At 34.6% G+C, this 98,688-nt stretch carries 80 protein-coding genes, 5 tRNA genes, 1 pseudogene and 2 riboswitches; of the genes and pseudogenes, 70 read left to right on the forward strand and 16 right to left on the reverse strand.

The genetic code is table 11. The features are described 5' to 3' along the window. Window positions 1-337: 337 nt before the first annotated feature. Together ETI37_RS04475 and ETI37_RS04480 are read right to left on the reverse strand one after the other, a co-directional pair. The gene (locus ETI37_RS04475; protein WP_167494285.1) at window positions 338-2,938 is read right to left on the reverse strand and encodes a YfhO family protein; all 2,601 of its coding nucleotides are present in this window, start codon (window positions 2,936-2,938) and stop codon (window positions 338-340) included. Between the two features lie 109 nt (window positions 2,939-3,047). Continuing rightward, window positions 3,048-5,624, reverse strand: a complete 2,577-nt coding sequence (locus ETI37_RS04480) for a YfhO family protein (RefSeq protein ID WP_006585938.1) — start codon at window positions 5,622-5,624, stop codon at window positions 3,048-3,050. 374 nt (window positions 5,625-5,998) lie between these two features. Here ETI37_RS04480 and tyrS point away from each other — a divergent pair, with 374 nt between their 5' ends. From tyrS to ETI37_RS04495, 3 genes are all read left to right on the forward strand, one after another. Further along, window positions 5,999-7,261, forward strand: coding sequence for a tyrosine--tRNA ligase (gene tyrS, locus ETI37_RS04485; RefSeq protein WP_006587622.1), 1,263 nt, complete (start codon window positions 5,999-6,001; stop codon window positions 7,259-7,261). Between the two features lie 32 nt (window positions 7,262-7,293). Further along, a tRNA-Thr gene (locus tag ETI37_RS04490) sits at window positions 7,294-7,366 on the forward strand. A gap of 123 nt (window positions 7,367-7,489) precedes the next feature. Then, window positions 7,490-9,181 carry an oleate hydratase gene (locus ETI37_RS04495; protein ID WP_048588169.1) on the forward strand — a complete coding sequence of 564 codons (1,692 nt, stop codon included), beginning with the start codon at window positions 7,490-7,492 and terminating at the stop codon, window positions 9,179-9,181. A gap of 378 nt (window positions 9,182-9,559) precedes the next feature. Here ETI37_RS04495 and ETI37_RS04500 read toward each other — a convergent pair whose 3' ends face one another. Continuing rightward, the gene (locus tag ETI37_RS04500) at window positions 9,560-10,876 is read right to left on the reverse strand and encodes a C1 family peptidase (protein WP_143458472.1); all 1,317 of its coding nucleotides are present in this window, start codon (window positions 10,874-10,876) and stop codon (window positions 9,560-9,562) included. 140 nt (window positions 10,877-11,016) lie between these two features. On the opposite strand from ETI37_RS04500, the gene ETI37_RS04505 reads away from it, so the two are divergent. The 5 genes from ETI37_RS04505 to ETI37_RS04525 all read left to right on the forward strand — a co-directional run bounded on the left by ETI37_RS04505 (window position 11,017) and on the right by ETI37_RS04525 (window position 14,549). After that, window positions 11,017-11,589 carry a hypothetical protein gene (locus ETI37_RS04505; RefSeq protein WP_006585934.1) on the forward strand — a complete coding sequence of 191 codons (573 nt, stop codon included), beginning with the start codon at window positions 11,017-11,019 and terminating at the stop codon, window positions 11,587-11,589. After that, window positions 11,589-12,050 (forward strand): transcription elongation factor GreA, encoded by a 462-nt coding sequence (greA, locus tag ETI37_RS04510; RefSeq protein ID WP_143458471.1) that lies wholly within the window; start codon window positions 11,589-11,591, stop codon window positions 12,048-12,050. The genes ETI37_RS04505 and greA overlap by 1 nt, the downstream gene beginning before the upstream one ends. A 102-nt stretch (window positions 12,051-12,152) precedes the next feature. After that, on the forward strand, window positions 12,153-13,463 hold the full coding sequence (locus ETI37_RS04515) for a Y-family DNA polymerase (protein WP_006585932.1): 1,311 nt from the start codon (window positions 12,153-12,155) through the stop codon (window positions 13,461-13,463). Then, window positions 13,456-13,812: a hypothetical protein gene (locus ETI37_RS04520; protein WP_022091084.1), complete on the forward strand. Its 357-nt coding sequence runs from the start codon at window positions 13,456-13,458 to the stop codon at window positions 13,810-13,812. Before ETI37_RS04515 ends, ETI37_RS04520 begins: the two co-directional genes overlap by 8 nt. A 74-nt stretch (window positions 13,813-13,886) precedes the next feature. After that, window positions 13,887-14,549 (forward strand): CPBP family glutamic-type intramembrane protease, encoded by a 663-nt coding sequence (locus tag ETI37_RS04525; protein WP_006587625.1) that lies wholly within the window; start codon window positions 13,887-13,889, stop codon window positions 14,547-14,549. 34 nt (window positions 14,550-14,583) lie between these two features. Here the strand turns inward: ETI37_RS04525 and ETI37_RS04530 are convergent. Then, window positions 14,584-14,654 (reverse strand) — tRNA-Gly (locus tag ETI37_RS04530). Between the two features lie 113 nt (window positions 14,655-14,767). Between ETI37_RS04530 and trpS the strand changes: the two genes are divergently transcribed. The 13 genes from trpS (at window position 14,768) to ETI37_RS04595 (ending at window position 29,142) form a co-directional block, all read left to right on the forward strand. Further along, complete coding sequence (gene trpS / locus ETI37_RS04535) at window positions 14,768-15,790, forward strand: tryptophan--tRNA ligase (RefSeq protein WP_006585929.1); 1,023 nt, start codon at window positions 14,768-14,770, stop codon at window positions 15,788-15,790. A gap of 13 nt (window positions 15,791-15,803) precedes the next feature. Next, complete coding sequence (locus ETI37_RS04540; RefSeq protein WP_006585928.1) at window positions 15,804-16,286, forward strand: ComE operon protein 2; 483 nt, start codon at window positions 15,804-15,806, stop codon at window positions 16,284-16,286. Further along, window positions 16,276-16,812, forward strand: coding sequence for a hypothetical protein (locus tag ETI37_RS04545; protein ID WP_006585927.1), 537 nt, complete (start codon window positions 16,276-16,278; stop codon window positions 16,810-16,812). Before ETI37_RS04540 ends, ETI37_RS04545 begins: the two co-directional genes overlap by 11 nt. A 54-nt stretch (window positions 16,813-16,866) precedes the next feature. Further along, a riboswitch (M-box (ykoK) riboswitch) is annotated at window positions 16,867-17,030 on the forward strand. Between the two features lie 71 nt (window positions 17,031-17,101). Beyond that, complete coding sequence (gene mgtA, locus ETI37_RS04550; protein ID WP_022091082.1) at window positions 17,102-19,786, forward strand: magnesium-translocating P-type ATPase; 2,685 nt, start codon at window positions 17,102-17,104, stop codon at window positions 19,784-19,786. A 90-nt stretch (window positions 19,787-19,876) separates the two neighbouring features. Beyond that, entirely contained in the window at window positions 19,877-21,865 is a 1,989-nt protein-coding gene (gene metG, locus ETI37_RS04555; protein WP_006585925.1) for a methionine--tRNA ligase, read from the forward strand. After that, window positions 21,865-22,635, forward strand: coding sequence for a TatD family hydrolase (locus ETI37_RS04560; RefSeq protein ID WP_006585924.1), 771 nt, complete (start codon window positions 21,865-21,867; stop codon window positions 22,633-22,635). Before metG ends, ETI37_RS04560 begins: the two co-directional genes overlap by 1 nt. After that, entirely contained in the window at window positions 22,622-23,185 is a 564-nt protein-coding gene (rnmV, locus tag ETI37_RS04565) for a ribonuclease M5 (protein ID WP_006585923.1), read from the forward strand. The genes ETI37_RS04560 and rnmV overlap by 14 nt, the downstream gene beginning before the upstream one ends. Then, window positions 23,175-24,056 carry a 16S rRNA (adenine(1518)-N(6)/adenine(1519)-N(6))-dimethyltransferase RsmA gene (rsmA, locus tag ETI37_RS04570; RefSeq protein WP_143458470.1) on the forward strand — a complete coding sequence of 294 codons (882 nt, stop codon included), beginning with the start codon at window positions 23,175-23,177 and terminating at the stop codon, window positions 24,054-24,056. Before rnmV ends, rsmA begins: the two co-directional genes overlap by 11 nt. Window positions 24,057-24,125: 69 nt before the next feature. Continuing rightward, window positions 24,126-24,359, forward strand: a complete 234-nt coding sequence (locus ETI37_RS04575; protein WP_006585921.1) for a Veg family protein — start codon at window positions 24,126-24,128, stop codon at window positions 24,357-24,359. A gap of 124 nt (window positions 24,360-24,483) precedes the next feature. Continuing rightward, on the forward strand, window positions 24,484-25,311 hold the full coding sequence (gene purR, locus ETI37_RS04580; RefSeq protein WP_006585920.1) for a pur operon repressor: 828 nt from the start codon (window positions 24,484-24,486) through the stop codon (window positions 25,309-25,311). 44 nt (window positions 25,312-25,355) lie between these two features. Further along, window positions 25,356-26,741, forward strand: a complete 1,386-nt coding sequence (gene glmU, locus ETI37_RS04585; RefSeq protein WP_006585919.1) for a bifunctional UDP-N-acetylglucosamine diphosphorylase/glucosamine-1-phosphate N-acetyltransferase GlmU — start codon at window positions 25,356-25,358, stop codon at window positions 26,739-26,741. A 15-nt stretch (window positions 26,742-26,756) separates the two neighbouring features. Then, entirely contained in the window at window positions 26,757-28,094 is a 1,338-nt protein-coding gene (locus ETI37_RS04590) for a CitMHS family transporter (protein ID WP_006585918.1), read from the forward strand. 82 nt (window positions 28,095-28,176) lie between these two features. After that, the gene (locus tag ETI37_RS04595) at window positions 28,177-29,142 is read left to right on the forward strand and encodes a ribose-phosphate diphosphokinase (protein ID WP_006587629.1); all 966 of its coding nucleotides are present in this window, start codon (window positions 28,177-28,179) and stop codon (window positions 29,140-29,142) included. 27 nt (window positions 29,143-29,169) lie between these two features. Here the strand turns inward: ETI37_RS04595 and ETI37_RS04600 are convergent, their stop codons facing one another. After that, the gene (locus tag ETI37_RS04600; protein ID WP_006587630.1) at window positions 29,170-30,546 is read right to left on the reverse strand and encodes an HD domain-containing protein; all 1,377 of its coding nucleotides are present in this window, start codon (window positions 30,544-30,546) and stop codon (window positions 29,170-29,172) included. A gap of 115 nt (window positions 30,547-30,661) precedes the next feature. Between ETI37_RS04600 and ETI37_RS04605 the strand changes: the two genes are divergently transcribed. The 4 genes from ETI37_RS04605 (at window position 30,662) to ETI37_RS04620 (ending at window position 34,813) form a co-directional block, all read left to right on the forward strand. Beyond that, complete coding sequence (locus ETI37_RS04605) at window positions 30,662-31,069, forward strand: DUF1934 family protein (RefSeq protein WP_022091081.1); 408 nt, start codon at window positions 30,662-30,664, stop codon at window positions 31,067-31,069. A gap of 47 nt (window positions 31,070-31,116) precedes the next feature. Then, entirely contained in the window at window positions 31,117-31,665 is a 549-nt protein-coding gene (gene rpoE, locus ETI37_RS04610; RefSeq protein WP_006585914.1) for a DNA-directed RNA polymerase subunit delta, read from the forward strand. 142 nt (window positions 31,666-31,807) lie between these two features. Continuing rightward, on the forward strand, window positions 31,808-33,427 hold the full coding sequence (locus ETI37_RS04615; RefSeq protein ID WP_006585913.1) for a CTP synthase: 1,620 nt from the start codon (window positions 31,808-31,810) through the stop codon (window positions 33,425-33,427). A 120-nt stretch (window positions 33,428-33,547) separates the two neighbouring features. Continuing rightward, complete coding sequence (locus ETI37_RS04620) at window positions 33,548-34,813, forward strand: UDP-N-acetylglucosamine 1-carboxyvinyltransferase (protein WP_006585912.1); 1,266 nt, start codon at window positions 33,548-33,550, stop codon at window positions 34,811-34,813. A gap of 66 nt (window positions 34,814-34,879) precedes the next feature. Here ETI37_RS04620 and ETI37_RS04625 read toward each other — a convergent pair whose 3' ends face one another. The 3 genes from ETI37_RS04625 to ETI37_RS04635 form a co-directional block, all read right to left on the reverse strand. Then, window positions 34,880-36,304, reverse strand: a complete 1,425-nt coding sequence (locus ETI37_RS04625; protein WP_006587634.1) for a C69 family dipeptidase — start codon at window positions 36,302-36,304, stop codon at window positions 34,880-34,882. Between the two features lie 106 nt (window positions 36,305-36,410). Further along, window positions 36,411-37,694: a nucleobase:cation symporter-2 family protein gene (locus tag ETI37_RS04630; RefSeq protein ID WP_006585910.1), complete on the reverse strand. Its 1,284-nt coding sequence runs from the start codon at window positions 37,692-37,694 to the stop codon at window positions 36,411-36,413. A 2-nt stretch (window positions 37,695-37,696) separates the two neighbouring features. Beyond that, window positions 37,697-38,275, reverse strand: coding sequence for a xanthine phosphoribosyltransferase (locus ETI37_RS04635; protein ID WP_034535724.1), 579 nt, complete (start codon window positions 38,273-38,275; stop codon window positions 37,697-37,699). Between the two features lie 60 nt (window positions 38,276-38,335). Next, window positions 38,336-38,433, reverse strand: a riboswitch (purine riboswitch). Window positions 38,434-38,611: 178 nt separating this feature from the next. Between ETI37_RS04635 and guaA the strand changes: the two genes are divergently transcribed. The 5 genes from guaA to ETI37_RS04660 all read left to right on the forward strand — a co-directional run bounded on the left by guaA (window position 38,612) and on the right by ETI37_RS04660 (window position 42,482). Next, complete coding sequence (gene guaA / locus ETI37_RS04640) at window positions 38,612-40,162, forward strand: glutamine-hydrolyzing GMP synthase (RefSeq protein WP_006585908.1); 1,551 nt, start codon at window positions 38,612-38,614, stop codon at window positions 40,160-40,162. Window positions 40,163-40,272: 110 nt separating this feature from the next. Beyond that, window positions 40,273-41,022: a DUF4931 domain-containing protein gene (locus ETI37_RS04645; RefSeq protein WP_006585907.1), complete on the forward strand. Its 750-nt coding sequence runs from the start codon at window positions 40,273-40,275 to the stop codon at window positions 41,020-41,022. Window positions 41,023-41,067: 45 nt separating this feature from the next. Further along, window positions 41,068-41,697 (forward strand): L,D-transpeptidase, encoded by a 630-nt coding sequence (locus ETI37_RS04650; RefSeq protein WP_006587636.1) that lies wholly within the window; start codon window positions 41,068-41,070, stop codon window positions 41,695-41,697. Between the two features lie 19 nt (window positions 41,698-41,716). Next, the gene (locus ETI37_RS04655; RefSeq protein ID WP_006585905.1) at window positions 41,717-41,959 is read left to right on the forward strand and encodes a hypothetical protein; all 243 of its coding nucleotides are present in this window, start codon (window positions 41,717-41,719) and stop codon (window positions 41,957-41,959) included. Window positions 41,960-42,020: 61 nt separating this feature from the next. Continuing rightward, window positions 42,021-42,482 (forward strand): YbaK/EbsC family protein, encoded by a 462-nt coding sequence (locus ETI37_RS04660; protein WP_006585904.1) that lies wholly within the window; start codon window positions 42,021-42,023, stop codon window positions 42,480-42,482. 46 nt (window positions 42,483-42,528) lie between these two features. On the opposite strand, the gene ETI37_RS04665 is transcribed toward ETI37_RS04660, so the two are convergent. Next, complete coding sequence (locus ETI37_RS04665; protein ID WP_006585903.1) at window positions 42,529-43,074, reverse strand: DUF4811 domain-containing protein; 546 nt, start codon at window positions 43,072-43,074, stop codon at window positions 42,529-42,531. After that, on the reverse strand, window positions 43,074-44,549 hold the full coding sequence (locus tag ETI37_RS04670; protein ID WP_006585902.1) for an MDR family MFS transporter: 1,476 nt from the start codon (window positions 44,547-44,549) through the stop codon (window positions 43,074-43,076). Before ETI37_RS04670 ends, ETI37_RS04665 begins: the two co-directional genes overlap by 1 nt. 169 nt (window positions 44,550-44,718) lie before the next feature. Here ETI37_RS04670 and ETI37_RS04675 point away from each other — a divergent pair, with 169 nt between their 5' ends. After that, window positions 44,719-45,150, forward strand: a complete 432-nt coding sequence (locus tag ETI37_RS04675; protein WP_006585901.1) for a MerR family transcriptional regulator — start codon at window positions 44,719-44,721, stop codon at window positions 45,148-45,150. Between the two features lie 148 nt (window positions 45,151-45,298). Then, complete coding sequence (locus ETI37_RS04680; RefSeq protein ID WP_224783230.1) at window positions 45,299-47,818, forward strand: SEC10/PgrA surface exclusion domain-containing protein; 2,520 nt, start codon at window positions 45,299-45,301, stop codon at window positions 47,816-47,818. A 106-nt stretch (window positions 47,819-47,924) separates the two neighbouring features. Here the strand turns inward: ETI37_RS04680 and ETI37_RS04685 are convergent, their stop codons facing one another. Together ETI37_RS04685 and ETI37_RS04690 are read right to left on the reverse strand one after the other, a co-directional pair. Continuing rightward, on the reverse strand, window positions 47,925-48,881 hold the full coding sequence (locus tag ETI37_RS04685; RefSeq protein ID WP_034535722.1) for a nucleoside hydrolase: 957 nt from the start codon (window positions 48,879-48,881) through the stop codon (window positions 47,925-47,927). A gap of 38 nt (window positions 48,882-48,919) precedes the next feature. After that, on the reverse strand, window positions 48,920-50,890 hold the full coding sequence (locus ETI37_RS04690) for a hypothetical protein (protein WP_006585898.1): 1,971 nt from the start codon (window positions 50,888-50,890) through the stop codon (window positions 48,920-48,922). 216 nt (window positions 50,891-51,106) lie between these two features. On the opposite strand from ETI37_RS04690, the gene ETI37_RS07845 reads away from it, so the two are divergent. After that, complete coding sequence (locus ETI37_RS07845) at window positions 51,107-51,253, forward strand: hypothetical protein (RefSeq protein ID WP_006585897.1); 147 nt, start codon at window positions 51,107-51,109, stop codon at window positions 51,251-51,253. Window positions 51,254-51,447: 194 nt separating this feature from the next. Next, window positions 51,448-53,760 (forward strand): glycoside hydrolase family 68 protein, encoded by a 2,313-nt coding sequence (locus ETI37_RS04695; RefSeq protein ID WP_006585896.1) that lies wholly within the window; start codon window positions 51,448-51,450, stop codon window positions 53,758-53,760. Between the two features lie 135 nt (window positions 53,761-53,895). Here ETI37_RS04695 and ETI37_RS04700 read toward each other — a convergent pair whose 3' ends face one another. Further along, on the reverse strand, window positions 53,896-55,005 hold the full coding sequence (locus ETI37_RS04700) for an endonuclease/exonuclease/phosphatase family protein (RefSeq protein WP_006585895.1): 1,110 nt from the start codon (window positions 55,003-55,005) through the stop codon (window positions 53,896-53,898). Window positions 55,006-55,140: 135 nt separating this feature from the next. Between ETI37_RS04700 and ETI37_RS07960 the strand changes: the two genes are divergently transcribed. The 11 genes and pseudogenes from ETI37_RS07960 (at window position 55,141) to alr (ending at window position 65,801) form a co-directional block, all read left to right on the forward strand. Then, on the forward strand, window positions 55,141-55,269 hold the full coding sequence (locus ETI37_RS07960; RefSeq protein ID WP_006585894.1) for a hypothetical protein: 129 nt from the start codon (window positions 55,141-55,143) through the stop codon (window positions 55,267-55,269). Between the two features lie 195 nt (window positions 55,270-55,464). Beyond that, complete coding sequence (locus tag ETI37_RS04705; RefSeq protein WP_006585893.1) at window positions 55,465-56,370, forward strand: ABC transporter ATP-binding protein; 906 nt, start codon at window positions 55,465-55,467, stop codon at window positions 56,368-56,370. Further along, a complete protein-coding gene (locus ETI37_RS04710; RefSeq protein WP_006585892.1) occupies window positions 56,367-57,602 on the forward strand; it encodes an ABC transporter permease in 1,236 nt (411 codons plus the stop codon). Before ETI37_RS04705 ends, ETI37_RS04710 begins: the two co-directional genes overlap by 4 nt. A 73-nt stretch (window positions 57,603-57,675) precedes the next feature. Beyond that, window positions 57,676-58,125: an 8-oxo-dGTP diphosphatase gene (locus ETI37_RS04715; protein WP_006585891.1), complete on the forward strand. Its 450-nt coding sequence runs from the start codon at window positions 57,676-57,678 to the stop codon at window positions 58,123-58,125. Continuing rightward, on the forward strand, window positions 58,118-58,612 hold the full coding sequence (locus ETI37_RS04720) for a DUF4145 domain-containing protein (RefSeq protein ID WP_022091078.1): 495 nt from the start codon (window positions 58,118-58,120) through the stop codon (window positions 58,610-58,612). The genes ETI37_RS04715 and ETI37_RS04720 overlap by 8 nt, the downstream gene beginning before the upstream one ends. 1,301 nt (window positions 58,613-59,913) lie before the next feature. Beyond that, the gene (locus ETI37_RS04735) at window positions 59,914-60,939 is read left to right on the forward strand and encodes a C40 family peptidase (RefSeq protein ID WP_006587642.1); all 1,026 of its coding nucleotides are present in this window, start codon (window positions 59,914-59,916) and stop codon (window positions 60,937-60,939) included. Between the two features lie 126 nt (window positions 60,940-61,065). After that, on the forward strand, window positions 61,066-61,323 hold the full coding sequence (locus tag ETI37_RS04740; RefSeq protein WP_143458469.1) for a type B 50S ribosomal protein L31: 258 nt from the start codon (window positions 61,066-61,068) through the stop codon (window positions 61,321-61,323). 97 nt (window positions 61,324-61,420) lie between these two features. After that, a complete protein-coding gene (locus tag ETI37_RS04745; RefSeq protein ID WP_006585888.1) occupies window positions 61,421-62,788 on the forward strand; it encodes a UDP-N-acetylmuramoyl-tripeptide--D-alanyl-D-alanine ligase in 1,368 nt (455 codons plus the stop codon). A gap of 10 nt (window positions 62,789-62,798) precedes the next feature. Next, on the forward strand, window positions 62,799-64,253 hold the full coding sequence (gene cshA / locus ETI37_RS04750; protein WP_143458468.1) for a degradosome RNA helicase CshA: 1,455 nt from the start codon (window positions 62,799-62,801) through the stop codon (window positions 64,251-64,253). A 70-nt stretch (window positions 64,254-64,323) separates the two neighbouring features. After that, a pseudogene (acpS, locus tag ETI37_RS04755) lies at window positions 64,324-64,668 on the forward strand (holo-ACP synthase); the annotation flags it as partial. Between the two features lie 5 nt (window positions 64,669-64,673). Beyond that, a complete protein-coding gene (gene alr, locus ETI37_RS04760) occupies window positions 64,674-65,801 on the forward strand; it encodes an alanine racemase (RefSeq protein ID WP_006587643.1) in 1,128 nt (375 codons plus the stop codon). Window positions 65,802-65,843: 42 nt separating this feature from the next. Here alr and cbpA read toward each other — a convergent pair whose 3' ends face one another. Further along, window positions 65,844-66,530, reverse strand: coding sequence for a cyclic di-AMP binding protein CbpA (gene cbpA, locus ETI37_RS04765; RefSeq protein WP_022091076.1), 687 nt, complete (start codon window positions 66,528-66,530; stop codon window positions 65,844-65,846). Window positions 66,531-66,699: 169 nt separating this feature from the next. On the opposite strand from cbpA, the gene pth reads away from it, so the two are divergent. The 10 genes from pth (at window position 66,700) to lysS (ending at window position 78,844) form a co-directional block, all read left to right on the forward strand. Beyond that, on the forward strand, window positions 66,700-67,257 hold the full coding sequence (pth, locus tag ETI37_RS04770; RefSeq protein ID WP_006585883.1) for an aminoacyl-tRNA hydrolase: 558 nt from the start codon (window positions 66,700-66,702) through the stop codon (window positions 67,255-67,257). Between the two features lie 2 nt (window positions 67,258-67,259). Continuing rightward, the gene (gene mfd / locus ETI37_RS04775) at window positions 67,260-70,745 is read left to right on the forward strand and encodes a transcription-repair coupling factor (RefSeq protein WP_034530168.1); all 3,486 of its coding nucleotides are present in this window, start codon (window positions 67,260-67,262) and stop codon (window positions 70,743-70,745) included. Between the two features lie 11 nt (window positions 70,746-70,756). Then, entirely contained in the window at window positions 70,757-70,999 is a 243-nt protein-coding gene (locus tag ETI37_RS04780) for an RNA-binding S4 domain-containing protein (RefSeq protein ID WP_006585881.1), read from the forward strand. Window positions 71,000-71,065: 66 nt separating this feature from the next. Further along, window positions 71,066-71,416, forward strand: coding sequence for an FtsB family cell division protein (locus ETI37_RS04785; RefSeq protein ID WP_143458467.1), 351 nt, complete (start codon window positions 71,066-71,068; stop codon window positions 71,414-71,416). A 17-nt stretch (window positions 71,417-71,433) separates the two neighbouring features. Continuing rightward, entirely contained in the window at window positions 71,434-71,784 is a 351-nt protein-coding gene (locus ETI37_RS04790) for a S1 RNA-binding domain-containing protein (protein WP_006585879.1), read from the forward strand. A 19-nt stretch (window positions 71,785-71,803) separates the two neighbouring features. Beyond that, on the forward strand, window positions 71,804-73,042 hold the full coding sequence (gene tilS / locus ETI37_RS04795) for a tRNA lysidine(34) synthetase TilS (protein ID WP_006585878.1): 1,239 nt from the start codon (window positions 71,804-71,806) through the stop codon (window positions 73,040-73,042). 83 nt (window positions 73,043-73,125) lie between these two features. Beyond that, window positions 73,126-75,261, forward strand: coding sequence for an ATP-dependent zinc metalloprotease FtsH (ftsH, locus tag ETI37_RS04800; protein ID WP_006585877.1), 2,136 nt, complete (start codon window positions 73,126-73,128; stop codon window positions 75,259-75,261). A 40-nt stretch (window positions 75,262-75,301) separates the two neighbouring features. Further along, the gene (hslO, locus tag ETI37_RS04805) at window positions 75,302-76,183 is read left to right on the forward strand and encodes an Hsp33 family molecular chaperone HslO (protein ID WP_006585876.1); all 882 of its coding nucleotides are present in this window, start codon (window positions 75,302-75,304) and stop codon (window positions 76,181-76,183) included. Window positions 76,184-76,270: 87 nt separating this feature from the next. Beyond that, the gene (gene dusB / locus ETI37_RS04810; RefSeq protein ID WP_006585875.1) at window positions 76,271-77,299 is read left to right on the forward strand and encodes a tRNA dihydrouridine synthase DusB; all 1,029 of its coding nucleotides are present in this window, start codon (window positions 76,271-76,273) and stop codon (window positions 77,297-77,299) included. A 21-nt stretch (window positions 77,300-77,320) separates the two neighbouring features. Then, window positions 77,321-78,844 (forward strand): lysine--tRNA ligase, encoded by a 1,524-nt coding sequence (gene lysS, locus ETI37_RS04815; RefSeq protein ID WP_022091075.1) that lies wholly within the window; start codon window positions 77,321-77,323, stop codon window positions 78,842-78,844. 61 nt (window positions 78,845-78,905) lie between these two features. Here lysS and ETI37_RS04820 read toward each other — a convergent pair whose 3' ends face one another. Further along, window positions 78,906-79,784 (reverse strand): Rgg/GadR/MutR family transcriptional regulator, encoded by an 879-nt coding sequence (locus ETI37_RS04820; protein ID WP_006585873.1) that lies wholly within the window; start codon window positions 79,782-79,784, stop codon window positions 78,906-78,908. Between the two features lie 265 nt (window positions 79,785-80,049). Between ETI37_RS04820 and ETI37_RS04825 the strand changes: the two genes are divergently transcribed. From ETI37_RS04825 to rpoC, 12 genes are all read left to right on the forward strand, one after another. Further along, the gene (locus ETI37_RS04825) at window positions 80,050-80,466 is read left to right on the forward strand and encodes a hypothetical protein (protein WP_006587647.1); all 417 of its coding nucleotides are present in this window, start codon (window positions 80,050-80,052) and stop codon (window positions 80,464-80,466) included. 58 nt (window positions 80,467-80,524) lie between these two features. Further along, the gene (locus ETI37_RS04830; protein WP_006585871.1) at window positions 80,525-81,340 is read left to right on the forward strand and encodes a hypothetical protein; all 816 of its coding nucleotides are present in this window, start codon (window positions 80,525-80,527) and stop codon (window positions 81,338-81,340) included. Next, window positions 81,340-81,939 carry a hypothetical protein gene (locus ETI37_RS04835; RefSeq protein WP_006585870.1) on the forward strand — a complete coding sequence of 200 codons (600 nt, stop codon included), beginning with the start codon at window positions 81,340-81,342 and terminating at the stop codon, window positions 81,937-81,939. The genes ETI37_RS04830 and ETI37_RS04835 overlap by 1 nt, the downstream gene beginning before the upstream one ends. A 12-nt stretch (window positions 81,940-81,951) precedes the next feature. After that, complete coding sequence (locus ETI37_RS04840; RefSeq protein WP_006585869.1) at window positions 81,952-82,551, forward strand: ABC transporter ATP-binding protein; 600 nt, start codon at window positions 81,952-81,954, stop codon at window positions 82,549-82,551. Continuing rightward, on the forward strand, window positions 82,544-83,035 hold the full coding sequence (locus tag ETI37_RS04845) for a hypothetical protein (RefSeq protein ID WP_006585868.1): 492 nt from the start codon (window positions 82,544-82,546) through the stop codon (window positions 83,033-83,035). The genes ETI37_RS04840 and ETI37_RS04845 overlap by 8 nt, the downstream gene beginning before the upstream one ends. A gap of 72 nt (window positions 83,036-83,107) precedes the next feature. Further along, window positions 83,108-83,182: transfer RNA gene (locus ETI37_RS04850), tRNA-Gly, on the forward strand. Between the two features lie 42 nt (window positions 83,183-83,224). Continuing rightward, window positions 83,225-83,298 (forward strand) — tRNA-Pro (locus ETI37_RS04855). A gap of 59 nt (window positions 83,299-83,357) precedes the next feature. Further along, window positions 83,358-83,429: transfer RNA gene (locus tag ETI37_RS04860), tRNA-Gly, on the forward strand. A 112-nt stretch (window positions 83,430-83,541) separates the two neighbouring features. After that, window positions 83,542-84,432, forward strand: a complete 891-nt coding sequence (locus ETI37_RS04865; protein ID WP_006587648.1) for a YczE/YyaS/YitT family protein — start codon at window positions 83,542-83,544, stop codon at window positions 84,430-84,432. A gap of 97 nt (window positions 84,433-84,529) precedes the next feature. Then, a complete protein-coding gene (locus ETI37_RS04870; RefSeq protein ID WP_143458466.1) occupies window positions 84,530-87,013 on the forward strand; it encodes an ATP-dependent Clp protease ATP-binding subunit in 2,484 nt (827 codons plus the stop codon). A gap of 218 nt (window positions 87,014-87,231) precedes the next feature. Beyond that, window positions 87,232-90,870 carry a DNA-directed RNA polymerase subunit beta gene (rpoB, locus tag ETI37_RS04875; protein ID WP_006587649.1) on the forward strand — a complete coding sequence of 1,213 codons (3,639 nt, stop codon included), beginning with the start codon at window positions 87,232-87,234 and terminating at the stop codon, window positions 90,868-90,870. A gap of 11 nt (window positions 90,871-90,881) precedes the next feature. After that, the gene (rpoC, locus tag ETI37_RS04880; protein ID WP_143458465.1) at window positions 90,882-94,550 is read left to right on the forward strand and encodes a DNA-directed RNA polymerase subunit beta'; all 3,669 of its coding nucleotides are present in this window, start codon (window positions 90,882-90,884) and stop codon (window positions 94,548-94,550) included. Between the two features lie 69 nt (window positions 94,551-94,619). On the opposite strand, the gene ETI37_RS04885 is transcribed toward rpoC, so the two are convergent. Continuing rightward, on the reverse strand, window positions 94,620-95,303 hold the full coding sequence (locus tag ETI37_RS04885; protein ID WP_006585862.1) for a prepilin peptidase: 684 nt from the start codon (window positions 95,301-95,303) through the stop codon (window positions 94,620-94,622). Between the two features lie 182 nt (window positions 95,304-95,485). Here ETI37_RS04885 and rpsL point away from each other — a divergent pair, with 182 nt between their 5' ends. From rpsL to fusA, 3 genes are read left to right on the forward strand one after another with little or no spacing between them, the layout of a single operon-like run. Next, window positions 95,486-95,893, forward strand: coding sequence for a 30S ribosomal protein S12 (gene rpsL, locus ETI37_RS04890; RefSeq protein ID WP_006585209.1), 408 nt, complete (start codon window positions 95,486-95,488; stop codon window positions 95,891-95,893). A 14-nt stretch (window positions 95,894-95,907) separates the two neighbouring features. Beyond that, window positions 95,908-96,378, forward strand: coding sequence for a 30S ribosomal protein S7 (gene rpsG, locus ETI37_RS04895; RefSeq protein WP_006585861.1), 471 nt, complete (start codon window positions 95,908-95,910; stop codon window positions 96,376-96,378). A 36-nt stretch (window positions 96,379-96,414) separates the two neighbouring features. Next, window positions 96,415-98,505 carry an elongation factor G gene (fusA, locus tag ETI37_RS04900; RefSeq protein WP_006585860.1) on the forward strand — a complete coding sequence of 697 codons (2,091 nt, stop codon included), beginning with the start codon at window positions 96,415-96,417 and terminating at the stop codon, window positions 98,503-98,505. Window positions 98,506-98,688 lie beyond the last annotated feature (183 nt).

Here is a 98,688-nt window from a genome sequence, read left to right on the forward strand (position 1 = left end):
GTTGGAAATAAGCAAAAAAGGAGATATATTGGTCAATCAAATCACCAGAGTGAATAGTTCCACCCATTAGGAAATTAGTACCGCCAATCCAACTAGCGATAAAAAATATAAGACCAGCAAGAAAGCCGGCAAAAATCCAAGTTCTTTTTTTCATAAAATAAAAACCTCTAAAGTAATGAAAATATACTAGTCCATTCTAACATGGAAAAGCTAGTTTTTATAAGGAGTATATTGTATGTAAAAAGGGGAAAGCTTTGAATGTAATAAAAATATTTTTGCAAAATAAAAAAGCTGATATATCAACGTTTTGTAAAAAACGAAGAATATCAGCTTTTAACTATTTGCCTTTTTTTATTCTATGATTTTTATATTTAAAATGATGAATTTCAGCTCCAAATAGAACGATACCAATTATTGATATTATTGTTCCTAATTTTAAGCCAGGCATTGTATGTTTAAAAATGATTTTATAATTGCCAGCAGGTAATTTTAGAGAAATGAAACGATTTAGTGCTTTAGTGATTTTTACAGGTTTTCCGTTTGCTGTTGCTTGCCAACCACTAGTATATGGAAATGTAGTTATTAAAGCTTGGCCTCGTTTCAAGTGGATGTGACCACTTATATAGTTCCCTTTCCAAGTTGTTAATGACATCGCACGAGATTTAACAAGCTTGATAGTTTTATTTAAATTGTTTTGGTTTAGTAAATATAATTTAGGATCTATAATAATTTTATTTTTTATATTTTTACGAAGATAGATTTTTAGGACTACTTTCCCATTTTTAGGAATATGAACACATATTGGTTGCAAGTTAACAGGAAGAGATCTGAAAGATTTACCATTAATTGTTAGTTTACTTGCAGCAGAATTGATATCAGTATAATCAGCCCACATCATAAGACTACGATCTAATAAAATATATCCCCGTGAATTAGGTTGAGCATGATAAGTAAATGTAACCGTAGAAGGCGATTTAGTAGATATTTGGTTCATGGTTAGTAAATTGGCATTATGTGACAAGGTCATATTATTGCTAGTTTCGTGTGCAGAAATCGCTTTACTAAAGTATTGGGTATTGGTATTGGTTAAACTATTTAAAACTGTTACTTGATTAGACAATGGATTATTTTCTTTAAGCTTAATGTTATTGGCTTGGTAACCAGCAAAAGCTAACGGAAAAGTATTAATTCTATATGCAACATTAGTTTTATTTTGATACCAAATTTTATTACCAATTAAGTCATCTCTCAAACCATAATTATAAAACCCACGCATATCGCTTAATCTATTTGATACAACATATGTATTTAAGCCAAATAGGGCATCAGTCAATTGAGTGCCAGTTGAATAAAATGTGTAATAACCAATGCTAGGAAGTCCTAATAAACCACCGAATGTAGTTAATTTTGAATCATTGTTGGAACTAAAAGAATTAATTCCGTGATAATTCATCATGTAACTTTCACCACGGTCATTATTAATTAAAAATGATTTATCTAGTCGTTGTTTTTTTGCTTGTTTAGGAATTTTATTTAAAAATGCAATAGTGTCTTCAGTATAAGGATTGTATGAAGTAACATTTTTACTGATTTTTGACCAGGCTAAACAAGTGTTAGCAAAAATATCTAAAATGATGACTAATGCTAATACATAGGGCTTAATTTGTTTTCGGATATATAAATTAATTAAAATTACAGAAATTATAAATACAGAAATAGTGATTATGGAAACTTGTTTGTCTATTCCTAAAAGCTTACGACTAAAGAAATAGTAAATAATTATGAAAAATAAAAACACACTATTCCAGGTTAATATATTTTTTTTATTAAAAGGCAAACCTTTTGATACTGAAAGAGTAGCAAAATAAGCTAATGAAAAGGCAATGAGGAATGCAAAACGAAATGGGTAATATTGCGGAGGCTGTCCACCATGCCATAATAAATATAGTTTTGTTGAAAATAAACCTGAAAAAATGAAGAATAGGAATACTAAACTAGCGATTCGCTCTTTTAGTGAAAACTTTGAATTGAAAAAATAAGTAATCACTAAGAGAGTAGAAATTGTACCAATGTACATAAGGGGAACAGCCAGCTTGTTACCTGCAAAAAGAAGATTTCCAGGAAGTGCTAGTAAAAGTGATTTAGGGTGGATAGGAGAAGTAGATAAACTGTAATTAAGTTTATTTTCTAATAAATTATAAAAAGTAGGTATACTTGCAAAACTAGAAATTAAAGCAGCAGTGAGAGATGAGATTGCAAAAATAACGAATTTTTTGATAAAAACTTTCCAGTTAGTAAAAGTAATGAAAGCTTGATAAAAGAAAAATCCCACTAAAAATAAGCAAGTCATAAAAGCTGTATAATAATTAGCTACAATAGTAATTGCTAAAAATATTACATAAGTAATAGAAAACTTTCCATCAATAATTGAAAGAAGTCCGTAAACGATTATTGGCAAAAAAGCAATAGCATCAAGCCACATTAGGTTCCCAAAGTAACTAATTACATATGCAGATAATGAGTAAGCAACTCCAAATGAAATGGACCAAGTATCAGTGGCTCCCATTTTTTTCTTTGCTAAATAATAAAAGGAGCCTGATGCAACCATAACTTTTAGTAAAATTATAGTATAAATAGCTAGATTTACTTTAGTGGCTGGAAATAGTAAAACTATAAAATTTAAGGGACTTAAAAGATAGTATCCCCAATTTCCTGCCATGCTGCCACCTAAGCCATTGGAAAAGCTATAGGAAAAATCACTTAAATTTCCTAATAGAATATGGCGCAAATAACCAAAAAATGATAGATATTGATCTAAAATATCGCCAGAATTTAATGTTCCGCCGAAATATGGGTTGGTTCCAGTAAAAAGTCCGGCCAATAAAAATAACAGCGCTGAAATTAATACTGGAATGACAAATTTAGGTATTTTTTTCATAGAAACTCCTCTTAATATCATAAGAAACAATTAGCCTCTTTATTATAGCCTATATAGTTACTTTTTTAACATAAGATATGCGAAAAGCCCGAGCATTTTTGCTCGAGCTTTAGCACTGTAAATACTTAGAGGACAGTTTTTTTAGTAAAATTAATACAAATATACCGAAAATCGAAATGATGATACCTAATTTAAACCCCGGCATTTTATGATTAAGTTGTATTGTATATTTCCCAGCTGGTAAATTTAAAGCAATAAAGCAACCTAAATATTTTTGGATTTTAACTTTTTTACCATTAGCTGTAGCATACCACCCATTAGAATATGGAATAGTAGTAAGTAACGACTGACCCTTATGTAAAGTAATAGTTCCACTTATTGAGTTCCCTTTCCAAGTAGTTATAGCCATTTTTCTGCTTTGAACTAGTTGTATTGATTTAAATAACGCATTTTCGTTTAATAGATATAAATTTGGTTGAATAATTTTTTTGTTTAGTATACTTGGCTTCCAATATATTTTTAAGATTAATTTTCCGTTTTCAGGTATATGTATTCCAATAGGTTGTAAATTAACCGATAAGCTTCTGAAAGAATGTCCATTAATTGTCATTTTACTTGCATCGGAAATATATTTTCCCCATGACATAATGGTAGGGTCTAACATGATATAACCATTGGAATTTGGTTTAGCTTGGTAAGTGAAAATAACTGAAGACTTTTTCTTTTTAATTTGTTGCATACTAATTAGATTATTGCTGGTTTTGATAAGCATATTATTGCTAGTTATTTGCGGAGTAATTGCGTTACTGAAATAAACTGTCTTAGTATTAGTTAAAGATTGTAGTATTTTTTCTTGATTAAGTAGAGCAGAATTACTCTTTAAATTTAAATTATTTTTGCTATAGCCTGCAAAAACTAAAGGAAAAACAGCCATTTTATAAGCGATATTATTTTTATCTTTGTACCAATTCTTATTGGATACTAAATCATCACGTAAGCCATAATTAGAAAATCCTTTTACCGTAGTAGCTTTATTTGACATTATATAAGTTTTAATCCCAAGCAAGGCATCTGTTAACTGAGTTCCAGTTGAATAATAAGTATAATAGCCTATGCTTGGCAACCCAAGTAAACCAAGGAGTTTACTAAGGTGAGGATCATTATTAGAACTGAAAACATTAACGCCGCGATAATTAAATGTGTAACTTTCTCCTCGGTCATTATTAAGTAAGAATGATTTCTCTAATCTTTGAGATTTTGCGCTTGTAGGCAATTTATTAATTAAAGAGGCAGTTTGTTCTGTATAAGGATTATATGATGTCACATTTTTACTAGTTGTTGACCAAGTAACCCAAGTATTTAAGAAAATATCTACTATTAATAACAATGCTATAAACTTGCTATTTATTTTTTCTAATATATATAAATTTAAAATGATTATAGAGATAACTAGAACGATTAAAGTTGCAAAAAGTGAAGATTTGGGAATCCCTAACACCTTTTTAACTATCAAAACATAATAGATTATAAAACAGATTAAAAAAGCATTAGTTATCCAAAATGTTCGTTGGGGAAGATGTTGTATATGATTAATTGAAATTGAAGCTAAATAGATTAAAGTAAATGTAATAATGAAAGCAAAGCGATAAGGATAGAAAATAGGTGGTTGCCCCCCATGCCACAATAGGTAAATTTTCGTGGAAATTAATCCAGAAAAAGTAAAAAGAAGTAATAATAAGCCAGCTATTCGTTGCTTAAGGGCTACTTTACCATTAAAGAAGTATGCAAAAACTAATATAATCGAAATTGTACCTATATAAATTAATGGCAAAGAAGAAATGTTGCCACGGAATAATAGGTTAGCACCAATACTTAGTAAATTTCTTTTGGCATCGATGACGGGTGCAGGTAGATGATAATTTAACTTATTTTCTAGTAAATTATAAAAAGTTGGAACACTCGCAAAAGCAGATAGAAGCGCAGCGCTAAGCGATGAAATCCCAAAATAAATAATCTGTTTTAAAAGATTTTTCCAAGAAGAAAATGATAAAAAGGACAGATATATAAAAAAACCTATTAAAAAAAAGCATATCATGTAACCAGTATAGTAATTAGCCACAATAATGATTGCTAAAGTCAAAATATAAAGAAGAGAAAATTTAAGTTGTAAAACTTCCTTAGTTAATCCCAATATAACTAATGGAAGAAGAGCTACTGCATCAAGCCACATTAAATTCCCCCAGTAACCAATTACATAAGAGGATAGAGAGTAAGCTACACCTAATGATATAGCTATTGGATAAGAATTATTATTTAATCGTTTTGCCAAATAATAAAAAGAGCTAGACGCAATCATAATTTTTATTAATATGATAGTATAAATAGCTATATTAAGTTGATTTGCAGGGAATAATAAAATGATAAAATTTAATGGACTTAAAAGATAATATCCCCAATTTCCAGCCATGCTACCGCCTAACCCATTGGAAAAGCTATAAGAAAAATCACTAAAATTTCCTATTAAGACATGGCGTAAATAGCCAAAAAATGAGTAATATTGCGTTGCAAGATCTCCGGAATTTGGAACTCCTCCGAAGTATGGATTAGTGCCAGTAATTAAACCTGCTAATAAAAAAATGAATGCAGATATTAATGCAGGAATAATACATTTAGGTATTTTTTTCATTTTTCTTTTTTCCTCTTAAGTAAAGTTTGATTTGATATTACGAACTCTTTTATTATAGCTTATATTTGTATTTGACAAAAAATTTAATTGTAACTGAGTATTGTTCATTGACTATTTTGTTACTACCTTATATTATATTGATAACACGAAAAAGAGAGTAGCCCCTTAATTCAGCGTTCAGAGAACTAGCGTTGTGGTGAGAGCTAGGCAGGTTAAGGTATGGCGAAGTACAAGTGTACGGGGCGCAAATCCTCGTTAGCAACTATAAAGGCGCTTTAGGCGCAAACGTGGGTGGTACCACGGCTATTTAATGATTATTAGTCGTCCCTTGATTTAATCAAGGGACGTTTTTTATTTATTCGATGGAGGAAATTATGGCAAAGTTTGACATTTTGGAAGACCTTAAATGGCGTGGAGCCATTAATCAACAAACCGATGAAGAAGGTTTAAAAAAGTACCTTGCCGAACATGATGATTTGGCACTTTACTGTGGTACTGATCCAACCGGTGATTCACTTCATATTGGACATTTAATTCCATTTATGATTTTGAAGAGATTCCAATTGGCAGGTTACCACCCAGTAATTATTATTGGTGGTGGTACTGGCTCAATTGGTGATCCATCAGGTAGAAAGACTGAACGTGTACTTCAAAGTGATGAACAAGTACACCATAATGAGGTTGCTTTAACTAACCAAATGAAGAAATTATTTGGTACTGAAAATTTCCAAATCGTTAACAATCGTGACTGGCTTGGTAAGATGAGCTTGCTCGAATTTTTACGTGATTACGGTAAACTATTCCAAATTAACAATATGCTTGCTAAGGACGTAGTTGCTAGTCGTCTTGAAAACGGAATTTCCTTTACAGAATTTACTTACCAAATTTTGCAAGGGATTGACTTTTACATTTTGAACCGTGATTATGGTGTACAAATGCAAATTGGTGGTAGTGACCAATGGGGCAACATTACATCAGGGATTGACTTAATTCACCGCTTGGAAGGTAATGAACGCCCAGCCTTTGGTTTGACCATTCCACTAATGCTTAAAGCAGATGGAACCAAGTTCGGTAAGTCAGCAGGTGGTGCTGTATGGCTTGATCCTGAAAAAACAAGTCCTTACGAATTTTACCAATTCTGGATTAACCAAGATGACCGCGATGTTGTAAAATATTTGAAGTATTTCACTTTCTTGAGTCATGAAGAAATTGATGCTTTGGCAGAAAAAGTTAAGAATGAACCTTGGAAGCGTGAAGCACAAAAGACATTAGCTGCGGAAGTTACTAAGTTTGTTCATGGTGAAGCAGGCCTTGAAGAAGCTCAAATGATTACTGATGCTTTATTCTCAGGTAATGTTAAAGAATTATCAGTTAAGCAAATTGAGCAAGCTCTTAAAAATGCACCAAGTGCAGAAAGTTCAAATGAAAAGAAGAACTTGGTAGACTTTTTGGTAGATACTAAGATTGAATCTTCCAAGCGTCAAGCACGTGAAGATATCCAAAATGGAGCAATTTATGTCAATGGGAATAAGGTCCAAGAATTAGAATTTGAGGTTGATCCAAGTGCTTCATTTGATGGTAAGTATGTAATTATCCGTAAAGGTAAGAGAAAATATACTTTGGTTACTATTAAATAATAAAAAATACCTAGCCATAGGCTAGGTATTATGCCGTTTTAGCTCAGGAGGTAGAGCACCGCCGTGGTAAGGAGGAGGTCGCCAGTTCAAATCTGGCAAACGGCTTATTGTTGTATTGTTATGCATTATATTAAAAAACAAAAGCTATTAATATGTTACCTATCAGTTTTTTTTGGTTTTCTTAATATTATAATACAAAATGTAAACGCTTTAAGGAGGCCGATAAATATGAAAAATAAAGCAATAATGATAGGAGCAGGGTTAGCCAATATGGCAGGTGCCGTATATTTAATTCAAGAGGGTAAATGGTCTGGAAAAAATATTACTTTTTACGCTCTTGATAATCATGGCTCAAATGATGGTAGTACTGCTAATGAAGCTAGTGAAGAATATTGGAATCAAAATCATCCAATGGAAAATACCCATGGATTTATTGCGCGTGGGGGCAGGATGCTTAATTATCGTACTTATGTCGATTTGATGGACTTACTTTCAAGAATTCCCTCGGTTACTGAAGCGGGGATGACGGCAGAAGAAGATACCCGAGACTTTGATAGTAAACATAGAACTTTTGATAAAGCTCGTTTGCTTGAAGGCGGTATTGGTATTGTAGATGGTCATAAACTTGGATTAAACAATATGGATAGACTTTTGCTTAGCCGATTAGTTATGATGCCGGATTCAGAAGAAGAAAAACTAGATAATGTAACAATAGCAGAATATTTTAAGGATGATCCCCACATTTTTCAGACTAATTTTTGGTATATGTGGGAAACTACATTTGCTTTCAGAGTACAATCATCTGCTCAAGAATTACGACGCTATATGCATCAAATGATTTATGAATTTACACAAATTGAACATTTAGTTGGGGTTAATCGGACACGATATAATCAATATGAAAGTATCATGTTACCGTTAATTAAGTATTTACAAAAGCAAGGTTGTAAATTTATCATGAATCGAAGAATAACGGCTTTCGAGTTTAAAGATACTCCAATGCAAGACGAAATTACGGTAACGGCTCTTAAAATGGAAAATACAGAAACAGACAAGGAAGAGAAGGTGGAAGTAGATAATCAAACGGCTGTCTTCTTTACCAATGGTTCAATTACTGATTCAGCAACTTTAGGAGATTATAACACGCCAGCACCTGAAAATATGGATTATGGTGCAGCATCATCGTTATGGAAACAAGCTTGTGAGCATTTCTATAATTTAGGAAACCCAGATAAGTTCTTTAATGATCGCAATGCTTCAGAATGGGTAAGCTTCACTTTGACAACTAAAGATCATACTTTGTTAAATGAAATTACCAGAATCACTACACAAGTTCCAGGCAATGCCTTGAATTCATTCATTTCAACCACTCCAATTACGCCATTGGGTCAAAAAGATGTAAATATGTCGATTGTGGTTCACCATCAACCTCACTTTACAACCCAAAAGCCTAATGAAACTGTCATCTGGGGATACTTCCTATATCCACGGCGCAAGGGTGAATTCGTCGACAAAGAGTACATCAAGATGACTGGTAAAGAAATGCTACAAGAATTAATTGGTCAATTGTCTAAGGTTGATCCAGGTCCACATAACATTAAAGATTTGGAAGATAAAATTTTGGCTAGTGTAATCAACTGTATTCCATGTTACATGCCATATGCTTCAGCTTTGTTTAACAATCGTGCAAAGAATGACCGTCCTGAAATTATTCCAAAACATTCAACTAATTTAGCTTTTACTGGAGAATTTGTTGAGCAACCTTATCAAATGATTTTTACTGAGGAAAGTGCTGTTCGCTCTGGTGAAGTGGCAGCTTTCCACTTTGCAGGTGTTCCAATGAGTAAATTGGTTCTAACCCCTAGATATGACAAAGATCCTAAGACTTTGATGAAAGCAACAAAGAGAATGTTCAGTTAAAAATATTATTTTCGATAATGTTTTAAAAATTTAACTTTATAATATAAAAAATGTTGATAATCTTGGTTATATTGAATGAACCTTGATATATCAACATTTTTTAACAAGTTAATTTCTAATTTTATATAAATAATGGCTTATCCCCATCAGTATTTGGCTTATTTAATCCAATATCTTGTCGAGCAATTTTACCATTGCTCCTAAGATAAGAATATTCATAATATTGCTTCTTTCTTACTAAAAAGCAATTAATTTATCAATAGTAAGTATATCTCCAAACATAAATATTTATAATTGGAAAGAAAAAAATAATATTGAATTGTAACGTAATAAATTGTAAATAAAAAAGCAAAATCATTAGATTTTGCTCTTTTATTATTATGATAATGAATCCCAAGCAGGGAGTTTTTCAGCAGGACCTTCAGCTAATTTTTGTTGTTCTGGAGTTAAATATTTTTTGTGGACAACAACTTCATAAACATATTCTTCAAACCAATCTTGGCTCATAATGTAGTAGCCTTTTTTAGCAACTTTTTCACCCCAAGAGTTTTCAACTTTCCATTGGCGCACATCACCATTATCTTCATCAACACCAACTAAAGTCATAGCATGAGAAACTTCTCCAACTCCAGTTTCAAGTCGTTCTTTTTTGGACATTGTTAAGTCGACACCAAACAATTCATCTAATTTGTATAGGTTAGTTGCTAAAAAGCCAGTTTTATTTTCTTTTTGCTTACCAACATCATTACCAAACCAAACAGCTTCTCCATCTTTTAATTGAGCTACTGCAGCACTAGTTAAAAATTCCATTGGTACATTTAGTAGTTTAATAGGATATTTACCTTGGACATTATCTTCAGAAGGTAGAGCGAATAGCTTATTGTATTCATGGTCAGGTGCATTTGTTAAAACAACATAATCATCTAAGTTAACACCCTTAAAATACTTATTATAAAATTCAATTGGGGTTAAGTTCTTGTCTAAATGGTACTTCTTATCGTCATCACGATATTCCAAGTCAAACTTCTTAGGTGGTTCACCAACAGCAATTGCCGTCATACGGTAAACTTCACTCAAGAATTTTTTTCGAGCTTTTTCAGCTGCTTCTAAGTCACCAGCCTGGACTAATTTCCTAAGTACTAATGCATCTTTCTTTTCTTTTTGGGCAAGTGCTTCTGCTAAAGCAGATGTATTATTAGTATTGGCAGTTTCAGGCATTGCATATGTAGGAACTACTCCATACTTTTCAACTAATGAAATTGCCATATGCCATTGACCACCATCATGACCAGCAAAGTCAAAATACGCTTTAACTTCACGATCATCTAAAGGCTTATTAGCAGTTTCTAGAACGTAGTTATAAAAGTTATTAGCACGTTCTACCTTATCCCAGAAAAAGTTGTAAGCTTGTGAAAAAGTGAAGTTCTTAGCCTTGTATTCTTTTCCAAAATGGTGGCGCAATACATTTAAAGTTGCAAAAAGCCAGCAACGACCTGATTGAAGTTGGTTAGTAACATTTTCAGTATCTAATTCTGTTGAAAAAACATTGGTTAAACGTCGTGAGACAGCGTCATTATATGAAGCCTCTAATACACCACTTCTTTTAGCTGCTCGAGCAATAACTTGGCTAGTATGATCAGCATTGAATTCACGACTAAAGTCTTCTAATTCTTGTAAAGTTAATTCATGAGCCATAATTAAATCCCCTTTTAATTTTATTGTAATAATTATTAATATAACTCAAAACCTTTCTTAATTGCTAGTTTTATGCCTAAAAAAGTTAATCTTATGTGTCTAATTGCTTTATAATAAGACTTAGAAAAAGAGGTAGTATTATGTATAAAAAAATAATTACTTCAATAGCATTATTGTTAGTTTTTGCAGGAGCTATAACAGGATGTACACAAAAGAAATCCACCCAGTCTTCTGCTAAACAAAGTCAAGTTGTAAAGAAACATCATAAAAAGGCGAAAAAATCTAAGAAGTCTAAAAAAACAAATTCAACGAATATAGATGAAACTGAAAGCCAAAGTAGTTCAAATAGTACCATTTCTTCTAATGCAAATGTGACTAATAATCAAACTACTAGTAATACTAATAGTCAAAGTAAAACTAATTCTCAAGGTTCAGTAAACAATAATCAAACGAATTCTGGTAAAGTAGTAACTAATTCAAATAGTACTGAATCACTTGCTAGCGCAGCTGTGAATGATTGGCTTAAACGTGGGGGATATCCGGCTAGTTTTACTGATAATGACTTAGTAGCTTATATTTCTTCTGCATCAAATGAAACTCAGATTTCTGTAGCTGAAAAAGCTAGTGGTCATATTGTGGCTAATTATGTAGAAAAAGCAAATGGCTTATATTACTATGATGTTGTTAATAATAGGCTAGTTAAGGTGAATTAATGGTTTATTTTCAAAAAATGACTCCTCAAGGCTATAAATTGATTGAGGAGGAAATTGCAAATTTAAAGAAGAAGCGTCCAATAAAAATTAAGGCACTTCAAGAAGCAAGAAGCTTAGGCGATTTATCTGAAAACAGTGAATATACAGAGGCTAAGAAAGAGTTGCGTCATCTTGAGAGTAGACTTCGCTATTTAGATAAACAATTAAAATATGCCGAAATCATAACTCCTAATGATGATAAAAAAGTTGCTTTGGGCAAAAAAGTTAAGTTACGCTTTGAAGATGATGAAACAAGTGATACGTATGAAATTGTAGGAAGATTGGAAGCAAATTTAGAAGCTGGTAAAATTTCTTTTGATTCTCCATTGGGTGCAGCTATCATGAAAAAAGAAGCTGGCACCTGCGTTACTGTCGAGGCACCTGCAGGTTCATATGAAGTTACAATTGAAGATGTTTTATAAGATCAAGTTTTAACTTGATCTTTTTTGTTATAAAAAGATTGCTTTTTTAATAAAACTGTGTAGATTATATTTACAAACTTATGTTTGCAAAGGAGAAAGCGAATGTATGATTATAGATATGAACCACACAGATTAATATTTATGATTGATAATAAGTCTTTTTATGCTAGTTGTGAATGCTTACGTTTGGGATTAAATCCAATGACAACAGCTTTAGCTGTTCTTTCTCGTCAACCAGATAGTGATGAGAAATCTAGTTTAATCATGGCTGCTTCTCCTTTAGCTAAGAAAAAATATGGCTTGACAAATGTTATGAGGGCGAGAGATTTGCCACCTAAATCTCAAAGAAAAGATTTAATTTTAGTAGAACCACATATGAATTTGTATATTCAAAAAAGCATGGAAGTGTTAAATATTTTTCGAAAATATGCAGCTGAAGAAGATATTCATATCTACTCTATTGATGAAAGTATGATTGATATGACTAGATCATGGCACTTGTTTGGGACTGATCCATATTTAGTTGGGCGAGGAATTCAAAAAGAAATTAGAGAAAAACTAGGTTTGTATACCACATGTGGTATAGGAGAGAATCCGCTTCTTGCCAAATTAGCTATGGATATTGAGGCCAAAAAAAGATGGTCAATGATTGCGTTTTGGCATTATATTGATGTCCCTGATACAATTTGGCAAATAAAGAATTTAGAAGATGTTTGGGGAATTAATAAGTCAACAGCTATACGGCTTAAAAAATTGGGAATTAATGATATGAATGAGTTGGCTCATTGTAATCCTGAAAAATTAAAATCTGAATTTGGAATAATTGGTGAGCAACTTTTTGCGATGAGTTGGGGTGTTGATCGGAGTATCATTAGTCAAAAATATCATCCTGAACACAAGAGTGTAGGTAATTCACAGGTTTTGATGCGGGACTATTTAGAACAACGTGAAATTGAGATTGTAATTAGAGAAATAGCGGAACAAGTAGCTGCTAGAATTAGAAAAAGAAAGTTGCTTACTAGCCATATTTCATTGCATATGGGCTTTTCAAAATTTAAAAATAAAAAAAGAACTGGAATTAATGCAAGTAAAAAGATTATCGCAACGAATGATAATTTAGTTTTAACTGCAGAGTTGAGGGGATTGTTTCGAAAATTCTGGAAAGGTGAAGCAGTTAGGACGATTAGTATTGCTTATTCAGATTTATTACCAGATACAGAGCAGCAACTTGATTTGTTTGTGGATTCTACTACACAAATGAAACACAAAAATTGTGATTATATTATTGATTCCCTTAGAGAGAAATATGGTCTTGCTAGTTTAGTTAAAGCTTCCAGTCTTTTACCAGGAGCAACTTCGATTAAGAGAGCTAATTTAGTTGGTGGTCATAATGGTGGATCTAGTTATGAGTAACGATAAGCTGATATATGATTTTTTTAAAAATTATCAAGATAGAGGGATGAAAAAATGGACAGGCTTTTTGTTAAGTGATCATACAGCTCAAATAGCTAAAAGCCAAAAATCTGAAAGTAATTCTTTAAAAAGTAGTCTAAAATTAGAAGAAATAAAAGCAATCCTATCTACCGCCATTCTTGAAGGAAAAATAGTTCAAGTCCAAGTAAAGGCAGTTGATTTAGATGGGGTTCCTTTACCTGAAATTAGAGGCCATGTTGAAGCTTGGGATGATAATCAAGTAGTTATTAATCGGCAAATAATTAATTTATCAGAAATAAATTATCTAGAGATTGTTAAAGAACTGTAATCAGATATTAGCGTAATGTAGACCAATTTTTGTTATAATTTAACAAGATATGGTTTAGGATAGGAGTGTGGCACTTGAATTCGCCAAAATCTGTACAAGGAAATCTGATTAGATATACAGTCTATATTGTGGGATATTTAATGGTTGTTGGAGCTAAAGAGCTCTGCGCCAATAGTTCGCCATTACATATTTGGGATTTAATTTTATTTGCTATTGTAACTATTATGACTTTGTTGTTATTTGTGTATCGCTTCAAAAGAGAACAACGATATTTTGAAAGAGTAAATAAAGTAAACTTATTAGATAATATTAAAGTAACTCTTTTCTTATCATTTTTTGTTTTCTTTTTACGTGGACTGATATCTTATTTACAAGTTATTCATTATCTAAACTCCTATACATTTCAATTAACATATGCTAAACATGAATCAGTTTCTATGTTTTGGTTTTTAATTTTGTCTCAAGGTTTAGTATTACCATTTTTACAAGTTTTTTTAGCTGAAGGATTCATGTTTAATTATTTATTCAGAGATAATGTGGGGTCAGTTGCAATCTTTGGTATAGTATTTTCAGGTTTGGCATTTAGTTTTTTAAATTTTCAGCTGAATGCTCCTATATTTTTGCTAGATATGATTTTTGGTGTGGTTTTTGCTTGGGCATATTTGTATAGTCAGAATATTGTTATGCCTCTTTATTTAGCAATACTTAATGGATTATTGATGGTAATATTAATATAAAAAAAGGAATTCCGTTAGGAATTCCTTTTTATTAAGCGGATAGCGTGAATCGAACCCGCATCCCCAGCTTGGGAAGCTGGTGTTTTACCATTAAACTATACCCGCAAGTACATGATTAAGTTTATCATGAATAATTTCTTTATCCAAGAGAAAATTATTATCTATGTTAAAATGAAGGTATTAATTTCAAAAAGCTTTTTAATTTTAAGGAGAAAAATATGACTAAAGAAGTACTTTTAACCGGCGATCGGCCAACCGGGCGGTTACATATAGGTCACTATATAGGTTCATTGAAAAATCGGGTAATCTTACAAAACGAAGGTAAATATAATCCCTACATTATGATTGCTGATACACAAGCAATGACAGATAATGCTCGTAATCCTGAAAAAATCCGTAATAGCTTAATTGAAGTAGCTCTTGATTATCTAGCAGTAGGTATAGATCCTGAAAAATCAACTATTTTTGTACAATCACAAATTCCTGCTTTATTTGAATTGACTGCTTATTATTTAGATTTAGTTACTGTAGCAAGATTAGAAAGAAATCCAACTGTTAAAACAGAAATCAAGCAAAAGAACTTTAACGAAAGTATTCCAGCAGGCTTTTTGACATATCCTGTTTCTCAAGCAGCTGATATTACAGCTTTTAAAGCAACAGTAATTCCTGTCGGGGATGATCAAGAACCGATGATGGAACAAACAAGAGAAATTGTTAGAACCTTTAATCGTTTATATAATACAGATATTTTAAAAGAACCTAAGGGTTACTTCCCACCTAAGGGGCAAGGTAGATTACCAGGTCTTGATGGAAACGCCAAGATGAGTAAATCATTAGGTAATGCAATTTATTTAGCTGATGATGCAAAGACCTTAACTAAAAAAGTAATGTCAATGTATACTGATCCAAATCATATTCATGTGGAAGATCCTGGACAAGTTGAAGGAAATACCGTTTTCACTTATTTAGATGTATTTTGTTCAGATAAAGAAAAGGTGCAAGACCTTAAAGAGCAATATCAAAAAGGTGGATTAGGGGATGTTAAAATCAAACGTTTCTTGAATGAAGTTTTGGAAGCTGAACTTGCCCCAATTAGAGAACGTAGAGAAAAATTTGCTCAAGATACAGATGCAGTCTATGAAATGCTTTTAGAAGGTTCAAGAAAAGCTAATGAAGTTGCTAATGAAACTTTACAAGAAGTTCGTGATGCAATTGGATTAAATTATTTCAAGAATAGATAGGAGTTAAAGCTTTATGTCACGGAATCGAATCCCATGGAATCAATATTTTATGATGCAAGCACTAGTAATTAGTCAACGTTCGACTTGTAATCGTGCTTTAGTTGGCAGTGTACTAGTCAAAGATAAAAGAATTATTGGTACAGGATATAACGGTTCGGTAACGGGACAAGAACATTGTGATGATGTGGGGCATCAAATGGTGGATGGACACTGCATACGTACGATTCATTCAGAAATGAATACATTGATTCAATGTGCCAAAAATGGCGTTTCAACTTTAGATACAGAAATATATGTAACTCATTTTCCTTGCTACAATTGCACCAAAGCTTTGATTCAAGCTGGTATTAAAAAAGTAAATTACTTTTTTGACTATCATGATAATCCATTGGCAGTAGAACTATTGAAAAAGACAGGTGTTGAAGTCAATCAAATTAAGTTAGATTCTAGCTACGCTCAAAATTTAGTTGAGGAAATTGCTGAAAATGAAAATTAAGCACCTGATTCTTATTTTATTAATCTGCTTTCCAATCATAACAGCTTTTAAGTCTGATGAAATGACTATTGGACAATTAGTCCAAAATCAAAATCAGCTGTATAAGCAAAAAAATATTGAAGCTAAAATTAAAATAGTTAATAGGCGACCAGTGAAGGTGGATTCAAAAGAAATTTATCTTTTATTTGAATATGGGAAGAAAAGTAATAATGTGCAATTATACATTGGTAAAAAATGGCAAAAAGTTATTACCACTAGTATAAAAGCTAATTTATTGACTAGTCAGGCAGAATTATTAAAGTCAACTAATAAAAAGCAAGTTACTCGCGGAATAAAGCAATTATTGCGGGCGATTTTTACTTTGATTGATCAAAATCAAAGAATTACAAGTCAAGTTGATTTATCGCAAAATGATTTAGAAAAAATACTAAAACCAAGAAGTCTAACACTACCGGTAGCTATTATGTTTGGTTTGATATTTATGGGTGGTGCATATCTTTACCAAAAATTTATATTTAAGAGATAATTCTTGACGCCTTCTAAAGAGTGAGTTTATACTCAACATGTAATTTTAATACAGCAAATGAACTGTTAGGTGAGACTCCTACGTGAACACACGCTATCGCCCAGGAACATCCAGAGATGCCAACGGGTCAAACAGGTATTGTCGAGTTAAGGCACTATCCAGATAGCTAGCATGTGCTTACGTCACGTAGTGTTAAAACTGAACGATTGGTTATAACGCAGCCTTTTTGAGAGCCCTCCTTTTGGTGGGCTCTTTTTGTTTGTTTGCTCAAAAAAGAGGAGGGGTTTTGATGATTAAAATCAAAAAGAAAACTGTAAGTAATGCAACTAATCGCAAATTATTGCAGGAAGTTGCAACGGAAGAATTGACCACCACTTTTGAGCGATTTAAAAGTTCCAATAAAGGATTAAGTACATCCCAAGCGGAACAAATGCGTGCAAAATATGGCAAAAATGAAATTGCTAAAGATGAGCATAATACTAAAGCTCACTTCTTATTTGAAGCTTTTATGACTCCGTTTACGGTAGTATTACTCATTTTGGCCACATTATCTTTATTTACTAACTACATTTTTGTTCCAGCTAGTGATAAAGATTTAAGTACGGTAATTATTATGATTACTATGGTTTTGATATCAGGGCTGACAAGTTTTATTCAAAATGTAAAAACTAATGATGCTGTTCAATCTTTGCTAAAAATGGTTTCTGTTACTACCAATATTTGTCGAGATGGCAAAGATCAAGAGCTAGCAACAAGTGAAGTTGTTCCAGGAGATATTATTAATTTGGCAGCAGGGGATATGGTTCCAGCTGATATGAAATTAATAAAGAGTAAGGATTTATTTTGTTCTTCTAGCTCATTAAATGGTGAATCTAATCCTGTTGAAAAAATTGCTGGCCAAAAGCCTACTAAAAATCAATTGAATGAATATATTGATTATCCTAATGTGGTTTATGAAGGAACAACAATTGTTTCTGGTTCTGGGACAGGGATTGTGTTTGCGACAGGGAGCCAAACTGTTTTTGGAAAATTAGCTAGGCAAATTTCTCAAACTAAAATTAAGCAAACTAGTTTTGATACTGGAATTAAAGATATTTCTAAGTTATTAATTACAATGACTGCAGTCATTGCACCGTTAGTTTTTGTGATTAATGGCTTAACTAAAGGAAATTGGTTAGATGCGTTGATTTTTGCTATAGCAACTGCAGTAGGATTAACGCCAGAAATGCTACCAGTTATTGTTACTAGTAATTTGGTCAAGGGTTCAGTGGAAATGTCTAAACATGGCACAATTGTCAAAAAGATGAATTCGATTCAAAATTTTGGATCAGCTGATATTTTATGTACTGATAAAACTGGAACTTTGACACAAGATAAGGTAGTTTTAGAGCGACACTACGATCTAAATATGATTGAAAAACCTAAAGTTTTAGAATTGTCTTATTTGAATAGCTTTTATCAAACAGGGATGAAAGACTTAATTGATAAGGCTGTTATTGATGCAGCTGAAAATGAACTTAATACAAAGAAAATTAAGCAAGACTATGAAAAAATTGATGAAATTCCGTTTGACTTTAGGCGGCGACGCATGAGTGTTGTCGTTCAAAATCAAGCTGGTGAGCATTTACTTGTTACTAAAGGTGCAGCTGAAGAAATGCTGGAGGCAAGTAGTTTTGTTGAAGTTAATGGGCAGCGTTTGCCTTTAACCAAAGAACAAGAAGATAAAGTTTTGGCCAATATTAACGATATGAATAATGACGGCCTCCGTGTTATTTTACTTGGATATAAGAAAAATCCAGCACCAGTTGGTGAATTTTCTGTAGAAGATGAATCAGAATTAACAATTGTTGGCTTTTTGGCTTTTCTTGATCCACCAAAAGAAACTGCAAAAGAAGCATTACATCATCTCAAAGAAGATGGTATTACTGTTAAAATTTTGACAGGAGATAATGCGGCTGTAACTAGAGCAGTAGGGAAGCAGGTTGGATTAGATATTTCAAAAATATATTCTGGTAATGAGTTGGAAGGAAAAACAGATGCTGAATTAAGCAAGATGGTTGAAGAAAGTGATATTTTTGTAAAACTGTCACCAGAATTAAAAACTAAAATCATTGAGATTTTAAAAAAAGATGGACATACAGTTGGTTATATGGGAGATGGAATTAATGACGCTCCAGCAATGAAGGCAGCAGATGTTTCTATTTCCGTTGATACTGCAGTTGATATTGCCAAAGAAAGTGCTGACATTATCTTACTTCATAAGGATCTAAGAATTTTGGAAAATGGAGTAAGAATTGGACGGAAGATTTTTGGTAATACTATGAAATATATTAAGATTACTCTTTCTTCTAATTTCGGAAATATTTTATCAATTCTAGTAGCATCTAGTTTCTTACCATTCTTGCCAATGTTACCACTGCAGTTATTAATTTTGGACTTGCTGTATGGGACTAGTTGCTTGGCAATTCCATTTGATAAGATGGATGCAGAATATCTTTCACAACCAAGAACTTGGTCAACTAAAAAATTACCTAAATTTATGTTTTACTTTGGACCAACTTCATCTGTTTTTGACATTATTACTTTTGCCTTGCTTTACTTTGTAGTTTGTCCAAGTGTGGCAGGAGGTAGTTTTACTAGTTTGAATATGGCAGGACAAGCAGTTTTCATCGCTGTTTTCCATACTGGCTGGTTTATTGAATCTCTTTGGACACAAGAAATGGTTATCCATGCTTTAAGAGATCAACGTTTGCCATTAATTAAGCAGCGAGCAACAGCGCCAGTTATGCTTGCAACTTTTGGAGCTGCTGTTATCGGAAGCTATTTGCCATATTCACGCATAGCAACTAGTTTGAAATTTGGCCCAATGCCCGGTACATTTATTGAAATGGTATTTGTTTTATTAGTGTTTTATATTTTATTAACAACTTTAGTTAAGAGACTTTATCTCAGAAAAGAAAAATTTTTGATTTAATCTGTTACAATATAAGGGATTCTCATTTAGGGAGCAATCCCTTTTTGTATGGTGTATTATTGAAATATAAACTTGAAAGAGAGACAATTTATGGCTGACAAAAAAACTTTTTATATTACTACTCCAATTTATTATCCATCAGGTCGGTTAACTATCGGTAATGCTTACACTACAATTGCAGCTGATAGTATGGCTCGTTACAAGCGCAGCCAAGGCTATGAAACTTTCTTTTTAACTGGAACTGATGAACATGGTTTAAAGATTGAACAAAAAGCAGAAAAAGCTGGCATTAAGCCACAAGAATATGTGGATGGAATGGCCAAGCAATACAAAGAACTTTGGAAAAAGCTTGATATTTCTTACGATAAATTTATTAGGACTAGTGATCCAGAACATGTGAAAGCTGTTCAAGCGATTTTTGAAAAGCTACTAAAACAAGGTGATATTTACTTAGGTGAATACACTGGTTGGTACAGCGTTGAAGATGAAGAATACTTTACTGAATCACAATTAAAAGAAGTCTTTAAAGATGATAATGGTAAAGTAATTGGCGGAATTGCCCCATCAGGTCACAAAGTACAACTTGTTAAAGAACCATCATACTTCTTTAGAATGAGTAAATACGCAGACCGCTTACTTAAGTACTACCAAGACCATCCTGAATTTATCTTGCCACACTCACGTGAAAAGGAAATGGTTAATAACTTTATCAAACCAGGTCTTGAAGACTTATCAGTTACTAGAACTACGATTGACTGGGGAATTCCTGTACCTAGTGACCCTAAGCACGTGGTCTATGTTTGGATTGATGCTTTATCAAACTATATTACTGCTTTGGGTTATGGTAGCGATGACGATAGCTTGTTCAAGAAGTTCTGGCCAGCTGATGTTCATTTAGTTGGTAAGGAAATTGTACGTTTCCACACTATTTACTGGCCAATTATGTTGATGGCACTTGATTTACCACTTCCAAAGCAAATTTTTGGTCATGGCTGGGTTTTGATTTACAAGGACAAGATGAGTAAGTCGAAGGGTAACGCTGTTTATCCAGAATCAATTGTTGACCGTTTTGGCTTAGATGCTTTGCGTTACTACTTAATGCGAGCAATTCCATTCGGTAGTGATGGTAGTTTCTCACCAGAAGACTTCGTGGAAAGAGTTAACTTCGATTTGGCTAATGACTTAGGTAATTTATTGAATAGAACTGTTTCAATGATTAACCAATATCAAGCTGGACTTGTGTCTAAGCCAGGTAGTCAAGATGATTTAGGTAATAATTTAGCTAAATTTGCTGATGAAACAATTGCTGAGTATCAAAAGCAAATGGACGCGCTTCACTTCTCACAAGCACTTGATGCCATTTGGAAATTTGTGGGCCGTGCTAATAAATACATTGATGAAACTACTCCTTGGGTATTGAACAAAGAAGGCAAGACTGAAGAATTAGCTCGGGTAATGGCTAACTTAGCTGAAAGTTTACGCTTAATTGCTATTATGATTAGCCCAATTATGACTGAAAGTCCAGCCCAGATTTTTGAACAATTAGGTTTGAACTTCGAAGAGGCTGATCAAAAGGCTCTTAAATTTGGAGAATTTGCTTGGAATATTAAAGTTACTGACAAGCCAGCACCAATTTTCCCTAGAAGAAAAAAGGATGAAGAAGTTGCATACATTAAGGCAGAAATGGCTAAGGCAGTAAGTAAGAAGCAAACTAGAAGTGAAAAGAAAGCCAAAGAAATGGAAGCAGAAAAAAATTACATTTCAATTGATGACTTTGATAAAGTAGAAATTAAAGTTGGACAAGTCTTGAGCGTAGAAGCAGTTGAAGGATCAAGTAAATTGCTTAAGTTCCAAATGGACTTTGGTGATGAAAAGCGTCAAATCTTGTCAGGGATGCGCAAATTCTACCCAGACTTTGAAGAATTAGTAGGCAAAAAGATCTTAGCTGTTACTAACCTTAAACCTCGGAAGATGATGGGGATGGAAAGCCAAGGAATGCTCTTATCAAGTGAAAAGGGTAAGAAGGTTAAACTGGCAATTGTTGGTGAAGAACACGACTTAGGGGCATTATTAGGTTAATGGAGATTTTTGACGCACACACTCATTTGAATGACACCCCCTTTAGGGGCAAAGAAGCAGTTTATTTGCAAAGGGCACAAGATTTACATGTGACGAAAATGGCTTGTGTTGGACAAGATTTAGAATATAATAAGCGCGCATTAGATTTGGCTAATAAATATGACAATGTCTATGCGATTGTTGGCTATTGCCCTGATGTTGCTAAAGACTACTGTCAAGAATGGGAAGATTTACTAATTCAGCAATTAAAGCAACCAAAAGTGGTAGCTTTAGGTGAAATTGGACTTGATTATTACTGGGATGAATCACCACGTGATGTTCAAAAAACAGTTTTTCAAAGACAAATTGAAATTGCGCATGATTTGAAATTGCCGGTCAATATTCATACTAGGGATGCTTTTAAGGATTGTTATGAAATTTTGAGCAATAGCAATCTTGAATATGGAGCAGTTTTACATAGTTATAATGGTGGCCCTAAGTGGACTAAAAAATTTTTAGAATTAGATAATGTAACTTTTTCATTTTCAGGAGTGGCGTCATTTACGAAAGCCCAAGATGTTCATGCAAGTGTGAAATTAGTGCCACTTGATCGTTTAGTCGTTGAAACAGATGCGCCTTATTTAACTCCTAAGCCATACCGTGGTAAGCAAAATGAACCTGCTTATGTTTATTATGTTGCTAAGGCAATCAGTGAATTGAAAGAAGTTAGTTTAGAGCAAGTAGCTGAAGCTACTTATCGGAATACGGTGACAGCTTATGCAATTAAATAAAAAGAACTTTGATGCAGTTGTAGTCGTTGAAGGAAAAGATGATACTGCTCGATTAAAACAATTTTTCCCTGGAATAGAAACGATAGAAACTAATGGATCGGCAGTAAGTACTGAAACCTTGGCCTTAATAAAAAAGGTGGCACAAAAGCGAGAGATAATTGTTTTTACTGATCCTGACTTTAATGGAGAACGAATCAGAAAGATTGTGACATGTGCAGTTCCAACTGCTAAACAAGCTTTTATAACAAGAAAAGAAGCAGAACCCGAGTTTAGTGGAAGTTTGGGTGTTGAACATGCAACTAAAGAGGCACTTGAGCGAGCTTTAGTTGAGCTGCATGAAGGTGCAAAAACTAGTGATTTAACTTTTGATGAATATCGTAGTTTGGGTTTAGCTACCAGTCTGCGTTCACGTAAATTACGAGAAGCTGTTGGAATTAAATTGGGCATTGGCTATGCAAATGGTAAGCAATTTTATAAGCGTTTGGTTATGTTTGGCATTGGCTTTTCTGAATTAAAACAAACAGTAAGTGAGGTTGAAAATGGCAAATAATTTACCAATTTGTGATCCTGTTAGAACTAAAGCGATAATGAATCGTTATTTAGGATTTGCAAAGAAAAATTTGGGACAGAACTTTTTAATTAGTTTGAATAAAATTAATGATATTTTAGATGCTGCAGAAATTAAAAGTGATGATCAAGTTTTAGAAATTGGACCTGGAATTGGTTCTTTGACAGAGCAAATGCTTTTGAGAGGCGCTAAAGTTTTGGCTTATGAAATTGATCAAGATTTACCAGAAATTTTGCATAATGAATTGCCTCAAAAAGTTGAAAATAAGCACTTAGATGATGTATTTAAACTGGTAATGAAAGATATTTTAAAAGCGGATTTTAAGGAAGATATTGGCGACTTCTTTGATTTGAATAAGCCAATTAAAGTTGTGGCTAATTTACCATATTACATTACAACTCCTATTATTTTTGCTTTAGCTAAAAGCGATTTAGCTTTTGAAAGTCTGACTTTGATGATGCAAAAAGAAGTAGCTGAAAGGCTATGTGCAAGTAGTGGTAATAAGGAGTATGGCCCTTTAACTATCTTCGTTCAAACACAAATGGCTGTGAAAATGGCTGTGATGGTAGATCATACAAACTTTAATCCACAGCCAAAAGTTGATTCAGTAGTTGTTGTTCTTAAACCACTTGCAAAAAAAGTTGATGTTGGTGACACTGAAAATTTTGAACATGTGGTAAAGATGTGTTTTTCACAAAGAAGAAAGACATTGAATAATAATTTGAAGTCTTTAGTAAAAAATGGTGAAGAACGTAAAAACTTATTACAAATGCTAGATTTACCTGAGAAGGCTCGACCAGAGGAATTGACAATTGGTCAATTTATTAGCTTAGCTAAAGCATTGAAAGCTTAATAATTGACTACTTTGTTGAAAAAATCACAAATTTGTGATACACTATGTTTCACAAAGGAGTGTTTTCTAGTGCCAACATCAATCGTATCAATCAAGAAGTCATTAGATTCACATGTAGGTGAGAATCTAACTGTTGTAGCCCAAGCGGGTAGAAAAAAGGTAACTAAAAGAAAAGGTATCTTGAAAAGCACCTTTCCTGCTGTATTTGTAGTTGATCTTGATCAAAACCAAAATAGTTTTGAAAGAGTATCATACAGTTATACAGATTTGTTAACTAAAAATATTGAATTAAAATTTGAATAGTATATAATAAAAAATTGTTTTTTACGAACAATCACTGGTGTTTTTTATAAAACACTAGTGATTTTTTGTTGTCATTAATGTATATTATAAATTGATTATTTACAAACATTAGAAAGGAATAACCATGAAACGTTCAGAAAGACTGGTTGATATGACCAAATATCTTTTGGCTCGTCCGCATACGCTTATTTCATTGCCTTTTTTTGCTAAGCGTTATGGCTCTGCCAAATCATCAATTTCAGAAGATTTATCAATTCTCAAGCATACTTTAGCTGCTAATGAAGACGGTGTACTAGAAACTGTTGCTGGTGCAGCTGGAGGAGTACGTTATATTCCATTTTTGGGTAAGAAACATTCTGAAGCATATTTAAAGGAATTAGCTGACAGAATTGAAGATACCGAACGAATTTTGCCAGGTGGTTTTGTATATTTGTCTGATGTTTTAGGCTCACCTAGCGATATGCAAAGAATTGGTGAAATGGTTGCAACACATTATGCTTATAAAAATATTACTGCAGTTATGACTATTGAAACTAAAGGGATACCTTTAGCTGAAGCAGTATCTAGATTTTTGAATGTTCCGTTTGTAACGGCCCGCAAGAGAGGTAAAGTTACTGAAGGTGCAACTGTATCTGTTAACTACTTATCTTCTTCATCTTCTCGTGTTGCCAAAATGGAATTGCCAACTAAGGTTTTGCCAAAAGGTTCAAATGTCTTAATCATTGATGATTTTATGAAGGGCGGAGGCACTTTAACTGGTATGGAAGGCTTAGTTCGTGAATTCGATTCTACAGTTGGTGGAATTTGTGTGCTTTGTGAAACTACTCATGCCGATAAGATGGTTGATGATTATCTCTCTTTAGTAAAAATTGATGAGATTGATACTGAGAAGAGAGTTATTAAAACATCTCTTGGTAATTTCTTAGAGAAAACTGATTTTAATCGCTTCTAAAATGGTATACTAGACCCTATAAGTATGCGAAAGGGATTAAGTTTATGAAAAAATTTGTAGTTGTTTTAGCTGCTGGTAAAGGTACCAGAATGAAGTCAAAGCTTTATAAGGTTTTGCATAAAGTTTGTGGTAAAACGATGGTTGAACATGTCGTTGAAGCTGCTAATGGTATGAAACCTGAAAAGATTGTGACAATAGTAGGTACTGGAGCAGAAGATGTAAAAGAAGTTTTAGCGGGTAAGAGTGATTTTGCCTTTCAAGAAAAGCAACTTGGTACAGGTCACGCTGTTCTTACTGCTGCCCCTATCTTAGAAAACGAAAATGGTGCAACTTTAGTAGTTACTGGAGATACGCCATTATTTACAACGGAAACTTTTGAAAACTTATTCAATTATCATCAAGAAAAAGAAAATGCAGCAACAGTATTAACTGCTGAAGCACCTAATCCATTTGGATATGGACGCATTATTCGTGATGAACAGGGCAATGTTTTGCGAATAGTTGAGCAAAAAGACGGAAAGCCTGAAGAACTTAAAGTTAAAGAAATTAATACAGGCGTATTTTGTTTTGATAATAAGAAACTTTTCGCTGCATTAAAGAAAGTTACTAACGATAACGCTCAAGGTGAATATTATTTAACAGATGTTTTAGAAATTTTGCGTAATAGTGGTGAAAGAGTTGGTGCCTACAAGATGCCTGACTTTAGCCAAAGTTTGGGTGTTAATGATCGAATTGCGCTTGCGAACGCTTCAAAAATTATGCAAAAGAGAATTAATGAAGAACATATGCGTAATGGTGTAACTTTCATTGATCCTGCGACTGCTTATATTGATAGCGATGTTAAAATTGGTAATGATACTATTATCGAGGGAAACGTTGTTATTAAAGGAAAAACAACTATTGGTAGTGAATGTGTAATTACTAGTGGTTCAAGAATTGTTGATTCTGAAATCGGAAATAATGTAACTGTTACATCTTCAACAATTCAAGAAGCAATTATGCATGATAATACTGATATTGGACCAAATTCACATCTTCGACCAAAAGCTGAAATAATGTCAGGCGCTCATATAGGTAACTTTGTTGAAATTAAGAAGGCTACAATTGGTGAAAACACTAAAGTGGGGCATTTAACTTATATTGGTGATGCTACTTTAGGTAAGGATATCAATGTAGGCTGTGGGGTAATCTTTTCAAATTACGATGGCGTTAAGAAATTCCATTCAACAATTGGGGATCATGCCTTTATTGGCGCGGGTTCAACAATTATTAATCCAATTACTGTTGCTGATCACTCATTTATTGCGGCTGATTCAACAATTACTAAAGATGTTAATCGCTATGAAATGGCAATTGCTCGGGGTCGCCAAGTAAATAAAGAAGATTATTGGCATAAATTGCCACTTGCTCAGGATAAAGACTGGCAATAATAAGGAGAATTAAATATGAACACCACATTGATGGCGTTTCTTGGTTTAGCCATGATAGTCACTTTCATGGCTTTAATTATGGCTAAGAAGTTAAGCGCTTTTACGAGTTTAGTGATTGTCCCAATTTTATTTGGGGTTTTAGCAGGATATGGCTTCTTTGATACATTAACATATGCAATGGCAGGGATTAAATCAGTTGCCTCAACCTTTGCAATGATGACTTTTGCAATTTTATATTTTGGAATCATGTTACTAACAGGATTATTTGATCCAATGGTTGATAAAGTTGTCAAATGGGTAAAAGGTGACCCTCTAAAAGTTTTAGTTGGAACAGCTATTTTGTCTGCTTTCGTTTCACTAGATGGTGATGGAACAACTACGGTTATGATTGTATGTACCGCTATGATTCCAATTTTTAATCGCTTAAAAATCAAAAAGATCTATCTCGCAACGTTAATTATTTTAACTAATGGAGTAATGAATTTGATTCCATGGGGTGGACCTACTGCGAGAGTAATGACAGTAATGCACCTTGATGCTAATCAAATTTTGCCACCACTTTTACCAGGGATGATTATTTCAATCATTTATACTATTGGAGTAGCTTATTATTTAGGAAAAAAGGAACGTAAACGGTTGGGTGTCCAAGAAAATGTAGAACATGTTGTAGAGCATTATGAATCTGAAGATGAAGAAGAAGGTCTAAAAAGGCCAAGGTTAATTTGGTTTAATTTGATTTTGACAATTGCCTTAGTAGTCGCTTTAGTATTAGGCAAAGCTGATAGTGCAATTTTATTTGGATTTGGAGTGGCAATTGCTTTAGCAATAAATTATCCAAAGAATAAGATGCAAAGACATGTGATTAGTTTATTGGCTCCTGAAATGATTAGTGTAGTCATTATGGTTTTAGGTGCTGGAGTCTTAATGGGAGTCTTAAATGGTCCAGTAAATGCCAAAGGTGAATACGTTTCTGGAATGTCACATGCAATTGCTGTTGTATTAACTCAAATGATTCCAAGTTCTCTTGGTAAGTACTTTGCGATTATCATTGCCTTTATTTCAGCTCCTGGGACTTATTTGTTGAACAATGATGCCTTTTACTATGGAGTATTGCCACCGCTTGCGGCTACAGCCAAAGCATATGGATTCAGCAATTTACAAATTGGCTTTGCTTCTTTAATGGGGCAAGCTTTCCACTTCCTCAGCCCATTAGTTCCATTTATTTACTTGTTAATGGATAAAACTGAAATTACTTTAGGTGAATATCAAAGTTATATTTTCCGTTGGTGTATCGGAATATTTATTTGCTTTATGGCAATTGGGCTTATTTTGGGGTATTTACCAATTCTTTAATAAAAAAGACAAGCTTTCCTTTGAGCTTGTCTTTTATTTTGCTAAAATAGAAGATGATAGTGTTATTTTATGGAGGATTAAAATGTCTTACAAAGACGATATTAAACTTTTTGCGCTCAACTCAAATACCCCATTAGCTCAAAAGATTGCTGATAGAATAGGGGTACCCCTTGCTAAGTCTAGTGTACAACGCTTTAGCGATGGAGAAATTCAAATTAATATTGATGAATCCGTTCGTGGTAAGGATGTTTACCTAATTCAGTCAACAAGCGCTCCAGTTAATGACAATTTGATGGAACTTTTAATTATGATTGATGCTGTTAAGCGAGCAAGTGCTCGAGCAATTAATATTGTATTGCCATACTATGGCTATGCAAGACAAGATAGAAAAACTCGTGCTCGTGAACCAATTACTGCTAAATTAGTTGCTAATATGCTTGAAGCAGCAGGTGCGACGAGAATTTTGTCACTTGATTTACATGCACCACAAATTCAAGGATTCTTTGATATTCCAGTTGACAATTTAATGGGGGCCCCTTTATTAGCCGATTATTTCTTGTCTAATCATTTGGAAAAAGGTGCAGTTGTTGTTTCACCAGATCATGGTGGTGTTACCCGTGCAAGAAAATTAGCTGAATTTTTGAAAGCTCCAATTGCCATTGTAGATAAACGTCGACCAAAAGCTAATGTTGCAGAAGTTATGAATATTATTGGTGATGTTAGTGGAAAACGAGCAATTATCATTGATGATATGATTGATACAGCAGGTACTATTACATTAGCAGCACAAGCTTTAATTGATGCAGGTGCTACAGAAGTATATGCTAGTGCAACGCATGCAGTTCTTTCTGGTCCAGCAATTGATCGTCTTAACAATTCTAAAATTAAAAATTTAGTTTTAACAGATTCAATTAATCAACCTGAAGAAAAGAAAATTGATAAATTGCAATTAGTTTCAGTTGGGCCACTTATGGGTGATGCAATCAAGTTAATTGAACAGCATCAACCTGTTAGTCCATTATTTAATACTCGTTATCGTGAAAATTAAAAAAGGACGGTGTTAGCCGTCTTTTTTTTATTGATTATTAAGATTATTTTTTCTAGTTGGCTTTCTCTGATATCGAAGGGCACCATTTTTTACGTATTTTTGAAATTCTTGGTAAAGCGGATCAAAAATTTGCGGTTCATCATTTTGTGATAGCATAACTTTCGGAAAAAAGAAATTTTCGCTTCCCTGAATAGTTCCGTTGAGTGCTTTTACTAATGGGCTCAATTCAGATAGTTCAATTAAAGTTCCGTCATCTTGCATTATTTCAATTTGACTATGAGCGTTTTTTCCACTTGGTTTATATGCATCATACGGTTCATCGAAAGCACTAGTCAAAGCAGTATAGTAATTAGGATCAAATCCAGCTTCTTTGATATAATTTTTTAATTTTGGTACTAGATTACGGGTCTCTTGGTCAACACTACAGCTAGCAAAAGGTTTTCTGAATAGATATCGACTTGCTAAATCTGCTAAAATTTCATCGCCTGATTCTCGCCAAATAGAAAAATTGGTTTCCATTACACCATCATCAAGGTTTAGATAATCTTTTAAAGTCCAATTATTATCTAAAAACTTTTGTAAACTTGGTGTAACTAACAAATTACTGTTTTTATAAACGTATTTTGCTCTTTCTAGTAATTTGTTCAAAACAACCTCTAGGGAACGATTTATTCGATGGAAATATACTTGTTGATACATTTGATAACGACTAACAATGTAGTCTTCAACTGCATGCATTCCATTATTAGTAAAACAAATTCCTCCAGAATATGGGCGAATAACGCGTAATAAGCGTTCAATATCGAAACTACCATATGTCACGCCGGTAAAGTAGGCATCTCTTTGAAGATAATCCATTCGGTCAGCGTCAGCTTGACTTGATATCATTTTAACTACTTGAGGATTAGGATATGTTTTAGCTATAACACTGGCAACAGCTTCTGGAAAAGTAGGTGCTACTTTTGATAAAATTTGATTAATTTCAGTAGACTTATCAGTAATAATTTGAGTACCGATCTTTTCATGGTTAGTTCCAAAAAGATGTTCAAAAGTATGAGAATATGGGCCGTGTCCAATATCATGTAATAATGCAGCACATTCTGCTACTAGATTTTCGTTTTCATTCCATAGACCGTCGTTTGGTTTGGTAGATGGGTATTGTTTACTGAATATCTCGCAAATTCGACGAGTTAATTCATAAACGCCCAAGTTATGTTCAAAACGAGTATGATTCGCTCCTGGAAAAACATAACTTGTTGGACCAAGTTGTTTAATACGTCGTAAGCGTTGAAATTCTTTAGAATTAATTAAATCTAAAATAACTTTATCTTCGATATGAATGTACCCATGGACAGGATCACGCAATTCGACGGGGTGGGGTAATTTTTTACTTTGAAAAAACATATATCTTCCCTTCATTTTATTTAATTTTTGAAGAAAAATTCGGTAAAATGTATACAGTTAAAATTATAGCAAAGAAAACGTTTGAGATGTGAATTATCAGAGATTGAGGGGTATTTTGAAAGAAGTAGACTTAAAATTTAAAAGTACAATTACTCAAGAACAAGATTCGGAAAGCTTCCAAAAGATTGCAAAAGCACAAGTTGAGGAGCTGAAAGATGGTTGGCGCTTAAAGTATTTAGAGGATAACCAAATTCCTGTTAAGATTTTACTAAAAAAACAAAAGCAAACGCTTATAATTAATCGTGGAGTAGTTCCAAGTAATTATTCATTAATTAAGTTGGAACTAGGGGAAAAGCGTGGTTGCAAGTATGTAGTAAATAATCGCCAAATGGACTTAATTAGTGAAACTAAATTTCTAAAAGTTACTAAATATGGTGGTAGAACCAAAGTTCAAGTTGAATATGACCTGTTTAGTGGGCTATACTTAATAGGTAACTATGCAGTCACATTGATTTTTTCTTAAGAGATGCGTAAAATAGAAAAGATGCTATAAAGAGAGGACGTTTAACTGTGGGTTTAGCTGATTTTGAAGGTAAGAAACGCGAAGAACTTTCATTAATTGAAGTAGCACGTGCTATTCTAGAAGACCACGGCAAGCGCATGGCCTTTGCCGATATTGTAAATGCTGTTCAAGAATACTTAGGTACTAGTGACGAAGAAATTCGTGAACGTTTACCACAATTTTATACTGATATGAATACTGATGGTGAATTTATCTCAATGGGGGATAATGTATGGGCACTTCGTTCATGGTTCCCATATGAATCTGTTGATGAAGAAGTTAACCACCCTGAAGATGAAGATGACGAACCACGTAAAAAGCATCATAGAAAAGTTAATGCATTTATTGCAAGCAGTGATGATGATGATATTATCGACTACGATTCTGATGATCCAGAAGATGATGATTTGGATACAGAAGATGACGATAATGCAGATGACTTTGATGCTACAGATGACGATGATTTTGATGATGCAGATGACGATGATGAATTACCAGATGGTATTGAAGGTCAATTATCAGAATTAGATGATGAAGATGACGAAGATGATGAGTAATTAGACTTGACTCTTTGCCAGTAAGTCTTTATTATTTTATCTGGGCCCCTTAATGGGCACTTACTAATGATATTTATTAGCCCCCTTCGTAGAAGGGAGCTTTTTTGTTTTTTACTTAAAGTTTTATAAGGAGAGCTACTTGATGACTAAATATGTATTCGTAACCGGTGGTGTTGTTTCTTCATTAGGTAAGGGTATTGTCGCTTCGTCTTTAGGACGTTTATTGAAAAATCGTGGCTTGAAAGTCACTATGCAAAAATTCGATCCATATATCAACATTGATCCAGGTACTATGAATCCATATCAACATGGTGAAGTTTTTGTTACTGATGATGGTACTGAAGCTGATTTGGATTTAGGTCACTATGAAAGATTTGTTGATGTGCGGACTAGCAAGTATTCGAATGTAACAACTGGTAAGATTTATTCTGAAGTTTTGAAAAAAGAACGTCGGGGCGATTACCAAGGTGCTACTGTTCAAGTAATTCCACATATCACTAACATGATTAAAGAAAAAATCATGAGAGCTGGTCAAACAACTGATTCTGATGTAGTTATTTCAGAAATTGGTGGTACAGTTGGTGATATTGAATCAACACCATTCATGGAAGCAATTCGTCAAATGAAACGTGAAGTTGGTGCTGATAATGTTATGTATATTCACGTAACTTTAGTACCATATCTTCATGCTGCTCATGAAATGAAAACTAAGCCAACTCAACACTCAGTTGCTACTTTAAGAAGTATTGGTATTCAACCTAATATGTTGGTTTTGCGTGCTGAAAAAGAAGTAGGACAAGAACTTAAAAATAAGATTGCTAACTTTACAGATGTCCCAGTTGAAGCAATTATGGAATCAATTGATGCACCATCATTATTTGACATACCTTTGAACTTCCAAAAGCAAGGTATGGATCAACTGGTTTGTGATCACTTCAAATTAACTTCTCCTAAGAGTGAAGCTGATATGGAAGAATGGGTTAAGCTAGAAAAGCGTTCTACTAGCCTTAAATACAAGACTAAGATTACTTTAGTGGGTAAATATGTAGAACTAGAAGATGCTTATATTTCAGTTACAGAAGCTTTAAAACATGCAGGTTACCTTTACAATAGTGAAATCGAAATCAATAAAGTTCAAGCAGAAGATATTACTGAAGATAATATTGCTGACTTTATGAAAGATTCTGATGGATTAATTGTGCCAGGTGGATTTGGTTTACGTGGGCTTGAAGGAATGATTACAGCTATCAAGTATGCACGTGAAAATGATATTCCTTTCCTTGGAATCTGTCTTGGAATGCAAATGGCAACTGTGGAATTTGCTCGTGATGTTTTAGGCTATAAAGATGCTAATACAACAGAAGCAGATCCTGAAACTAAGAATAATATTATTGATTTAATGGCTGATCAAGAAGGCCAAGATACAATTGGTGGTACTTTGCGTTTAGGTCTATATCCTGCTCGCCTCAAGAAGGGTACTAAGACTTATAAAGCATATGATGAACAAGAAGTAATTCAAGAACGTCACCGTCACCGTTACGAATTTAATAATAAGTACCGTGAAGAGTTTGAAAAGCATGGTATGATCTTTAGTGGAGTTTCTCCAGATAATCATTTAGTTGAAATCGTTGAAATCCCTGATAAAAAATTCTTTATTGCGGCACAATACCACCCAGAATTCTTATCTCGTCCTCATAAACCAGAGGGCCTTTTCAAGGCGTTTATTGGCGCAGCTAGTGGCTTGGAAGAAGATAAGTTTTAATTGTAAAATACAAAATTCTTAAAAAACAAGAGGTTTAACACATTCCTCTTGTTTTTTAATCGTTTTTCTTATAACATTTACAATGATACATTGACAAAAAGAAAAGGATTGTTTTCCCCAATGAAGCAGATGATTATTCATGGCGGAAAGCCACTAACAGGTGAAGTTTGGATTGGTGGAGCAAAGAATTCAACTGTAGCTCTTATTCCAGCAGCAATCTTGTCACATACCCCAGTAACTCTAGAATGTGTACCGCGTATCGCAGATGTAGATAATTTAATGGACTTATTGAAAGAAATGGATGTTAAGTGCGATTTTAAAGAAACCACTTTATTTATTGATCCAACAGAAATTAAGATGAGTCCACTTCCCGCAGGTAAGATTAAGAGTTTAAGAGCCTCATATTACTTTATGGGTGCTTTACTTGGAAGATTTGGCAAGGCAGTAGTAGGCTTTCCAGGTGGCGATGACATTGGTCCACGCCCAATTGATCAACATATTAAAGGCTTTGAAGCTTTAGGTGCTATTGTTAAAAATGAAAATGACCAAATTATCATTAAAGCACCAGAAGAAGGGCTTCATGGCAATCAAATTAACTTAGCGATGCCATCAGTGGGCGCTACGATGAATATCATTATGGCCAGTGTAACCGCACAAGGTCAGACTGTAATTAATAATGCAGCGAAAGAACCTGAAATTATTGATTTGGCCACTTTTTTAAATAATATGGGTGCTGTTATTCGTGGTGCAGGTACTGAAACTATTAGAATAGATGGAGTTCGGCGCATTGAAGCTAAAATTCCACATACGATAATTCCAGATCGTATTGAAGCAGGGACATATATTTCTCTAGCTGCATGTATTGGAAATGGCATTCGAATTCACAATATTATCGAAGAACACCTAGATTCATATTTAGCTAAAGTAGAAGAAATGGGTGTAGTTATTGACGCTGATGAGGATTCACTTTATGTATATCCAGCTGGCGATTTAAAGATGATACAAGTGAGAACTGATCCATATCCTGGCTTTGCCACAGATTTGCAACAACCTATTACGCCTCTTCTTTTAACTGCTAAGACGGGTGAAGGTGTAGTTATTGATAATATTTATCCTAAGCGGACTAGACACATTCCAGAATTACAAAAAATGGGTGCCAATATTAAGGTTGAGGATAACATTATCTTAGTTCATCCAACTAATGAATTACATGGAACGCGTGTACACGCTGATGAAATTCGCGCTGGAGCTTCACTCATGATTGCCGGTTTAATGGCTGATGGTGAAACTGTAATTGACAATGCAGATAATATTTTAAGAGGATATGATCGCGTTGAAGAAAAGTTACGTAAGCTAGGTGCTGATGTAACTATTCAAGATGCATAATATTTTTAATAGCATAGAAAAGAGCTCACATATTAGTGGGCTCTTTTTTAGTATTTGCAAGTAATCTTAATCAAGTAAGTCGTACTTCAAGGTCATTAAACCATGGCCTTCATCGACCATTTGACCAAGTAATTCTACTGTATTATTGTAAACAACTTCTGCCATTTTATCATTTGCAGCTTCAAGCTTAGTTTGTAAGTCTTTGCCGGTTAAACCTTTAACTGCAAGGTCAGTGTCATGTTGAATCTTATGGCAAGCAGCTAAACTCTTTTGTTCAAAGTCAGCTTCTAATTCACCATATACTCGATAATTAGTATCACCTAATTGAGCAGCTAACTTGTTTAACCAGAAAATTTTAGTTAAATCAAATTTTGCAGTTGTTTGCCAGCTAGCTGGAGTGGTAGTGATATTGGTGTAGAAAGGCACAAAAGTATTAAAGGTATTAGGTCCAAAGGCTAACCATTGAACACCAGCAATTTCAGCAGGGACGTTGTTTCTAATTTGCAAGACGTGAGTTTCAAAATTACGGTTAATACCAATTGGACGGAAAGTTTTCTTTTGTTCAGTAGTTCCTTGATCGCCATATGCATCATAAGGTGTGTCTTGGTAGTGAGAACTTTCGGCCCATTTAATGTCTTCTAAACTAATTTTACGGTTAGCATGGCAAATAAATGGTTGGTCTTGATCACTTGGCTTACCACCAAATTCTGGATTAAAGAAGTTGTGGATATACCAAGCACGTGGGTTATTGTAGTGGGCATCTTTAATAGTAGATGAACCAAAAATATGACGTAAATTGTAACCTTCAAAGTCAGGATTTAAGTTATAACTTTCGATTAAATCCTTTAAATCACTTGAACATACAAAATCTGGGTTATCAAACTTAAATTCATCGATATTTAAACGATTAGGTGCAATTACATAGGCATCATCAGGTATGCGACGAGCAGCCCAGTGATGGCCACCAATAGTTTCAAGGTACCAAATTTCATCCTTATCAGAAAAGGCCATACCGTTCATTTCATATGTGCCATATTTTTCAAGTAAGTAACCAACCCGCTTAACTCCATCTCTAGCGGAATGGATGTAAGGTAGGGTTAAAGTGACGAAATCTTCTTCACCTAATCCGCCTTCTTCAGTGGTCAAAAGTGGATCAATCCCTTGGATTCTTGAGTTAGTAGTAATTGTTTCAGTAGCAGTCATGGCAATGTTTTCAGCGTTAATACCAGCTGCAGCCCAAATGCCATTTTTGCCAGAAGCATCAGGAGCGCTTGTGTAACGAAGTGGTGTTAATGCTAAATCTTCATCATCGATTACTTGCTTACTAATGACGCTTTGGTAATGCTTAGGTTGCTGCTCTGGGTTAACGACTTTAAAACTTTCTGGAATAATAGTTCTACCACCATCTTCACTTCGAGCAATCATGGTTGAGCCATCAATACTTGCTTTTTTACCAACTAGAATAGTGGTACATTCAGTTTGTTCTTTCATATGCATTTCCTTCTTTTTTTTAACTTAATTCCATTGTAGGAGAAAAAGCTCTAGGATAAAAGAAAAGCTTGAGTTAAATACTCAAGCTTTAAAAAATGTATAGTTATTATTTGGAATTTAATCCATCTTTACCTTTGAAAATTAGATTCAAAAGAGTTGCGCTAAGGCTGGCAACAACAATACCGTTACCTAAGAATAGCTGAACGGTTTGTGGTAAGTGCTGAAAAATTCCTGGATAAGAAGTTACACCTACACCCAAACCAATTGATAGGGCAATAACTAGGATGTTGCGATTATCACCTAAATCAACTTTAAGAAGCATTTTAATTCCTTGAACTGCAATCATGGTGAACATTACTAGCATTGCTCCACCTAAAACAGAAGTCGGAATAATAGTTACAATCGCACCAATTTTAGGGAGTAATCCTAGTCCCATCAAAAGACCAGCTGCCCAGAAAATTGGACGACGAGTTTTGATACCAGATAATTGTAGTAACCCAACGTTTTGAGAAAAAGTGGTATAAGGGAAGGTGTTAAAAATACCTCCAAAGATTTGTGCTAATCCTTCTGCACGATAACCGCGTTTAAGATCATCTTCATTAACTTCTTTTTTGAGTAAGTCACTAGTAGCAAAGAAAACTCCAGTTGATTCAACCATAGATACTAGTGCAATGATTATCATGGTTACGCAAGATGACCATTCAAATTCTGGTTTACCAAAATAGAAAAATTGCGGTAAGTGAAACCAAGAAGCCTGTAAAACAGGAGTAAGTGATACCATTCCCATAAAAGATGCTAAAACAGTTCCAACAATTAACCCAATTAAGACAGCAATTGATTTTAAAAAGCCTTTAGCTAGCAATTCAACTAAAATAATTACTAAAATTGTTGCAAAAGCAGTAATTAAGTGCTTACTATCACCGAAATCTTTGGCAGTAGCAGTCCCTCCACCCATATTTTGGAAGGCAACTGGAATTAAGGTTAAACCAATGACGGTAATTAGACTACCGGTGACAACAGGTGGAAAGAGCTTTTTGATTTTCGAAAACCAGCCAGCAATACAAAATACGAAAATACCGGCTACGATAATTGCACCGTACATGGTATTGATGGTAAATTTTTGTCCAATCATTTGAAGTGGTGCAACTGCTTGAATCGCACATCCTAAAACAACAGGTAAGCCAATTCCTAAATAGCGATTTCGGAAAAGTTGTAGTAAGGTTGCCAGTCCACACATAAAAATATCAATTGAAACTAGATAGGTCATTTGGGTAGAGTTGAACTTTAAAGCTGTTCCAATTAGTAAAGGAACTGCGACAGCTCCTGAATACATTGCAAGTAAATGTTGCAAGCCTAAGACAGCTGCTTTTTTATGAGATACTTCTTTCATGGTTATTCTTCTCCTACAAAGTGAACTTCTCCGCCTTCAAAACTAGCAATATTAGCTAGAGCTTCAAAACGTAAACCTTGCTTTTTAATCCAGTCGCTACCACCTTGGAAATCTTTAGCAACAACGGCACCAACACCGACAATTTTTGCACCGGCTTGTTGGACAATTGAAACCATTCCCTTAACAGCTTCACCGTGGGCAACAAAGTCATCAAGAATTAGGACTTTATCAGTTGAACTAAGGAATTTCTTTTCAACACAAATCTTGTTATTAACTTTTTTAGTGTAGGAAAACACATCTGCTAAGTAGACAGCATCATTAAGAGTAGATGGCTTTTTCTTGCGAGCAAAGACCATAGGAACATTTAAAGTGTATGTAGCCATAATGCTTGGTGCAATTCCAGAAGCTTCACATGTTAAAACTTTTGTAATGTCACTGTCTTTAAATAAACGAGCAAATTCTTGGCCGATTTCCATCATTAATTTAGGATCTACTTGATGATTTAGGAATGAGTTGATTTTTAGTACATCCCCCTCAAGAACTTGTCCATCTTTCTTAATACGCTCTTCTAATAACTTCACGAGAACTCCTCTCTGTTGCATAAAAAAGGCCTCTTCTACCATGACTATGGAAAAGAGGCCTCTAATGTGCTCATTATCTATAGTCTGAAATTTAAGGTTTCAGGTAGAAACTGTTGCCCATATTGCAACGATATATAGATTAAATTATTATTCGTTTGTATTCTATCAAAGAAAAATATTTAGTACAATCAAAAGTCATTATATTTTTGTATTTAAGTGGTTAAAATACAGATAATTTATTAAAATGGTCAAAATAATATTAGCTTTTTGGTTGACCAAATTAAAAATTATTAGTATAGTCAGTTTAATTTATAAGTTCAAAAAAGGAGAAGTAGGGTGTCTGTAAAAAATTTAACTGACTTTGATAAAATCATTGTTTTAGACTTTGGTAGCCAATATAATCAGCTAATTACCCGCCGATTACGTGACTTTGGTATTTATTCAGAATTATTGCCAAATGACTTATCCATTGAAAAAATTAAAGAAATGAATCCCAAGGGAATTATTTTCTCTGGTGGACCAAATAGTGTTTATGATGAAGGTAGTTTAAAAGTTGACCCAGCAATTTTTGAACTGGGTATCCCAATTTTAGGAATTTGTTATGGGATGCAGTTAATGGCTCATGATTTGGGTGGAAAAGTTGAAAAAGCTGACCACTCTGAATATGGTCGAGCAGATATAAATGTTGCAGATGCTACAAAATTATTTGACAAATTACCTGCGAAACAAACTGTTTGGATGAGTCATGGTGATTTGGTAACAAGTGTACCAGATGGCTTTGAAACTTTAGCATCTAGTCCTAATTGTCCAATCAGCGCAATGGCTAATGTCGCTAAGAAGTTTTATGGAATTCAGTTCCATGCAGAAGTACGTAATTCAGAATATGGATTAGATATTTTGAAGAACTTTGCCTTTGGTGTCTGCGGAGCGCGTAATAACTGGACGATGGACGACTTTATTGATTTAGAAGTCGAACGCATTCGCAAGCAAGTTGGTGATGGTAAAGTAATTTTAGGTTTATCTGGTGGGGTAGATTCTAGTGTTACTGCTACTTTACTTCATAAAGCAATTGGCAATCAATTGACTGCGATTTTTGTTGATCATGGCTTGCTTAGAAAAGATGAAGCCAAGCAAGTTATGGAAGCCTTAAATCGTGACTTAGGTGTTAACATTATTAAGGTTGATGCTCAAAAGCGTTTCTTAGATAAATTGAAGGGTGTTACTGAGCCAGAACAAAAACGGAAAATTATTGGTAAGGAATTTATTGAAGTCTTCAATGAGGAAGCTAAGAAACTTGATGGTGTAAAGTTCTTGGCACAAGGTACTCTTTACACAGATGTAATTGAAAGTGGTACTAAGACTGCGCAAACTATTAAGTCACATCATAATGTTGGAGGCTTACCAAAAGACTTGGGCTTTGAATTAGTTGAACCACTAAGGAAGTTATTCAAAGATGAAGTTCGTGAACTTGGGGAAAAATTAGGTATTCCTCATGAACTTGTTTGGCGTCAACCATTCCCAGGACCAGGTCTTGGAATCAGAGTGATTGGTGAAATTACTGAAGAAAAACTTGAGATTGTCCGTGAAACTGATGCGATTTTACGTGAAGAAATCAAAAATGCTGGTCTTGAAGAAGAAGTTTGGCAATACTTTACTGTTTTACCAGGAATTCGCTCAGTTGGTGTAATGGGTGATGGTCGAACTTACGATTACACTATTGGTATTCGTGCAGTTAGCTCAATTGATGGTATGACTGCTGACTTTTCAAAATTACCATGGGATGTCTTACAAAAAGTATCAACTAGAATGGTTGATGAAGTTGATCACGTTAACCGGGTAGTTTATGATATAACTTCTAAGCCACCTGCAACAATTGAATGGGAATAAAATATAACTCGTTAGCAAGGCTAACGAGTTTTTATTTACAATCTCTAAAAATAGGTATATAAAATTAAGAATATACAATTATAAATATAAATTAAGGATGCGAAATGTAAGTGACTCCATTAGTCTTTAATACCCAAATAGCCAAGGGAAAGCCATCTAATAGTGACTGTTGTCCCTTTTGTGATATTGAAAATTTAACAGGAATTATTGAAAAGCAAAATCAATTTATCTGGCTAGAGAATAAATATCAAACACTGCAGGATACTTATTTAACTTTAATCATAGAATCAAATGAACATTTGGGAGATATTGCTAGCTATTCTTATGAATATAATCGGTCTTTAATTCGTTACGCAGTAGATAAATGGTTAAAATTAAGTGCTTCTAAGCAATATCGAAGTGTGGCGATGTTTAAAAATTTGGGGCCCTTGTCAGGTGGTAGTTTAAGCCATCCTCATTTACAAATTGTGGGTTTTAAAAAAGCAGATATTTATTCTGAAGTTTATCCAGAAAATTTTATTGGATTATCAATAAAAAAGGACCAAAACTTTGAAGTAAATATGTCATTACAACCAATTATGGGATATACAGAATTCAATGTAATTATTTCTAATATGGATAAGTTAGACTTATTTGCAGATAATATTAAAGACTTAGTTAGTTTTTGTATGAGTGAGGCTTTCTATCGAGGAAGATGTAAATCATATAACTTGTTCTTTTATTATATTGATGAAAAAATAATTTGTAAGTTAGTTCCTAGATTTGTGACACCACCATATTATGTTGGCTATCGACAATCACAGAGAAATAGTGAAGCTAATTTAGAAAGAATTAAGGCAGATTTTTTGAACTATAGTTAATAATTAGAAATACGAACAAAAAATGTTACAATAATAATGAATTGATTGATTTTCGAGGAGTTGATTGTGATTAAGCTTAATAAAACTTCACTGGCTTCTTTAGTAGCAATAGTTTTAGCAATAGCTCTAGCAAATACAGCAGTGTTAGATCAAGCAAAGACTAAAGAAGTTAACTCATCATCATTGAAAGTAACAAAACATAAAGAAAAAAAGACAAAAGAAATAAAAATTGACTGGCAAAAGCCATCTGAAAATAAACCCTACCCTAATGTTACTGATTATCCAAAAATGTGGATAAAAGTTTCCAAAGCGAAACAAAGAACTTATTTGATGAATGGTTCAAAGGTTTTGTACACTATGTATTGTTCTACTGGTTCTGGTGGTGACCGTGCAACGCCTGAAGGAACTTTTTATATTCAAGCAGAACGTGGGGATTTTTTCTATAACCAAGGAAGTGGCGAAGGTGCAAAATACTGGGTTTCTTGGAAGGACCACGGGATTTATCTGTTCCATACTGTTCCAACTGATTCTCAGGGGCATTATGTTGAATCTGAAGCTGAAAAATTAGGTAAAAAAGCCAATTCTCATGGATGTATTAGATTATCTGTTTCGGATGCTAAATGGTTCTATGAAAATATTAAAGAAGGAACAAAAGTCGTAATTACCAATAGCTAATTTTAGTGGGGATAGATTAGTGAAGCTAATAAAACTGTTACTTGCCAAGCATTACCAGTTTGAATGCTGGCTAGAAAATTATTTCTGGTTAAATCATTTAGTTAAGGCAAATCGCTTATTTATTGCGGGTATTTTACTTTATAATTTCATCTGTCTGTTCTTTAAACAATTACATCTTGTGGGATGGCGCGAATTTTTTATTATTTTTGTCTTATTGAATGTAGTTTTATTTGGTGTGCGTTTTTGGAAATTAGAAAAATAAAGTATTCAAAGTTTAAGTGCTTTGAATCCTTTTTGATAATTGAAAAACAGGGAATATAAAAATGAAAAAAGATATTGAAACTTTGTTAAATAAGTTGAAAATAAATTATCGATTGATTGAACACGTTCCTGTTTGGAAGATGGAGGATGCGCTTGATTTAGCCTTGGATTGCGAATTGCTCAAGAGTTTAGTCTTTAAAGATGAAAAGAATCAAACTTTTTTCTTGTTGGTATGCAAGGCTGAAGAAAGAGTTAATATTAGTGCTTTAGCTAAGCTTGTAAGAACTAGTCGAAGTAAGTTGAATTTTGCTAGTAAGGAAGATTTAATAGCTTTAAAAACTAAAGCAGGCTTGGTTAGTCCATTAGATTTTTCAAATAAATATTCAATTATCATAAGTGAAGAAGTTAAAAGTCTTGGCAATGTAGGGATTCATGCAGGGAGTAACATTGAAACATTAATTTTAGATGTTGAAGATTTAGTCAAATGTTTAGTAAAACAACAAAGAAATTTGATTTGGATGTAAAAAAGACTAAGAAATTTTATTTCCTAGTCTTTTTATCTTATTTAAATTATTTGTTCTGAGCTTGAGCTTGTGCAATCATTTGCTTCTTCAAATTGGCAACTTCCTTAGTTGATAAAACTTTCCAGGAACTTGGAATTTCGAAGATATTAGTCCGCTTCTTTAGTTCATTTTCTTTACCTAAAAAGCCAAAGAGCAACTTATAAAATTTATTTTTAAATTCATAGCGAGTTTCTTTTGTAACTAACTTAGCTGCTTGATAACCGGTTTTAACTGAGCTACTAGTTTTAATATTCGCTTGTGTATGTTGTTTTTGGCTATTGTAGACGTAAATTTTTGGCCCCTGACTGCCGACTTGCTTATATACTAGTAAGTTGACTTGCCCCACACTAGTGGTTGGCTTAATTGTTTGTACTTTAGTAGTGGTTTTTTCACTCATCCCAAAATGAACATTTTCATTAGCCATGATACCAATACCACTTACTAAAGCTAAGGCTAGCCCTAAGTAAGCAATAAGATAATGAAATTTAGTAATAGGAATTACATTGAAAATGAAATAAATTACTAAACCAATAATCAAAAATAAAATAGCCATTACTTTGCCTCCTTACCATCAGTTATTTCTTCAGATCTAGCGCTGTTACCTTTTTGTAGAAAGACAGCTGCAAATAAAATTAAAATAGCAAAGATAATTGCAACGATAAATGCGGATTTATAGCCTAAAACAACTGCATTGATAGCTTGATCCTTATAAGCTAATGGGTTTTGACTAAGTAAACTTTTGGCTGGTGTATTAGAACTTGCTACGTTAGTTAAAACGGATGTCAAAATAGCTGTTCCAATTGATCCTGCAACTTGACGAACGGTATTGTTAACTGCAGTACCATGTGTCATTAAGTCAAGTGGCAAAGCATTCATACCAGCAGTTGTTACTGTCATCATCATCATTGCAATCCCAAACATTCTGACGGCATAGAAGACAGTGATATAGATGGTAGGAGTGTTAGGACCGATGAATAAGAAAGCACTAGAGCCAAAAATTAGTAAAATAGTACCAGTAATAACAATTTGTTTAGCACCATATTTATCGAATAATCTACCAGTGATTGGTGACATAACTCCCATAGCAATAGCACCTGGAAGTAAAATTAAACCAGATTGAAGAGCAGTTTTGCCTAAAACATTTTGGATATATAATGGCAAAATCATCTCAGCGGCAAGCATTCCCATGTAAGATAAACTACTGATAAGTGTGCCTAAAGTATATTGACCTGTTTTGAAAACATTAAGGTTTAAGAATGGCTCATCAAGCTTAAATTGGCGAATAGCAAAAATAGCAACGATTACAGCACCAATAATTAATGAAGCAATAACAGATGTATCTCCCCAACCTTTGGATCCTACTTCCGCAAAACCATAAAGCATAATACCAAAACCTGCAATGGAAGTTATGACAGACCAAAAATCAAGTTTAGGATTAGTATTAGGTAGGACATCCTTCATTAAGAAGAAAGCAGCAATAATAACAATAGAAATGATAGGAATAATCATTCCAAATAAGTCACGCCAAGTAAAATGATCAACAATATAACCGGATAATGTTGGCCCGATTGCAGGTGCCATACCGATGGCTAATCCCATTGTTCCCATAGCAGCACCACGTTTTTCAGGTGGATAGATCATTAAGATAATGGATTGCATCATTGGCATTGAAACACCAGCACCCACGGCTTGAATCAATCTACCAGCAAGTAGCACCTGAAAATTAGGCGACCAGTAAGCTAAAATTGTCCCGATAAGATAAACAATCAAAGCACTAATATACATAAGTTTCGTGGATAATTTATTGATTAAATATGCACTAACCGGAATCATAATTCCGTTAACTAAAGTAAAGCCTGTTGTTAGCCATTGAACAGTACTTGCATCAATATTGAATGATTTCATCATCGATGGATAAGCAGTGGCTAAAAGTGTGGCTGTCAAAATTGTGACAAACGAACCAGTGATTAAAACGGTCATTAGTAAAGTTCGATTGTATTTATTACCGTTAATATCAGTTGATATCATAATTAGCCTCTTTTCATAGTTTGATAAAAATTATAACTTATATGTCAAATTATTTAGCGATAAAGATTGTAAGATATTTTGATATTAATGTCAAATAATTTTACAAAAGCAAAAATATATTTTAAAATTAGGATATAATAAATTGCAGATATGAAAAGATGGTGATTATATGATTAGCGCACATAAAAATATGCTGGGAATTATCAATAAAATTCAATTGAGTATTGGTGATCTTAGTGATGGTATTGGAGTAAGTCAGCGGCAACTACGTTATTGGGAAGAAAAAGGCTATATCAAACCAATTGCAGATAATGAAAAAGGCGTTAGAAGGTATAGTTTTTTTATGGTTGGTAGGTGTGCGCAAATAAAAGAGTTTTTGGATGAAGGCTACACATTAACAAAAGCATATGAAAAGACCATTGAAGATGAACAAAAGAAGAAAGTATTCCGAGATTTTATTTTTAATCAAGGTGGTAACTTTACAATTAATGTTACTGATAAAGAGCATTCATATGGTGAAATTGACCTAGGCGCTAAATGTGAGGGTAAAGAGCTTTTTGGTGTTGTTGATAAAAATGGCGTTAGATATGAATTAAGATGAAATAGCAAACAATAAATTAATACCATAGTAATTATTATCATTGTAATAATTGCTATGGTATTTTTGATGAGCACTTATATATTAAATGGAATTAGGAAAAGAAGAGTATAGAATAAAAATATAGAGTTATTCTATGGGAGGAAAAGCAATGAATAATAAATTTAAAGATACAGTAGTGGGCACAGCTGCTTTATTAGCAACAACAACAATTGCGTTAACAACTAATAGTCATCAAGTAAAAGCTGATAATAAAGAAAATACTAAGCAAATTAATAATAATAGCACTAGCTCGCTTGAAAGTACTGAGCAAAGAGTTACTAAAGCTGAAAGTAATGTAAATGACGCTCAATTGGAGGCGAATTCAGCAAGTCGAAACAAAGTTTTAGCCGAGCAGAAAAAAGATCAAGCTTTTGATACCCTCAAGAAAGCAAAGGAAAATCAAACTAAAGCCGAAAATTTAGTTAAGGAAGCTCAAAATAAAGTAAGTAATAAGGAAATTGGTGAAAAGCAGGCTCAAAAGGCAGTTGATGAAGATAAAGTGGCAATTGACCAAGCTCAGTCACAAGTAGACGAAGCTAAAAAGACAGCTGATTTAGCTTTGGATTCTTTAAATGAAGCACAATCAAAGGTTACTAATCAAGAGCAAAAGGTTAAAGATGCACAAGTAAAAGTTGATAATACCCAAAAAATAGTAGATAACACAAATGTTGGTAAAATACAAACAGACTTAGATCAGGCAAATAAGAACTTGACACAAGCCCAAAGTTCTTTAGATGAAGAAAATAACAAATTAATAAAAACTCGTGTTGCTATTGATAATAGTAATGAGCAATTAAAACAAGGGAAAGCAGAACTAACTCAAAAGCAAGCGCAATTGGATCAAGCTAATGAACAATTAAAGAATAGTCAAGAAATGGCAAATAAGGCTAATGAGGATTTAACAGCAAATGAAAATAGTCTGAATCAACTTAAGCAGAAAATAGCAACGCTTAAATCAACTGAAGAAAATCAAGATAAGCTTATTTATGGCACCGACTTTATTAATTTAGTAAAAAAGTATAAAGAAGAAAATCGAGATAATTGGGGATTTTGGTCTTCATACCCCGATTTAGCTGAAGTGGCTAAAAAATACTATGAAGCCAATTTCCAAGGGTACAAACCAACCAAAGCAGATGAAAATACATATTACACTATTAATAATGGCTTGATTGATAAAGAAGCGATTAAGCAAATGTCACTTTATGCAGCTTCTTTATTAAATCCACTTCGTATAAGTTTGGGTGAAAAACCGATTCTCGTGTCAGATGCAAGCATTGAAGTGGAATTGGCTACTATAAAAGCTTATAATGATGCCAATCAAGGCTTTGGCCATCTTGAGAATATTATTCAGGATAAAATACCTAAAGAATTTGGCTTTTGGACTGAGGGAGAAAGTATCGCTATGACCACTAATTCTTCAGATTTGAAAGGAACTAGAGTGTCTTTAGCTGATTTAAAGATGGGGATTCGTCAAGCAATTGCAATGTGGGTATTCGATGATAATGACCAAGGCTATGGACATATGACAGATGTTTTAAGTCTTCGCATATATAAGTCAGAAGATGCTGCAATTTCGATTGATAAATTCGGAATATTCCACTTTAATGACATTGTTGAACCTAGTGAAGATGGAGAATTCGCACAATTAAAAAAGACAGGCCAAACTTATAATGAGCCAACAGATGTCGCATCAGAATTAGCTAATTTAGAAGCAGAAGAAGTTACTAAGCAAACAAGTTATGAAGCTGCTAAGGCAAATGCTGAACAACTAAATAATAAGCTCAATGCAGATCAACAAGTAGTGAACAAGGCTCAACAAGCTGTTAATGATAAAGCTAATACTATAAAGAACATTCAATCTAGTCTTGCCCAATACATTGAGCAAGAGAATAATATTAAAAATACAATCGAAAAACTCCAATCTAATATTAAGAGTAAAGAAGAAATAATAACTAATTTAGAAAATCAATTAGCAGAAGCTTCAGCTGATAATAAACAAAAATTAGCTGATTTACAAACTGCAAAAAGTAATTTAGATGAAGTAAATAATGAATTAATTTCACTAAATACTGATTTAAAGCAAAAACAAACAAATAATGATATAGCTAAAAAGACTTTAGAAGAAAAAACTTCCATTTTAAATGAAGCTAAGCAGAAATTAGAATTAGATACTGCTGATTTACTTTCGTATCAACAAGCACCGGAGAATTTAAAGAAAGCACAAGATAATCTTGCACAAGTACAAGATGAATTAGAAAAAGCCAACAAAGTTTATGAAGAATCAATAAATCTTCTAACGATATCTGCAAATAATGATGAGCTAGCTCAAAATAAATTAGCAGAAGCTAAGAAAGAATTAGCTTCTGCTAAAGCAGCATTATCCGCTCTAAAGGCGTTGCTAGAGCCACAAAAGATTGAAAATAATAGTGCTGAATTTATTAATAAGCAACAGATGCCTGAACAAGTAATTAGTAAAATTAAGAATAGGACTATGATGCCTGAAAAGACTAGAGTTGAATCCAATAAAACTTTGCCTCAAACTGGTAATGATTCATGGATTTTAACAAGTTTAGGCGTGCTATTAAGTCTTTGGGGAGTAATGGTTAACTTTAAAAAAAGAAAAATTTAAGTTATAAAAATTATTTTCATGTGAAGTAAAAGCGTTGATATATCGAGGTTTATAACACCGAGGATATCAACGCTTTTTTATTATAGATGATTTAAGAAATTAACTATTATTTGGATTCTTTAAACCAATTTTCTAAGCTACTACAAATATCGTGGCTAACCTTGTCAGCTTCTATATCAATTGCGACTTTAACGTTAGGTTTTTCTTTGCGCAAATCTTCTAGTCTACCAATGGTTCTACCGCGGCTAGGACCTTCAGTTTCACAAGTTAAGTGCATAGGTAAGAAGGTAAACCACTCAGGATGAATTGCTGCACATACTGCCGCTGGATCGTGAAGACTACCACCATGTAAATATGGAGAATATTTATCATAAATGTGAATGTAGTAATCGACAATATCAGCATATTTTTCACCGACAAAAGTTTGTGTGTCACGCCATTTCTGTGTGTCAGTTAGGCCAATTGGTGTTTTCATTGTGACATCTAGCCCTATCATGATTACTGGCGTACCACTTTCAAATAAGATTTTCGCAGCAAGTGGATCTTGGTTGATGTTAGCTTCGGCATATGGGCTAACATTACCGCGAACTGTGAGAGCCCCACCCATGATGACAACCTGACCAATTTCATCTTTGAAAGCAGGGTATTTTTGTAAAACTAAAGCCAAGTCAGTCATAGGACCAGTAACAATTACTAGCAAGTCTTTGCCATATTTTTGGGTGGATTCAATGATAAAGTCAATCCCACTAGTTGTTTCAACTTGGCGTGTTGCTGCTGGAATGATCACTTGACCAATTCCATTTTCGCCGTGGATGTCAGCACTAACTTCCATACGGTCGAAGTGATCTTGGTCAATTGCATGGTCATTTCCTAAGTAAACAGGGATATCGGTCTTACCTAACATTTCTAATAAAGCCAGAGCATTTTTGGCCCCTTGTTCAGTATAAACATTACCGTAAGTGCCAACGACACCGATTAAATCAAGCTCATCTTTGGCAATTGTGTAGGCAAGTGCCATTGCATCATCAATTCCAGTATCAAGGGATAAAATTACTTTTTTCATGGTGAAGTCCTTTCTAAAAAACATCTAGTATAATAATACTATTTTCCAAATCTTTTTTCTTTATTGAGTTTTAACCAATCATAATTTCCGTTTTTATAATCATAAACAAAAGTATAAATAAATGAACTATGGAAGTCTTTTTTTCCATCAATATATAAAGGATAAGGGGCTAAATAATAATTGTAAGTTTTTATGATATTTACTGCTTGTTTAGTTGGAGCAGGATTAACAGCAATTATTTCATAATTTCCAGCCTTGATTTTTCTATTTAAGTAAAAAATATCATCTTTGTGTTTAAGTGCATAGTAAGAATTAGTAGATAAGTTTTTTAGGTAGACTTTTAATTCAGTTTGTTTGTGGATTTGAACAGAAAAATAATTGGCTTCAGCGTTTAAACGAACTCTTTGTTTGAGAAGGGATTGGATGGTGCTAGATTTCGCATGATATTGGACGGATAGCTGACTCCTTTGTGCTGCGATAATTTGGTCATTTTTATTAGTTTTAGCATAGTAATAGCTAAAGAAAATTGGAGTAATAATCGCAAGACAAAGAGCAATAATGCCTACTTGCTTAGATTGATGATGCTTCTTTTTTATTGGTAATGTTAGCAATATAAACAACATGGGTAAAATCACTTGTCCATAACGAGGTTCACTTTCCCAAAGCAAGGTATGGAAGGCGAGATAGCCTAGAATTGTTAATATGCTTAGTAACAAGATTTGATCTTTATATTTTTTTAGATTTAATTTATATCTGAATAGACGTGCTATGACTGCTGCAAATATACTGATGCAACTAGCTGAATAAGTTATTATTGATACTTTTGCAAAAAATTGCGCATGTTTTTGATACCAACCTGGAGCGTTACGGTAGCCACCATTATACCAATTTTGAATATCGCCTACATTTAGTAAAATAGCCAGTTTTTGAATCCATAATTTTATTAATCCGCTAAATCCTAATTTTTTAATTCGTGCCGCAATTAAGGCTTTATCATAAGTTTGGCGTTGTGCTTCATTTTTTAATTTGACTTCTTTTGTTACATCTTCGCTAGCATAAGTGCCACGATACTTTTCGTTTAATCCCATTGCAATCCAACTGGTTTTTGGAAACTCAAAGCTTTTGTTTTCTTTAAAATTGCTTAATTGATAGATTCCATTGGTAGCGGTCAACCCTAATGTAAGTCCTAGTATGATTATAGTTGAGGGGATAAGTAATTGCTTTTTTAACTGCTTTTTAATTAGCAAAAGCAACCATAGTATTAATATGGCAGGGATAAGAATAATAATATTAGGTTTTAATAAGTATGCGATACAAGCTAATAAAAAGATGCTTATGCTAGTTATAACTTGTTGGGACTTATTAAAGCTATCCCATTTAAATAGGTAGTCAAAAATTAGCAATAATAATAAAAAATTCGGTAAGTCTGTATAAAAAACTTGTAGATAATAGGTGTAAGAAAAAGGGGTAAGTACGAAGAAAGCTGTTAATCCAATTATTAAACTTTTCCGCTTACTGAGCTGCCAAGCTAGTTTTAACGTAAGTAATATAAAGCTATTTAGAATTAAAAAACTTAAAATCCAAAGAGCTAAATTGGTCGAAAATAAAGTCTTGGTTAAATTTAACCAAAGATAAAGAAAATAAGTGATTGGAACATTGTTGGGATAGCGCCAAAAGTAGGTGGTAGTCCAGTGGAAATTGCCAGCTGCTAGCTGATCTGCCTGACTTAATACACGGTATGGATCATGATAAATCGATACTGGAAGAAATTTCAAAACTGCTAATTGAATAATTATCATAGTAATCAAACTTATAGTAATGATTATGTTAACAGTATGAAAAGACAGCTTTTCAATATATGTATTGAAAAAATAGCTAATAAGTCCAATAAAAATAGCTAATAAACTAATAGCTAACCCTGCATAATTAGCTATATTGGAAAATATACCTATGGCTAGGCAAAAAGTCAGCAAATAGACAAAAAAATTAAATACTTTGAATTTTCTCACGATACTACTCCTGAAATCTTGGCTTTACTATCAATTTAAGTAAAAAGTTTTGTTTTGTCAGCTGAAATTACTGAATTTAATAAAAAGTTGGTAAGGGGAAAAGATGTTAATGATTTTATTTCTTATGCAATTCATTTATGCGATATCTAATATAAAAATAGCAAGTGATATAATATATAACAGTAGGGGATAGTATATACAAAAGAAGGACAAAAGATGGATAACAAAAGAATTTCAAGGAAAGAATATAAAAATAAATTTTCCAAATCTAAAAAAAGAAAAATAAATTTTTGGGGATATTTAGTCATAGGAATTGATGCAATTTTGGCATCATTTGGTATAGGCGAAGAAGGAAAAGATTAAATCAATATATAATCTTTAAATCTATTTGTAATTCAACTTCGAATATAAAAGTCTTTATTTTTTATGTAATTGCATAAACATATGTTTATAAACTATAATTATTTTTTATGTAAAAAAGTGTAAATAGTAGATAAATATATTTCAAATTGTAGAATTTTGTGATAGAGAATGTTTACTTTCGTTGGAGGATTAAAATGGTTAAAAAGATGAAAAAAGCCGCTTTAGGGTTGGCCACTTTTGCAGCTACAACAGTATTGTCTGTTTCCATGAACAATAGTGTTGTTAAAGCTGCAGACAAAGCTAATGATAATAATGACAAAAATACCACTTCAAATACAACAGTAGATAATACTGCTGCTGTTCAAGATAATGTTGAAAAGGCACAATCAGCAGTTGCAAATGCTGAAACTGCTGAAGAAGCAGCTAGTGCTCAAAAAGTTTTGGCTCAATCCAAAATTGCATTGACAACTATGGCTGCATTGGATAAAAGTGCTGCTGCATCAACTTCATCAGTAACAAGCAGTACTCAAACTAGTGATAAAGATAGTGATACAGCTAAGACCAATTCTGATTCTACAAAATCTGCTTCAGGTGATACCAATAATGGTGAGTTTGCTCCAGCCACAAGAGAAATTACCGCTGGGGATAAGTCAACTTACGATGCTGATGGTTTGAAGCCAGAAGCAGCTGCTGCAGTTAAGGCAGCTGGCATTGATCCAAAGACTTTGAGTGATTATCAAAAGGAAGCTTTAAACAAAGTAGATTACACTAGAAAGAATGCAGCTGGCAACGCTCAAATGACTTATAGTGATTTTAAGAAGATAGCTGATGCACTCATTTCTAAAGATGGACGATATGCAATTCCTTACTTTAATGCAAAAGAAATTCAAAATATGCCTGCAGCATATACTATTGATGCTCAAACCGGTAAATTGGAACATCTTGATGTCTGGGATTCATGGCCAGTACAAGATGTAAAAACTGGTTATGTGGCTAATTGGAATGGATATCAATTAGTTGTGGCAATGATGGGTGTACCAGAAGCTAATGACAACCATATTTATTTACTTTATAACAAATATGGTGATAATAACTTGGCAAATTGGAAGAATGCTGGCCCAATATTTGGCTACAATGCTAGCCCTCTACTTCAACAATGGTCAGGTTCAGCTGTAGTTAATACTGATGGCTCAATTCAATTATTCTATACTCAGGTAGATGGTTCACAAGGTACTAATCATCAAAAATTAGCCAGTGTAACATTGCTGCTTTCAGATAATAATGGTGAGGTAAAGATTGAAAAGTTAGCAAATGATCACGTTGTATTTGAAGGTGATGGTTATCACTATCAAACTTACAAGCAATGGATTGAAACCAATAAAGGTGCTGATAACATTGCTATGCGTGATGCTCACGTTATTGAAGGTGAAGATGGGCATCGATACTTAGTATTTGAGGCAAGTACTGGTACAGAAGGCTATCAAGGATTAGATCAAATTTACAATTGGAGTAATTACGGTGGTGATGATGCATTTAATATTAAGTCATTGTTAGATGTATTGGAAAACCGTGATATCAAGTCAAGAGCTAGTTGGGCAAATGCAGCAATTGGTATTTTGAGATTAACTGATGACGAAACCAATCCACAAGTTGCAGAAGTATACAGTCCACTTCTTACTGCAACAATGGTAAGTGATGAAATTGAACGTCCAGATGTTGTGAAATTGAATGGCAAGTATTATTTATTTGCAGCAACTAGATTAAATAGGGGATCTAATGATCATGCCTGGATGGCAGCAAATGATGCAGTTGGAGACAATGTTGCCATGGTTGGATATGTTTCTGATAGCTTAAATGGAAAGTATGTGCCACTAAATGAATCTGGTGTTGTGCTAACAGCATCAGTTCCTGCAAACTGGCGTACAGCAACTTATTCATACTATGCAGTACCAGTTGAAGGACATTCAAATTGGTTGCTCATTACTTCATACATTACTAATCGTAGTCATGTAGCTGGAGATGAATATGAATCAACTTGGGCACCAAGTTTTATTTTGCAAGTAAATGATGATAATACTACAACAATCTTAGCTAAGATGACTAACCAAGGTGACTGGATTTGGGATGATGGTAGCGAAAATCCTGCAATGATGGGTACAGAAGAAACTGCAGCACTTCCAGGCGAACGTGATAAAGTGGTTAACTGGGATGAGATTGGTTACAAATCTAATTATGATGTTCCTTCTGTGCCTGAATATCCAGAAATTCCAAGCACACCAAAGAGTAAATATGGTATGCCTGGTGATCCATTGTTCCAAGATGATACACCAGAAACACCAAAGACACCCGAAACTCCAAGAAGAGTGGACCGCTACAATAATCCAACTCCTACTAAATCATCACTTCTTCCACAAACTGGTAATGTTGTTACTAACATTTTGTCAGCTTTAGGTATGTTACTTGCTAGCGCAGGTATGGCTTTAGGCTTCAAGAGAAAGAACGATTAATATATAAATAAACACATGCTTTTTCTGTTATAGAAAGCATGTGTTTTTATTATCTGGTTAACAAAATAGTACCATTTATTAAAAATGAAGTGCTTAATAACGCTACGACGCTCTGCAGTAGTATGCTACTATTTTTTACTTCAAACTAAAGCTCAATTTAACTGGATTGTGGTCCGAATAAGCAAATTGAGTATCTATATTGTAACTAACAGCTTTCACATTAGGTGAAACTAAGAACCCATCAACGATGGTAGTATAAGTTACGCCTTTTTTGTATGGAATATCACTTCCTCGACAAGTAGGTACTTCGTCCGCATTTTTAGCTGTAACCATCTTCATTCCACTACTTGCAAGGTCCTTTTGACTCAAGACAGCTAGCCAATCATGCTGCTTTTGCTGTGACTTAAAGTGAGCAACATATTTTGCACCAAATGCATGATTAAAGTCACCACCACAGATGACATAATTACCTTTTTTGATTTCAGCTTTCATGACTTGATTGAGCAAGGCGAGTTGCTTTTTCTTAGATAAGCCACCTTTATCATAAGCTGACATATGACTATTAATTAAAACAAGCTCCTTGCCATTTTTGACTGGCAAGCGCATAACATTGAAGCAGCGGTCTAAATCAACAAACTTTTCGATTAGATTTGAACTGACAAAGTATTGTCGGCGCTCGCTACTAGTAATGTGGTATTTGCTTAAAGCTAAAATTCCGCTTCTTGCAAAACCGTGTGGATTATTCAGTGGCAAGGCAATATAAGCACTGTGAAAATTCTGGGCAAAGCTACTGCCCATATTGTTAAAAGTACTTTCTGCCATTTTAACTTGATTTACACCAAAAGAACGAGTTGAGTTGGTATCAATTTCTTGGAAAAAGGCAAAGTCGGGATTTTGCTTTTTGATTGTGGCAATTGCGCCTTTAGTATCAGCTAATTCACTAGCTTTAGAGACTGCAGTTCCATATTTTCCGCGTGTTTTAGTACCATTTTTCATTTCACCTGTGTCCATGAAAAAACTGTACTTAGGATTATAAGCTCCGAAACCTACATTGTAGGTGGTTACAGTATAAGTTTTCCCTGTGGATAACACTGAAGATTGATTGTTTTTTATGTGAATTATTTGGTGATCAGGAATGCGATAATAATTAGCTTGCATATAAATTGCGTAGCCGATTAAAGTAATAAAAATAATACCTAAAATTGCCAAAATAACTCGAAAAGTATATTTAATTCCTTTTTTCATAGTATTCTCCTTATTGGAGCTATTATACCTATAAAGTGTTTCAGAAAAAAGTATCTACAACTAGTTAAGAACAGCGATTACTCTAATATTAGTGATAAAATAATATTTGGAGAAGTAAATGAAGGGAGAAAAAATATGAGAGATGCAAAGAAAATACCCAATAAAAAGCCATCAATAACAGCAGAAGATGCATGTGATGTTCGTATTAATGGGAAGGGTAAATCAATAAGTGAATTGATTTCAGATAGTAAAAAGAAAAAGTAAATATATTTAAAACAGGCAGTTTCTATGAGTAGAAACTGTCTATTTTATTAAGGGATATCATTAACACTTATAACCTTATTATTGGTAGACTTAAATTAAAGAGTTGACGGTGAGTTAGGGGAAAGCTATTATCTCGCTTTTTTCACACTACGTTTACTTAATTATGGGAGATGAATATAGAAGGAAGGGGAAAATATGGTTCAGCAAACTCATTTAGTGATTGATAATGTTAAGAAAAGCTACCGAACTAAGGAAGTCTTAAAGGGGATTAGCTTTGATTGTAAGCCAGGTCAAATTACTGGTTTAATTGGGAAAAATGGCTCTGGTAAGACAACGCTCTTTCACTCAATTTTGCATTTTTTAAATTATGAGGGAAAAATCACACTTAACGGTAAGAATTTTTCAAATGAAGACTACAATATTGTCGGCTATTTACCTGAAGAACGAAGCTTAATGCCTAAATTAACGGTTCTAGAACAGGTACGATATTTAGCTAGTCTTAAAGGTATGAGCAATAACGATATTAAAGTGGCTTTGCCGAAATGGATGGATAAATTGCAGGTTGTTGGTAAGATGAGTGACAAGATTAAGTCTTTATCTAAAGGAAATCAACAAAAAGTTCAAATGATTGCGACAATGATTCATCAGCCACAGATTTTGATTTTGGATGAGCCTTTTAGTGGCCTTGATCCTGTAAATGTTGATTTAATGAAAGAAATTATTTTAGAGCAGGCTAAGCGTGGCGCTACTGTAATTTTTTCTGATCACAATATGGATAATGTTGAACGTCTTTGCGATAAAGTTGTGATGCTTAATCAAGGACAGCTTGTCTTAAATGGTACTATTCAAGAAATTAGGGATAGTTATCCTAAAGAATATTTATATATTAAAAAAGCGGGCTTAAATAAAGAACAAGTTGCTAGTTTGCCGGGATGTGAATCATACATGCAACGCCATGATGGCATTTGGTCAATTAAGCTAGTGGATGAAAAATATGGCTCTGAAATTTTCAAACTACTAACTCAGGGGGAATATATTCCAACTTTTAGTCAAGAAGCACCAACTTTGGATCAAATATTTAAGATGGAGGCGACAAAATGAAAAAGATTTGGTTAGTTACAAAAGAAACTTTTATTAGACAGACCAAAGGAATTACCTTTATTTTGTCAGTCCTTGCTCCAGTTATTTTTATGGGCATTATTTTTGCTGTTATTTTTGCAACTCAAAAATTAAGCGGCAGTGATAACAAGATTGATAATGCTATTGTTATTAGTAAAAATTATGCTCCAGCTGTCAAAGATCTTAGTAACTTCGAAGTGAAATCTGAATCTGCAGCTAAGAAAGCTTTAGCAGATGAAGATATTAAGGGATATGTTAAAGTAAATGTTTCAAGTTCAGGGCAAATTACCGCTTCATGGCTTGGTAAAGAAGCGATGGATAGTAATGATAAGTCTAGTTTGATGGAAAGTTTGCAAAAGTTGCAACAAAATCTCAATGTTCAAGCAGCCGGCTTGACTACTAAACAACTTAAAACTTTAAGTCAAAGTGTTAAAATTAGTGAAAAAATAAGTGGACACAATGGTTCGGAGAAAAAGGCTACTCGAGCAGATTTAACGGCTAAATCAGCTAAATCAATTGCCGCCAATGTCTTTATCTGGATTACTTATTTTATTTTACTTACTTATATTTCAACTATGGCTCAAGAAATTGCTACTGAAAAAGGTTCTAAGATTATGGAAATCATCTTCTCCAGTATGCGTGGTGGTGATTACTTTGTTGGAAAAGTCTTAGGGGTCTTGGGAGTGTTCTTGGTTCATGTATTAGCTTATGTTGCCCTTTTAGGGCTAGCAATTATAGTTGGACCTAAAATCGAAATGTTTGCTGGCTTCTTCAAGAGTAATCATGAATTAATTTCCCAAGTAGTATCAAATCTTATTAGCTGGAATTTAGTGTTATTGTTGTTATCAGTTATTTTATCAATTGTTTTAGCAGCCTTTTGTGGAGCTTTAGCTAATAGAGTGGAAGACTTACAAAAGATTTTAGCTCCAATAATTTATATTGTAATTATTGCCTTAATTGCAGCTCCAAGTTTAAGTAAAGGGGATAGTATATTTGCACAAGTAGTAAGCTGTTTACCACTTCTTTCAGGATTTATTTTGCCGGGTAGAGTTGCTGAAAGAGTAGCTGGTACTCCAGAATTGGTTATTGCAACAATTGTCTCAATTCTGACCTTAGCGTTGGCAATTTACTTTGTCAGAAAGGCTTACCCGAAGCTTATTTTACAAACTGATGATGGCAACATTCTGAAGAAAATTAAACGTTTAAAAGGATAGAAGTAAGGACTTAGTGAATCTCACTAAGTCTTTTTTGTTAAACTATACTTAATAAAATTAAGAAGGTGAAAAGATGGATCGCAGTGAAAGAGTTATCTTAACTAACATGTGTATGGTGTATGATGGTAGTAAAATTTTGGTGGAAAATAGGGTGAAAAAGGATTGGCCAGGTATAACATTTCCAGGTGGTCATGTTGAACGTGGTGAATCAATTATCGCTTCTACAATTCGTGAAATAAAAGAAGAAACAGGGCTAGATATCCAAAATCTAGAAATGTGTGGTATTAAGCAATTTTTCGATGATGATATTAGAACGATTGTCTTTTTATACAAAACTAATCAGTTCTCAGGTGTTTTGCGGTCAAGTCGAGAAGGGAAAGTTTTCTGGATTGAACGACAAGATTTGAAAAAATACCAATTGGCTGATGGTTTTGCCAGTATGCTAGAAATTTTTGAAAATGATAAATTAAGTGAGAACCATTGGTATTTAGAAAATGGACAATGGAATTATAAAAATGAATAAAGTTAGTTATCCTGAGTTTTCAGAATTGATGACATATTATCGAACTCTTAGCGGATCAAAATTTATTAATAATCAACGAAAAGTTTTGCTTAAAAGCTTACAATTAGCTAAAAAAGGGGACTATCAGCATGCTTTAGCAGATTTAAGAACAGAAGCAGAGAGACTTACCAAGTACTGGCTTAAGCAAAAGAAAATAAAGCCTGACTTGAATTTTAATCAGAATATTAATTTGTTACGGCACAGTGGTGTAAGTCGTGAAAACATTAATACTTTATATGAGATTAAAGCTGCAGGTAATAAAGCAGTTCATGAGCTAAATGCAAATGAAGAAGTGGCAAAGAAATGCTTTTATGATTATTTTAAAGTTTTAAAAACTTACCAGCGACAAATTAAGCCCCAGCAGAATTTTTTTATAGAAAAAATCTTCTTAATTCTTCTTATTGTTATTTTCGGATTGTTTTTGCTTAAATTGGGACAACCAAATTAGTATAAATAAAGTTTAATGATTATAGAAACTTGACTAATTAAAAAAATAAGAGCAAAATTCAAATGAAAAAAGTATATAAGATAATAAGTTAAAACTTATTTTTTTGGGGAAGGAAAATGAATTTAAAAAAGATGGCAACTTGCGCTGCCGTTTTGGCTTCTTTTGCTTTGTTTACACAAAGTGAAAAGGTAATGGCAGCAACTAATAATGTTGCTGAAACAGGAGTACTTACAGTTAAATATAATGGCTTAGGTGGAGTAACATTATTAGATTCCGATGGTAATTATCAAGCACAAGTTTTGGGTAAGAATACCACTTGGAGATACTTTGAAAAAGCTACTATCAATGGCAGAACGATGTATCGCTTAGGAAGCGATAAACAATGGATTCCCGCAGAATTCACCAGTTTAAATGGTCAAAGTAGTTCACAAAGTACTACTACTTCAACACAGGTTGAAAGTAAACCACAAGCTCCACAAACTTCACAAACTTCACAAACTGTTTCCGCACCAAGTGATGAAAAAGCTACTTCAGGTGTACTGTATGTTGTATATAAGGGATTAGGAAATGTTGCCTTATTGGATGGACAAGGTAATTATCAAAATCAATATGTAGCAAATGGTACAGGTTGGCGTTATTTTGCTGAAGCAACTATCAATGGTAGAAAGATGTACCGTTTGGGAAGTCAAAAACAATGGATTCCAGCAGAGTTTACAAATCTTAACGGAAAAAGTGCTTCAGAAAACAAGCCAGCAGCAGTAAATAAACCACAAACCTCACAAACTAGTACTGCGCCAAGTGATGAAAAATCAGTATCTGGTGTATTGCATGTTGTTTATAAAGGTTTAGGTGGAGTTGCTTTGCTGGATAGTCAGGGTAATTATCAAAAACAATACTTAACTAATGGTACGGGCTGGCGTTATTTTGCCAAAGCAACTATTAACGGTAGAACGATGTATCGATTAGGTAGCCAAAAGCAATGGATTCCCGCAGAATTTACAGATGTAAAAGATGTTGAAGTTACTAAAACAGAATCTAATTCAAGTTCTAAAGCTAGCGATGCAAAGCCATCGGAAGCTTCAAGTAGTCAAAAAACAGATTCTAAGCAGACAGAAAGTAGTTCAAAAGAAACTACTACTAGTGCTCTTACCGAGTTTACAAGTGCTAATGGTATTTTGGATGTAAATTATTCTGGTTTAGGTGGAGTTGCCTTGTTAGATAGTCAAGGTAACTATCAAAGCCAACATGTAGCAAATGGTACAGGTTGGCGTTATAACGCTAAAGGTAAGATTAATGGTCGCTTGATGTATAGAATTGGTAGTGATAAGCAATGGATTCCCGCAGAGTTTGTCACTATAGATAAAGATGCTGACTTGCCTAATTATTCACGTACAACTGGTATTCTTTATGTAAACTACCAAGGATTGGGTGGGGTTAACTTACTTGATTCTCAAGGTAACTATCAAAATCAATACGTAACCAATGGATCAAGTTGGCGTTATTTTGCTAAGGCTACAATTAACGGCCGTGAAATGTATAAACTTGGTGGCGATAAACAGTGGATCCCAGCAGAATTTACCGCTGGTTTCCAAAATAAATCTGGCTACTATCAAGTGCAATATAACCAAATTCAACCATCTATTTATGCTCCAGGTTATAATTTGGGTTACAACTATGAAGGTGTGAAGACTTGGCTTGTAATGCGTCGCTTAGGAACTTATGCTGGTTATGCTAACTATAACTGGGCTACTGTAAATGCCGTTAAGAATTTCCAAGCAAGTCACGGATTAAATCCAACTGGAATTGTTGATTTAGCTACTTGGTTAAAACTTGGCTTTATTAAAGAAACTTGGTATGGTATTGACAGTTACGTTGCCCCACTTGGAGCAGGGAAAAATGCTAGTCGAGAAGATCATATTAATGCAATGATTAATCAAGCATATAAGTATTTAGGCAAGCCATATATAGTTGGAGCTTCATCTAGCCCAGATTATGGAGTTGACTGCTCAGGCTTAGTTTTGCAAGCTCTTTATGCTGGTGGATTAAATCCAACATCAATTTCATCAACTCAACATGCTCATCCAGGAAATGAATGGAACTCTCGTGTTCTTTGGGCCGATCCTAAATTAATGACTGTTCCTTTGTCTGATATTCAAAGAGGGGACTTAGTATTTTACTATGAACCAGGTACAAGAACTATTTGGCATGTTGCTCTCTACATTGGTAATGGACAAGTTATTGAAAGCTGGCCACCAAGAGTGGGAATTAGTACTTTAAGAGATTACAACCGTTCAATTATTGCTGGTGTTAAGCGTCCATTCATCTAAATTTTCAGAAAAATAATCCTATATTCGGGATAATAATTGCATTTATCCACAATTGATGGTACTATAACTTAGTCGTATATAATCTATGGTCTGCAAGATTGACTATGGCAAAGGAGAATAGAGAACATGAAACAAGGAATTCATCCAGATTATCAACAAGTTGTTTTCATGGATTCAGCAACTGGTGCTAAGTTCTTAGCAGGTTCTACTTTGAATCCATCAGAAACAGTTGAATTTGAAGGTAAGACTTATCCATTAGTACGTGTTGAAATTTCATCAGATTCACACCCATTCTACACTGGTAAGCAAAAGTTTGCTCAAGCAGATGGCCGAATCGAAAAATTCAACAAGAAGTACGGTCTTTCATCAAAGGAAAACAAATAATTGTATCCTTGCAATTAAGCAGTCCTTACCGGACTGCTTTTTTCTTGCAAATTCGACTTTATAAGACATTATATTTATAAATTTAGAGGTTTTTAGTATGAAAATGCAACTTGCGGAAATCGCCAAGGCGCTTGATACAACAATTGAAGGTAATAGTGATCCTGTTATTAGTTCAGTTGCTTTTGATTCTCGAAAAATTAATGAAAATGCATTGTTTGTACCTTTAAAGGGGGAACGTGATGGACATGATTTTATTAATTCTGCCATCGCTAATGGTGCAGTAGCCACTTTATGGGAAAAAGGCCACCCTAATAAGCCTGATAACTTCCCAGTGGTTGAAGTAGATGATACTTTAGCAGCAATGCAAGAGTTAGCAAAATATTATCTTAATAAGGTAAATCCAGCTGTTGTTGGTATTACTGGTTCAAATGGTAAGACAACAACTAAAGATATGGTTGCAGCTGTCTTGTCTAAGCGTTTTAATGTGCATAAGACTCAAGCCAATTTTAATAATGAAATTGGTGTGCCAATGACGATTTTAGAAATGAAGCCAACTACTGAAATTTTAGTGCTTGAAATGGGGATGGACCGGGCAGGTCAATTGCATCATCTTAGTTCATTGGTTAAACCGGATGTTTGTGTGATTACGATGATTGGGGAAGCTCATATTGAGTTTTTTGGTTCACGTGATAAAATTGCCGATGCAAAAATGGAAATTACTGATTTCTTAAAAGAAGACGGTGAGTTTATTTACAATGGTGATGAGCCCTTATTAAGACAAAGAGCAGAAAAGATTAGTCAGGCTAAATCTACTTTTGGATTTAATGATCAAGATACAATTTATGCGTTAGAATTTAAGAGCTATATGCATCATGCATCTTTTGTAACTAGTTCCTCAGAGCAAAAATTTTCGATTCCGATGATTGGTAAACACAATGTTTCAAATGCAATGGCTGCGATTTGTGTTGGACATCATTTTGGAGAAACTGATGATGAAATTGCTGCTAGTTTATCAAACTTTACACCAACTGCTAATAGAATGCAGTGGCGCAAAGGGGATGTTGGTGAAGATATTATGGATGACATCTATAATTCTAATCCCACAGCAGCTAAGGCGGTTTTGACAAGTTTTGGACAAGTAGAAGTTCCTGAAGGCGGAAGAAGAATTGCTGTTTTAGGTGATATGCTTGAATTAGGTTCGGCTTCTGCAGCTCTTCATGCTTCTCTTGCTGAAAAACTTGATCCATTGGTAATTAATGAAGTTTACTTGTATGGACCTGAAATGAAGAATTTGGAAGAAGCAATTAAGGATAAATATGCACCAGCTTCATTACATTATTATCCACAAGATAAGATGGAACGAATGATTGATGATCTTAAAAATGATATTCATTCCAATGATATTGTCATGCTCAAAGCTTCTCACGGCATGCATTTAGATAAAGTTTTAGAAAGATTACTTTAGGAGAGTTTTAGTGAAATTTACAGAATTAGGCTTAAATGATGCTTTGTTAAAAGCAATTAAACGTAGTGGTTTTGAAGAGGCAACTCCAATTCAAGAAAAGACAATTCCATTAGCTTTAGCTGGCAAAGATGTAATCGGGCAAGCTCAAACGGGAACTGGTAAAACTGCTGCTTTTGGTTTGCCAATTTTGCAAAAAATTAACAATAAAGAACATTTTATTCAAGCTTTGGTTATTGAGCCAACTCGAGAATTAGCAATTCAAACTCAGGAAGAATTATATCGCCTAGGACGTGATGAAAAGGCGAAAGTTCAAGTTGTTTATGGTGGTGCTGATATTAGTCGCCAAATTCGTGCTTTGAAGCAAACTCCCGCTATTTTAGTGGGGACTCCTGGGCGAATTTTAGATCACTTAAAGAGAAAAACAGTTAAATTAGATAAAATTAAAACAGTTGTTTTGGATGAAGCTGATGAAATGCTAGATATGGGCTTTATCCAAGATATTGAAAGCATTTTGGATTTTGCCCAAAATCGTGAACATACACTTTTATTCAGTGCAACAATGCCTAAGCCAATTTTGAGAATTGGTGAAAAGTTTATGAAGGAGCCAGAAATTGTTCAAATCAAGTCTAAAGAATTAACTGCTGATTTGATTGATCAATATTTTGTTCGGGCAAAAGAAGCAGAAAAATTTGATATTATGTGTCGTTTAATCGACGTTCAAGCTCCTGATTTGGCGGTTGTTTTTGGACGAACTAAAAGAAGAGTAGATGAATTAACTCGAGGTTTAGTTGCTCGTGGCTATAATGCGGCTGGTATCCACGGAGATTTGTCACAAGCCAAAAGAATGAGTGTATTAAAACGATTTAAGAATGGAAAATTAGATATTCTAGTTGCAACTGACGTTGCAGCTCGTGGTCTTGATATTTCAGGAGTAACTCATGTTTATAACTATGATATTCCACAAGATCCAGATTCTTATGTTCACCGAATTGGTAGAACAGGACGTGCGGGTAAAAATGGTATCTCTGTAACTTTCGTTACCCCAAATGAAATTGGTTATATGAGAACTATTGAAAACTTGACTAAAAAGAAGATGTCACCGCTTCGTCCACCAACAAATGATCAAGCACTTCAAGGTCAATTAGCAATTGCCCACAAGCAAATCGAAGACTTACTCAAGGCTGATTTAACTAAATATACTGAAGAAGCAAGTGAATTATTAGATAATTATTCAGCAGTAGATTTAGTAGCGGCATTTTTGAAGAATTTATCTAAAGATGCAGATGAAATTAAGGTTAAGATTACACCTGAAAAGCCATTGCCGTATAAGGGAAATGATCGTCGGCGTGGTCATCGCAATAATTTCAAGCATGGTGGCGATCGCAATGAAAGACGGCATCGCAAGAGTAATGTTCGACGCGGTAAGCACGATTTTGTAATAAAAAACAAGAAAGATCATAAATAATTAAAATTTTGGCTCAAATTGTAATATTTGGGCCATTTTTTGTATAATAAACCACAAAGAAGGTGGCAAAATGTTTCATAGTATTGGGTCAGATATTACCCACTTGAGTCGCTTTGAAAAAATGGCCAAGCGAGATTTATTTGCAAAGAAAGTTTTAACACCAAAGGAATTTCAAATTTATCAAGCTTTAAAAGGAAGAAGACAACTAGAATTTTTAGCTGGACGTTTTTCTGTTAAGGAATCTTTTTCTAAGGCCTGGGGGACAGGTTTAGGAGAAGTAGGATTTCAAGATGTTGAAACCTTAAATGCACCAAATGGCAGGCCCATTACCACAAGCACTTTGTATGATGGTCGAATATTGGTTACTATTAGCCATGATTTAGATACATGCATCACTTTCGTAGAATTGGAGGATTATAAATGGTACCAGCAATTCATCGGCCAGCTGAAGTCGAAGTTGACCTACTTGCGATTAAAAAGAATTTACAAGCGGAAAAAGCACATTTAAAACCAGGACAAAAATTATTTGCTGTTGTAAAGGCAAATGCTTACGGGCATGGTGCTGTAAAAGTTGCCAAAATGGCAGCAAGAAATGGTGCAGATGGCTTTTGTGTTGCTGTGCTAGATGAAGCATTTGAATTACGGGATGCAAGTATTGTAGACCCTATTTTAGTTTTAGGAGTAACTCCTGCTAATGAAGCTTGCATTGCTGCGGCTCATAATATTTCTTTGACAGCCCCTAGTTTAGAATGGCTCAAGGCAGCTGATATGGCATTAGCTAAAAAAGATATGGTTTTAAAAATTCATTTAGCGATTGATTCAGGTATGGGAAGAATTGGCTTTAGTGAAGATCAAGAATTTATTGCTGCCAATGAATTTTTACGCAATAGCACTCATTTCATTGTTGAAGGTATGTTTACACATTTTGCGAGTGCAGACAGTGCAGATAGTAGCTATTTTGATTATCAAGTTAAGCGATTCAATCATTTGAAAAATTTATTATCAATTAAGCCTAAATGGATTCATGTCGCTAATACAGCTTCTAGCATCTTTGATAAGCAAATTCATTCAGATATTGTTCGTTTTGGAATTGGATTATATGGGTTAAATCCATCATCTAATCCAGCTAGTCCTGATTTAGAAAGTAAAATTACCTTAAAGCCAGCTTTATCCTTAGTTAGTGAATTATCATTTGTAAAAAAAGTTCACTCTGGTTATGGAATTGGTTATGGTTCAACTTATGTGGCTGATAGTGATCAATGGATAGGAACGGTGCCAGTAGGTTATGCAGATGGAATTATTCGAAAATTGAGTGGCTTTAAAATTAAAGTTGGGGACAATTTCTGCCCAATTGTGGGAAGAATCTGTATGGACCAGTTGATGGTATTATTACCAGAAAAAATGCCAGTTGGAACTAAAGTAGTTATATATTCTAATAAGACAGAAGATCCTAATTCAATAAAAAAAGCGGCAGACTATGTTGATACAATTCATTATGAATTAGCTTGTTTATTAAGTGATCGACTACCTCGAATTTATCATGAATAAAAAAAGTAGCTATCATTAGGATAGCTACTTTTTTTATTTAACTTAAAGAGTAAATTGATCAGGGTCCTCATCTTTTCTGATAGTTGTTCCAGTTTGTAAATCTTCAATTTCTGCAACAACATAGCCCTTCTTTTCAAGCTTTTCAACAATAGTCTTGAGCGTTTCTTCTGATACACCTGCTGGTAAAGTGAATAAAGTTCTCCGAACATAGTCACTTGCCCCTAAATTACCATCTAAAGTAATAACACTTGCTAAATTAGTGTACTTAGAAATAATTTTTGACATTTTAATCAAGTTACCGCGTTCATTATCAGATAATACAGTCAATACAAATGAACTAGATTTAAGATTCCAAGCATCTGATAACATGCTCAATAAACGATTGTGAGTCAAAATACCATAAAACTTGTTATCTTCATCTAAGACAGCAATATAAGGTAAATCCTTAATATTGAAGAAAACTTTGAAAAATGGTGAATCAACTTTAATAGTTTTAGTTGCATTCTTCAATAAGTGGGTAACTGGTAAAGACATGTCGCCACCTTGTGATTTATGGCGATAAATGTGCATCTTGTAGATGTTACCACGGAAAATGGTGCCACTGTCATCTAAAATTGGTACACAACGATAGCCAGAATCTTCAAGAATTTTAAGTGCTTCTTCTAAAGTTGCTTTCTCATTAACAGTGGTTAAGTAATCTTTTTTGTAAACTAAAGATTTAATGAGCATGTAGCTGCCTCCATCCATTGAAAGTTATATAAATTAATTGTATCATACGCTCTTTTAAAATTAAATAAAAATTAGATAGTTAAAATAGAAAATATGCAAGACTTTGGGAATACAATCGTCTTTATGCTAAAATTAATAAGAACTAACTAGAGGAGTTATTAGTAAAATTATGAAATTAATTGCTGGACTAGGTAATCCTGGAAAAAAATATGATAAAACCAAGCACAATACCGGTTTTATGTGTTTAGATAACTATATGGCTAAAAATAATCTTAGCTTAAATCAGAACAAATTCGAGGGCCTTTTTACTAAAGAAAAAATTGCTGGTAAAGATGTTATTCTACTTGAACCACAAACCTATATGAATGAATCTGGGCGTTCAATTAGACAAGTAGCGAATTTCTTTAAAATCGATCCAAGTGATATTTTGATTATTCAAGATGATATGGACATGCCTATTGGCAAAATTCGAATAAGAGCCAATGGTAAAAGTGGCGGTCATAACGGAATTAAGTCAATCATTCGTGATTTAGGCACTGAAAAGTTTAATCGCTTAAAAATTGGTATCCGCCATCCTGAAAACACTACCGTTGTTTCTTGGGTTTTGACTCCCTTTAATAATGAACAACAAAAATTAATGGATGCAGCTTTTTCTACTAGTGAAGATATTTTGACTGATTTCATTAGTGGAAAAGATGCTGGTTATTTGATGAACAAGTATAATTAATGATGAAACTAACTGAGATTGTCGCCCAAGATAAAGAATTGGGCGCTTTTTTGATAAATACAAATAAAAATAACAAATCGCTTTTAACAGGTATAAATGAACGAAATTTACCACTTATTTTACTTGAATTATTAAAGCAAAATAATACGCTTTTAATTATTGAAGAAAATGAAAATAAGGCCCAAAGATTAGTTGATAACTTGGCGCCTCTTTTACCTGAAGAAAAAGTACAATATTTTGCAGTAGATAGTACATTAGCTACTCAAAGAGCTACTGCTTCACCGGATGAATTAGCTCAACGAATTAAAGCTCTTCATTTGCTATTAAGTGAAGAAAATGGCATTGTTGTTACAACGGCACAAGGATTAGAATACCAACTTAATTCTAAAGATAGTTATACAAAGAGTAACAAGCTAATAAAAGTTGGCCAAGAATATGATTTAAAACAGATGAATAGTTGGCTTGTGGCAAGTGGTTACCGTAAAGAAGCCCTGGTTGCTAAACCTGGAGAATTTGCAGTGCGTGGAGATATTTTAGATATTTATCCATTAGATCAAGCTTTGCCTGTTAGAATAGAGTTCTTTGGGGATGAAGTAGATACTGTTAAAAGTTTTGATGTAAATACTCAAAAAAGTATTTCTGAAAAAGACCAGATTAATGTTTTACCAGCAAGTGATCGAATTTTTGAATCTGCTAATTTGAAAAAGGCTCATAACTTAATCAAGGATGAGATTAAGGAAAGTCTAAATCCTAAAGCAGCTGAGCAAAATTTTGCGCAAGTGCTTGATGAGCTATCCCAAGGAAACTTGCCAGATAATTATGCTTTCTTAGTTGATTATTTACTTCCTAAAAGTTGCAGCCTACTCTCCTATTTGCCAGAAAATGGATTGGTAGTTTTCAATGATTGGCCAGCAATAAAAAAGACTGATGGTGAAATAGCTGCTCAGAATGCATCCTTTATTAGTGATGAAATTAAGGCCGGGTTAATGTTAAATAGCCAAAAGTTGCGGTTAAATTTAACTACTGTTTTAAGGCAAAGCAAACATAACCGTTTATACTTATCGTTGTTTCAAAAAGGAATGGGACAATTAAGGTTTGATGACTTCTTTAATTGGCCATGCAGAGAACCTGAACAATTTTTTAGCCAGATGCCCCTTATTAAGTCTGAATTAAATAAGTATCAAAAACAAGGCTATACAGTAATCTTACAAGCAGATAATGAAAAACGGAGCAAACAAATCCAAAGTAATTTAATAGATTTTGATTTAAATTTGCCAATTGTTGCTAAAGATAAATTAGTTGAGCATAAGCTTCAAATTACAGTTGGTCAATTTAATCAAGGCTTTTATTTACCGCAGCTTCAACTGCTTTATCTAACAGAACGCGAATTATTTAATAAACAAGTTCATAAAAAGCGTAAAATTCTTAATTTGGAAAATGCTCAACGCTTACGTAATTATAATGACTTAAAGCCAGGAGATTATGTTGTTCATGTAAATCATGGGATTGGGCGCTTTGAAGGAATTAAGACTTTAGATGTTGATGGACAAAAGCGTGACTATATAACTATTACTTATCAGGGGCATGACCAATTGTTTGTGCCAGCTGATCAACTATCTTTAGTTCAAAAATACGTAGGCTCAGAAGGACATCGTCCCAAGGTTAATAAGTTGGGTGGAAGCCAATGGGCTAAAACTAAACGCTCAGTTCAAAGCAAAGTAGAAGATATTGCAGATGATTTGATTAAGCTATATGCTGCTAGAGAAAGTGAAAAAGGATATGCTTTTTCTAAAGATAATGACTTGCAAAAAGAATTTGAAGATGCATTTCCTTATGTTGAAACACCAGATCAATTACGTTCAAGTAATGAGATTAAAGCAGATATGGAAAAGTCAAAAGCCATGGACCGTCTGCTAGTTGGTGATGTTGGATTTGGAAAAACAGAAGTGGCTATTAGAGCTGCATTCAAAGCAATCCAAGATAATAAGCAAGTAGCCTTTTTAGTTCCGACAACAATTTTAGCTCAGCAACATTTTGATAATATTTCAGATCGTTTTAAAGATTTTCCAGTTAATGTTGCTCTTTTATCTCGTTTCCAAAGTAATACTGAAGTTAAAGACATTCTAGAAGGTTTAAAAGATGGCAAAATTGACTTGGTGGTAGGAACTCATAGAATTTTATCTAAAGATGTTGAATTTAAAGATTTAGGTTTGCTGATCATTGATGAAGAACAACGCTTTGGTGTAAAGCATAAAGAACGGCTAAAAGAGCTGAAAAATAATGTAGATGTATTAACTTTAACTGCGACTCCAATTCCTAGAACTTTACATATGTCTATGGTTGGGGTTCGTGATCTATCAGTGATGGAAACTCCGCCTGTCAATCGCTATCCAATTCAAACTTATGTAATGGAACAATTGCCAAGCGTTATTCGTGAAGCATGTCTACGAGAGATGGCACGTGATGGTCAAATCTTTTATCTGCATAATCGAATTGGCGATATTGATGAAACAGTTGAGCATTTACAGCAACTTATACCAGAAGCCAAAATTGAAGCAATTCATGGGCGAATGAGTGAAAATCAAATGTCGGATATCTTATATCGTTTTTTGCATAAACAATTTGATATTTTAGTGACGACTACGATTATTGAAACTGGAATTGATATGCCCAATGTTAATACCTTGATTATTGAGGATGCAGATCACTATGGATTAAGCCAACTTTATCAACTACGTGGAAGAATTGGAAGAAGCGCCCGTTTAGCGTATGCTTATTTTTTATATCAACCTAATAAAGTGTTGACTGAGGTTGGAGAAAAGCGGCTTGAAGCAATTCGTGATTTTACAGAATTAGGTAGTGGCTTTAAGATTGCAATGCGAGATTTATCGATTCGTGGTGCAGGTAATATGTTAGGGCAGCAACAACATGGCTTTATAGATAGTGTTGGTTATGACTTATATGCTCAAATGCTTGATGATGCAATTAAGGCAAGAAAAGGTGGGCATAAACTGGCCAAAACCAATTCTGAAATTGATTTAGGCGTTGAAGCTTATATCCCAGATACTTACATTAGTGACCAACAACAAAAAATTGAATTTTATAAGAAAATCAAAGTTATTAGTTCTGAAGATGAATTAAATAGTATTGAAGATGAGCTTTTGGACCGCTTTGGCGATTATCCAGTTGCTACTGAAAATTTATTGGCTATTGCTAAAATAAAGTATTTAGCTGATTTAGCCGGAGTTTTAGAAATTCGTTATACAAAAGACAAATTAAAAGTTGAATTTAATCAGGCAAGTAGTAAACATTTGCAAGGCCCTAATATTTTTAAAGCTTTAGAACATGTTAATATGAAAGCATCAGTTGCTTTAACTGAGCAACAACATTTAACTGTTTTATTAGTTAAGGGGGCTATGAAGCGGAGAGTTTTATTTAATGAATTAGAAACTTTTCTAACTGATGCCGGCAAATTAGTAGATAAATAAAAGGAGAAAAAATGAGACTTGATAAATATTTAAAGGTTTCACGTTTAGTGAAAAGAAGAACTGTTGCTAAAGAAATGGCTGACCAAGGGAGAATTGAAGTTAATGGTCGTGTGGTTAAGTCAAGTTATGATGTTAAGCTTGATGACATTATTAGTATTGGATATGGAAGTCGCACAGTAAAAGCGCGAGTATTGAATATCCGTGAAACTACTAAAAAGGATGAGGCTAGTGAGTTATACGAACTGGTTGATTAATGACTTTTATTCGGGTTCTTGTTATACTTAGCGTAGAATAGTAGTTTTGTGGATAGAGGTTAAAAAATGCGGGGACCACGAATTTATGAAGCTTCTGATAAAGAGTTAGCTCAACTTAGACGAAAAAGAAAAAAAGCGACTGAAGAAGTTCATCGCAAGCGACGAGTACGATATTTAACAATCTTTGGCTTGATTTTTGTAGTTTTAGGAATTCAGTTGATTCTTAATATTACAACCACTCATCGAATTAAATCTGAGATTCAAACCAATAAAACTAGTTTAGTAGAGCAAAAAGAAACCAATCGTCGCTTAAAGATTAAGCGTAATAACTTAAAGGATCCAGATTACTTGGCGAAATATATTCGTTATAAATTTTATTACTCTAAGAAGGGTGAGCAAATTTATAATATTCCATAAGATTCAAAGGATAATCAATGAAATTTGAAGTAGGACAACGAATTATAGGAAAAATTAATAATGTTACTGATTATGGTATATTTGTTAGTTTAAAAAATAAAAGTGGTTTAATATACAAGGATGACTTCAAGGATGGTTGGGAAAGGGAGAAGTTAAAATTCCAGCCAGGCCAAGAAGTTAGAGTTGTAATTACACAAATAAAAAATAAAAAAATCGCCTTGTCGCTTAAACGTGTTGATGATCCTAACTTAGTTGATCCTGATAATCAATTTAATAATTTAAGTCAGGAAGCTTTTGCTAGTACCTTAACTGAACTAACTGTGCAGGCGAAAAAGACAATTAAAGATTTGCAAGATGGTCTGAATTAGGCCATCTTTTTTATAGGATATGGATAAATTAAAGCAATTTTTGACAGATTATAATCTTGACTTTAAAAATAAAACAATTATTGTTGCTTGCAGTGCTGGCCCAGATTCTTTGGCTTTAGTTGATATGTTGAAGAATTGGCCATTAAGATTAATAGTGGCTCATTTTGATCATCAAATTCGGCAAGATAGCTACTTAGAAACTGAATTATTGGAGCAATATTGTAAACAAAATGAGTTACCTTTGTATGTGAAAAAATGGGAAAATAACCAGAATAAAACGGAAGCAGCTGCTAGAAAAGCTAGATATAGTTTCTTATTGGCCTTAGCTAAAGAAAAGCAAGCTGATTACTTATTAACGGCTCATCATGGGGATGACTACTTAGAAAACATCATTTTAAAATTAATTCGTTCTGGTGATCCAGCTGAAATGAGTTCACTTCAAGCAGTAGGTCAAATGGAAGGTGTAAAGCTTGTTAGACCCCTTCTTTATTATTCAAAAAGTGAGCTAACTAAGTATCTATTAGATAAACATTTAGCTTTTATTACGGATGAAACGAACCTAACGAATGAAAATTTACGAAATCGGATAAGGCATCAGTTGATTCCTCTACTCAAAGAAGAAAATCCTACAATTTTAAAAAATGGACGAACCTTTGGGCAAAAAATGATGGCTTATCAAGGTGTAACCCAGCATACTTTTTCTGCTATAAAATTAGAACAAGTTGCAGATAGCTGGCGAATAAAGAAAGCGTCTTTAGCTAGCTATACTGATGCAGAAAAGGCTTTGTTTTGGGAATGGAAGATTTGGCGGTATTATGATGAACGAGTCCATTTAGAAAAATGGCAAAGTGGCCCTTATCGAATTCTTGAATATCAAGATTATGTTTACTTGTTTAAAGGGCAACCTAAATTTGTAGATAAGAGTTCAATAAAGTTGGATCAGCCTTTTATTTTCCAAGGACGAAAATATGTAATATCCACTCAAGTACTACCACAAGCCAACTTAATTGGTTCATTTTTGGCTCAAAAGGGCAATTTAAAAATGGGATCCGCTATTTCTGGTAGTAAGTTACCATTAAAAAATGGACATCATGCAAAGAGTAAGAAGTTTTTTGCCCAGGCCGCTATTCCTAACATTCTTAGGCCGGCTATTCTTTGTTTATATCAAAATGAAACAATTGTTTTTATTGAAGATGTGTATAAAAATCAAAAATGTGCTAATGATTTTATTAAGTATTACGTTTTCTTGGTAAATTAGTGCCAAGTAAAGTAAAATATTAGAGAGAGTCTAGTATTTGTGTTACACTTGCTAGGTAATTCTAGAATTTCGTGGAGGTATTCATGAAAAATAAGCGGAATCGGCTTTTTACTAATGGCCTTTTCTATATTGTTATTTTCTTGTTAATGCTTTGGGGAATAAACTGGATGATTGGTGGCGGACAATCCGCTTCATCAAGTGAAACTGTTAGCTACAGCCAGTTTGTAAAAGACTTAAAGAACGGGAAAATCAAAGACTTTAGTATTCAGCCTGCAAATGGTGTTTATAGCATTTCTGGTTCTTATAAGAAGGCCAAAGTGCAAAAGAAAAAGACAACTAGTTATGATTTTCTAACTGGTGCATCAACTAGTGCTAAGATTACTAAGTTTTCAACAACTATGTTGCAAAACGACCCTACTGTTAAAACAGTAGAAAATCTAGCACAAAAACATGGTGCTAAGATTACTACTCAGGGAGAATCACAATCTGGATCATGGCTTAGTGCAATTATTACAATTGTGCCAACTATTTTCTTCATGGTTATGCTCTGGATGATGATGAACCAATCAGCTGGTGGTAGTCGCGGTGGTGGTGGTGTTCTTAACTTTGGTAAATCAAGAGTTAAGCCAGAAGATCCAACCAAGAACCGTGTTCGCTTCTCTGATGTAGCTGGTGAAGAAGAAGAAAAGCAAGAATTAGTTGAAGTTGTTGAATTTTTGAAAGACCCATCACGTTACTTAAAATTGGGTGCAAGAATTCCATCTGGTGTCTTGCTTGAAGGACCTCCGGGTACTGGTAAGACCTTACTTGCACGAGCAGTAGCTGGTGAAGCTGGCGTGCCATTTTATTCAATATCAGGTTCTGACTTTGTTGAAATGTTCGTCGGTGTTGGTGCTTCTCGTGTTCGTGACTTGTTTGAAAATGCTAAAAAGACTTCACCAAGTATTATCTTTATCGACGAAATTGATGCAATTGGTCGTCGACGTGGTAATGGTATTGGTGGTGGTAACGATGAACGTGAACAAACTTTGAACCAACTTTTAGTTGAAATGGATGGTTTCCAAGGCGATGAAGGTGTTATCGTTATGGCTGCTACTAACCGTTCAGATGTACTTGATCCAGCCTTGATGCGTCCAGGTCGTTTTGACCGGAAAGTATTAGTTGGTCGTCCTGATGTGAAGGGTCGTGAAGCTATCTTACGTGTTCATGCCAAGAACAAGCCACTTGCCAGTGATGTTGACTTGAAGGAAGTTGCTCGTCAAACTCCTGGCTTTGTAGGGGCAGACCTTGAAAATGTTTTAAATGAAGCTGCTTTAGTTGCTGCTAGAAGAAATAAAACTGAAATTACAGCTGCCGATATTGATGAAGCAGAAGATCGTGTAATTGCTGGACCTGCTAAGAAGGATCGAATGATTTCTCAAGAAGAAAGAAAACGAGTTGCCTTCCACGAAGCTGGTCACTCAATCTGTGGTTTAGTTTTAAGTGATTCAAGAACTGTTCGAAAAGTAACAATTGTTCCTCGAGGACGTGCTGGTGGATATAACATTATGCTTCCTAAGGATGATCAATTTATCTTAACTAAGAAACAATTGATGGAACAAATTGTTGGTCTGATGGGTGGTAGAGCTGGTGAAGAAGTTGTTATTGGAGATCGCTCAACTGGTGCTTCAAATGACTTTGAACAAGCAACTGCTATTGCTCATAGTATGGTGGTTCACTATGGTATGACAGATGAACTTGGTATGGTTCAACTTGAAAAAGAAGGCCAAGCAGAATATGGTGTGAAGCCATATAGTGAAGCTACAGCAGCCAAGATTGACGAAGCAGTTAAGAAGATCTTGGATGAAGCTCATAAACAAGCTATTCAAATCGTTGAAGATAATCGTGACAAGCATAAGTTAATTGCTGAAGCTTTGCTTAAATACGAAACTTTAAACGAAAAGCAAATTATGGCTTTATATAAGACTGGTGAAATGCCAGAAGCAGATCAAAAAGAATTCCCAAGTGAATCTAAAGCTTCTACTTATGAAGAGGCAAAGGCTGCAATGGAAAAGAAAGAACATCAAAAGGATTCTGAAAAGATTGACTCCGATGATTCTTCAAAAAGTAAGGTAGCTGGTGAAAATTCTGAAAATGACATTACTGAAGAAAAAACATCAGTTGATGCAAATGATGAAAAAACACCAGAAAAACCAACCGATAGCGAAAACCAAGACTAATAAATAGGGCCGTAAGGCTCTATTTTTATGGAGAAAACTAATGAATGATTATTTAATTAAGGCAATTGATAAAACTAAAAATTTACGCTTGTTAGCTGTTACAAGTAAGAATTTAGTTAGCGAAGCACAAAAGCGTCACGATACTTGGTCAGCTTCAAGTGCTGTTTTGGGAAGAACATTAACAGGTGGGCTTTTGCTAGCAGCAGCTAGTTTAGTTGATAAACAAGAATTGACAGTTCGTTTGATGGGAAACGGTCCAGTAGGTGCTTGTGTAGTCACTGCTAAGAGTAATTTTACTGTAAAAGGTTATATTTCAAATCCACATATTGCATTACCACCACGAAGTGATGGTCATATTGATGTTAAGAAAGCTGTTGGTGAAGGTTGGCTTCAAGTAACAAAAGACCAAGGATTAAATGAACCTTATACTGGTGAAGTTCCAATTGTCAGTGGAGAGATTGCAGAAGATTTTACTTATTATTTGGCAAAATCTGAGCAAATTCCTTCTGCAGTTGGCTTATCTGTCTTTGTTCAGGCTAATAACACTATTGGAGCAGCAGGTGGCTTTATGTTGCAAGCCTTGCCAGGAGCTAGTGATGAGTTGTTAAGTGTAGTTGAACAAAGAATTAAAGAATTACCAAATATTTCTAGTTTATTTTTAGAAGGCATTACACCTGAACAGTTAGCTGAAAAGATTCTAGGCGATGATTGCAAAATATTAGAAAAAGACAAAGTGGCTTACGCTTGTGATTGTTCCAAAGAAAAATTTAGTCATTTGCTGGCAACATTGAAGAAAGCCGACTTGCAAGAAATGATTAATAAAGATCATGGTGCAGAACTTACTTGCCAATTTTGTAAAGAAAAATATCATTTTAGTGATACAGAATTAAAAGCAATTCTAGCTGAACAACTTGAAAAATAACTTTAATGATTTTGGAAAGGCCTGAAAGTTTTACCTTCAGGTCTTTTTTGTTATGATATTAGAGTAATTTGAAAGGAAAGAAGAAAAGTGACTAATACAAATAGCTGGAAAATTCGTGATATCACAATTCCCAACCGGGTCGTAGTTGCTCCAATGGCTGGCGTTTCTAACTCTGCTTTCCGGGTTGTTTGTAAAGAATTTGGCGCCGGACTTGTAGTATGCGAAATGATTTCTGATCATGGGATTATTTATCGTAATAAAAAGACACTAGATATGCTTCAAGTTGCACCAGGTGAACATCCAATGAGTATTCAAATTTTTGGTGGCACTGAAGATACTTTGCTTGAAGCTGCGCAATATATTGATCAACATACAGCAGCTGATATTATTGATATTAATATGGGCTGCCCTGTTCCTAAGGTAACCAAAACAGATGCTGGGTCTAAATGGTTACTTGATGCCAATAAGATTTATCAAATGGTTCATAAGGTTGTTCAAAATGTTGAAAAGCCAGTCAGTGTTAAGATGCGCCTGGGCTGGGATCGCAAACATATTTTTGCAGTCGAAAATGCGCTAGCTGCTCAAGAGGCAGGAGCAAGTATGTTAGCAATGCATGGGCGAACTCGAAAGCAAATGTATCAAGGTGAAGCTGATTGGGAAACTTTGCATGAAGTTGCCAATGCCTTGACGATACCATTTGTTGGCAATGGAGATATTACTAGCCCAGAATTAGCAAAGAAAATGATAGATGAAGTTGGTGCAACAGCTGTTATGATTGGGCGTGCAGCTTTAGGTAATCCATGGGAAATTAAAGACATGGTTCATTATCTTGAAACAGGTGAAAAGTTGCGTCCACAAACAGTTCGTGAAAAAATAGAAACTGCTAAGCATCAGCTCGATGGTCTGGTAGAATTAAAAGGTGAGAAGGTTGCTGTTCCAGAATTTCGTCAGCAAGCTGCTTATTATTTGAAGGGAATTCCCCGTTCAGCCAGAACTCGTGCTAAAATAAATGAAGTCTGGACTCGTCAAGAAGTTTATGACTTGCTTGATGGTTTTGTAGAAGAATACGAAAAACGCGAAGCTGCTAAAAAGGCACGGCAAGCTATGAAAGACTAATTGTTATGGAGGATTTATAAATTGGCAAAGAATGAACTAAATGACCAATTAATCGTTCGTCGCGAAAAACTTGAAGAATTACGCGAAAGCGGTCTTGAACCATTTGGTAGAAAATATGAAAGAACAGATTTAGCTCGTACTTTAGATGAAAAGTACAAGGGCGAAGATAAAGATGAATTAAATGCAGATATGCCTCAAACCAAAATTGCTGGTCGTATGATGGCCAAGCGTGGTAAGGGTAAGGTTGGATTTGCTGATATTTATGACCGGACTGGCAAGATTCAAATTTACGTACGTAAAGATATTGTTGGTGAAGAAAATTATCAAATTTTCAAAAAGTCTGACTTAGGTGACTTCTTGGGAATTGAAGGTGAAGTTATGAAGACCGATACTGGTGAGCTTACTGTTCGTGCTCACCACGTAACTTTCTTATCAAAGGCACTTCGTCCACTTCCTGATAAGTACCACGGTTTACAAAACGTTGAACAAATTTACCGTCAACGTTACCTTGACTTGATGACTAACCATGATTCATACATGCGTTTTGTTCACAGAACTAAGATTATTCAAGCCATCAGAGATTACTTGAATAATAGAGACTTCTTGGAAGTTGAAACACCAGTACTTCACAATATTCCAGGTGGTGCAGAAGCTCGTCCATTTATTACCCACCACAATGCTTTGGATATTGATTTATACCTTAGAATTGCCTTGGAATTACCACTTAAGCGTTTGATTGTTGGTGGTATGGAACGAGTTTACGAAATTGGTCGGGTATTCCGTAACGAAGGTGTTGACACTCGTCACAACCCTGAATTTACTGAACTTGAAACTTACTGTGCCTACTGGGACTTCCACGATGTGATGGATGAAGCAGAAGGTATTATTAAGGCTGCTGCTAAAGTGGTAACTGATGATGGTAAGGTAAACTACCAAGGTACTGAAATTGACTTAGGTAAGCCATTTAGACGGGTTCACATGGTTGACTTAATCAAGGAACAAACAGGTGTTGACTTCTGGAAGCCAATGACTCTTGATGAAGCTAAGAAGGTTGCTGAAGAACACGGCATTCACGTTGAACCATTCTGGAAGGTGGGCCACATTATCAACGCCTTCTTTGAAGAATTCGGTGAAAAGTCAATTGTTAACCCAACCTTCGTATATGGTCACCCAGTTGAAATCTCACCACTTGCTAAGAAGAATGCAGATGATCCTAGATTTACTGATCGTTTTGAAATTTTCATTATGGGTATGGAATATGGTAATGCTTTCAGTGAATTGAACGACCCAATTGATCAAAGAGAACGTTTTGAAGCTCAAATGGCAGAACGTGATGCAGGTAACGATGAAGCCGATGTTATTGATGAAGACTTCGTACGTGCGCTTGAATACGGTATGCCACCTACAGGTGGGTTGGGAATTGGTATTGACCGTTTGGTAATGCTTTTGACTGATGCACCAGCTATTCGTGATGTATTGCTCTTCCCAACTATGCGTCCTGAAAGAATTCATGACGAAGAAAAAGACATTGATTTAGATAAGTAAAGATAATAAAAATGACTAGCATTGGGCTAGTCATTTTTTTACGCAAATTTTAATCACGTATTTATTGAAGTTTACTGTTTTTGTTAACTTGTTGAATTAGATTTATAAATTCTGAATGTATATCTTTTTGATTTAAAAAATCTGCAAATTCAACTGATTTTTTCAAGTTGTTCCAAGCGTTAAAATCTTTTTTTTGTGAATAAATGAGTAAATTAGCTAAAAACGTTCTTTTTAATTCAATATGCAAAAAATCGTTGTTTACTTTTATTTGATTAATTTGATTGAGTAATTTTCGAGCTAATGTATAGCTTTTTCTGAGTATTAGGATAGTTAGCGAATTTAATAAAGCTTGAAAAGCAATATTGTATAAAGATGAGCCACTTTCATTCATTTTCCCCCAGGGTTCAATACGTGACCATTTATTTAAAAGCAATTTAGAAAGAGCGTAATTTTTTTTGTTAGATAATAAAGAAGTGCAATTTTCGAAAATACTAATATGTTTTTGTGTCCATTCAGGTGTATCAGATAAGAAGCTGATAATTTTTAGCTGATACTTGGGTAAAAGTAAATTTTCATTGCTAATAAGGTGATAATAATTACAAACGATTGCCATTAAGTATAAATTAGAAACCGTTCTTTTTTGTTCATAGCGTTTTATTTGTTGGGTGCATAAGGTCTTAAGACCTGTAACATCACGAGCTAAATATAATTTACGCATTTTTTTTAGAATAGGAGAGGGCTTAGAAATGTTAGCTAATTTAAAAAATTCTTCTGGAGTTAAGTGAATTCTTTTTAATAATTCAATAAATTTTGCAAAAGGAATATCCCCTTTTCCGTTTTCCCAATGTGATAAAGAAGCAACTGAAACGATATCTCTTGCTGCATCTTTTTGAAGAATTTTCTGTTTGATTCGTATTTTTTTATATGTTTTTCCGTACATAATGATATCCCTTTCAGAAAAAGCATGTTACTTTTTTAAAATTATAAATTTAAATTCTTCTACCGTATAGTATATCAAACACACAGAGGATTTTTTTATATGACGATTTCAATATATTGAAGTTAAAAAAGCTTAGTTGAAAAAATTTAGTAAAATTTTTGTATCAATAAAAAATACAGCGGAAAGTTTAATAATTAAAATTTTCATTTTGTATATTATTAGGGCCCTTTTTGTTGATAATTATATATTTCTGAGGAGGAAAATAATGAAATTGTTTAAAAAGAATAATGTTACAGCTATGGTTGTTGCAATGGGATTAGTTACTGGATTAACAGGAACTGCTTTAGCAAGTGCTTCCGGCTATTGGACTATTACTCAAGAAACAGTTGGAGCTAGTGGAGCATGGAGTTCATTTGGAAACGCAAACTTGAAACAATCCTCTGATAATGTTGCGTCCTTTAATGGGGATTCATTGCCAGCTTTTTTTGGCTATAATGTTAGATTAATTAATGCGAATGGTGCTGGGCGATCTGATTGGGTAAATTTGAAGAAAGATCAAACTACATATGCACATAATAATTCAGGACTAAAAGGTTATTACTACTATGCTGATGTTAGATCTCAACCCTATGAGCCCAATTTAAGCACAGTAAAAACACATTTTAGTGCAGATAGAAAATAATATTTAATGTAAAAGGGATTCTTATTAGAATCTTTTTTGCATTTTGAAAGGATAAAATATGCTCTCTAAGAGAACAAATAAAATAATCATCATAGCTTTACTTGGATATTTAGTATTCATTACTTATCTTGTTTTATCAGCTATCAATTCAGAACTAAGACCAAGAACGACTGTAGATGCTAATAGTTTTATCTATATGTTTAACGAGGTTCAACCATTTGGAGTTTATTCTAGTTTCTCACTCATATTAGCCTTATTAATCTTCCCGATAGTTGGCTCATTTGCTCCAATTTTTATTAAGAATAATAATGGAATTACTAATGTTTTGCAGCGAAGTGGCTATGCTAAATTTCTGAGAAAGGCAAGCTGGCAAACTTTTCTTTTAGGTATGTCATTCTCCCTCTTGAGTGAGATTTTTGAAATCATCTTAATTAATTGGAATTATGCACCTATTGCCTTTACCAATAATAGTTTTTATTTGGGACAATTTTTTAATACCTTTTCAAAAAATAGTTTAATTCAGCTGCTAGCATATATGGTTACTTCTTCAATCGGTTGGGGGATTTTTTCGGTATTTATTTTTGCTTGTGGACTTTATATTAAGAAAAATCCGCTCTTCATAGTTTCAGGGGCAGTATTAGGCTTGATTTTGCTTCTTTTACCGACTTTGTATGGAATGATGAATTATTTCTTGTATGCTGTGGCTAATGTAACTGAGATTAGTACTTTAATTGCACCAGGAATGATTAGTTTTGCTGGTCAAAAAGCACCAGGTGGAATTATGATTATCTGGATAATTAGTGCGATATTATTTGCTTTAATAGCGTGGATTTTAATGATGACTTGGCAGAAAAAACAATTGCGAGGTAAATAATGCCAACAAAAACAAAAAAATATATCAGATACTCTTTAATTGGTGTTTTGGCACTAAGTTTCTTTGCATATTGGCTTTTGATTGCTGGTATGAAACCAAAGTATGACATCATATTTGCAGTAAGTTTTCAGCACGGACTATCTATTTATTTGCAAAGTCTGCTTTATGTATTAGTGTTTTTTCAAGTGTTGATTGCTAGAAAAGTAAGCAATGCAATTGCTGTAAGAAAGCAAACAAAAAAGGTTATTTCCAAGTTAGCTGGCTTAATAGTGTTGGAATGGTTACTTTTTTGGATTCCTTTTTTAGGAAGTTACTATTTATTTAAGAGTCATAATTTCTTTAAAATGGGAGACTTTAAATTTGGGCTGTGGATACTTCTTGCTCATATGTTATTAATGCTCTTTTTGATGTTGAGCTTACTATTAGCTTATAGGCTACCATTTCCTTATATCATTATTACTTTAGTAATAGCTATTACTTGGTCATATCACTTATGTTTTGAATTTACATTAATCCTTCCAAAATATAGTAAAATATTCGATCCCCTTTATCGTGCTACCCACTATATTTATTTAGGAATTTGTCATATCTTTTTATAGAAAGGTCGAAAAATGTTAAAGATTGATAATATCAGCAAGCAATTTGGTAAAAAACAAGTATTAAAAGATGTCAGCTTAGAACTAAATCCTGGAGAAAGAGTTCATATTATTGGAAAAAATGGCTCTGGTAAATCAACGATTTTTAAAATTATAACTAATATTTTGAAAGCTGATGCTGGCCAAGTAGAGTTAACTGAAAATGATTATGTTGGGGCATTAATTGAAAATCCGGGTTTTCTAGAATATGAAAGTGGATTAGAGAATTTAAAGTTTTTAGGTAATTTAAATCATAATTATGATGAACAAGTAGCTATGAAATTAATGGAAAAATTTGATTTAGATCCTAATGACCTTCAAGCTGTAAGCAAATATTCAATTGGGATGCGCCAAAAGTTGGGCATTATTCAAGCTATAATGGAAAACCAAAATATTGTTTTACTTGATGAGCCTACTAGAGGAATTGATAAAGAGGGTGTCGCAACATTTGTTAAACTCTTGGATGAGCTGAAACAAGAAAAGCGCGCTGTAATTATTGCTAGTCATGATGAAATTCCAGGGTTGAAGTATGACAGAGAGTTACTATTAAAGAATGGAGAACTAGCAAGTGTCTAAGAGTGTTAAAGTATGGAGCTATACTCTTGTTACAATTCTTATTTTAGGATTAGCACGTGTTTACTTTAAGGAATTAGTGGGTTCACAATTATGGTTGGTTAATTTTGCAATAACAACTAAAACTCTCAAATTGTTTTCCCTAGGAGCTACACTTTACTTTTTTGATGTGGTTATGGCTTTAAGTGCAGTTAGTGAATTTGAAGAGATAGCTACTTTTCTCTGGGTTAGGGAGCTTAGTTTAATTAGATTATGGCGAGCTTTTGCTAGTCGTTTTATTAAATATTTTGGTAGTTTGTTGTTAGTTCACTTGCCTTTAATTAGTTGGCAGAATATGAGCTTTTCTTTGTTAAGCTTATTGGGAGAAGTTATTGTCTGGGGAGTAGCAGTAAGTATCGGATTTTCTAAAAGTAATAGTATGAGCCAAAAGATTTCAATTCCTTTATTGTTTGGTGTATTGAGAATTTTGGGAATGTTAATAGGCTAAGGTGAAAATAATTAAAAAAGTGCTTGCAAAAAAATTCCGCTATGGTATATTAATAAATGTGCTAAATGACATGCGGAAGTAGTTCAGTGGTAGAACATCACCTTGCCATGGTGGGGGTCGCGGGTTCGAATCCCGTCTTCCGCTCCACGAGATGAGGATTCACAGCAGTGAATCCTTTTTTGTTAGCTTCGGGAAATAGCTCAGCTTGGTAGAGCGCTACGTTCGGGACGTAGAGGTCGCAGGTTCAAATCCGGTTTTCCCGATAATTATTCAAAAAAGTCTTTGCAGATTAATAATTTTTTGATATAATACTTTCTGTTATGCGGAAGTAGTTCAGTGGTAGAACATCACCTTGCCATGGTGGGGGTCGCGGGTTCGAATCCCGTCTTCCGCTCTACGAGAAAAGGATTCACAATAGTGAATCCTTTTTATTTTACTCAAAAAGTATATTAATTATTTTTTTAGACTTCTTTTGATATAATTATTAAAACAAAGGGGGTCTTTTTTTGAAAAAGAAACTTAATTTCGGAAATATCGTCCTGAAAACTTTGATGTCGATTGTGGGCGTGACAGTTTTATCAATTGGTGCCACTTTCCTTCGTGGTGGTAAGGTAGGACTTGATCCATTTACTGCGATCAATACAGGGATTTCTAACAAGCTTGGGCTAGGCTTAGGAGTTTATCAGCTAGCAGTTAACTTTGTAATCTTTTTACTGATTTTGTGGCTTGATCGCAAAAAAATTGGAATTGGAACTTTTGTTAATATGATTTTAGTGGGATTTGAAATCCAGTTCTTTACGCAAGTATATGAGCAGCTTTTCCCCGAAAAAATCACTTTTTTAGTAATTGTAGCTGATACTGTTATTGGTTTACTTCTTTTTACGCTTGGCTCTTCTCTTTATATGGGACCGAAATTAGGAGTTGCTCCTTATGATGCAATTGCACCAATTTTTTCGAAGCGATTAAACTCTTCATATAAGATAACTAGAATTATCCAAGACGTTCTGTTTATGGTGGGCGCTTTAATTATGGGTGGACCAGTTGGTTTTGCGACTATTATTGTTGCTTTCTTTACTGGGCCATTAATTACTTGGTGGAATGAGCATGTAAGTGATCCTTTAGTAGATTTTATTGATCACTTAACTCGTCCAGATACTAGAAATAAGGTTACTGTTCTTTTATCTGCAATGGGTCGGAGAACTTATGAATCAGTTGCTAGAACTTATGAAGCTACTGAGGTTATGCAAGCAAGACTAGGACGCTATTCTAATTCTGACTTAAAGACTCAGCAAAAGATTGCTCGTCGCAATTTGGCTAACTCTAAACAAACTTATGAAAACTGCCTTGCTCAATATAAGATGATTGAAGAAGAATTAAATAAGAGAAAGAATCAATAAATTTAAACAGAAAATTTTGTTTATTAAGTAATTTGATTTACATTAGAATTAAGAAAAAGTACAATATTTTAGTTGATTTTTGAAAGGCGGGTTAATAATGGAATATTCTTACAGTAGTAGTGCTAATCAAGTTTTAGCAATTGCAAAAGAACAAGCACAAAATTTTCAACACAGAATGATTGGTACAGAACATGTTTTACTTGCCTTGGTAATTGAATCAAGTGGGGATGCAGGGAAGATTTTACGACAATGGAATGTGACTAGTGGTGACGTTCGCCGTGAAATTGAACGCTATACAGGATATGGCTCCGCATCTAAATCTTCATATATGGAGATGTCACCGCGCTTAAACATGACACTAAATTATGCTAAAAGAGCCGCTCAAGATGGTGGGACAAAGGAAGTTAAAACTTTGCATATCTTATTGGGATTAATTTCTACAGAACAAGTTTTAGCGGCTATGATTTTGAAAAACTTGAATGTTGATTTAGATCACTTGCGCCAAGATATTCTGGATGATTTATCAGAAGATAGTGGTGATTTAAGTCAAGAAAGTGATGATTTCTTTGATAATTTGGGCTTAAATCAAAACAAGGGAAAGGGTAATTCTAAGACCCCAACTTTGGACAGTGTATCAATTAATTTGAATAAGCAAGCTCGTGAAGGAGAAATTGATCCTGTTATTGGCCGTGATTTAGAAACTAAGAGAGTTATTCAGATTCTTTCACGCCGTACTAAAAATAATCCCGTTTTAGTTGGGGAACCAGGTGTTGGTAAAACAGCTGTAGCTCAGGCTATTGCTAGCTGCATTGTTAAAAAAGAAGTTCCCGAAGATTTACTTGATAAACGAGTTATGGCTCTAGATATTGGGAGTTTAGTAGCGGGTACTAAGTATCGGGGCGAATTTGAAGACCGAATGAAAAAAATCTTGAAAGAGATTCGCACCGATGGAAAGGTTATTTTGTTTGTTGACGAAATGCATACTTTGATTGGTGCTGGTGGTGCAGAAGGAGCAATTGATGCTTCAAATATTTTAAAGCCATCGCTTGCTCGTGGTGATATTCAAATGATTGGTGCAACAACTTTTGATGAATATCAAAAATATATTGAAAAAGACCAGGCTCTTGCTAGACGTTTTCAACAAGTAAGAATTACTGAACCCTCAAAAGAAGATACTTTGCATATTTTGGAAGGCTTAAAGCCAAAATATGAAGGCTTCCACCACGTACAAATTACTGAAGCTGCTTTAAAAGCAGCGGTAGATTTATCTACTATATATTTGAGTAATCGCTTTTTACCAGATAAGGCAATTGACTTAGTAGATGAAGCTAGTGCTACTGTAAAAATTAATAATGCAGTTGGTTCTAACAAAGAATTGCAAAGTCTTGATAATCAACTCAATAAAGTTGCTAAGCAAAAGAGAGCAGAAGTTGAAAAACAAAACTTTGTTCAAGCAGCTAATTTACAAGCTGATGAAGATAAGCTAGAAAAACAAAAACAAGCTTTATTAAATAAGTTGAAAGAAAGTGCTTATCGAAAAGCTGTTGTTAACGAAGAAGATATTGCTCGTGTTGTATCAGAATGGACTGGCGTTCCAGCAACTCAGATGAAGAAAGATGATACTAGGAAGTTAATTAACTTAGAAGCAACCTTACATAAGCGAGTAATTGGACAAAACAAGGCTGTTCAAGCTGTTGCTAAAGCAATTAAGCGTAGTCGAAGTGGGATAAAGGATGAGAATCGACCAATAGGCTCATTCCTGTTTTTAGGTCCTACTGGTGTTGGAAAAACTGAGTTAGCTAAGGCAGTTGCTTCAGCAGTGTTTGGCAGTGAAAACAACTTAGTTAGAGTTGATATGTCAGAGTATATGGATACAATTGCCTCAAGTAAGTTGATTGGCTCAGCTCCAGGCTATGTGGGATATGAAGAAGGCGGACAATTAAGTGAACAAGTTCGGCGTCATCCGTATTCCGTGGTTTTATTAGATGAAGTTGAAAAGGCCCACCCAGATGTCTTTAATTTGTTATTGCAAGTGTTAGATGATGGCTTTTTGACAGATTCTAAGGGGAGAAAAGTGGACTTTAGAAATACTGTAATTATTATGACTTCTAATTTAGGTTCACGTTCATTAGTTAGTGATAAGACTGTAGGTTTTACTACAAGCGAAGTGAGCCAAGAAAAAGAACGTATTTCTAAGGTACAAGCGGCAACTAAGGATTTCTTTAGGCCAGAATTTTTAAACCGAATTGATGCAACTATTGTCTTTGATCAATTACAAAGTAGTGATTTACGGAAGATTGTTACTTTGTTAACTCAAAAAGTGGTTGCTCGTTTGGCTAAAAAGCAAATTACTATTAAGTTTTCACCTGCAGCACTTGATGTTATTGCAAAAGCAGGCTTTGATCCTGAAAATGGAGCACGTCCTTTAAGACGCGCAATTCAAAACTTAGTAGAAGATAAGTTGTCAGATATGCTCATTAGTTCTGAACTTGTATCTGGACAAACATTAAAAATTGGAGCTGCCAAAGGTCAGCTAAAATTTACTGTTTCAGAAACTAAAAAAGCTGTATTAAGTAAGTAAGATCAAGGTTTTGCTATTGACAAAAGCACCAATTTTTTGTTATAATCGTTTTGATTTTCAAAAAGGCTGATATTCAGTAGCTTGCTGATCTATTGTCCAGTAAGCTGATAAGAACAAAAACGACAAAACGTGTTGTTTTTGTTTTTTTATGCTCAAAAATACCAGTTTTTGAATTTGTAACACAAATGTAATATTTGGTTTCTTTTGCAAAAGAAAGGATGTTTTCCTTGGACGGACATTTAGTGAATTACGGTCAACACCGGACAAGACGTAGTTTTTCTCACATTAAAGAAGTAGTTAAATTACCTAATTTGACTGATGTACAAACCGAATCATATAAGTGGTTTTTAAATGAAGGTATTAGCGAAGTATTTGAAGATATTATGCCTATTAATGATTTCTCAGGTAAGTTATCTTTAGACTTTGTTGGTTACAAGCTTCAAGATGCTAAAAGCACTATTGATGAAGCACGTAATCACGATGCAAATTATGCTGCTCCACTTCGTGTTACTTTAAAGCTTACTAACCACGAAACTGGCGAAATTAAGACACAAGACGTATTCTTTGGTGATTTACCATTGATGACTAGATCAGGTTCATTTGTTATCAATGGTGCGGAAAGAGTTATTGTTTCCCAACTTGTTAGATCACCAGGTGTTTACTATAACTGTGATGTTGATAAGAATGCACGCCAAATTTTTGGTGCTACTGTTATCCCTAACCGTGGTGCATGGTTAGAATATGAAACTGATGCCAAGAATATTTCATACGTACGTATTGACCGTACTAGAAAATTACCTATTTCAGTTTTAATTAGAGCACTTGGTTTTGGCTCAGACAGTGAAATTCAAGATATTTACGGGACAAATGATACTTTACAATTCACTTTAGAAAAGGATGTACATAATAATCCTGCTGATAGTCGAGTTGCTGAAGCTTTGAAAGAAATTTATGAACGACTTCGTCCAGGTGAACCTAAGACGACCGATTCATCTCGTTCACTTTTGTTTGCTCGTTTCTTTGATTCACGTCGGTATGATTTGGCTCCAGTTGGTCGTTACAAGATTAACAAGAAACTTTCTTTAAAGAGCCGCTTACTTAATCAAACTCTAGCTGAAACTTTAGCAGACCCAGATACTGGTGAAATTATTGCCAAGAAGGGAACTATTGTTACACATGCTGTAATGGAAACTCTTGAAAAGTATCTTGATCGTGACGACTTTAAGATGGTTACATACACTCCATCTGATGAAGGTGTAATGCAAGATCCAATTACTGTTCAAGAAATTAAGGTCTTTTCAAAGGTTAACCCTGAAAGAGAAGTTAAGTTAATTTCAAATGGTCACATTGATGCTGATGTAAAATGCATTACTCCAGCAGATATTTTGGCTTCTATTAACTATTTCTTCGTTTTACAAGATGAAATTGGTTCTACTGATGACATTGACCACTTAGGTAACAGACGTATTCGTCGTGTTGGTGAATTATTGCAAAACCAATTTAGAATTGGTTTAGCACGGATGGAACGTGTTGTACGGGAAAGAATGTCAATTCAAGATCCTGATACAGTTACTCCACAACAATTGATTAACATTCGTCCAATTGTGGCTAGTGTGAAGGAATTCTTTGGTTCATCACAACTTTCACAGTTTATGGATCAAAACAACCCATTAGGTGAATTGACTCACAAGAGAAGAATGTCTGCTTTAGGACCTGGTGGTTTGTCAAGAGACCGTGCTGGTTATGAAGTTCGTGACGTGCACTATACTCACTATGGTCGTTTATGTCCGATTGAAACACCAGAAGGTCCTAACATTGGGTTGATTAACTCAATGGCAACATATGCAATTATTAACAAGTATGGTTTCATTGAAACACCATATCGTCGTGTTTCTTGGGAAACTCATAAAGTTACAGATAAGATTGACTATTTAACAGCTGATGTAGAAGATAACTACATTATTGCTGGTGCCAACACTCCACTTAATGAAGATGGCTCATTTAAAGAAAATCTTATCTTAGCTCGTCATAAAGATGATAATGTCGAAGTTACTCCAGATAAGATTGACTACATGGACGTTATTCCTAAACAAGTAGTTTCTGTAACTTCTGCATGTATTCCTTTCCTTGAAAACGACGACTCTAACCGTGCTTTGATGGGGGCTAACCACCAAAGACAAGCTGTTCCATTGATCAACCCACATGCTGCTTTAGTTGGTACTGGTATGGAATATCGTGCTGCTCACGACTCAGGAGATGCTTTAGTTGCTGAAGCTGCAGGTGTAGTTGAATATGTTGATGCTGATCAAATTAGAATTCGTCGCGAAGATGGTACTTTAGACAAGTATGAACTTGAAAAATACCGTCGTTCAAACGCTAATAAGAACTACAATCAAACACCTAACGTTAAGAAAGGCGAAAAGATTGTTGAAGGCGAAGTAATTGCTAACGGTCCATCTATGGCCGAAGGTGAATTAGCTTTAGGTCAAAATCCACTTATCGCATTCATGACTTGGAATATGTACAACTATGAAGATGCCATCATGATTAGTGAAAGAATGGTTAAAGATGACGTATATACTTCTATCCACATTGAAGATTACGAATCAGAAGCTCGTGATACTAAGTTAGGACCTGAAGAAATTACTCGTGAAATTCCTAATGTTGGGGAAGATGCCCTTAAAGATTTAGATGAACAAGGTATCGTTAGAATTGGGGCAGAAGTTAAAGATGGCGATATTTTAGTTGGTAAGGTAACTCCAAAGGGTGTTACTGAATTATCAGCTGAAGAAAGATTACTTCATGCTATCTTTGGTGAAAAAGCTCGTGAAGTTCGTGATACTTCATTACGTGTACCACATGGTGGTGGCGGTATTGTCCAAAACGTTGAAGTATTTACTCGTGAAGGTGGAGATGAACTTTCACCAGGTGTTAACACTATGGTAAGAGTTTACATTTGCCAAAAGAGAAAGATTCAAGTTGGGGATAAGATGGCTGGTCGTCACGGTAACAAAGGTACTATTGCTGTTGTTGTTCCAGAAGAAGATATGCCATTCTTACCAGATGGTCGTCCAGTAGATATCTGCTTAAACCCAATGGGTGTGCCTTCTCGTATGAATATTGGACAGGTTCTTGAATTACACCTTGGTATGGCTGCTCGTCAATTAGGTATTCATGTTGCTACTCCAGTATTTGACGGTGCTGACGAAGACGAAGTTTACAATACTTTACGTGAAGCTGGTATGAGTAAAGATGGTAAGACTGTCATTTATGATGGTAGAACCGGTGAACCATTCCACAACCGTGTATCTGTTGGGGTAATGAACTACTTGAAACTTGCTCACATGGTTGATGATAAGATCCACGCTCGTTCAATTGGGCCATACTCACTCGTTACTCAACAACCACTTGGTGGTAAGGCACAATTTGGTGGACAGAGATTCGGGGAAATGGAAGTTTGGGCCCTTGAAGCTTATGGTGCCGCATATACTTTACAAGAAATCTTGACTTACAAGTCAGATGACGTTGTTGGTCGTGTGAAGGCATATGAAGCAATTGTTAAGGGTGAACGAATTCCTAAACCAGGTGTACCTGAATCATTCCGAGTTTTAGTGAAAGAATTGCAATCATTAGGTCTTGATATCCGTGTTCTTGATATGGATCACAAGGAAATTGAATTGCGTGATATGGATGAAGATTCAAGTGAACATCTCAACATTGATACTCTTTCACGTTTAGCTGAAGAACAAGAAAAGAAGAAGTTGGCCGAAGAAGCTACTAAGTCTGAAGAAACAACTTCTGAACAAAGTGCAACAAGTTCTGTAGATCAAGCTTCTGATGATACAGTTTCTAAGTAGGAGGTTAAACTTTGATTGACGTAAACAAATTTGAAAGTATGCAAATCGGGCTTGCTTCACCTAATAAGATTAGATCATGGTCTTATGGGGAAGTTAAAAAGCCTGAAACCATCAATTACCGTACTTTGAAGCCAGAAAAAGATGGGTTATTTGATGAAAGAATTTTCGGTCCATCAAAGGACTGGGCTTGTGCCTGTGGTAAATACAAGGGTATTCGTTACCGTGGTATCGTTTGTGATCGTTGTGGTGTTGAAGTAACTTCTTCAAAAGTTAGAAGAGAACGCATGGGTCACATTGAACTTGCTGCCCCTGTAACCCATATTTGGTATTTCAAGGGTATCCCATCAAGAATGGGTTGGGTTTTAGATGTATCACCTCGTGCACTTGAAGAAGTTATTTACTTTGCTGCATATATCGTTATTGATGCTGGAGATACTGATTTAGAACCTAAGTCACTCTTAACTGAAGCTGAATATCGTGAAAAGAAGGCTAAGTTTGGTAACCGTTTTGTTGCTAAAATGGGTGCTGAAGCGATTAAGGAATTACTTCAAAATGTTGATCTTGACAAAGAAGTTAAGAGCTTAAAGGCGGAATTACAAACTGCTACTGGTCAAAAGAGAACTAGAGCAATTCGTCGTTTGGATATTTTGAATGCTTTTAAAGATTCTGGTAATAAGCCTGAATGGATGGTAATGGACACTGTTCCTGTTATTCCACCAGATTTACGACCAATGGTTCAACTTGAAGGTGGTCGTTTTGCAACTTCTGACCTTAACGATTTGTACCGTCGTGTTATTAATAGAAATAATCGTTTGAAGCGTTTGCTTGATTTACATGCACCTAATATCATTGTGCAAAATGAAAAGAGAATGCTTCAAGAAGCTGTCGATGCTTTAATTGATAACGGCCGTCGTGGTCGTCCAGTAGTTGGACCAGGTAACCGTCCACTTAAGTCACTTTCACACATGCTTAAAGGTAAGCAAGGGCGTTTCCGTCAAAACTTGCTTGGTAAGCGTGTTGACTACTCAGGTCGTTCAGTTATCGATGTTTCACCAAAACTTAAGTTCTACCAATGTGGTGTTCCACGTCCAATGGCATTAGAATTATTCAAGCCATTTGTAATGCATGAACTCGTTAAGCGCGGTGTTGCAACTAACATTAGAAATGCTAAGCGCAAGATTGACCGTGAAGATGATGATATCTGGGACATTCTTGAATATGTAATTAAGGAACGTCCAGTTCTTTTAAACCGTGCTCCTACTTTGCACCGTTTAGGTATTCAAGCTTTCGAACCAGTTTTGGTACCAGGTAAGTCAATTAGACTTCACCCACTTGCATGTGAAGCCTACAATGCCGACTTTGATGGGGACCAGATGGCCATCCACGTGCCACTTTCAGATGAAGCAGTTGCAGAATCAAGACTTTTGATGCTTGCTGCTCACCACATTTTGGCACCTAAGGATGGTAAGCCAATTGTAACCCCTGGACAGGATATCGTTTTGGGGAACTACTGGTTAACTCAAGCAGAACGTGGCCGTGAAGGTGAAGGAATGATCTTTAATTCACCAGCTGAAGCAACTATGGCTTATGCAAATGGTGATATTCACTTCCATACTAGAATTGGTTTAGCTGCTGATTCAATGCCTGAAAAGACTTGGCCCAAGGGTTATGAACATGGAGTTTTTGTAACTACTTACGGTAAGATGATTTTTAACCAAATCTTCCCTAAGGACTTCTTCTATGTAAATGATCCAACTCAAGATAACTTAACTCATCCGTTAGATGTTAAGTACTTCTTGCAACCAGGTGAAGATATCCATGAAAAATTAGATAATATGGACTTAGGTACTCCATTTAAGAAGGGATTCTTGTCTGATGCTATTGCAGCTGTTTACAAGGAATACAAGGTTCAAAGAACTTCTGACTTCTTAGATGACATGAAAGAATTAGGTTACACTGCATGTACCACTTCTGGTTTAACTATTGGTATGGCCGATATTCCTATGGTAAGCGATAAAGATGATATCGTTGCCAAGGCTCACAAGAAGGTTGATGTTGTTTCTAAGCAATTTAGACGTGGTTTGATTACTGAACAAGAACGTCACGACCGTGTAATCAGCATTTGGAATGCATGTAAGGATGAAGTTCAAAACGAAGTGGCTGGTATTTTCGACCCACGTAACCCTATTTCAGTCATGGCCGACTCTGGTGCCCGTGGTAACATTTCTAACTTTACTCAGCTTGCTGGTATGCGTGGTTTGATGGCCGCTCCTAATGGTGGGATGATGGAAATTCCTGTTACTTCCAACTTCCGTGAAGGTTTGACTGTTTTGGAAATGTTCATGTCAACTCACGGTGCTCGTAAAGGAATGACAGATACTGCCTTGAAGACTGCGAACTCAGGATACCTTACTCGTCGTTTGGTTGATGTTGCACAAGACGTAATTATTCGTGAAGAAGATTGTGGTACTGATCGTGGTATTACAGTTCATGCAATTAAAGAAGGCGACGAAATGATCGAACCATTATTCGATCGTTTAGTTGGACGTTATACTGCTAGAAGTGTCTTTGATCCGGAAACTCATGAAGTTATTGCACCTAAGGGCGTAATGATGGATGAAGAATTAGCTCAAGAAATTGTTGATCGTGGAGTCAAAGAAGTAACAATTCGTTCCGTATTTACTTGCAACACTCAACATGGTGTTTGTCAAAAGTGTTACGGTATGAACTTAGCTACTGGTGAAGAGGTAGAAGTTGGTGAAGCAGTAGGTACTGTTGCTGCACAATCAATCGGTGAACCTGGTACTCAGCTTACTATGCGTAACTTCCACAACGGTGGGGTTGCCGGTGCTGAAGATATTACTCAAGGTCTTCCTCGTGTTCAAGAATTGTTTGAAGCACGTAACCCTAAAGGTCGTGCAACTATCTCTGAAGTAACTGGTGTTGTAGCTTCAATTGAAGAAAATCCAGCTGAACATACTCGTGAAATCACTGTTGAGGGTAAGACTGATACAAGAACATACTCTGTACCATATACTGCAAGTGTTGCAGTTGCTGAAGGTGATGAAGTTGTTCGTGGTGATAAGTTAACACTTGGTTCTATTGACCCTAAGGAATTGATTAGAGTTAGAGATGCTTTGACTACTGAAAAGTATATCTTGAGTGAAATTCAAAAGGCCTACAGAATGCAAGGGGTAGAAATCGCCGATAAGCACGTTGAAGTTATGGCCCGCCAAATGCTTCAAAAAGTACGTGTACTTGATCCAGGTGAAACTGATATCTTGCCAGGTGAATTAATGGATATTGGTGAATTTAAGGACAGAAACAAGGAAGTTATTATTTCAGGTGGTATTCCAGCAACTGCACAAAGTGTAATCTTGGGTATTACTAAGGCAGCGCTTGAAACTAACAGTTTCTTATCAGCTGCTTCATTCCAAGAAACTACGCGTGTTCTTACTGATGCTTCAATTAGAAGTAAAAACGATCCACTTCTTGGTCTTAAAGAAAACGTTATTATTGGTAAGATTATTCCTGCAGGTACAGGTATGCCAGTTTACCGTTCTATGGAACCTCAAGCTGATGTACCTAAGCCACAAGCAGTATATTCAATTGCTGATATTGAACGTCAATTAGCTGAAGAAAATAAAATTGACTTAAAGAGTTTGAATAAAAACAAATAATTTAAGTTGACTTATTAAGAAAAGAACCATTAAGCAAATGCTTAATGGTTCTTTTTATGTAGTCATGAATTACATTAGTAATTTTAAAATACTTAAACTAAAAAATAAAAATGGTAAAAATGGCAGTGATAAATGTGTTTGGTTTTGTGCTTTTAATTTAGGATAGAGAGTTAAAACTGCCAGCGAGGCGAAAAGAAAAACAAGGTTGGCTAAATATTCTGAATAATAGAATGAAATTATCAAATAAAAGAATAAGTCTCCTAATCCAAATTTTTTTAGTAATACTAGAATTCCTAATGCAATAATCATGACAGAGGTTGCCAAAACTGATGTTATCAAAGTTGAGATTTGCTCAAAAAGTAGATCCTTAATAATCACTATCAGAAATGAAATTAGAAAGATTGAGAAGGGAATTTCTTGATAGTAATAATCAAAAATTGCCATCGTTAATAAAAGTAAACAAAGGAAAAATTCAATTAAACCACTTTTTGAATACCAATCTGTTTTTAGAAAGGTAATCCCACCCACGATTTCAATAAAAAGCAAAAAATGTGGGATTGGCTTTTTACAATGTCTGCAAGTCCCTTTTTGAAAAATAAAAGAAAAAATAGGGAATAATTCAGACCAAGTTAAAGGATTTTTACAAGATAGGCAATAACTACGACGCCATCTTAGCCCATCTTTTTGAACGATTACTGAAATGAATGAAGCCAAACAGGCTCCAAAATAAAAATTAATTATGTTTAATACCATTTTTTCACCTCGCAATAATTAAATACATAAAAATAACAAGATATTTTTTGGAAAGTGTAATTTTTTTAACTTGCTTTATTTTGAAAAGGGAGTACAATATCAATTGTGTATTTTTTAAATCATTTCCGTGAGGTCAAAAAGAAACTCCCGGATGTGTGAACAAAATTTAGGAGGAAAAATTAATGCCAACCATTAACCAATTGGTTAGAAAAGGCCGTCATTCAAAGACGACTAAATCTAAATCACCAGCTTTAAACTACGGATACAACAGCATGAAGAAGGAACAAGTATTTAATCCTGCTCCTCAAATGCGTGGTGTTGCAACTCGTGTGGGTACTATGACACCTAAGAAGCCTAACTCAGCTTTACGTAAATATGCTCGTGTACGTTTATCAAACTTAACTGAAGTTACTGCTTACATTCCAGGTGAAGGCCACAACTTGCAAGAACACTCAGTTGTTTTAATTCGTGGTGGACGTGTAAAGGACCTTCCTGGGGTTCGTTACCACATTGTTCGTGGTGCCCTTGATACTGCTGGTGTTGACGGCAGAAAGCAAGGTCGTTCTAAGTACGGTGCAAAGAAAGGTTAAGGAGGAGTTAAATAATGCCTAGAAAAGGACATGTAGCTAAGAGAACTGTTTTAGCAGACCCAATTTACAACTCAAAACTCGTTACCAAGTTAATCAACCACTTGATGATTGATGGTAAGAAAGCAAAGGCTTCTTCAATCCTTTACGATGCTTTCTCAATTATTCAGGACAAGACTGGTAAGGAACCACTTGAAGTTTTTGAAGAAGCAATGAACAACGTTATGCCTGTTCTTGAAGTTAGAGCTCGTCGTATCGGTGGTTCAAACTACCAAATTCCTGTAGAAGTTCGTCCAGAAAGAAGAACCACTTTAGGTTTAAGATGGTTAGTATCTTACGCTCGTTTACGTAACGAACACACTATGGATGAACGTTTAGCAAACGAAATCATCGACGCTTCAAATAACACTGGTTCAGCTGTTAAGAAGCGTGAAGACGTTCACCGTATGGCAGAAGCTAACCGTGCATTTGCACACTACCGCTTCTAATTTGTTGTCGTTAGTATTTAAGGAGAAAAATATATCATGGCTAAACGCGAATTTCCTTTAGAAAAGACACGTAACATTGGTATCATGGCCCACATCGATGCGGGTAAGACTACCACTACTGAACGTATCCTTTACTACACTGGTAAGATCCACAAGATTGGTGAAACCCACGAAGGTGACAGTCAAATGGACTGGATGGAAGAAGAAAAGGAACGTGGTATTACTATTACTTCTGCAGCTACTACTGCACAATGGAAAGACTACCGCGTTAACATCATCGATACCCCAGGACACGTTGACTTTACTATCGAAGTAGAACGTTCACTTCGTGTTTTAGATGGTGCCGTAACTGTTCTTGACGCACAATCTGGTGTTGAACCTCAAACTGAAAATGTTTGGCGTCAAGCTGAAACATACGGTGTTCCTCGTATTGTTTTTGTTAACAAGATGGATAAGATTGGTGCAAACTTTGACTTTTCAGTTAAGACTTTGCACGAACGTTTGAATGCAAACGCACATGCAGTTCAAATGCCTATTGGTGCTGAAGACCAATTTGAAGGTGTTATCGACTTAATTAACATGGTAGCTGATGTTTACGACGAAGATAAGCTTGGTGCTAAGTGGGATACTGTTCCTGTTCCTGATGAATACAAGGAAGAAGCAGAAAAGCGTCGTGGTGAATTAATTGAAGCTGTTGCTGATGTTGACGATGACATCATGGACAAGTACCTTGGTGGTGAAGAAATCACTAACGAAGAATTAAAGGCAGCTATCCGTAAGGCTACTTTGGATCTTAAATTCTTCCCTGTATTTGCAGGTTCTGCATTTAAGAACAAGGGTGTTCAAATGATGCTTGACGGTGTTGTTGACTACTTACCTTCACCACTTGATGTTAAGCCTTATGTTGCTCACGATCCTAAGGATGGTAGTGAAGTAGAACTTCTTGCTGATGACAGCAAGCCATTTGCTGCTTTAGCATTTAAGATTGCTACTGACCCATTTGTTGGTCGTTTGACTTTCATTCGTGTTTACACTGGTTCACTTCAATCAGGTTCATACGTATTGAATGCTTCTAAGAATTCACGTGAACGTGTTGGTCGTTTGCTTCAAATGCACGCTAACTCACGTACTGAAATTAGTGAAGTATTCTCAGGTGACATCGCTGGTGCTATCGGTTTGAAGAACACTACTACTGGTGACTCATTAACTGATCCAGATCACCCACTTATTCTTGAAAGTCTTGAAGTTCCAGATCCAGTTATCCAAGTTTCTATTGAACCTAAGTCAAAAGCTGACCGTGATAAGCTTGATGTAGCTCTTCAAAAGCTTACTGAAGAAGACCCTACTTTCAAGGCAGAAACTAATGCAGAAACTGGTCAAACTTTGATTGCAGGTATGGGTGAACTTCACTTGGACATCATGGTTGAACGTATGAAGCGTGAATTCCACGTTGAAGCAACTATCGGTGAACCACAAGTTGCATACCGTGAAACATTTACTAAGCCAACTAAGGCTCAAGGTAAGTTTGTTCGTCAATCAGGTGGTAAGGGTCAATACGGTGACGTATGGATCGAATTTACACCAACTAAGGAAGGCGAAGGCTACGAATTTGAAGATGCTATCGTCGGTGGTGTAGTTCCTCGTGAATTTATTCCTTCAGTTGATGCTGGTTTGCAAGAAGCTATGAAGAATGGTGTTCTTGCAGGTTACCCATTGATCGACGTTAAGGCTAAGCTTTACGATGGTAGTTACCACGAAGTCGACTCTAGTGAAGCTGCCTTCAAGGTTGCTGCATCTCTTGCTTTGAAGAATGCTGCTCCTAAGGCTGGTGCTGTAATTCTTGAACCTATCATGAAAGTTCAAGTAATTACTCCAGAAGAATACTTAGGTGACGTTATGGGTTCAATTACCGCTCGTCGTGGTAACATGGACGGTATGGAAGATCGTTCAGGTGCTAAGGTATTGAATGCTATGGTTCCACTTTCAGAAATGTTTGGTTACGCAACTACTTTGCGTTCATCAACTCAAGGTCGTGGTACTTTCACTATGGTATTTGACCACTACTCACCAACACCTAAGTCAATTCAAGAAGAAATTATTAAGAAACGTGGCGGAAACGCAGAATAATTTTTGATTGATATACATAAAACCACTACTTTTGGTAGTGGTTTTTTTGTATCTAATTATTTTTATTTAGGAAGCGCTTACAGTTAATGAAGATTAGTATTATAATACGCGTGGTGCTAGTTAAATCTTTCTAGACAATAAGCCAAATTATAAGCTAAAATTGCAATTTCCAACCGGCTTTGA

The organism is Lactobacillus mulieris (assembly GCF_007095465.1).
Classification (GTDB): Bacteria; Bacillota; Bacilli; order Lactobacillales; family Lactobacillaceae; genus Lactobacillus; species Lactobacillus mulieris.

Bases quoted from the DNA above. Each gene is read 5' to 3' on its own strand.
- ETI37_RS04475 (WP_167494285.1), bottom strand. From the start codon at position 2,938: ATGAAAAAAATACCTAAATTTGTCATTCCAGTATTAATTTCAGCGCTG.
- ETI37_RS04480 (WP_006585938.1), bottom strand. From the start codon at position 5,624: ATGAAAAAAATACCTAAATGTATTATTCCTGCATTAATATCTGCATTC.
- tyrS (WP_006587622.1), top strand. From the start codon at position 5,999: ATGGCAAAGTTTGACATTTTGGAAGACCTTAAATGGCGTGGAGCCATT.
- ETI37_RS04495 (WP_048588169.1), top strand. From the start codon at position 7,490: ATGAAAAATAAAGCAATAATGATAGGAGCAGGGTTAGCCAATATGGCA.
- ETI37_RS04500 (WP_143458472.1), bottom strand. From the start codon at position 10,876: ATGGCTCATGAATTAACTTTACAAGAATTAGAAGACTTTAGTCGTGAA.
- ETI37_RS04505 (WP_006585934.1), top strand. From the start codon at position 11,017: ATGTATAAAAAAATAATTACTTCAATAGCATTATTGTTAGTTTTTGCA.
- greA (WP_143458471.1), top strand. From the start codon at position 11,589: ATGGTTTATTTTCAAAAAATGACTCCTCAAGGCTATAAATTGATTGAG.
- ETI37_RS04515 (WP_006585932.1), top strand. From the start codon at position 12,153: ATGTATGATTATAGATATGAACCACACAGATTAATATTTATGATTGAT.
- ETI37_RS04520 (WP_022091084.1), top strand. From the start codon at position 13,456: ATGAGTAACGATAAGCTGATATATGATTTTTTTAAAAATTATCAAGAT.
- trpS (WP_006585929.1), top strand. From the start codon at position 14,768: ATGACTAAAGAAGTACTTTTAACCGGCGATCGGCCAACCGGGCGGTTA.
- ETI37_RS04540 (WP_006585928.1), top strand. From the start codon at position 15,804: ATGTCACGGAATCGAATCCCATGGAATCAATATTTTATGATGCAAGCA.
- ETI37_RS04545 (WP_006585927.1), top strand. From the start codon at position 16,276: ATGAAAATTAAGCACCTGATTCTTATTTTATTAATCTGCTTTCCAATC.
- mgtA (WP_022091082.1), top strand. From the start codon at position 17,102: ATGATTAAAATCAAAAAGAAAACTGTAAGTAATGCAACTAATCGCAAA.
- metG (WP_006585925.1), top strand. From the start codon at position 19,877: ATGGCTGACAAAAAAACTTTTTATATTACTACTCCAATTTATTATCCA.
- ETI37_RS04560 (WP_006585924.1), top strand. From the start codon at position 21,865: ATGGAGATTTTTGACGCACACACTCATTTGAATGACACCCCCTTTAGG.
- rnmV (WP_006585923.1), top strand. From the start codon at position 22,622: ATGCAATTAAATAAAAAGAACTTTGATGCAGTTGTAGTCGTTGAAGGA.
- rsmA (WP_143458470.1), top strand. From the start codon at position 23,175: ATGGCAAATAATTTACCAATTTGTGATCCTGTTAGAACTAAAGCGATA.
- purR (WP_006585920.1), top strand. From the start codon at position 24,484: ATGAAACGTTCAGAAAGACTGGTTGATATGACCAAATATCTTTTGGCT.
- glmU (WP_006585919.1), top strand. From the start codon at position 25,356: ATGAAAAAATTTGTAGTTGTTTTAGCTGCTGGTAAAGGTACCAGAATG.
- ETI37_RS04590 (WP_006585918.1), top strand. From the start codon at position 26,757: ATGAACACCACATTGATGGCGTTTCTTGGTTTAGCCATGATAGTCACT.
- ETI37_RS04595 (WP_006587629.1), top strand. From the start codon at position 28,177: ATGTCTTACAAAGACGATATTAAACTTTTTGCGCTCAACTCAAATACC.
- ETI37_RS04600 (WP_006587630.1), bottom strand. From the start codon at position 30,546: ATGTTTTTTCAAAGTAAAAAATTACCCCACCCCGTCGAATTGCGTGAT.
- ETI37_RS04615 (WP_006585913.1), top strand. From the start codon at position 31,808: ATGACTAAATATGTATTCGTAACCGGTGGTGTTGTTTCTTCATTAGGT.
- ETI37_RS04620 (WP_006585912.1), top strand. From the start codon at position 33,548: ATGAAGCAGATGATTATTCATGGCGGAAAGCCACTAACAGGTGAAGTT.
- ETI37_RS04625 (WP_006587634.1), bottom strand. From the start codon at position 36,304: ATGAAAGAACAAACTGAATGTACCACTATTCTAGTTGGTAAAAAAGCA.
- ETI37_RS04630 (WP_006585910.1), bottom strand. From the start codon at position 37,694: ATGAAAGAAGTATCTCATAAAAAAGCAGCTGTCTTAGGCTTGCAACAT.
- ETI37_RS04660 (WP_006585904.1), top strand. From the start codon at position 42,021: ATGAAAAAAGATATTGAAACTTTGTTAAATAAGTTGAAAATAAATTAT.
- ETI37_RS04665 (WP_006585903.1), bottom strand. From the start codon at position 43,074: ATGGCTATTTTATTTTTGATTATTGGTTTAGTAATTTATTTCATTTTC.
- ETI37_RS04670 (WP_006585902.1), bottom strand. From the start codon at position 44,549: ATGATATCAACTGATATTAACGGTAATAAATACAATCGAACTTTACTA.
- ETI37_RS04675 (WP_006585901.1), top strand. From the start codon at position 44,719: ATGATTAGCGCACATAAAAATATGCTGGGAATTATCAATAAAATTCAA.
- ETI37_RS04680 (WP_224783230.1), top strand. From the start codon at position 45,299: ATGAATAATAAATTTAAAGATACAGTAGTGGGCACAGCTGCTTTATTA.
- ETI37_RS04685 (WP_034535722.1), bottom strand. From the start codon at position 48,881: ATGAAAAAAGTAATTTTATCCCTTGATACTGGAATTGATGATGCAATG.
- ETI37_RS07845 (WP_006585897.1), top strand. From the start codon at position 51,107: ATGGATAACAAAAGAATTTCAAGGAAAGAATATAAAAATAAATTTTCC.
- ETI37_RS04695 (WP_006585896.1), top strand. From the start codon at position 51,448: ATGGTTAAAAAGATGAAAAAAGCCGCTTTAGGGTTGGCCACTTTTGCA.
- ETI37_RS04700 (WP_006585895.1), bottom strand. From the start codon at position 55,005: ATGAAAAAAGGAATTAAATATACTTTTCGAGTTATTTTGGCAATTTTA.
- ETI37_RS07960 (WP_006585894.1), top strand. From the start codon at position 55,141: ATGAGAGATGCAAAGAAAATACCCAATAAAAAGCCATCAATAACAGCA.
- ETI37_RS04705 (WP_006585893.1), top strand. From the start codon at position 55,465: ATGGTTCAGCAAACTCATTTAGTGATTGATAATGTTAAGAAAAGCTAC.
- ETI37_RS04710 (WP_006585892.1), top strand. From the start codon at position 56,367: ATGAAAAAGATTTGGTTAGTTACAAAAGAAACTTTTATTAGACAGACC.
- ETI37_RS04715 (WP_006585891.1), top strand. From the start codon at position 57,676: ATGGATCGCAGTGAAAGAGTTATCTTAACTAACATGTGTATGGTGTAT.
- ETI37_RS04720 (WP_022091078.1), top strand. From the start codon at position 58,118: ATGAATAAAGTTAGTTATCCTGAGTTTTCAGAATTGATGACATATTAT.
- ETI37_RS04740 (WP_143458469.1), top strand. From the start codon at position 61,066: ATGAAACAAGGAATTCATCCAGATTATCAACAAGTTGTTTTCATGGAT.
- ETI37_RS04745 (WP_006585888.1), top strand. From the start codon at position 61,421: ATGAAAATGCAACTTGCGGAAATCGCCAAGGCGCTTGATACAACAATT.
- alr (WP_006587643.1), top strand. From the start codon at position 64,674: ATGGTACCAGCAATTCATCGGCCAGCTGAAGTCGAAGTTGACCTACTT.
- cbpA (WP_022091076.1), bottom strand. From the start codon at position 66,530: ATGCTCATTAAATCTTTAGTTTACAAAAAAGATTACTTAACCACTGTT.
- pth (WP_006585883.1), top strand. From the start codon at position 66,700: ATGAAATTAATTGCTGGACTAGGTAATCCTGGAAAAAAATATGATAAA.
- mfd (WP_034530168.1), top strand. From the start codon at position 67,260: ATGAAACTAACTGAGATTGTCGCCCAAGATAAAGAATTGGGCGCTTTT.
- ETI37_RS04780 (WP_006585881.1), top strand. From the start codon at position 70,757: ATGAGACTTGATAAATATTTAAAGGTTTCACGTTTAGTGAAAAGAAGA.
- ETI37_RS04785 (WP_143458467.1), top strand. From the start codon at position 71,066: ATGCGGGGACCACGAATTTATGAAGCTTCTGATAAAGAGTTAGCTCAA.
- ETI37_RS04790 (WP_006585879.1), top strand. From the start codon at position 71,434: ATGAAATTTGAAGTAGGACAACGAATTATAGGAAAAATTAATAATGTT.
- tilS (WP_006585878.1), top strand. From the start codon at position 71,804: ATGGATAAATTAAAGCAATTTTTGACAGATTATAATCTTGACTTTAAA.
- ftsH (WP_006585877.1), top strand. From the start codon at position 73,126: ATGAAAAATAAGCGGAATCGGCTTTTTACTAATGGCCTTTTCTATATT.
- hslO (WP_006585876.1), top strand. From the start codon at position 75,302: ATGAATGATTATTTAATTAAGGCAATTGATAAAACTAAAAATTTACGC.
- ETI37_RS04820 (WP_006585873.1), bottom strand. From the start codon at position 79,784: ATGTACGGAAAAACATATAAAAAAATACGAATCAAACAGAAAATTCTT.
- ETI37_RS04825 (WP_006587647.1), top strand. From the start codon at position 80,050: ATGAAATTGTTTAAAAAGAATAATGTTACAGCTATGGTTGTTGCAATG.
- ETI37_RS04830 (WP_006585871.1), top strand. From the start codon at position 80,525: ATGCTCTCTAAGAGAACAAATAAAATAATCATCATAGCTTTACTTGGA.
- ETI37_RS04835 (WP_006585870.1), top strand. From the start codon at position 81,340: ATGCCAACAAAAACAAAAAAATATATCAGATACTCTTTAATTGGTGTT.
- ETI37_RS04840 (WP_006585869.1), top strand. From the start codon at position 81,952: ATGTTAAAGATTGATAATATCAGCAAGCAATTTGGTAAAAAACAAGTA.
- ETI37_RS04870 (WP_143458466.1), top strand. From the start codon at position 84,530: ATGGAATATTCTTACAGTAGTAGTGCTAATCAAGTTTTAGCAATTGCA.
- rpoB (WP_006587649.1), top strand. From the start codon at position 87,232: ATGTTTTCCTTGGACGGACATTTAGTGAATTACGGTCAACACCGGACA.
- ETI37_RS04885 (WP_006585862.1), bottom strand. From the start codon at position 95,303: ATGGTATTAAACATAATTAATTTTTATTTTGGAGCCTGTTTGGCTTCA.
- rpsL (WP_006585209.1), top strand. From the start codon at position 95,486: ATGCCAACCATTAACCAATTGGTTAGAAAAGGCCGTCATTCAAAGACG.
- rpsG (WP_006585861.1), top strand. From the start codon at position 95,908: ATGCCTAGAAAAGGACATGTAGCTAAGAGAACTGTTTTAGCAGACCCA.
- fusA (WP_006585860.1), top strand. From the start codon at position 96,415: ATGGCTAAACGCGAATTTCCTTTAGAAAAGACACGTAACATTGGTATC.